This is a genomic window from Streptomyces sp. NPDC052036, assembly GCF_040680495.1.
GTDB lineage: Bacteria > Actinomycetota > Actinomycetes > Streptomycetales > Streptomycetaceae > Streptomyces.
This window is the reverse complement of the sequence record NZ_JBFAWW010000018.1, coordinates 1-111,690: the sequence shown is the minus strand read 5'-3', so window position 1 is coordinate 111,690 and position 111,690 is coordinate 1. Positions and strand designations below refer to the sequence as shown.

At 71.1% G+C, this 111,690-nt stretch carries 107 protein-coding genes, 2 tRNA genes and 1 riboswitch; of the genes, 79 read left to right on the top strand and 30 right to left on the bottom strand.

The genetic code is table 11. The features are described from left to right. Positions 1–138: 138 nt before the first annotated feature. On the bottom strand, positions 139–1,413 hold the full coding sequence (locus AB0L95_RS24455) for an MFS transporter (protein WP_365164442.1): 1,275 nt from the start codon (positions 1,411–1,413) through the stop codon (positions 139–141). An 83-nt stretch (positions 1,414–1,496) separates the two neighbouring features. Between AB0L95_RS24455 and AB0L95_RS24450 the strand changes: the two genes are divergently transcribed. The 9 genes from AB0L95_RS24450 (at position 1,497) to AB0L95_RS24410 (ending at position 13,220) form a co-directional block, all read left to right on the top strand. Continuing rightward, complete coding sequence (locus AB0L95_RS24450; protein ID WP_365164440.1) at positions 1,497–2,534, top strand: LysR family transcriptional regulator; 1,038 nt, start codon at positions 1,497–1,499, stop codon at positions 2,532–2,534. A 148-nt stretch (positions 2,535–2,682) separates the two neighbouring features. After that, positions 2,683–4,065 carry a nitrate/nitrite transporter gene (locus tag AB0L95_RS24445; RefSeq protein WP_365164438.1) on the top strand — a complete coding sequence of 461 codons (1,383 nt, stop codon included), beginning with the start codon at positions 2,683–2,685 and terminating at the stop codon, positions 4,063–4,065. Positions 4,066–4,182: 117 nt separating this feature from the next. Beyond that, the gene (locus AB0L95_RS24440; protein WP_365164436.1) at positions 4,183–5,334 is read left to right on the top strand and encodes a uroporphyrinogen-III synthase; all 1,152 of its coding nucleotides are present in this window, start codon (positions 4,183–4,185) and stop codon (positions 5,332–5,334) included. Positions 5,335–5,767: 433 nt separating this feature from the next. Then, a complete protein-coding gene (locus AB0L95_RS24435; RefSeq protein ID WP_365164434.1) occupies positions 5,768–6,355 on the top strand; it encodes an ABATE domain-containing protein in 588 nt (195 codons plus the stop codon). A gap of 454 nt (positions 6,356–6,809) precedes the next feature. Beyond that, complete coding sequence (locus AB0L95_RS24430; protein ID WP_234517176.1) at positions 6,810–7,346, top strand: sigma-70 family RNA polymerase sigma factor; 537 nt, start codon at positions 6,810–6,812, stop codon at positions 7,344–7,346. Continuing rightward, a complete protein-coding gene (locus AB0L95_RS24425; RefSeq protein WP_365164431.1) occupies positions 7,343–8,164 on the top strand; it encodes a zf-HC2 domain-containing protein in 822 nt (273 codons plus the stop codon). The genes AB0L95_RS24430 and AB0L95_RS24425 overlap by 4 nt, the downstream gene beginning before the upstream one ends. Positions 8,165–8,315: 151 nt before the next feature. Next, positions 8,316–10,625 carry a UvrD-helicase domain-containing protein gene (locus tag AB0L95_RS24420; RefSeq protein WP_365164429.1) on the top strand — a complete coding sequence of 770 codons (2,310 nt, stop codon included), beginning with the start codon at positions 8,316–8,318 and terminating at the stop codon, positions 10,623–10,625. 429 nt (positions 10,626–11,054) lie between these two features. After that, positions 11,055–12,479 carry an NAD-dependent malic enzyme gene (locus AB0L95_RS24415; RefSeq protein ID WP_365164427.1) on the top strand — a complete coding sequence of 475 codons (1,425 nt, stop codon included), beginning with the start codon at positions 11,055–11,057 and terminating at the stop codon, positions 12,477–12,479. Positions 12,480–12,938: 459 nt separating this feature from the next. Further along, complete coding sequence (locus AB0L95_RS24410; protein WP_007498188.1) at positions 12,939–13,220, top strand: HU family DNA-binding protein; 282 nt, start codon at positions 12,939–12,941, stop codon at positions 13,218–13,220. 220 nt (positions 13,221–13,440) lie between these two features. Here AB0L95_RS24410 and murA read toward each other — a convergent pair whose 3' ends face one another. Further along, positions 13,441–14,781 carry a UDP-N-acetylglucosamine 1-carboxyvinyltransferase gene (gene murA / locus AB0L95_RS24405; RefSeq protein WP_365164424.1) on the bottom strand — a complete coding sequence of 447 codons (1,341 nt, stop codon included), beginning with the start codon at positions 14,779–14,781 and terminating at the stop codon, positions 13,441–13,443. A gap of 249 nt (positions 14,782–15,030) precedes the next feature. Here murA and AB0L95_RS24400 point away from each other — a divergent pair, with 249 nt between their 5' ends. The 7 genes from AB0L95_RS24400 (at position 15,031) to AB0L95_RS24370 (ending at position 24,005) form a co-directional block, all read left to right on the top strand. After that, positions 15,031–15,603 carry a YqgE/AlgH family protein gene (locus tag AB0L95_RS24400; RefSeq protein WP_311692304.1) on the top strand — a complete coding sequence of 191 codons (573 nt, stop codon included), beginning with the start codon at positions 15,031–15,033 and terminating at the stop codon, positions 15,601–15,603. A gap of 28 nt (positions 15,604–15,631) precedes the next feature. Further along, complete coding sequence (locus AB0L95_RS24395) at positions 15,632–15,919, top strand: DUF3039 domain-containing protein (RefSeq protein ID WP_365164421.1); 288 nt, start codon at positions 15,632–15,634, stop codon at positions 15,917–15,919. Positions 15,920–16,279: 360 nt separating this feature from the next. Then, complete coding sequence (locus tag AB0L95_RS24390; protein WP_365164419.1) at positions 16,280–17,905, top strand: beta-N-acetylhexosaminidase; 1,626 nt, start codon at positions 16,280–16,282, stop codon at positions 17,903–17,905. Between the two features lie 280 nt (positions 17,906–18,185). After that, positions 18,186–19,079 carry an FAD binding domain-containing protein gene (locus AB0L95_RS24385; protein WP_365164417.1) on the top strand — a complete coding sequence of 298 codons (894 nt, stop codon included), beginning with the start codon at positions 18,186–18,188 and terminating at the stop codon, positions 19,077–19,079. Beyond that, entirely contained in the window at positions 19,076–20,539 is a 1,464-nt protein-coding gene (locus AB0L95_RS24380; protein ID WP_365164415.1) for a 2Fe-2S iron-sulfur cluster-binding protein, read from the top strand. Before AB0L95_RS24385 ends, AB0L95_RS24380 begins: the two co-directional genes overlap by 4 nt. Then, positions 20,536–22,854: a molybdopterin cofactor-binding domain-containing protein gene (locus AB0L95_RS24375; RefSeq protein WP_365164413.1), complete on the top strand. Its 2,319-nt coding sequence runs from the start codon at positions 20,536–20,538 to the stop codon at positions 22,852–22,854. The genes AB0L95_RS24380 and AB0L95_RS24375 overlap by 4 nt, the downstream gene beginning before the upstream one ends. Before the next feature lie 182 nt (positions 22,855–23,036). Further along, the gene (locus tag AB0L95_RS24370) at positions 23,037–24,005 is read left to right on the top strand and encodes an SUKH-4 family immunity protein (RefSeq protein WP_365164412.1); all 969 of its coding nucleotides are present in this window, start codon (positions 23,037–23,039) and stop codon (positions 24,003–24,005) included. A 14-nt stretch (positions 24,006–24,019) separates the two neighbouring features. On the opposite strand, the gene AB0L95_RS24365 is transcribed toward AB0L95_RS24370, so the two are convergent. Next, a tRNA-Cys gene (locus AB0L95_RS24365) sits at positions 24,020–24,091 on the bottom strand. 254 nt (positions 24,092–24,345) lie between these two features. Between AB0L95_RS24365 and AB0L95_RS24360 the strand changes: the two genes are divergently transcribed. From AB0L95_RS24360 to AB0L95_RS24350, 3 genes are all read left to right on the top strand, one after another. Further along, entirely contained in the window at positions 24,346–25,785 is a 1,440-nt protein-coding gene (locus tag AB0L95_RS24360; protein WP_365164411.1) for an MFS transporter, read from the top strand. Positions 25,786–25,967: 182 nt separating this feature from the next. After that, a complete protein-coding gene (locus tag AB0L95_RS24355) occupies positions 25,968–27,785 on the top strand; it encodes a DEAD/DEAH box helicase (protein WP_365164561.1) in 1,818 nt (605 codons plus the stop codon). A gap of 421 nt (positions 27,786–28,206) precedes the next feature. Next, positions 28,207–28,848 (top strand): helix-turn-helix domain-containing protein, encoded by a 642-nt coding sequence (locus tag AB0L95_RS24350; protein WP_365164408.1) that lies wholly within the window; start codon positions 28,207–28,209, stop codon positions 28,846–28,848. 13 nt (positions 28,849–28,861) lie between these two features. Here the strand turns inward: AB0L95_RS24350 and AB0L95_RS24345 are convergent, their stop codons facing one another. Then, complete coding sequence (locus AB0L95_RS24345; RefSeq protein WP_365164406.1) at positions 28,862–30,394, bottom strand: helix-turn-helix domain-containing protein; 1,533 nt, start codon at positions 30,392–30,394, stop codon at positions 28,862–28,864. Positions 30,395–30,497: 103 nt separating this feature from the next. Between AB0L95_RS24345 and AB0L95_RS24340 the strand changes: the two genes are divergently transcribed. The 3 genes from AB0L95_RS24340 (at position 30,498) to AB0L95_RS24330 (ending at position 33,395) form a co-directional block, all read left to right on the top strand. Continuing rightward, complete coding sequence (locus tag AB0L95_RS24340) at positions 30,498–31,355, top strand: chorismate synthase (protein WP_365164404.1); 858 nt, start codon at positions 30,498–30,500, stop codon at positions 31,353–31,355. Then, a complete protein-coding gene (menC, locus tag AB0L95_RS24335; RefSeq protein WP_365164401.1) occupies positions 31,352–32,461 on the top strand; it encodes an o-succinylbenzoate synthase in 1,110 nt (369 codons plus the stop codon). The genes AB0L95_RS24340 and menC overlap by 4 nt, the downstream gene beginning before the upstream one ends. Positions 32,462–32,606: 145 nt before the next feature. After that, positions 32,607–33,395 (top strand): S16 family serine protease, encoded by a 789-nt coding sequence (locus tag AB0L95_RS24330; RefSeq protein ID WP_365164399.1) that lies wholly within the window; start codon positions 32,607–32,609, stop codon positions 33,393–33,395. Positions 33,396–33,441: 46 nt separating this feature from the next. On the opposite strand, the gene AB0L95_RS24325 is transcribed toward AB0L95_RS24330, so the two are convergent. After that, positions 33,442–33,633: a hypothetical protein gene (locus AB0L95_RS24325; RefSeq protein ID WP_365164397.1), complete on the bottom strand. Its 192-nt coding sequence runs from the start codon at positions 33,631–33,633 to the stop codon at positions 33,442–33,444. A gap of 12 nt (positions 33,634–33,645) precedes the next feature. Then, positions 33,646–34,233, bottom strand: coding sequence for a helix-turn-helix domain-containing protein (locus AB0L95_RS24320; RefSeq protein WP_365164394.1), 588 nt, complete (start codon positions 34,231–34,233; stop codon positions 33,646–33,648). Between the two features lie 264 nt (positions 34,234–34,497). Between AB0L95_RS24320 and AB0L95_RS24315 the strand changes: the two genes are divergently transcribed. Beyond that, entirely contained in the window at positions 34,498–35,778 is a 1,281-nt protein-coding gene (locus AB0L95_RS24315) for an MFS transporter (RefSeq protein WP_365164392.1), read from the top strand. 51 nt (positions 35,779–35,829) lie between these two features. Here the strand turns inward: AB0L95_RS24315 and AB0L95_RS24310 are convergent, their stop codons facing one another. After that, positions 35,830–36,309 (bottom strand): Lrp/AsnC family transcriptional regulator, encoded by a 480-nt coding sequence (locus AB0L95_RS24310; protein ID WP_365164390.1) that lies wholly within the window; start codon positions 36,307–36,309, stop codon positions 35,830–35,832. A 122-nt stretch (positions 36,310–36,431) separates the two neighbouring features. Between AB0L95_RS24310 and hppD the strand changes: the two genes are divergently transcribed. From hppD to AB0L95_RS24290, 4 genes are all read left to right on the top strand, one after another. Then, complete coding sequence (gene hppD / locus AB0L95_RS24305; protein ID WP_365164388.1) at positions 36,432–37,577, top strand: 4-hydroxyphenylpyruvate dioxygenase; 1,146 nt, start codon at positions 36,432–36,434, stop codon at positions 37,575–37,577. A 148-nt stretch (positions 37,578–37,725) separates the two neighbouring features. After that, positions 37,726–39,132, top strand: a complete 1,407-nt coding sequence (locus AB0L95_RS24300) for an FAD-linked oxidase C-terminal domain-containing protein (RefSeq protein ID WP_365164558.1) — start codon at positions 37,726–37,728, stop codon at positions 39,130–39,132. A gap of 230 nt (positions 39,133–39,362) precedes the next feature. Next, entirely contained in the window at positions 39,363–40,844 is a 1,482-nt protein-coding gene (locus AB0L95_RS24295) for an RDD family protein (RefSeq protein WP_365164386.1), read from the top strand. Between the two features lie 54 nt (positions 40,845–40,898). After that, positions 40,899–41,699 (top strand): RDD family protein, encoded by an 801-nt coding sequence (locus AB0L95_RS24290; RefSeq protein WP_365164383.1) that lies wholly within the window; start codon positions 40,899–40,901, stop codon positions 41,697–41,699. Between the two features lie 148 nt (positions 41,700–41,847). Here AB0L95_RS24290 and AB0L95_RS24285 read toward each other — a convergent pair whose 3' ends face one another. Further along, positions 41,848–42,135: a hypothetical protein gene (locus AB0L95_RS24285; protein WP_365164381.1), complete on the bottom strand. Its 288-nt coding sequence runs from the start codon at positions 42,133–42,135 to the stop codon at positions 41,848–41,850. A gap of 540 nt (positions 42,136–42,675) precedes the next feature. Here AB0L95_RS24285 and AB0L95_RS24280 point away from each other — a divergent pair. Both AB0L95_RS24280 and AB0L95_RS24275 read left to right on the top strand, forming a co-directional pair. After that, positions 42,676–45,000, top strand: a complete 2,325-nt coding sequence (locus tag AB0L95_RS24280; RefSeq protein WP_365164378.1) for an immune inhibitor A domain-containing protein — start codon at positions 42,676–42,678, stop codon at positions 44,998–45,000. A gap of 169 nt (positions 45,001–45,169) precedes the next feature. Next, positions 45,170–45,502, top strand: coding sequence for a hypothetical protein (locus tag AB0L95_RS24275; protein WP_365164376.1), 333 nt, complete (start codon positions 45,170–45,172; stop codon positions 45,500–45,502). A 37-nt stretch (positions 45,503–45,539) separates the two neighbouring features. Here the strand turns inward: AB0L95_RS24275 and AB0L95_RS24270 are convergent, their stop codons facing one another. Both AB0L95_RS24270 and AB0L95_RS24265 read right to left on the bottom strand, forming a co-directional pair. After that, complete coding sequence (locus tag AB0L95_RS24270) at positions 45,540–46,124, bottom strand: nicotinamidase (RefSeq protein WP_365164374.1); 585 nt, start codon at positions 46,122–46,124, stop codon at positions 45,540–45,542. Between the two features lie 228 nt (positions 46,125–46,352). Further along, positions 46,353–47,681: a nicotinate phosphoribosyltransferase gene (locus tag AB0L95_RS24265; protein WP_365164371.1), complete on the bottom strand. Its 1,329-nt coding sequence runs from the start codon at positions 47,679–47,681 to the stop codon at positions 46,353–46,355. Positions 47,682–47,851: 170 nt separating this feature from the next. Between AB0L95_RS24265 and clpS the strand changes: the two genes are divergently transcribed. The 9 genes from clpS (at position 47,852) to AB0L95_RS24220 (ending at position 55,952) form a co-directional block, all read left to right on the top strand. Beyond that, positions 47,852–48,169 carry an ATP-dependent Clp protease adapter ClpS gene (gene clpS, locus AB0L95_RS24260; protein WP_365164368.1) on the top strand — a complete coding sequence of 106 codons (318 nt, stop codon included), beginning with the start codon at positions 47,852–47,854 and terminating at the stop codon, positions 48,167–48,169. Between the two features lie 34 nt (positions 48,170–48,203). Continuing rightward, positions 48,204–48,809: a DUF2017 domain-containing protein gene (locus tag AB0L95_RS24255; protein WP_365164365.1), complete on the top strand. Its 606-nt coding sequence runs from the start codon at positions 48,204–48,206 to the stop codon at positions 48,807–48,809. A gap of 342 nt (positions 48,810–49,151) precedes the next feature. Continuing rightward, positions 49,152–50,612 carry an amino acid permease gene (locus AB0L95_RS24250; RefSeq protein WP_365164362.1) on the top strand — a complete coding sequence of 487 codons (1,461 nt, stop codon included), beginning with the start codon at positions 49,152–49,154 and terminating at the stop codon, positions 50,610–50,612. Positions 50,613–50,678: 66 nt separating this feature from the next. Beyond that, a complete protein-coding gene (locus AB0L95_RS24245; RefSeq protein ID WP_365164360.1) occupies positions 50,679–51,101 on the top strand; it encodes a M67 family metallopeptidase in 423 nt (140 codons plus the stop codon). A 79-nt stretch (positions 51,102–51,180) separates the two neighbouring features. Next, on the top strand, positions 51,181–51,276 hold the full coding sequence (locus tag AB0L95_RS24240; RefSeq protein WP_311692371.1) for a putative leader peptide: 96 nt from the start codon (positions 51,181–51,183) through the stop codon (positions 51,274–51,276). A gap of 148 nt (positions 51,277–51,424) precedes the next feature. Continuing rightward, a complete protein-coding gene (locus AB0L95_RS24235) occupies positions 51,425–51,766 on the top strand; it encodes a MoaD/ThiS family protein (RefSeq protein WP_365164358.1) in 342 nt (113 codons plus the stop codon). 16 nt (positions 51,767–51,782) lie between these two features. Further along, positions 51,783–52,733, top strand: a complete 951-nt coding sequence (locus AB0L95_RS24230) for a cysteine synthase (protein WP_365164356.1) — start codon at positions 51,783–51,785, stop codon at positions 52,731–52,733. Between the two features lie 388 nt (positions 52,734–53,121). Then, positions 53,122–55,197 (top strand): putative Ig domain-containing protein, encoded by a 2,076-nt coding sequence (locus AB0L95_RS24225; RefSeq protein ID WP_365164354.1) that lies wholly within the window; start codon positions 53,122–53,124, stop codon positions 55,195–55,197. Positions 55,198–55,412: 215 nt separating this feature from the next. After that, complete coding sequence (locus AB0L95_RS24220) at positions 55,413–55,952, top strand: hypothetical protein (RefSeq protein WP_365164352.1); 540 nt, start codon at positions 55,413–55,415, stop codon at positions 55,950–55,952. A gap of 24 nt (positions 55,953–55,976) precedes the next feature. On the opposite strand, the gene AB0L95_RS24215 is transcribed toward AB0L95_RS24220, so the two are convergent. After that, complete coding sequence (locus AB0L95_RS24215; RefSeq protein WP_365164350.1) at positions 55,977–56,414, bottom strand: type II toxin-antitoxin system PemK/MazF family toxin; 438 nt, start codon at positions 56,412–56,414, stop codon at positions 55,977–55,979. A gap of 245 nt (positions 56,415–56,659) precedes the next feature. Here AB0L95_RS24215 and AB0L95_RS24210 point away from each other — a divergent pair, with 245 nt between their 5' ends. Continuing rightward, the gene (locus AB0L95_RS24210) at positions 56,660–57,412 is read left to right on the top strand and encodes an MBL fold metallo-hydrolase (RefSeq protein ID WP_365164348.1); all 753 of its coding nucleotides are present in this window, start codon (positions 56,660–56,662) and stop codon (positions 57,410–57,412) included. A gap of 151 nt (positions 57,413–57,563) precedes the next feature. On the opposite strand, the gene AB0L95_RS24205 is transcribed toward AB0L95_RS24210, so the two are convergent. Next, positions 57,564–58,814, bottom strand: a complete 1,251-nt coding sequence (locus tag AB0L95_RS24205) for a PTS transporter subunit EIIC (protein WP_365164346.1) — start codon at positions 58,812–58,814, stop codon at positions 57,564–57,566. Positions 58,815–59,180: 366 nt separating this feature from the next. Here AB0L95_RS24205 and AB0L95_RS24200 point away from each other — a divergent pair, with 366 nt between their 5' ends. The 4 genes from AB0L95_RS24200 to rdgB all read left to right on the top strand — a co-directional run bounded on the left by AB0L95_RS24200 (position 59,181) and on the right by rdgB (position 61,464). Continuing rightward, positions 59,181–59,414, top strand: a complete 234-nt coding sequence (locus AB0L95_RS24200; protein WP_234518547.1) for a glucose PTS transporter subunit EIIB — start codon at positions 59,181–59,183, stop codon at positions 59,412–59,414. A gap of 95 nt (positions 59,415–59,509) precedes the next feature. After that, complete coding sequence (rph, locus tag AB0L95_RS24195; RefSeq protein ID WP_365164344.1) at positions 59,510–60,241, top strand: ribonuclease PH; 732 nt, start codon at positions 59,510–59,512, stop codon at positions 60,239–60,241. A 167-nt stretch (positions 60,242–60,408) separates the two neighbouring features. Then, complete coding sequence (locus AB0L95_RS24190; RefSeq protein ID WP_365164342.1) at positions 60,409–60,810, top strand: hypothetical protein; 402 nt, start codon at positions 60,409–60,411, stop codon at positions 60,808–60,810. Between the two features lie 51 nt (positions 60,811–60,861). Further along, positions 60,862–61,464: an RdgB/HAM1 family non-canonical purine NTP pyrophosphatase gene (rdgB, locus tag AB0L95_RS24185; protein WP_365164340.1), complete on the top strand. Its 603-nt coding sequence runs from the start codon at positions 60,862–60,864 to the stop codon at positions 61,462–61,464. 61 nt (positions 61,465–61,525) lie between these two features. Here rdgB and AB0L95_RS24180 read toward each other — a convergent pair. The 3 genes from AB0L95_RS24180 to bcp all read right to left on the bottom strand — a co-directional run bounded on the left by AB0L95_RS24180 (position 61,526) and on the right by bcp (position 63,320). Further along, positions 61,526–61,610, bottom strand: a tRNA-Leu gene (locus AB0L95_RS24180). Between the two features lie 42 nt (positions 61,611–61,652). After that, positions 61,653–62,672 carry an HNH endonuclease gene (locus tag AB0L95_RS24175; protein ID WP_365164338.1) on the bottom strand — a complete coding sequence of 340 codons (1,020 nt, stop codon included), beginning with the start codon at positions 62,670–62,672 and terminating at the stop codon, positions 61,653–61,655. Between the two features lie 180 nt (positions 62,673–62,852). After that, positions 62,853–63,320 carry a thioredoxin-dependent thiol peroxidase gene (gene bcp / locus AB0L95_RS24170; protein ID WP_365164335.1) on the bottom strand — a complete coding sequence of 156 codons (468 nt, stop codon included), beginning with the start codon at positions 63,318–63,320 and terminating at the stop codon, positions 62,853–62,855. Positions 63,321–63,485: 165 nt separating this feature from the next. Between bcp and AB0L95_RS24165 the strand changes: the two genes are divergently transcribed. From AB0L95_RS24165 to AB0L95_RS24155, 3 genes are all read left to right on the top strand, one after another. After that, the gene (locus AB0L95_RS24165; protein WP_365164333.1) at positions 63,486–63,824 is read left to right on the top strand and encodes a DUF3618 domain-containing protein; all 339 of its coding nucleotides are present in this window, start codon (positions 63,486–63,488) and stop codon (positions 63,822–63,824) included. Positions 63,825–63,867: 43 nt separating this feature from the next. Further along, a complete protein-coding gene (locus AB0L95_RS24160) occupies positions 63,868–64,209 on the top strand; it encodes a co-chaperone GroES (protein ID WP_322725960.1) in 342 nt (113 codons plus the stop codon). Between the two features lie 91 nt (positions 64,210–64,300). Further along, positions 64,301–64,359: riboswitch (guanidine-III (ykkC-III) riboswitch) on the top strand. 33 nt (positions 64,360–64,392) lie between these two features. Then, the gene (locus AB0L95_RS24155; RefSeq protein ID WP_365164331.1) at positions 64,393–64,713 is read left to right on the top strand and encodes a multidrug efflux SMR transporter; all 321 of its coding nucleotides are present in this window, start codon (positions 64,393–64,395) and stop codon (positions 64,711–64,713) included. A gap of 43 nt (positions 64,714–64,756) precedes the next feature. Here AB0L95_RS24155 and AB0L95_RS24150 read toward each other — a convergent pair whose 3' ends face one another. After that, a complete protein-coding gene (locus tag AB0L95_RS24150; RefSeq protein ID WP_365164328.1) occupies positions 64,757–67,261 on the bottom strand; it encodes a transglycosylase domain-containing protein in 2,505 nt (834 codons plus the stop codon). Between the two features lie 203 nt (positions 67,262–67,464). Between AB0L95_RS24150 and AB0L95_RS24145 the strand changes: the two genes are divergently transcribed. From AB0L95_RS24145 to AB0L95_RS24130, 4 genes are read left to right on the top strand one after another with little or no spacing between them, the layout of a single operon-like run. Next, positions 67,465–68,265, top strand: coding sequence for an ABC-2 family transporter protein (locus tag AB0L95_RS24145; RefSeq protein WP_365164326.1), 801 nt, complete (start codon positions 67,465–67,467; stop codon positions 68,263–68,265). After that, on the top strand, positions 68,258–69,259 hold the full coding sequence (locus AB0L95_RS24140) for an ABC transporter permease (RefSeq protein WP_365164323.1): 1,002 nt from the start codon (positions 68,258–68,260) through the stop codon (positions 69,257–69,259). The genes AB0L95_RS24145 and AB0L95_RS24140 overlap by 8 nt, the downstream gene beginning before the upstream one ends. 7 nt (positions 69,260–69,266) lie before the next feature. Continuing rightward, positions 69,267–70,268, top strand: a complete 1,002-nt coding sequence (locus AB0L95_RS24135; protein ID WP_365164320.1) for an ABC transporter ATP-binding protein — start codon at positions 69,267–69,269, stop codon at positions 70,266–70,268. A gap of 33 nt (positions 70,269–70,301) precedes the next feature. Next, positions 70,302–71,270, top strand: a complete 969-nt coding sequence (locus AB0L95_RS24130) for a DUF1707 domain-containing protein (protein ID WP_365164318.1) — start codon at positions 70,302–70,304, stop codon at positions 71,268–71,270. Between the two features lie 58 nt (positions 71,271–71,328). On the opposite strand, the gene AB0L95_RS24125 is transcribed toward AB0L95_RS24130, so the two are convergent. Then, entirely contained in the window at positions 71,329–72,660 is a 1,332-nt protein-coding gene (locus AB0L95_RS24125) for an SGNH/GDSL hydrolase family protein (protein WP_365164315.1), read from the bottom strand. 271 nt (positions 72,661–72,931) lie between these two features. On the opposite strand from AB0L95_RS24125, the gene AB0L95_RS24120 reads away from it, so the two are divergent. The 3 genes from AB0L95_RS24120 (at position 72,932) to AB0L95_RS24110 (ending at position 76,480) form a co-directional block, all read left to right on the top strand. Then, entirely contained in the window at positions 72,932–74,320 is a 1,389-nt protein-coding gene (locus AB0L95_RS24120) for a DUF445 domain-containing protein (RefSeq protein ID WP_365164312.1), read from the top strand. Between the two features lie 76 nt (positions 74,321–74,396). After that, on the top strand, positions 74,397–75,875 hold the full coding sequence (locus AB0L95_RS24115) for an MFS transporter (protein WP_365164309.1): 1,479 nt from the start codon (positions 74,397–74,399) through the stop codon (positions 75,873–75,875). A 149-nt stretch (positions 75,876–76,024) separates the two neighbouring features. Further along, complete coding sequence (locus AB0L95_RS24110; protein ID WP_365164307.1) at positions 76,025–76,480, top strand: hypothetical protein; 456 nt, start codon at positions 76,025–76,027, stop codon at positions 76,478–76,480. 3 nt (positions 76,481–76,483) lie between these two features. Here AB0L95_RS24110 and AB0L95_RS24105 read toward each other — a convergent pair whose 3' ends face one another. Further along, positions 76,484–76,939, bottom strand: a complete 456-nt coding sequence (locus AB0L95_RS24105; RefSeq protein WP_365164305.1) for a hypothetical protein — start codon at positions 76,937–76,939, stop codon at positions 76,484–76,486. Positions 76,940–77,112: 173 nt separating this feature from the next. On the opposite strand from AB0L95_RS24105, the gene AB0L95_RS24100 reads away from it, so the two are divergent. After that, positions 77,113–78,126, top strand: coding sequence for a helix-turn-helix domain-containing protein (locus AB0L95_RS24100; RefSeq protein WP_365164303.1), 1,014 nt, complete (start codon positions 77,113–77,115; stop codon positions 78,124–78,126). Positions 78,127–78,157: 31 nt separating this feature from the next. Here the strand turns inward: AB0L95_RS24100 and AB0L95_RS24095 are convergent, their stop codons facing one another. Beyond that, on the bottom strand, positions 78,158–78,460 hold the full coding sequence (locus AB0L95_RS24095; RefSeq protein ID WP_365164301.1) for a hypothetical protein: 303 nt from the start codon (positions 78,458–78,460) through the stop codon (positions 78,158–78,160). Positions 78,461–78,759: 299 nt separating this feature from the next. Between AB0L95_RS24095 and AB0L95_RS24090 the strand changes: the two genes are divergently transcribed. Continuing rightward, positions 78,760–79,233 carry a carboxymuconolactone decarboxylase family protein gene (locus tag AB0L95_RS24090; protein ID WP_365164299.1) on the top strand — a complete coding sequence of 158 codons (474 nt, stop codon included), beginning with the start codon at positions 78,760–78,762 and terminating at the stop codon, positions 79,231–79,233. Positions 79,234–79,469: 236 nt separating this feature from the next. Here the strand turns inward: AB0L95_RS24090 and AB0L95_RS24085 are convergent, their stop codons facing one another. After that, positions 79,470–79,655 (bottom strand): DUF397 domain-containing protein, encoded by a 186-nt coding sequence (locus AB0L95_RS24085; protein ID WP_365164556.1) that lies wholly within the window; start codon positions 79,653–79,655, stop codon positions 79,470–79,472. 33 nt (positions 79,656–79,688) lie between these two features. Continuing rightward, positions 79,689–80,534: a helix-turn-helix transcriptional regulator gene (locus AB0L95_RS24080; RefSeq protein ID WP_365164297.1), complete on the bottom strand. Its 846-nt coding sequence runs from the start codon at positions 80,532–80,534 to the stop codon at positions 79,689–79,691. A 221-nt stretch (positions 80,535–80,755) separates the two neighbouring features. Here AB0L95_RS24080 and AB0L95_RS24075 point away from each other — a divergent pair, with 221 nt between their 5' ends. Next, positions 80,756–81,388, top strand: a complete 633-nt coding sequence (locus AB0L95_RS24075) for an ATP-binding protein (RefSeq protein ID WP_365164295.1) — start codon at positions 80,756–80,758, stop codon at positions 81,386–81,388. Between the two features lie 21 nt (positions 81,389–81,409). Here AB0L95_RS24075 and AB0L95_RS24070 read toward each other — a convergent pair whose 3' ends face one another. Next, positions 81,410–82,336 carry a hypothetical protein gene (locus AB0L95_RS24070; protein WP_365164293.1) on the bottom strand — a complete coding sequence of 309 codons (927 nt, stop codon included), beginning with the start codon at positions 82,334–82,336 and terminating at the stop codon, positions 81,410–81,412. A gap of 248 nt (positions 82,337–82,584) precedes the next feature. Between AB0L95_RS24070 and AB0L95_RS24065 the strand changes: the two genes are divergently transcribed. The 4 genes from AB0L95_RS24065 (at position 82,585) to dcm (ending at position 87,993) form a co-directional block, all read left to right on the top strand. Then, positions 82,585–83,274 (top strand): hypothetical protein, encoded by a 690-nt coding sequence (locus AB0L95_RS24065; RefSeq protein WP_365164291.1) that lies wholly within the window; start codon positions 82,585–82,587, stop codon positions 83,272–83,274. An 18-nt stretch (positions 83,275–83,292) separates the two neighbouring features. Further along, positions 83,293–84,729, top strand: coding sequence for a hypothetical protein (locus AB0L95_RS24060; RefSeq protein ID WP_365164289.1), 1,437 nt, complete (start codon positions 83,293–83,295; stop codon positions 84,727–84,729). After that, positions 84,726–86,546: a DEAD/DEAH box helicase gene (locus AB0L95_RS24055; RefSeq protein WP_365164287.1), complete on the top strand. Its 1,821-nt coding sequence runs from the start codon at positions 84,726–84,728 to the stop codon at positions 86,544–86,546. Before AB0L95_RS24060 ends, AB0L95_RS24055 begins: the two co-directional genes overlap by 4 nt. A gap of 97 nt (positions 86,547–86,643) precedes the next feature. After that, a complete protein-coding gene (gene dcm / locus AB0L95_RS24050) occupies positions 86,644–87,993 on the top strand; it encodes a DNA (cytosine-5-)-methyltransferase (protein WP_365164285.1) in 1,350 nt (449 codons plus the stop codon). Here dcm and AB0L95_RS24045 read toward each other — a convergent pair. The 3 genes from AB0L95_RS24045 to AB0L95_RS24035 all read right to left on the bottom strand — a co-directional run bounded on the left by AB0L95_RS24045 (position 87,925) and on the right by AB0L95_RS24035 (position 90,012). Continuing rightward, a complete protein-coding gene (locus AB0L95_RS24045; RefSeq protein ID WP_365164283.1) occupies positions 87,925–88,386 on the bottom strand; it encodes a very short patch repair endonuclease in 462 nt (153 codons plus the stop codon). The genes dcm and AB0L95_RS24045 overlap by 69 nt on opposite strands. Before the next feature lie 96 nt (positions 88,387–88,482). After that, positions 88,483–89,493 (bottom strand): hypothetical protein, encoded by a 1,011-nt coding sequence (locus AB0L95_RS24040; protein ID WP_365164280.1) that lies wholly within the window; start codon positions 89,491–89,493, stop codon positions 88,483–88,485. Positions 89,494–89,670: 177 nt separating this feature from the next. Further along, on the bottom strand, positions 89,671–90,012 hold the full coding sequence (locus tag AB0L95_RS24035) for an SH3 domain-containing protein (protein WP_365164278.1): 342 nt from the start codon (positions 90,010–90,012) through the stop codon (positions 89,671–89,673). 378 nt (positions 90,013–90,390) lie between these two features. Here AB0L95_RS24035 and AB0L95_RS24030 point away from each other — a divergent pair, with 378 nt between their 5' ends. Together AB0L95_RS24030 and AB0L95_RS24025 are read left to right on the top strand one after the other, a co-directional pair. Next, entirely contained in the window at positions 90,391–90,942 is a 552-nt protein-coding gene (locus AB0L95_RS24030) for a hypothetical protein (RefSeq protein WP_365164275.1), read from the top strand. Beyond that, on the top strand, positions 90,932–91,516 hold the full coding sequence (locus AB0L95_RS24025) for a hypothetical protein (RefSeq protein WP_365164272.1): 585 nt from the start codon (positions 90,932–90,934) through the stop codon (positions 91,514–91,516). The genes AB0L95_RS24030 and AB0L95_RS24025 overlap by 11 nt, the downstream gene beginning before the upstream one ends. A 190-nt stretch (positions 91,517–91,706) precedes the next feature. Here AB0L95_RS24025 and AB0L95_RS24020 read toward each other — a convergent pair whose 3' ends face one another. Together AB0L95_RS24020 and AB0L95_RS24015 are read right to left on the bottom strand one after the other, a co-directional pair. After that, on the bottom strand, positions 91,707–92,345 hold the full coding sequence (locus AB0L95_RS24020) for an acyltransferase family protein (protein ID WP_365164554.1): 639 nt from the start codon (positions 92,343–92,345) through the stop codon (positions 91,707–91,709). 132 nt (positions 92,346–92,477) lie between these two features. Beyond that, on the bottom strand, positions 92,478–93,875 hold the full coding sequence (locus AB0L95_RS24015) for an MFS transporter (protein WP_365164269.1): 1,398 nt from the start codon (positions 93,873–93,875) through the stop codon (positions 92,478–92,480). Positions 93,876–94,033: 158 nt separating this feature from the next. Between AB0L95_RS24015 and AB0L95_RS24010 the strand changes: the two genes are divergently transcribed. The 4 genes from AB0L95_RS24010 (at position 94,034) to AB0L95_RS23995 (ending at position 96,837) form a co-directional block, all read left to right on the top strand. Next, positions 94,034–94,567: a helix-turn-helix domain-containing protein gene (locus AB0L95_RS24010; RefSeq protein ID WP_365164267.1), complete on the top strand. Its 534-nt coding sequence runs from the start codon at positions 94,034–94,036 to the stop codon at positions 94,565–94,567. A gap of 31 nt (positions 94,568–94,598) precedes the next feature. Then, positions 94,599–94,916 (top strand): DUF6412 domain-containing protein, encoded by a 318-nt coding sequence (locus AB0L95_RS24005; protein ID WP_365164264.1) that lies wholly within the window; start codon positions 94,599–94,601, stop codon positions 94,914–94,916. Between the two features lie 171 nt (positions 94,917–95,087). Then, positions 95,088–95,798, top strand: coding sequence for a membrane protein insertase YidC (gene yidC / locus AB0L95_RS24000; RefSeq protein ID WP_365164552.1), 711 nt, complete (start codon positions 95,088–95,090; stop codon positions 95,796–95,798). 181 nt (positions 95,799–95,979) lie between these two features. Further along, positions 95,980–96,837 (top strand): fumarylacetoacetate hydrolase family protein, encoded by an 858-nt coding sequence (locus AB0L95_RS23995; RefSeq protein ID WP_365164262.1) that lies wholly within the window; start codon positions 95,980–95,982, stop codon positions 96,835–96,837. Positions 96,838–96,956: 119 nt separating this feature from the next. Here the strand turns inward: AB0L95_RS23995 and AB0L95_RS23990 are convergent, their stop codons facing one another. Together AB0L95_RS23990 and AB0L95_RS23985 are read right to left on the bottom strand one after the other, a co-directional pair. Beyond that, a complete protein-coding gene (locus AB0L95_RS23990; protein ID WP_365164259.1) occupies positions 96,957–97,430 on the bottom strand; it encodes a heme-degrading domain-containing protein in 474 nt (157 codons plus the stop codon). Continuing rightward, entirely contained in the window at positions 97,427–98,512 is a 1,086-nt protein-coding gene (locus AB0L95_RS23985) for a Gfo/Idh/MocA family oxidoreductase (RefSeq protein WP_365164257.1), read from the bottom strand. Before AB0L95_RS23985 ends, AB0L95_RS23990 begins: the two co-directional genes overlap by 4 nt. Before the next feature lie 110 nt (positions 98,513–98,622). Between AB0L95_RS23985 and AB0L95_RS23980 the strand changes: the two genes are divergently transcribed. The 13 genes from AB0L95_RS23980 (at position 98,623) to AB0L95_RS23920 (ending at position 110,976) form a co-directional block, all read left to right on the top strand. Next, positions 98,623–99,747, top strand: a complete 1,125-nt coding sequence (locus tag AB0L95_RS23980) for an ROK family transcriptional regulator (protein WP_365164254.1) — start codon at positions 98,623–98,625, stop codon at positions 99,745–99,747. Positions 99,748–99,916: 169 nt separating this feature from the next. Continuing rightward, positions 99,917–100,936 carry a hypothetical protein gene (locus AB0L95_RS23975; protein ID WP_365164251.1) on the top strand — a complete coding sequence of 340 codons (1,020 nt, stop codon included), beginning with the start codon at positions 99,917–99,919 and terminating at the stop codon, positions 100,934–100,936. Between the two features lie 58 nt (positions 100,937–100,994). After that, a complete protein-coding gene (locus tag AB0L95_RS23970) occupies positions 100,995–101,750 on the top strand; it encodes a GntR family transcriptional regulator (RefSeq protein WP_365164249.1) in 756 nt (251 codons plus the stop codon). 163 nt (positions 101,751–101,913) lie between these two features. After that, positions 101,914–103,035 (top strand): TIGR03364 family FAD-dependent oxidoreductase, encoded by a 1,122-nt coding sequence (locus AB0L95_RS23965; RefSeq protein ID WP_365164247.1) that lies wholly within the window; start codon positions 101,914–101,916, stop codon positions 103,033–103,035. Positions 103,036–103,043: 8 nt separating this feature from the next. Next, positions 103,044–103,760, top strand: a complete 717-nt coding sequence (locus AB0L95_RS23960; RefSeq protein ID WP_365164245.1) for a phosphonatase-like hydrolase — start codon at positions 103,044–103,046, stop codon at positions 103,758–103,760. Further along, complete coding sequence (locus AB0L95_RS23955; RefSeq protein ID WP_365164243.1) at positions 103,757–104,806, top strand: ABC transporter ATP-binding protein; 1,050 nt, start codon at positions 103,757–103,759, stop codon at positions 104,804–104,806. Before AB0L95_RS23960 ends, AB0L95_RS23955 begins: the two co-directional genes overlap by 4 nt. Then, a complete protein-coding gene (locus tag AB0L95_RS23950; protein ID WP_365164241.1) occupies positions 104,799–105,617 on the top strand; it encodes a 2-aminoethylphosphonate ABC transporter permease subunit in 819 nt (272 codons plus the stop codon). Before AB0L95_RS23955 ends, AB0L95_RS23950 begins: the two co-directional genes overlap by 8 nt. Next, complete coding sequence (locus tag AB0L95_RS23945; protein ID WP_365164239.1) at positions 105,604–106,401, top strand: ABC transporter permease subunit; 798 nt, start codon at positions 105,604–105,606, stop codon at positions 106,399–106,401. Before AB0L95_RS23950 ends, AB0L95_RS23945 begins: the two co-directional genes overlap by 14 nt. A gap of 73 nt (positions 106,402–106,474) precedes the next feature. Continuing rightward, positions 106,475–107,563, top strand: a complete 1,089-nt coding sequence (locus tag AB0L95_RS23940) for a 2-aminoethylphosphonate ABC transporter substrate-binding protein (protein ID WP_365164550.1) — start codon at positions 106,475–106,477, stop codon at positions 107,561–107,563. A 49-nt stretch (positions 107,564–107,612) separates the two neighbouring features. Beyond that, a complete protein-coding gene (locus AB0L95_RS23935) occupies positions 107,613–108,392 on the top strand; it encodes an HAD-IIA family hydrolase (RefSeq protein WP_365164237.1) in 780 nt (259 codons plus the stop codon). A 142-nt stretch (positions 108,393–108,534) separates the two neighbouring features. Next, entirely contained in the window at positions 108,535–109,167 is a 633-nt protein-coding gene (locus tag AB0L95_RS23930; RefSeq protein ID WP_365164235.1) for a hypothetical protein, read from the top strand. A gap of 45 nt (positions 109,168–109,212) precedes the next feature. After that, positions 109,213–109,836, top strand: a complete 624-nt coding sequence (locus tag AB0L95_RS23925) for a class F sortase (RefSeq protein WP_365164547.1) — start codon at positions 109,213–109,215, stop codon at positions 109,834–109,836. A gap of 117 nt (positions 109,837–109,953) precedes the next feature. Next, on the top strand, positions 109,954–110,976 hold the full coding sequence (locus tag AB0L95_RS23920; protein WP_365164233.1) for a glycoside hydrolase family 6 protein: 1,023 nt from the start codon (positions 109,954–109,956) through the stop codon (positions 110,974–110,976). A 19-nt stretch (positions 110,977–110,995) separates the two neighbouring features. Here AB0L95_RS23920 and AB0L95_RS23915 read toward each other — a convergent pair whose 3' ends face one another. After that, positions 110,996–111,526 (bottom strand): MarR family transcriptional regulator, encoded by a 531-nt coding sequence (locus tag AB0L95_RS23915; RefSeq protein WP_365164230.1) that lies wholly within the window; start codon positions 111,524–111,526, stop codon positions 110,996–110,998. Positions 111,527–111,690 lie beyond the last annotated feature (164 nt).

Below are 111,690 nucleotides of genomic sequence, written 5' to 3'. Positions count from 1 at the left end.
CCCGTGCCTCTCCGGGGTGCTGCAGCAGCAGCGGACCACCGTGCTGACGGCCGCCTGTCCCGGGAAGTTCGCGGCCGGCGGGGTCGTCCTTGCTGTTCGTCTCCACGCGAGGCTCCCTCGGCGGGTGCTCCCGGTGGCCTACGGCACCGGGCCGTCCTGCATCGACCGGCCTGTGCCCGCACCGCTGTCCTCGGTGGATATGCGCACCGCACCCCTGTGCCCCGCCGCGATCAGCAGGGCCAGGGCCGCCGCCGCGCTGGGCACCGTGAAGCCCGTCGTCGGCGAGAGGTGTTCCACTGCCCAGCCACCCGTCGCGGAGCCGCCGGCCACGCCGCCCAGCAGGGCCGTCACCGCCAGGGTCATGCCCTCGTTCAGGCGGCCCGGCGGTGTGCGGCGCTGGACCAGCGTCATCGCCGTGACCATCGTGGGCGCCGTGGCCATGCCCGCGAGGAGCAGGGCGGGGGCCAGGGCGGCGAGGGAGCCGGTGGTGCGGGCCGCGAGCAGGGGGAGGGACATCAGGGCGGCCATCAGCGCCAGGCACCACAGGTAGCGGCGTTCGGGAGGGCCCTCGGGGCGCAGGGTGCCGTAGAGCAGGCCGGCCGCGCACGATCCGGCGGCCTGGAGCGCCAGGACCGGGCCGGCGACGGCCTTGTGGCCGTGTGCGTCCGCGAACGCGATGGTCACCACCTCCATCGAACCGAACACCACGCCGGTGGCGAGCAGGCCGAGGAGGAGCGGGGGCATGCCGGGCGCGCGGAACGGGGCCGTCGCGGGAACGTCCCGGCTCGGCGGCGGTTCCGTGGCGCGCTGTGCCGTGAACACCAGCATGCCCGTGAGCAGCAGGATCCCGCCGATCAGGGTCCCGGCCGCCGGGAAGAGCCGGGTGCACAGGAAGACGGCGAGCACCGGGCCGAGCATGAAACACAGCTCGTCCGCCGCCTGTTCGAAGGAGTTCGCGGTGTGCAGGGCGTCCGGGTCGTCACGGAGGAGGTGGGCCCAGCGGGCGCGGGACAGCCCGCCGATATTGGGGGTCGTGGCGGTGGCGGCGTAGGCGGCGCACAGGGTCCAGCCGGGGGCGTCGTAGTGCACGCAGAGCAGCAGGCCCAGACCGCCGAGCAGGGCGAACGCGGTCGCGGGCACCGCGATCCGCGCCTGGCCGTGGCGGTCGATCAGCCGTGCGACCCAGGGGCCGGCCACGGCCGTCGCCGCGAGGCCGGTGGCGGTGACGGCGCCGGCGAGGGCGTACGAGCCCCGGGCGCCCGCGATCATGATGACCGCGCTCACGCTGAACATGCCGATGGGAAGGCGGGCGATGAGGTTCCCGATCGTGAAGGCACGGGCGCCGGGCACGGTGAACAGACGGTGGTAGGGGTTGCGGGACCGGGGGGTGAGGGCGGGCGACGGTTGTGGCATGCAACAACCGTCGCCCGCGCCCTGACCTGCGGTCCAACACTTACTCCGTGGCCATTGACGCACCTGGGTTGTAAGTTCTGCGGATGCCCGCCGCCACCGTCGAGCCCCGTCTGCTGCGCGCCTTCCTCGCCGTCGCCGAGGAACTGCACTTCACCCGCGCCGCGACCCGTCTGTACGTCGCCCAGCAGGCGCTCAGCCGCGACATCCGCCGACTGGAACGGGAGTTGGGCGCCGAGCTGTTCGTCCGCACCACCCGGCAGGTGTCCCTGACCCCAGACGGCGCGCGCCTGCTGCCGTACGCGCGCCGGGTGTTGGAGGCGCACAGCGCGCTGCTCGCCGCGTTCGGGCGGGACGGTGAGTCCGACCGGCCCCTGCTGGTGGACGTCAACAGCCCGGGGCTGATCGGCTGCCGGATCCTCGACCGCGCCCGTGAGCTGGTCCCGGACATCGAGCTGATGACGCGCTACGAGAGCGGTCTGACGGGCGCCGCCGGTGAGATCCTCGCCGGGCGGCTCGATGCGTCGTTCGGGCGGTTCGCCGGGCTGGACCCGGCGGTCCGGGCGCGGCTCGAACAGCAGCCCGTGCGCTACGAGCAGATGGCGATCATCCTGCCCGAGGGCCACCGTCTGGCGCCCCTGGTCGAGGTCCCGCTGTCGGCACTGGCCGGGGAGACCGTCTACGCGGGTGCCGGGAACTCCCGGACACCGGAGTGGACCGACCTCGCGCGCCGTCTGTTCGAGGACCGGGGCATCGGCATCGCACCGCCCGCGCCACTCGCCGTCGGAAAGGACGAGTTCCAGCGGATCATGGCGAAGCGGGGGCACCCGATCCTGGCGGTGACGGACTTCCCGCCCATGCCGCGCACGGTCCTGCGACCGCTGGTGGACCCGGTGCCGCTGTCCCCGGTGTCGCTGGTGTGGCGCAAGGACACGGCGCACCCCGGGATCGACGCGCTGCGACGGGCGGCGGCCGAGACCGGGGCCGCCGAGGGGTGGTTGCGGCGGCTCCCCGGGGCCTGGATCCCCGCCGCCGACGCGGAGGTCATGGAGAACCGTCCGGGGCGGGCCGCGCGGGAGTCCGCCCCGGGCTGGCCGCCGGCCACCCGGGGCGGCCGGTGGTGAGGGCGCGCGGCGGGCCCCCTCACCGCGCCGTTGTCCGTTCCGTGAGAGCAACGTTCCCTCGCGGTCACCCGCGGGCACAGCGCGGAAACGCGTCCTTCCTACCTTCGGGACCCACGACACCTGGGCACCGGAGAACCGTGGAGGCGTCATGACAGCCCCGAGCACAGCCCCCGCCCCGAGCAGGGGAGGCCGCTGGATCGAGCACTGGGATCCGGAGGACGAGACCTTCTGGCAGACGACCGGCCGACGGGTGGCCCGGCGCAACCTCGCCTTCTCCGTCCTCTCCGAGCACATCGGGTTCTCGGTCTGGACCCTGTGGTCCGTGCTCGTCCTGTTCATGGGTCCCGAGTACGGGCTCACCCCCGCCGACAAGTTCCTGCTCACCTCGATGGTCACTCTGGTCGGGGCGGTCGTCCGGGTGCCCTACACCTTCGCCGTCGCCGTCTTCGGCGGGCGGAACTGGACAATCGTCTCGGCCTGTTCGCTGCTCGTCCCGACGATTGCCGCCTTCGTCGTCATGAAGCCCGGCACGTCGTTCTCCACCTTCCTGTGGGTCGGACTGCTCGCCGGGATCGGCGGCGGCAACTTCGCGTCCTCCATGACCAACATCAACGCCTTCTTCCCGCTGCGGAAGAAGGGATGGGCCCTCGGGCTCAACGCCGGCGGCGGCAACATCGGCGTGCCCGTCATCCAGCTCGTGGCTCTCGCCGTCATCGGGGCGAACGGCGGACCGCGGGTGCTGCTCGCCGTCTATGTCCCGCTCATCGTCGCCGCCGCCGTCCTCGCCGCCCTCTTCATGGACAACATCGCGTCCGTCAGGAACGACACCGGTGCCGCGAAGGACGCCGCCAAGGAGGCCCACACCTGGATCATGGCCTTCCTCTACGTCGGCAGCTTCGGCTCCTTCATCGGCTACAGCTTCGCCTTCGGGCAGGTGCTGCAGAGCCAGTTCGGGCGGACCCCGCTCCAGGCGGCGTACCTGACCTTCGTCGGTCCGCTCCTCGGCTCCCTCATCCGTCCCGTCGGCGGGTGGCTGGCCGACCGCTACGGCGGCGCGAGGATCACCCTGTGGAACTTCGTCGCCATGGCCGGCGCGACCGCGGTTCTGGTCGTCGCCGGGACGCAGAAGTCGCTGCCGCTGTTCGTGACCGCGTTCGTGGTGCTGTTCGTGCTCAGCGGGCTCGGCAACGGGTCGACGTACAAGATGATCCCGGGGATCTTCCAGGCCAAGGCCGTCGCGAGGGGGCTGAGGGGCGAGGAGGCCGCGGTGTACGGGCGGCGGCTGTCCGGGGCCGCCATGGGGCTCATCGGCGCGGTGGGCGCCCTCGGCGGCGTCGGCATCAACCTCGCCTTCCGGCAGTCCTTCCTCTCCTACAGCTCCGGCACGGGCGCCTTCGTGGCCTTCCTCGCCTTCTACGGCGCGGCCTTCGTGCTCACCTGGGCCGTATACCTTCGCCGCCCGGTCGGCGAGGCCCGGGCCACAGCCGCCGCGTCGGAGGCGAAGCCCCAGCTCGGCTATGCGGAAGTGTGACGTAACACCGGTGACATGAAGCCGAACCGAGCCTGTCATGCGCCGTTGACAGGCTCGATCGGCACAGAGGTACGACGCGTACGACCGGTATGCCGACTCCAGTGCGGGACGAGAGCGATGTACGACGAACAGCAGCGACCAGAACACGGCCCGCTCGCCGGTTTCACCGTGGGCGTGACGGCCGCGCGGCGGGCCGACGAACTGGGCGCCCTGCTTCAGCGACGCGGCGCGAACGTGCTGTACGGGCCCGCCCTGCGGATCGTGCCGCTCTCCGACGACGGTGAACTGCTCACGGCCACCGAGGAGTTGATCGACCGGCCGCCGGACGTCGTGGTGGCCACCACCGCGATCGGCTTCCGCGGCTGGATCGAGGCCGCCGAGGGCTGGGGACTCGGCGAGGCGCTGGTGACCGGGCTGCGCAGGGTGCGGCTGCTGGCGCGCGGGCCCAAGGTGAAGGGCGCGATCAGGGCGGCCGGACTGACCGAGGAGTGGTCGCCCACCTCCGAGTCCCTGGCCGAGGTGCTCGACCGGCTCCTGGAGGAGGGGGTCGAGGGCCGCCGGGTCGGCGTCCAGCTGCACGGCGAGCCGCTGCCCGGCTTCGTGGAGGCCCTGCGCGCCGGAGGTGCCGAGGTCGTCGGGGTGCCTGTGTACCGGTGGATGCCGCCGGAGGACATCGCACCCCTGGACCGGCTGCTGGACGCGACGGCGGCCCGCGGCCTGGACGCGCTCACCTTCACCAGCGCGCCCGCCGCCGCGTCCCTGCTCTCCCGCGCCGGAGAGCGGGGACTGCTGCCCGGGCTGCTGGCCGCGCTCGGCCACGATGTGCTGCCCGCCTGCGTCGGCCCCGTCACCGGGCTGCCGCTCCAGGCCCACGGCGTCGACACGGTCCAGCCCGAACGCTTCCGGCTCGGCCCGCTGGTGCAGCTGCTGTGCCGGGAACTGCCCGCCCGGGCCCGTACGTTGCCCGTCGCCGGCCACCGGGTGGAGATCCGCGGCCACGCCGTGCTGGTGGACGGAACGCTGCGGCCCGTGCCTCCCGCCGGGATGTCCCTGCTGCGCGCGCTGTCCCGGCGCCCCGGCTGGGTGGTCTCCCGGGCCGAACTGCTCCGGGCCCTGCCGGGCTCCGGAAGCGACGAGCACGCGGTGGAGACGGCGATGGCCCGCCTGCGTACGGCCCTGGGCTCCCCGAAACTGATCCAGACGGTGGTCAAACGCGGCTACCGCCTGGCACTGGACCCGGCGGCGGACTCCAAGTACGCCGAGCTGTGAGGGAGTCCGAGGGAGGAGGGCATGCCCGGACCTCACCGCACGGCACCACGCGCGGTTTAAGGATCCCGCCATGCTCCCCGCCATGCCCATGACGGCCGCCCCCCGGCCGGGCCCCCTGGATCCTCGCCCGCTGCGCGTTCCGCCGGCAGCGGCTGAACCACACCAGGAAGAGCACAGCCGCCGCCGTCATCACCTACACCAGCACCATCGAGGCGAGTCCCGACGTCCCGCTTCCTGGCCGCTTCACCGGCCGAACCGCTCACCCCGGCCTGAGCCGCAACGACGCCAGGAGCCTTCCCGGGGCAGGTGCGGGCGGGCACTGTAGGGGGTACGAACGAGGGTGCGAACCCTGGGCGCGCCCGCGCGGACGTGCCCCCTGGCGGACCCCACCGGCCGTCGCTCGCGGCGGCGGCTCCAAGGCGGTGACAGGCACATGGCATCGGGCACGGCCACGGCCCCCTACGAGCTGCGGTTCGACTCCGGGCGGATCTGTCTGGATCTGCTCACGACGACGCATCCCGAGGAACGGCTCGACTCGGTGGAGCGGTTGCGGGCCTGGATCGCCGGTGCCGGGCTGGTGCCCGCGGGCACCCCGCTCGCGGGGGTGGACGCGGGATGGCTCGGGGCCTTCCGTGAACTGCGGCTCCACCTCGGCACGTTGGTGCGCGGGGAACTGGACGGGCAGCCCGCGGAAGGGGCGTTGGCACGGGTGAACGCCGTGGCGCGGCAGGCGCCGCCCGTGCCGTGCGCGGTCCGCGCGGAGGGCGGCCTACTGGTGCGGCGGCTGCGCGCGCTGCCGGGCCCCGAGGAACTGCTGGCCGTGGTGGCCCGGGAGGCGATCGAGCTGCTGACGGACCCCGGGGCCCGGGCGAGCCTGCGGCAGTGCGAGGGGGACCACTGCCCCATCGTCTACCTGGACACCTCCCGCGGCCGGCGCCGCCGTTGGTGCTCCAGCGAGGTCTGCGGCAACCGGGAGCGGGTGGCCCGCCACCGTCGCCGGGCCGCTCTCGCGCGGGCGTAGCGGGCATAGCGGCACGGTCGAGGAGCGCGGGCCGAAAACGGGTTCTCGGAGGTAAATGGGGGGATTCGCAGAACTCGTGGAAAACGGGCGACTCACCGCAAACAGTGGCTGAAAGTGACCGTTGAAACGGCCGACCTCGACAATTCCTCCATCAAAGTCAAGTCAAATTTTCACAGGGCGGACGGACATCGTCCGAGAGTGAAGCTTCCGTGTGCTGTGACCTGGGTCTCCTGGGTGCGGCGACCGTATGTCCACTTGGGGGAGAAATGGGTGCCCGCAAAGAGGGCTCCTCACACCTCGTCCAAGAAATTTCCCCTGTCACTTTGAACACGGAGGCCTCCGTCTGCGTACCCGGATACGAGCGACCGACTGGGGGAACCCCCGGACACCGGAGGTAGGCGTGCGCAAGGATTCCGCCGTGGCTGATGAACGAAGGCCAAGGGCCCGACATCGCATGACCTCGTCCTCGGCGTCTTCTTCGACCGAGCCGGACGAGGAGTTGATGCGCGCCCTGTACAGGGAACACGCAGGACCCTTGCTCGCCTATGTGCTGCGCCTGGTCGCCGGCGACCGGCAGCGAGCCGAGGATGTCGTGCAGGAGACACTCATCCGTGCCTGGAAGAATGCCGGCCAGCTCAATCGAGCGACCGGTTCGGTACGCCCCTGGCTGGTGACGGTCGCCCGGCGCATCGTCATCGACGGCCACCGCAGCCGGCAGGCCCGGCCGCAGGAGGTCGACCCGTCGCCGCTGGAGGTCATCCCCGCGGAGGACGAGATCGACAAGGCGTTGTGGCTGATGACACTGTCGGACGCGCTGGACGACCTGACCCCGGCACACAGGGAGGTCCTGGTCGAAACGTACTTCAAAGGGCGTACGGTCAATGAGGCGGCCGAAACGCTCGGCATCCCCAGCGGAACGGTGCGCTCCAGGGTGTTCTACGCCCTGCGGTCGATGAAGCTGGCACTGGAGGAGCGGGGGGTGACGGCATGAGCAACCTGTACGGGGGGTTCGGCACTGGCGGCCCCGGGGCTGTAAGAGGTCCCCAGGGTCCGCAGGGAGAGGGCGACATCCACGAGACCGTAGGCGCCTACGCCCTCGGGATACTGGACGACGCCGAGGCGACGGCCTTCGAGGCCCATCTCGCCACCTGCGACTGGTGCGCCCAGCAGCTGGACGAGCTCGCGGGCATGGAACCGATGCTGGCCGCACTCGCGGACCTGCCCGGCAGTCAGGGCAGCCCCGCGATCGGGGAGTCGTTGTCCGCGAAGCCCAGTCCACGGCTGGTGGAGCGGCTGGTCGACGAGGTGTCCGAGCGACGCGCCCAGAAGCGCCGCCGCGGTTTCTACCTGGTGGCGGCCGCGGCCGCGCTGATCATCGGCGGCCCGCTCACCGTGATGGCGGTGAACGGTGGCGGCAGCAGCACCGCCCAGGACCCGATGGCCATGGGCCCCGCCCAGCAGGCCTTCCAGGTCATGAAGGACAAGCACGCGGCGACCGACCCGAGCACCAAGGTCAACGCCGTGGTCGCGGTGGAGCCCAGGGACTGGGGCACCCACGCCGTGCTTCAGCTGAAGAACGTCAAGGGGCCGCTCAAGTGCTCCCTGATCGCGGTCGGCAAGAACGGCGAGCGCGAGACGGTCACGTCCTGGTCCGTCCCCGAGCGGGGCTACGGCATCATGAACGCCAAGTCCCAGGAGGCGATGAAACCGCTGTACGTGCACGGTGGTGCCGCCTTCACGCCGAACCAGATCGACCACTTCGAGGTCATGACGTTCGACGGAAAGCGGCTGGTGGAGGTGAACGCGTAGGCGTTCGCACATCTGCCTGAGCATCTCCCGCGGCGTACGGTCGAGCACGCCGCGGGCTGACGTGCGCAAGGGGTCCGTAGTAGGTCCGTAGCCTCTTCGGGCCCCTTTCGCGTACGGTGGACGGCTGCCCAGCACGTCAGAAGGGGGCCCGGTGGCCGCTCAGGTTCAACAGGAAACGGCGCTCGGTCCGGCCGGCAAGTCCGCGCACGACTCGCTCCGCGACCGGGAGATCAACGCCGAACAGGAACACCTGGACCGGGTGTACCGGCGTCTTGAGGAGAAGATCCACGAGGCGGAGTTCCTGATGAACGACGCCGCCCAGCGCGGCCATGTCGGCACGCCCGGCGCGCTGGCCGAGCGGGACGCGCAGGTGTTCCGGGCGGGCATCCACCTCAACCGGCTCAACAACGAGTTCGAGGACTTCCTCTTCGGCCGGATCGACCTGCTGCTCGGCAGGGACGGCAAGAAGGGACCGGACGGCGCGTACACGGCCGTCGAGCCCGCCGAGGGCGCGGTGCGCCCCGACAACACCGCCGATATCGCCGAGACCCTGCACATCGGCCGGATCGGCGTCCTCGACGAGGAGTACGCGCCCCTGGTCATCGACTGGCGGGCACCGGCCGCCGCCCCCTTCTACCGGTCCACCCCGGTCGACCCCGGGCGGGTCGTGCGCCGCCGGGTCATCCGCTCCAAGGGCCGCCGGGTGCTCGGCGTCGAGGACGACCTGATGCGCCCCGAGCTGAAGGCGACCCTCGACGGCCATGAGCTGCCGGTGATCGGCGACGGCGCCCTGATGGCGGCCCTCGGCCAGGCCCGCACCCACACCATGCGGGACATCGTGGCGTCCATCCAGGCCGAGCAGGACCTGGTCATCCGTGCTCCCGCCGCCTCCGTGACCTACGTCGAGGGCGGCCCCGGCACCGGCAAGACGGCCGTCGCCCTGCACCGGGCCGCGTACCTGCTCTACCAGGACCGGCGCAGGTACGCGGGCGGCATCCTGATCGTCTCGCCCACCCCGCTGCTGGTCGCGTACACCGAGGGCGTGCTGCCCTCGCTCGGCGAGGAGGGCCAGGTCGCCATCCGGGCCATCGGCTCCCTGGTAGACGGCGTGGCGGCCACGCTGTACGACTCCCCGTCCGTGGCCCGTGCCAAGGGCTCGCACCGCATGCTCAGGGTGCTCAGGAAGGCCGCTCGCGGGGCCCTGGAACGCAACGGCGTGCCGACCCGGCTCCGTGTCGTCGCCTTCGGCCGCCGTCTTGAGCTGGAGGCCGAGGAGCTGGAGCGGATCCGGCACAACGCCCTCAGCGGCACCGCCCCGGTGAACCTGCTCCGGCCGCGCGCCCGCAAGCTGCTGCTGGACGCCCTGTACGCACAGTCGGGCTCCGGGACCCGGCACGCCGACCCCGAACTGGCCGCCGAGCTGCGCGCCTCCTTCGACGAGGACGTCTCCCTCGAAGACTCCTTCCTGGAGTTCCTGGACGCCTGGTGGCCCGAGCTGACCCCCCGGGCCGTGCTGGACGCGATGGCCGACGAGAGGCGGCTGGGGCGCTGGGCCCGCCGCATCCTCAACCCCGGCGAGGTGCGCAGGGTCGCGCGCTCCCTCAAGCGGGACGGGCTGTCCGTGCACGACGTGGCGATGCTGGACGAGCTGCAGGCGATCCTGGGTCTGCCGGCCCGCCCCAAGAAGAAGCGCGAGCTGGACCCGCTCGACCAGCTGACCGGGCTGGAGGAGCTGATGCCGGTCCGCGAGGAGTCCCAGCGTGAGCGGGCCGAGCGGCTCGCCCGGGAGCGGACCGAGTACGCGCACGTGATCGTCGACGAGGCGCAGGACCTGACGCCGATGCAGTGGCGGATGGTCGGGCGGCGCGGCCGGCACGCCACCTGGACCGTGGTCGGCGACCCGGCCCAGTCGTCCTGGTCCGACCCGGACGAGGCGGCCGAGGCCCGGGACGAGGCCCTGGGCACCCGGCCCCGCCGCCGCTTCACGCTCACGGTCAACTACCGCAACCCGGCGGAGATCGCCGATCTGGCGTCCAAGGTGCTCGCGCTGGCGATGCCGGGCTCACAGGCGCCGTCGGCGGTGCGCTCCACGGGCGTCGAACCGCGCTTCGCCGTCGTCCGCGACTCCCTGGCGGAGACCGTCCGCGCGGAGGCGGCGCGCCTGCTGGGCCTCGTCGACGGCACGGTCGGCGTGGTCGTCGCCATGAACCGGCGCGAGGAGGCGGCCCGCTGGCTGGACGGTCTCGGCGACCGGGTGGTGGCGCTCGGCAGCCTGGAGGCCAAGGGTCTGGAGTACGACGCGACGGTCGTCGTCTCGCCCGCGGAGATCGCCGACGAGAGTCCCGCGGGCCTGCGGGTGCTGTACGTGGCGCTGACCCGGGCGACCCAGCAGCTGACGGTTGTCTCGGGCGAGCGGGACGAGCCGGACACGGCCGGGGTGCCGGACCTGCTCCGCGACTGAGCCGTCCGGGGGCGGCGACTGAGCCGTCCGGGGGCCGCGCGTGAGCCGTCCGGCAGCGCGGCCCACTCGTACGGAAGATGAACTCTCCGTACGGGAATGGCCTTGCGGGATCTGTTTGTTAGCCTTGGCAGTGGCACCGGCCCGATCCAAGCCCCCGGGCCCAACCTTAGTCGCTTCGAGCGACCACTTGCCGCGAGGCGAGCATGGCGGGTCGGTGTCACTGAACGTAGAGGAGGCCCACGTCACGATGTGGCGTGGGCCTCTTTCTTTGCCCGCATACTTCTCGTATCGCGGAAAGATCTTTCCGGATTCAGTCCCTCAGTGGGAACAAAACGTACGCAATCCAGGGCGACTACCACGTACTCAGGGGTAGGTGCGACGATCGGACGGCACAACTCAGCGACACGGTGAAAGCAGAGGAAGTCGGCCATGGCAACGGCGCCCAGCGTCTCCTACTCGATGACGATCCGGCTGGAGGTGCCCGCGAGCGGAACCGCAGTTTCGCAGCTCACCACCGCCGTGGAGTCCTCCGGAGGCTCGGTCACCGGCCTCGACGTCACCGCGTCCGGCCACGAGAAGCTCCGTATCGACGTGACGATCGCCGCCACCTCGACCTCCCACGCCGAGGAGATCGTCGGGAAGCTGCGCGGCATCGAGGGCGTGACCCTCGGCAAGGTCTCCGACCGTACGTTCCTCATGCACCTCGGCGGCAAGATCGAGATGGCGTCGAAGCACCCCATCCGCAACCGTGACGACCTCTCCATGATCTACACGCCGGGCGTGGCCCGCGTGTGCATGGCGATCGCGGAGAACCCCGAGGACGCCCGCCGTCTCACCATCAAGCGCAACTCCGTTGCGGTCGTGACGGACGGGTCGGCCGTGCTGGGCCTCGGCAACATCGGCCCCAAGGCCGCGCTGCCCGTCATGGAGGGCAAGGCGGCCCTCTTCAAGCGGTTCGCGGGCATCGACGCCTGGCCGATCTGCCTCGACACCCAGGACACCGACGCGATCGTGGAGATCGTCAAGGCGATCGCCCCCGGCTTCGCCGGCATCAACCTGGAGGACATCTCCGCGCCCCGCTGCTTCGAGATCGAGGCCCGGCTGCGCGAGGCCCTCGACATCCCCGTCTTCCACGACGACCAGCACGGCACCGCGATCGTCGTGCTCGCCGCGCTGACCAACGCACTTCGCGTGGTGGGCAAGGCGATCGAGCACGTGCGCGTCGTGATGTCGGGCGCCGGCGCGGCCGGTACGGCCATCCTCAAGCTGCTGCTCGCGGCGGGTCTGAAGAGCGCCGTCGTCGCCGACATCCACGGTGTGGTGCACGCCGGCCGCGAGGACCTGGTCGACGCCGCCCCGGACTCGCCGCTGCGCTGGATCGCCGACAACACCAACCACGAGGGACTCACCGGCACCCTCAAGGAAGCCGTCCGCGGCGCCGACGTCTTCATCGGCGTCTCCGCGCCGAACGTCCTCGACGGCGAGGACGTGGCGGCCATGGCCGAGGGCGCCATCGTGTTCGCGCTCGCGAACCCCGACCCCGAGGTCGACCCCGCAATCGCCCGTCAGACAGCGGCAGTTGTGGCCACGGGCCGCTCCGACTTCCCCAACCAGATCAACAACGTCCTGGTCTTCCCCGGCGTCTTCCGCGGCCTGCTGGACGCACAGTCCCGCACGGTCAACACGGACATGATGCTGGCCGCCGCGACCGCCCTCGCGGACGTGGTCACCGAGGACGAGCTGAACCCGAACTACATCATTCCGAGCGTGTTCAACGACAAGGTCGCGGGCGCCGTCGCCGGAGCGGTGCGGGACGCCGTCAAGGCGGCGGGAGAGTCGGCGACGGGCGCGTAGGCGCGCCCCGCTGACGGGTCGGCGGGCGGCCGGAGGGCCCGACCGCCGGCCGTCGGACCGGGCGCGGGCGGTGCGGTGGCTGTGACCATCGCCACGGTGCCCGCGTACGGCGCGTCGTTGAAGGCACGGGCCCTGGCCGCCCCCTAAGGTGGCGGCCAGGCTCAGGCCCCCCAAAGCCCTGCGAAGCGTTGCCCGGAGTGAACCGAACGTCACCACGCCGGGACGGTGGCGCTTTTCGTGTGACTCCCAAGGGTGTTCTCGCGACTCCTACGGGTGCCGGATTGGCTTTCCCGCCGCAGGTGGGGGCAGGATGCGTCTTCGGGCGCGAGGGTCTGACGAAGGAAGGACCCGGGTCCGGGGACTCACCGAGGACCCTGGCAGCATCGACTTCGCTGTGCCCATCATGCGGCTCCGCCGCGTGGCACGCCTCAACGGCAAGAAGAACACGGGAGTAACAACATGAACCGCAGTGAGCTGGTGGCCGCGCTGGCCGACCGCGCCGAGGTGACCCGCAAGGACGCCGACGCCGTGCTGGCCGCGTTCGCCGAGACCGTCGGCGAGGTCGTTGCCAAGGGCGACGAGAAGGTCACCATCCCTGGCTTCCTGACCTTCGAGCGCACCCACCGTGCCGCTCGCACCGCGCGCAACCCGCAGACCGGCGACCCCATCCAGATCCCGGCCGGCTACAGCGTGAAGGTCTCGGCGGGCTCCAAGCTCAAGGAAGCCGCGAAGGGCAAGTGATCTTGCCGCCGTACGCCACGGGACGGCGTACGAGGCCGTACCCGGAAGGGACGGCGCTCTCGGCCCGGTGACGCCTTCTGAGACGGCGTACGGGCCCAGCAAGGCCCAAGGGGCGGTCACCCGATGCGGGTGATCGCCCCTCGCGCCTGTGCGGATGCGTCTGTGTGACGCGCAGGTGCCTGCGGGCCCCCGGTCTCCCGCAGGAGCGCGGGCAAGGCCGTCAGGCCAGGGCCTTGCCCGGCAGCTCGACCTTCGCGCCCAGCTCGGTGAGCTTCTCCATGAAGTTCTCGTAGCCGCGGTTGATCAGGTCGATGCCGTGGACCCGGGACGTGCCCTGGGCCGCCAGGGCCGCGATCAGGTACGAGAAGCCGCCGCGCAGGTCGGGGATGACCAGGTCGGCGCCCTGGAGCCGCGTCGGGCCCGAAACCACCGCGGAGTGCAGGAAGTTGCGCTGTCCGAAGCGGCAGACGGAGCCGCCGAGGCACTCGCGGTAGAGCTGGATGTGCGCGCCCATCTGGTTGAGCGCGGAGGTGAAGCCGAGGCGGGACTCGTAGACCGTCTCGTGGATGATCGACAGGCCCGTGGCCTGCGTCAGCGCGACCACCAGCGGCTGCTGCCAGTCCGTCTGGAAGCCCGGGTGCACGTCCGTCTCCAGCGCGATGGACTTCAGCTGGCCGCCGGGGTGCCAGAAGCGGATGCCCTCGTCGTCGATCTCGAAGGCGCCGCCCACCTTCCGGTAGGTGTTCAGGAACGTCATCATCGACCGCTGCTGCGCGCCGTGGACGTAGATGTTGCCCTCGGTCGCCAGTGCCGCCGACGCCCAGGACGCGGCCTCCAGACGGTCCGGGAGGGCGCGGTGGGCGTAGCCGCCCAGCTTGTCCACACCGGTGATACGGATCGTGCGGTCGGTGTCCATCGCGATGATCGCGCCCATCTTCTGCAGCACGCAGATGAGGTCCTCGATCTCCGGTTCGACGGCCGCGTTGGACAGCTCGGTGACGCCCTCGGCGAGCACCGCCGTCAGCAGCACCTGCTCGGTGGCGCCGACGGACGGGTACGGCAGCCGGATCTTGGTGCCGCGCAGCCCCTTGGGTGCCTCCAGGTACTGGCCGTCCGCGCGCTTCTCGATGGTGGCGCCGAACTGCCGCAGCACGTCGAAGTGGAAGTCGATAGGACGGCCGCCGATGTCACAGCCGCCGAGGCCGGGGATGAAGGCGTGGCCCAGCCGGTGCAGCAGCGGGCCGCAGAAGAGGATCGGGATGCGCGACGAGCCCGCGTGGGCATCGATGTCAGCGACGTTCGCGCTCTCGACGTGGGTCGGGTCGAGCACCAGCTCACCCGGTTCCTCGCCCGGACGCACCGTCACGCCGTGCAGTTGCAGCAGCCCGCGCACCACGCGCACATCGCGGATGTCGGGGACATTGCGTAGCCTGCTCGGCGCACTGCCCAGGAGAGCGGCGACCATGGCCTTCGGTACGAGGTTCTTCGCACCGCGGACACGGATTTCGCCCTCCAGCGGGGTGCCGCCGTGGACAAGGAGGACATCGTCGTTGACGGTCATGGATCTCGCGTTCCGTGGGGTGGGGCAGGGGCCGAAGTCGTAAGAGTAATGGCCGTACACCCCCCTTCAGTAAGCCCGAGTACCTCCCAGCCGCGTCATAGGTTCGCCACAACACGAGCCGTGTGTGAGCGGACGCACGGGGTGACCGCCGGGCGTGCGCCGGGGCCGCATCCGTGAGCTGGTGCCGCATTCACCCGCGTACCCGGATTGCCTCCCCATCCCCGGGCAAGATGCGGGATCATGTCTGGCATGACCGAGGTGTCCTCGCTCACAGGGCGGCTGCTCGTGGCCACGCCCGCCCTGGCGGACCCGAACTTCGACCGCGCTGTGGTGCTCCTCCTCGACCACGACGAGGAGGGCTCGCTCGGTGTGGTCCTCAACCGGCCCACGCCCGTGGACGTGGGCGACATCCTGGAGGGCTGGGCGGATCTGGCGGGGGAGCCCGGGGTCGTCTTCCAGGGCGGACCCGTGTCGCTGGACTCGGCGCTCGGCGTCGCGGTCATCCCGGGCGGCGCCTCCGGGGAGCGGGCCCCACTCGGCTGGCGGCGGGTGCACGGCGCGATCGGCCTGGTCGACCTGGAGGCCCCGCCCGAACTGCTGGCCAAGGCGCTCGGCTCGCTGCGGATCTTCGCGGGGTACGCGGGCTGGGGGCCGGGCCAGCTGGAGGACGAGCTGGTCGAAGGGGCCTGGTACGTCGTGGAGTCGGAGCCCGGCGATGTGTCCTCCCCGGCGCCGGAGCGACTGTGGCGAGAGGTGCTGCGACGGCAGCGCAGCGAGCTGGCAATGGTGGCCACCTATCCGGACGACCCTACGCTCAACTGATGCGTGCGGGCTTCAGTACCCTTGCCGTATGAGCACTCTCGAGCCCGAGCGCGGTACCGGTACGGGGACCCTCGTAGAGCCGACGCCGCAGGTGTCGCACGGCGACGGTGACCACGAGCGCTTCGCCCACTATGTCCAGAAGGACAAGATCATGGCGAGCGCCCTCGACGGCACGCCCGTCGTGGCGCTGTGCGGCAAGGTGTGGGTACCGGGCCGCGACCCCAAGAAGTACCCGGTCTGCCCCATGTGCAAGGAGATCTACGAGTCCATGGGCAGCGGCGGCGACGAGGGCAAGGGCGGCGGCGACAAGAAGTAGCCGGCCGGCTGCTCGTCCGACGACGACCGCAGGGCCCCCGGGGCGTGTGACGGCGCGCCCCGGGGATCTTCATGTCCGTGCCCGCGTCCGTGCCCCGGACGGGGATCCTCCTGTCCGCACGCGGGACCGTGTCCGCACGCAGGACCGCGCCCCGGCGCAGGCGTGGGCGGGCGCCGGTCCGCATCGGCTTCGGCGCAACGGATGGCCGTCGCCCCGCTGGCCGTCGTCCCGCTTCCGTCGTCGCGCTGTCCGTCGTCCCGCTTCCGATCACGCCGCCTCGTCGATCAGGCTTCTCTCACCCGGACGGTGTGGATGCCCGGGGTTCCGTGAAGGCCGCAGGAACGGGAGGGGCTGGACGCGATGGGCTTCGAGGATCTGATCCCGGCACCGCGCAAGGGCTGGTGGGTGCCCCCACGGGGGCTGTTCGTGCTCGACGAGGAGACGGTGCTGTGCGCGGAGCCCGGCACCGAGCGCGTCGCACACTGGATGCGCGACGTCCTGGGCGCGGCCACCGGGCTGCCCTTCCGGGAGGGAAGCGCGGACAACGGCATCGTGCTGCGCATCGACCCGGGGATGGAGCCCGAGGCGTACCGCATCGTCATCGACGGCTACGCCATCCGTCTCGACGGCGGCAGCGCGGCCGGCGTCTTCTGGGGAGCGCAGACCTTCCGCCAGTTGCTGGGGCCGGAGGCCTTCCGGCGGGCGCGGCTCGACCCGTCACGCCGTGAGTGGGACGTGCCCGGGGTGGTCGTCGAGGACGCGCCCCGGTTCGCCTGGCGCGGCCTCCTGCTCGACGTGGCCCGGCATTTCACGCCCAAGGACGGCGTGCTGCGCTGTCTGGATCTGATGGCCGCCCACAAGCTGAACGTCCTGCATCTGCATCTCACCGACGACCAGGGCTGGCGGTTGGAGATCAAGCGCCACCCGAGGCTCACCGAGGTGGGCTCCTGGCGGTCGCGTACACGGTTCGGCCACCGGGCTTCGCCGCTGTGGGAGGAGAAGCCGCACGGCGGCTTCTACACGCAGGACGACATCCGCGAGATCGTCGCGTACGCGGCCGCGCGGCACATCACCGTCGTCCCCGAGATCGACATACCCGGGCACAGCCAGGCGGCCGTCGCCGCGTATCCCGAACTGGGCAACACGGACGTCATCGACACGGCCTCCCTCTCGGTCTGGGACGACTGGGGTGTCTCGGCCAACGTACTCGCCCCCACCGACACCACTCTGCGGTTCTACGAAGGAGTGTTCGAGGAAGTTCTGGAACTGTTTCCCTCGACGTTCGTTCACATCGGCGGCGACGAGTGCCCCAAGGACCAGTGGCGGCGCTCCCCGGCCGCCCAGGCGCGCATCAAGGAACTCGGGCTCGACGGCGAGGACGGACTGCAGGCGTGGTTCATCCGGCACTTCGACACCTGGCTGACCGCCCGTGGCCGCCGGCTCATCGGCTGGGACGAGATCCTTCAGGGCGGCCTCGCGGAGGGTGCCGCCGTGTCCTCCTGGCGCGGCTACGCGGGCGGCATGACGGCCGCACGGGCCGGCCATGACGTCGTGATGTGCCCGGAGCAGCAGGTGTACCTGGACCACCGTCAGGACGGCGGCCCGGACGAGCCGGTGCCCATCGGGTATGTGCGCACCCTGGAGGACGTCTACCGATTCGAGCCGGTTCCGCCGCAGCTCACCGAGGACCAGGCGCGCCATGTGCTCGGCACCCAGGCCAACGTCTGGACCGAGGTGATGGAGGATCAGGCGCGAGTGGACTACCAGATGTTCCCGAGGCTCGCGGCCTTCGCCGAGGTCGCCTGGAGCGATCTGCCCGCGCCCGCGGAGCGCGACTTCGGGGACTTCGAGCGGCGGATGGCCGTCCACTACGGCCGGCTTGACGCCCTGGGGGTCGCGTATCGGCCGCCCGCGGGGCCCCGGCCGTGGCAGCGGCGACCCGGGGTGCTCGGACGCCCGATCGAGGGTGCGCCCCCGAACGTGTGAGGCCGTCGCGGAGGGGCGGCACGGGCGCCGGATGTCCTGGAAACGTGACCCCGCGTGGGAGAAGTCGCACCAGGGCCGCCGGAGAACGGCGATCCACACTCATCGGGGATGTCATGGCAAAACGGGTCATCTCCCTGGTGGAAGGGGCGAATGCCTCCTAGCGGACCCCCGCGTCGGGGGCCGGGAAAGATGTGCCAGAGTTGCCACGTCCGGCCTGTCAGCACGTACCGTACGGCAACACAGGTGGGACCAGGTGGGGCAGCGGGAAGGGGCAGCCGGTTTGACCACGCACGCACCGCAGGCGGCGCAGGCCGTGACGCTGCCCGCCTCGCTGGACGAGGCCGTGGCGGCCCTTGCCGCCATGCCGGCCGCCGTCCCCGTGGCGGGTGGCACCGATCTGATGGCCGCGGTGAACTCCGGCCAGCTGCGGCCCGCCGCGCTGGTCGGTCTCGGCCGGATCAGCGAGATCCGCGGCTGGCAGTACCAGGACGGCCACGCGCTGCTCGGCGCCGGCCTCACCCACGCGCGCATGGGCCGCCCCGACTTCGCGGCCCTCATCCCCGCCCTCGCTGCGGCCTCGCGCGCCGCCGGGCCACCGCACATCCGCAACGCGGGCACCCTGGGCGGCAACATCGCCTCGGCCGCCCCCACGGGAGACGCGCTCCCGGTACTGGCCGCCCTGGAGGCCACGCTGATCATCGCGGGCCCCGGGGGAGCCCGCCGCGAGATCCCGGTCTCGCATCTGCTCGCCGGAGTGGAGCCGCTGCGCGCGGGCGAACTCATCGGCTACGTGCGCGTACCGCTGCTGCACGCCCCCCAGGTCTTCCTGAAGGCGACCGGGCGCACCGGTCCCGGGCGGGCCGTCGCCTCGGTGGCGCTCGTCCTCGACCCGGCCCGGCGCGGTGTGCGCTGCGCCGTGGGCGCCATAGCGCCCGTGCCGCTGCGCCCCCTGGACGCCGAGCACTGGGTCGCCCAGCTCATCGACTGGGACAACAACCGCGCGATCGTCCCGGAGGCGCTCGCCGCCTTCGGGGAGTACGTCGCCGCGGCCTGCATCCCCGATCCGGCCCCGGCGGAGGACGGCACCGCGCAGCAGCTTCCGCCCGCCGTACTGCACCTGCGGCGCACCGTGGCCGCGCTGGCCCGACGAGCACTGGGGAGGGCACTGTCGTGACCGACGACCGGCACCCGGAGGAGACCCCGCAGGGGGGCACCCACGGTTCCTGGGAGCGACTGCCACAAGGGGACTACGACGACGGGGCCACCGCCTTCGTCCAGCTCCCCGAGGGAGGTATCGACGCCCTCCTCGCCGCTCACAGTCCGCTGGCCGCGCCGGGCCACGGCTATGTGCCGCCGACGTTCGACCCGGCCGCCGCCGAGGGCACCGACCAGGCGGCCCCGGGGACCTGGGCCGCGCCCGCGGAGGGCGCCCACTGGCCCGACCCGAACCAGAACGCCCCGCACGGCACGGGAGACGGGTTCCCGCACCATCCGGGAGGCACCGGGCAGTGGACCTTCGAGGAGACCGCGGCCGCCCGGGAGCACCCCGCGCCCGGGCACGACGTCACCGGTGAGTGGTCGATCCCGGTGGCGGGCGGCGATCTGCCGGACGAGTCGGGCGAGTTCAGCACGTCGGCTCTGGTCGAGCAGTGGGGCGGCACCCCGCCCGCGACGCTCCCGGGCGGTGCGGCCGCCCCCTGGGCGACAGGCACGGCCGGGCACCCCTGGTCCGACAGGACGCACACAGGACCCGACGAGCCGGCCGGACCGGCCGCGCAGACGCCCGGCGAGGGCCCTGGAGAGCCCTCCGGCGGGCCGTACGAGGACGCGAGGACCGGTGGCGCCCCCCGGGCCTTTGAGGCCGCCCAGGAGCCGCAGGCGCCCGCCGACGAGGACGCGGCCCCCGCCGCGGACGCCGTACCGGCCGAGGACCCCGCCGCCGGACCCGGAGCGGCCCCGGCGGCCGAGGCCGGGGAACAGGACCCCGAGCCGCCGTCGGCCCCGCACGACGAACACCCCCTCGTCTCGTACGTCCTGCGGGTGAACGGCTCCGACCGGCCCGTCACCGACGCATGGATCGGGGAGTCGCTGCTGTACGTGCTGCGCGAGCGGCTCGGTCTCGCCGGCGCCAAGGACGGCTGCTCGCAGGGCGAGTGCGGCGCCTGCAACGTCCAGGTCGACGGACGGCTCGTCGCCTCCTGCCTGGTGCCCGCCGTCACCGCCGCGGGCAGCGAGGTCCGCACGGTCGAGGGCCTCGCCGCCGACGGACAGCCCTCGGACGTGCAGCGGGCGCTCGCCCGGTGCGGGGCCGTGCAGTGCGGCTTCTGCATCCCGGGCATGGCGATGACCGTGCACGACCTGCTGGAGGGCAACCCCGCGCCGACCGAACTGGAGGCCCGCCAGGCCCTGTGCGGCAATCTGTGCCGCTGCTCCGGCTACCGGGGCGTCCTGGAGGCCGTCGGGGAGGTCGTCGCCGAGCGCCGGGCGCACGCCGAGGCCGACTCGGCACCGGACGCCGACGAGCCCCGCATTCCGCACCAGGCCGGCCCCGGGGCGGGCGGCGTCCATCCCTCCGCGTTCGACGGCGCGGGCCTGCACGACCACCCGTACGGCCAGGACGGAGGCCAGGCGTGAGCAACGAAGCCGCCACCGCGACCACCGCGGCGGCCGCACCCGCACCCGCACCCGCCCCCGAGCCGCTGCCGCACGGCCTGGGCGCCTCGCTGCCGTCGGCCGACGCCCGTGCCAAGACCGAGGGCACCTTCCCGTACGCGGCCGACCTGTGGGCCGAGGGCCTGCTGTGGGCGGCCGTACTGCGCTCGCCGCACCCGCACGCGCGCATCCTGTCCATCGACGTCAGCCACGCGCGCGAGATGCCCGGCGTGCGGGCCGTCGTCACGCACGAGGACGTGCCCGGCAGCGCCTTCCACGGCCGGGGCGCGGCCGACCGCCCGGTGTTCGCCTCCGAGGTCGTACGCCACCACGGGGAACCCATCGCGGCCGTCGCCGCCGACCACCCCGATACCGCGCGCATGGCCGCCGCCGCGGTCATCGTCGAGTACGAGGTGCTCGACCCGGTCACCGACCCGGAGCAGGCCTTCGAGGCGGAGCCGCTGCACCCCGACGGCAACCTCATCCGGCACATCCCGCTGCGCCACGGAGACCCGGACGCGATGGGCGAGGTCGTCGTGGAGGGCCTGTACCGCATCGGCCGCCAGGACCCCGCCCCGATCGGCGCGGAGGCCGGTCTCGCGGTCCCCCGGCCCGACGGCGGGGTCGAGCTGTACATCGCCTCCACCGACCCGCACGCCGACCGCGACCGGGCCGCGGCGGTCTACGGTCTGGAGCCGGAGCGGGTGAAGGTCGTGGTCACCGGGGTGCCCGGCGCCACCGCCGACCGCGAGGACCAGAGCTTCCAGCTCCCGCTCGGCCTGCTCGCCCTGAGAACCGGCTGCCCGGTGAAGCTGGCCGCGACCCGCGAGGAGTCGTTCCTCGGCCACTCCCACCGCCATCCCACCCTCCTGCGCTACCGTCACCACGCGGACGCCGAGGGCAGGCTCGTGAAGGTCGAGGCGCAGATCCTTCTGGACGCGGGCGCCTACGCGGACACCTCCTCGGAGGTGCTGGCCGCCGCCGTGTCCTTCGCCTGCGGCCCCTACGTCGTCCCGAACGCCTTCATCGAGGGCTGGGCCGTACGCACCAACAACCCGCCGTCGGGCCATGTGCGCGGCGAGGGCGCGATGCAGGTGTGCGCGGCCTACGAGGCGCAGATGGACAAGCTCGCCAAGAAGCTCGGCGCCGACCCGGCGGAGCTGCGGCTGCGCAACGTCATGGCGACGGGCGACGCCCTGCCGACGGGCCAGACCGTGACCTGCCCGGCACCGGTGGCCGAACTGCTGGAGGCGGTACGGGACCACCCGCTGCCGACGCTCCCCAAGGACACCCCCGAGGAGGACTGGCTGCTGCCGGGCGGCCCCGAGGGCGCGGGCGAACCCGGCGCGGTGCGCCGCGGTGTCGGCTACGGCCTCGGCATGGTGCACATGCTCGGCGTGGAGGGCGCCGACGAGGTGGCCACGGCGACGGTGAAGGTCCACGACGGCGTCGCGACCGTGCTGTGCTCGGCCGTCGAGACCGGTCAGGGCTTCACCACACTGGCCCGGCAGATCGTCCAGGAGACCCTGGGGATCGACGAGGTCCACGTGGCCCCGGTCGACACGGACCAGCCGCCCGCCGGAGCCGGCTGCCGCGGCCGCCACACCTGGGTGTCGGGCGGAGCGGTGGAACGTGCCGCCAAGATGGTCCGCACCCAGTTGCTGCAACCCCTGGCGCACAAGTTCGGCATGTCCACCGAACTGCTCCAGATCGCCGACGGCAAGATCACCTCGTACGACGGCGTGCTGTCGACCACGGTCACCGAGGCGATGGACGGCAAGGAGCTGTGGGCCACGGCGCAGTGCCGCCCGCACCCGACGGAGCCGCTGGACGAGACGGGCCAGGGCGACGCCTTCGTGGGGCTCGCGTTCTGCGCGATCCGCGCCGTGGTGGACGTGGACATCGAGATCGGTTCGGTACGGGTGGTGGAACTGGCCCTCGCCCAGGACGTGGGCCGGGTGCTGAACCCGGCGCAGCTCGCCGCGCGCGTGGAGGCCGGGGTCACCCAGGGCGTGGGTATCGCGCTCACCGAGAACCTGCGCACGGCCCGCGGCCTGATCCGCCACCCCGACCTGACGGGCTACTCCCTTCCCACGGCCCTGGACGCCCCCGACATCCGGATCGTCAAGCTGGTCGAGGAACGCGACGTGGTCGCGCCGTTCGGCGCCAAGTCGGTCAGCGCGGTGCCCGTGGTGACGTCCCCGGCGGCGATCGCCGCCGCGGTGCGCGCGGCGACGGGCCGCCCGGTCAACCGGCTGCCGATCCGGCCGCAGGCGGCGGTGGTGACGGCTCAGTGAACGACGGAGGCCGCCCCGGTCGGCGTCCTCCTGACCTGACGTCCTCCTGACCTGGCGATTTCCCGCGTCCCGGGCGTTGTCAGTGGGGCGGCGTAGGGTTCTTCGCGTTGGGGGAGAGCCGCCTGGCGGGAGCATGTGTCCTGTCCGCGGACGCTCTGGGCACGACACACGCGGGGGAAGCAATGAGCACGACCGAAGCCGGTGGCGTGATCACGCTGACCGAGGCGGACCTGGATCCGTGTGTGACGCACACGGGGACGCGGCACCCGCTGACCGGAGCCCTGCGCGGACAGCCCGCGCTGTGCCGGGTCGCCGAGCTGGTCGACGACGCGGAGAGGCTGGCCGCGGAGCTGCGCGACCAGCTGGTCATGGGGTCGCTGCGCACCCTCGACCGCGACCTGGAGCGCCTGCTGCTCGACGGCGCCACGGGCCGGGTCGCCACGACGCGTGCCTTCCCGGGTCGCCCCGGCCCGATGGATCTCTCCCCGCTCGCCCCCTCCCTGGAGGCGCTGCTGCGATTCGCGGCGGCGACGGACGAACTCACCGGGCCCCGCGGCCGGTACGCCCCGCGCGGACACGGTCCGCAGGCGCTGACTCCGGTGTGGGCCGAGACCGCCGGGGAGGATCCCGCTTCCTACTGGCGGACGGCCGCGCTGATCCGCCCGCTGGCCCGGATCGCCCGGCCCGGCGCGGGGCTCCGGCTGGGCCTTCCGCCGCGTCTCCTGGAGGAGGAGTTCGGCTCGGCCGCGATCGTGCGCTTCGAGGACGTCGACTTCCCCGGCACGCTCACGCACGAGCCGACCCGCCGCTTCCTGAGCGAGACGGGCCTGCCGGAGCACGGCTACTGGTACGAGCTGGACACGGACGTGCCCCTGCCGACCCTGGCCGAGTACTGCGCACAGGAGGACGGCACCCCCGCGGACCGGCTCCCCGAGGATGCGGACCGCCTGATACGCCTCGGTCGTCTGCCAAAGGACACGAGCCTGGTCGTCGACGGCGCCACCGGGGAGGTGCTGTGCTGGAGCGAGCCCGACGCGACCCTGCACCCCCTGAACGCGGACGTCTCCACGCTGGCGTTCACGGTCTGGCTGGTCCACCGGGAGAAGACGCTCGACACGAAGCACGACGCCGTGACCGAGTACACCTCGTGACCGAGTACGACTAGAGACCGTGGCGGGAATCGAACCCGCGTAACTCGCTTTGCAGGCGAGTCCCTGAACCACTCGGGCACACGGTCGGGATCCGGTACGGAGCGGCTTGCGCGTGTTCCGGACCGACACAGGGACCGTAGGGTTCGGGAGCCGGCGGGCTCAAGGGGAGCGCGGGCGCTGCAACGGGACTGCCATACGCCGCAACGGGACAGCCATATGCCGCAATGGGGCTGCCACACGCCGTTCATGAACCGAGCCGGGCGGCCCTAGGACCAAGGTCCCAGGCGATCAGCGACTCGGGACAGGAGCCAATGTGCTCCGAGCCCCTTACGCTGACCGCATGACAGCCCTGGAACCCCGCGACACCGCCGTCGCCCCTTCCGTCCCGCCGGTCGACTCCGTCGGCGTGCTGAGCGGGCCGTACCGGGCGCTCAGTGTCGGCATCGTCTCGGTCGTCGTGCTCATCGCCTTCGAGGCGACGGCCGTCGGCACCGCGATGCCGGTCGCGGCACGGGAGCTGGACGGGCTGTCGCTGTACGCCTTCGCGTTCTCCGGGTATTTCACCACCAGCCTCCTGGGCATGGTGCTCGCGGGCCAGTGGTCGGACCGCAACGGCCCCCTCACCTCGCTGACCTGGGGTATCGCCGCGTTCGCCGCCGGTTTGCTGCTGTCCGGCACGGCCGGGGCGATGTGGCTGTTCATCGTGGGGCGGGCGGTTCAGGGGCTCGGCGGCGGCCTGGTCATCGTCGCCCTGTACGTCGTGGTCGGCCGCGCCTACCCGGAGCGCCTGCGACCGGCGATCATGGCCGCGTTCGCGGCGGGCTGGGTGGTGCCGACGGTGGTCGGCCCGCTGGCCGCGGGCGCGGTGACCGAACAGCTCGGCTGGCGCTGGGTGTTCATCGGCATCCCGGTGCTGGTGGTGTTCCCCCTGGCCCTCGCCCTGCCGCAGATACGGCGCCGGGCGGGCGGCCCAGCGAAGGAGGCCGTCGCCGCCCCCTTCGACGCCCGCCGTATCCGTCTCGCGTTCGGTGTCTCGTTCGGCGCCGGGCTTCTGCAGTACGCCGCCCAGGACCTGAGCTGGGTCTCGTTCGTCCCCGGCGTCGCGGGCGCCGCGCTGCTCGTACCGGCGGCCCTCCGACTGCTTCCCCGCGGCACCTACCGGGCGGCGCGCGGACTGCCGTCCGTGGTGCTGCTGCGGGGAGTGGCGGCGGGCGCCTTCGTCTCGGCGGAGAGCTTCATCCCGCTCATGCTCGTCACCCAGCGCGGGCTGTCGCCGACGCTGGCCGGGTTCTCCCTCGCGGCGAGCGGCGGAAGCTGGGCACTCGGGTCGTATCTCCAGTCGAGGCCGCGCCTGGAGGCGTACCGGGACCGGCTGATGACCCTCGGCATGATCGTGGTCGCGCTCGCGATCGTGACGGCGCCGAGTGTGCTGGTGCACGCCGTGCCGGTGTGGATCGTCGCCGTCGCCTGGGGCTTCGGCTGCTTCGGCATGGGCCTGGTGATCTCCTCGACCAGCGTGCTGCTGCTGAAGCTGTCGCGCCCCGAGGAGGCGGGCGCCAACTCGGCCGCCCTGCAGATCTCCGACGGTCTCTCCAACGTCGTCCTGCTCGCCGCGGGCGGCGCCGCGTTCGCCGCGCTCGGCGGCGGCACGGTCGCCCCCACGGCCGCCGGGACGGCCTCCGGCGGCTCCCACCCGGCCGCCTTCGCCGCGGTGTTCCTGCCGATGGCGGTGGTCGCCCTGGTGGGGGCCTGGGTGACGACCCGGCTGCACGAACGGTGATCCTCCGGGGCCGTACTCCGTGATCTGTGACCCCTGTCGCACCATGGCCGGATGCGGCGCCGTCGGCCCCGGGAGCGGGTGAGCACACCGGTAGGGTGGCCCGGTTGTCATACGTAGCCGAGCCGCCCCAGACCCCCATCGAACCGGAGACCGTGACTACCTCCCGCCCGACAGCCGCCACCCTGGACGGTGAGCCGTCCAGGCCCGCCACCGCTTCAGCCACCGGCTCCTCGCACCACCTCTCGCCCGCCTTCCCGGGCCGCGCACCCTGGGGTACCGCCAGCAAGCTGCGTGCCTGGCAGCAGGGTGCGATGGAGAAGTACGTCCAGGAGCAGCCGCGTGACTTCCTCGCCGTCGCCACGCCCGGCGCCGGCAAGACGACCTTCGCGCTGACGCTCGCGTCCTGGCTGCTGCACCACCACGTCGTGCAGCAGGTGACCGTGGTCGCGCCGACCGAGCATCTGAAGAAGCAGTGGGCGGAGGCGGCCGCGCGGATCGGGATCAAGCTCGACCCCGAGTACAGCGCGGGACCGCTCAGCCGGGAGTACCACGGGGTCGCCGTCACCTATGCGGGCGTCGGCGTCCGGCCCATGCTGCACCGCAACCGCGTCGAGCAGCGCAAGACGCTCGTCATCCTCGACGAGATCCACCACGCCGGCGACTCCAAGTCGTGGGGCGAGGCGTGTCTGGAGGCGTTCGAACCCGCGACCCGTCGGCTCGCCCTGACCGGTACGCCGTTCCGGTCCGACACCAACCCCATCCCGTTCGTGGCGTACGAGGAGGGGAACGACGGGATCCGGCGGTCCGCCGCCGACTACACGTACGGATACGGGTCCGCGCTCGCCGACGGGGTCGTGCGGCCGGTCATCTTCCTCTCCTACAGCGGCAACATGCGCTGGCGCACCAAGGCGGGCGACGAGATCGCGGCCCGGCTCGGCGAGCCCATGACCAAGGACGCCGTCAGCCAGGCCTGGCGCACCGCCCTCGATCCGCGCGGCGACTGGATGCCGAGCGTGCTGCGCGCCGCCGACCAGCGGCTCACCGAGGTCCGCAAGGCCATCCCGGACGCGGGGGCCCTCGTCATCGCCTCCGACCAGGACTCGGCCCGCGCCTACGCGAAGCTCATCCGGGACATCACCGGGCACAAGGCGACCCTCGTGCTCTCCGACGACGCGGGAGCCTCCGACCGCATCGACGAGTTCAGCGGCAACGACGACCGCTGGATGGTCGCGGTCCGTATGGTGTCCGAGGGCGTCGACGTGCCGCGGCTCGCGGTCGGGGTGTATGCGACCACCATCTCCACCCCGCTCTTCTTCGCCCAGGCCGTGGGCCGTTTCGTACGGTCCCGGCGCCGCGGCGAGACCGCCTCCGTCTTCCTTCCCACGGTCCCCGACCTGCTCACCTTCGCCAACGAGATGGAGCGGGAACGCGACCACGTCCTCGACAAGCCGAAGAAGGACGGCGAGGAGGACCCGTACGCCGAGTCCGAGAAGGAGATGGAGGAGGCCAACCGGGAGCAGGACGAGGACACAGGCGAGCAGGACATGCTGCCGTTCGAGGCGCTGGAGTCCGACGCCGTCTTCGACCGGGTCATGTACAACGGCGCCGAGTTCGGCATGCAGGCCCACCCGGGCAGCGAGGAGGAGCAGGACTACCTCGGGATCCCGGGCCTCCTGGAGCCGGAGCAGGTCCAGTTGCTGTTGCAGAAGCGGCAGGCCCGGCAGATCGCGCACAGCCGCAAGAAGCCGGACACGGACGCGGATCTGCTCGAACTGCCCGCCGAACGGCGCCCGGTGGTCACCCACAAGGAGCTGCTGGAACTGCGCAAGCAGCTCAACACGTTGGTTGGCGCGTACGTCCACCAGAGCGGCAAGCCGCACGGCGTGATCCACACCGAACTGCGCCGGGTGTGCGGCGGCCCGCCGAGCGCCGAATGCACCGCGGGCCAGCTGCGCCAGCGGATCGCCAAGGTCCAGGAGTGGGCCACGCGGATGCGGTGAGCTGACGCGGTGCCGGGTTCCGGTGCCGGGGCGCCCGGCACCGGAACCCTTCGCCTTCGCGTACGTCCCGCCGTAGGCCGCACGCCGTGCGCATCTCGCGGAAGACCGAGCGCATCTCGCTGAAGACCGCGCGCATCAGGTCGCGAGTCGCTCATATACCACCGTAAAAGGAACCGATGCGTACCGGCCGTCGATCGGATTCTGGACAGAGCCTTCCGCTCAGCGAACCGTGTCGCTACTGTCCCGCTACGCACACGCCCCGTGGCAGCGCCGCCGCGGAGCGCAGCCGTGAAGCGACCGAGCCCGGGGGCCGCCCGGGCCGCCGGCCGATCGGCGGCCTCTGAAGCGCGTCGCCGAACGGGACTCGGTGACGCATCCGCCGCGAGGGGGCCGCCGTCCTCACCACTAAGGAGTGGGCGTCGTGACCGCGGAGACCTCCCAGACGCTGGACCGGGGCCTCAGAGTCCTCAAGCTGTTGGCCGACACGGACCACGGGCTGACGGTCACCGAGCTGTCCACCCGGCTGGGCGTCAACCGGACCGTGGTGTACCGGCTGTTGGCCACGCTGGAGCAGCACTCCCTGGTCCGCCGCGACCTGGGGGGCCGCGCCCGGGTCGGGCTCGGTGTGCTGCGCCTCGGCCGCCAGGTGCACCCCCTCGTACGGGAGGCCGCGATGCCCGCACTGCGAGCCCTCGCCGAGGACATCGGCGCGACCGCGCACCTCACCCTGGTCGACGGCGCGGAGGCGCTGGCCGTCGCCGTGGTCGAGCCGTCCTGGACCGACTACCACGTGGCGTACCGGGCCGGTTTCCGGCATCCGCTCGACCGGGGAGCCGCAGGCAGGGCCATACTCGCCGCCCGCCGGCAGCAACTCCCCGAGACCGGCTACACGCTGACCCACGGGGAGTTGGAGACGGGCGCGAGCGGGGCGGCGGCACCGCTGCTCGGGGTGAACGGGGTCGAGGGCAGCGTGGGGGTCGTCATGCTGTCGGACACGGTGCCGGAGCGGGTGGGTCCGCGGGTGGTGGACGCGGCGCGGGAGGTGGCGGAGGCGCTGCGCTGACGGGGGGGGCGGATCAGCCGCCCAGAACCCTCAACTGGAGCCACAGCACCAGCCGTTCGTCCGGATCGCGCACATCGACGCCGAGCTGCCGGTGGATCTGCCGGAGGCGGTAGCGGCAGGTGTTGGGGTGCACCCCCAGCCGCTCGGCCGCGCCCGCCATGTCGCAGCCGGCCTCGAACCACGCCAGCAGGGTGTGCGCATGGGCGGTGCCGTGCGCGGCGTCGTGGTCCAGGACCGCCCGCCACGCCCCGGCGCTCAACTCCCGGCTGTCCCGCATCACTTCGGCCAGCCGCAGCAGGGTGATCCGCGGCCGTACCTCGGTCACGCACGCCACCGGCAGCTCCGGTCCGAGCACGCGCAGAACCAGGTCCGCGTCCGCCCGGGACTCCGGCGCGCCCGCGAGCGAGGGCACCACCTCACCGAGCCCGGCTCGTACCGGCACCCGCAGTGCCTGTCCGGCCCGCCGCACGATGTCGTCGGCCAGCCGCCGGTGCCGCTGCGCGCGGTCGCCGGACGCGGGCAGCAGCGCGTACACGACCCCGTCGACGAGTACGCACGCGTGCCGCCCGTAACGGGCCTCGCACTGCAGGCGTACGAGATCCAGCAGCCGCAGCGCGGTCTGTTCGCCGTCCGGCGCGGACGCCGGGGAGGCCGGTACGAACGCGGCGACCCGTACCGTGTCGAGGCCGAGCCGGTGCCCGGCCGCGGCCGGGTCGGCGGTGCCGTCGAGGAGCCGGCGCAGCAGATCGCCGTCCTGGTGCCGGGCCAGATCCCGCGCGGCGCGCGCCCGCAGCAGGAGCAGCGCTGCCGTGGACGCGCCCCGCGCCAGCGCCTCCTCGGCGTCGGGCGCGAGCCGGCCGTCGTCCACGACCCAGAGCGAGCCGAGGGTCTCGCCCCCGGCGCGGACGGCGGCCGCGAGCCGGGGCAGCGCGCCCGCGAGCGCCGGGAGCCGCACCGGGCCCCGTGCCGCGAAGACCGTCCGGTACTGTTCGGTGTTCGCCGGGCTGCCCGGCACCCGCAGCCCCAGGATTCCCTGGCGGCGATCCTCGTCCGTGGCCTGTCCCGGCACCGTGGAGTAGGCGAGGATCCGCTGCCCCGGATCCTCGATCGTCGTGGCCCCGCCGACCGCCGCGGCCACCGCGTCGGCCAGCGCGAACAGCTCCCCGCGGGCGTCCCCGCCGCCGGTCGCCGGGCGGGCGCCGAGCGCCGACGCGAGCAGCAGGTGCACCTGGTGCCAGGCCGCGTCCTCGTCGACCGAGAGCAGGGCGATCCCGGCCGCCTCGGCCTCGGCGACCGGCCCGTCCGTGCCGCGTACGACGACACCGGTCATCCCCGCCGCCGCGGCGGCCCGGGTCAGCGGCCCGGCGTCCGCGCCCGGCACGCCCACCGCGAGCAGCAGGGCGCCGGGCGCCCGGGGGAGCGGGGCATGGGCGTCGTACAGCAGCGCCTCGGTGACCGGCGCCGACAGCCCGGTGGGGGCGGCGCGCAGCCGTACGGAGGGCTCGCCGACCACGTCCAGCAGATCGCCGAGAGTGCCGACGTCCAAGGGGTCACTTCCTTCGTATGTTGGCTGATCCCCTCACGAACGTACGCACTCTTTGGCCGCCCGTACAACGCGAGGGGGAGTCGCGGGCCCCGAGACTCGATCCATGACTGCAGAGACGGACTCGACGGATCCGACGGACCTGTCCGTGGCCCAGGAGCGGGCGGCCCGGCTCGCGGAGGAGTCCGCTCGTGCCGCGGGCGTCCGCCTCCGTACCGTCGAGGGCGTGGCCCCTCTCGCCGCCGTGGCCGACTACTTCAGCGACGTCTGGCGCACGCCCCGCAGCTCCCCGCCGCTGCCGGCCGAGGTGCTGCACAGCGTGGTGCACGCGGGCGGGGCCGTGCACGCCGCGTACACCGCCGACGGGGGCCGGCTCGCCGGGGCCTGCGCCGCGGTCTTCGGGCCGCCGGCCGAGGCGGACGCGTACTCCCTGCTGGCGGCGGCCGACCCGGGCCTCGGCCCCGTGGTGAAGCAGGCGCAGCGCGCCTGGCTGCTGGGGCGCGGCGCCCGCACCCTGCGCTGGACCTTCGACCCGCTGGTCGCCCGCAACGCCCGCTTCAACCTGGTGAAGCTGGGCGCGACCGGCACGGAGTACCTGGTCGACTTCTACGGTCCGATGGCCGACGGTGTGAACGACGGCGACGAGAGCGACCGGCTCACGGTGACCTGGAACCTGGTGGCACCTCGCCGGCCGCCCGCACCCGCCACCGTTCGAACGGCGGAGACCTCCACGGCCCCCGACGGCGGACCACTCGCCCGCCGTTCCCTGGACGACCGGACCCTGTGGTGCCGCGTCCCCCATGACGTGGTCGCCCTGCGCGCCACCGACCCGGCGCTCGCGCTGCGCTGGCGGCACGCCGTCCGCGAGGTGTTCACCAAGGCCTTCGCCGAGGGGTTCACGGCCACCGCCATGTCCCGGGACGGCTGGTACACGCTCACCCGCGAGGAGGTGGCCCCGGCATGAGACTGGAACGCGTCGAGATCGTCCATGTGGCGATCCCGCTCGTCACCCCGTTCCGCACCTCCTTCGGGACCATGACCACGAAGGACACCTTCCTGCTCCATGTCGTCACCGACGCAGCCGAGGGCTGGTCGGAGTTCGCGGGCGATCCCGAACCGCGGTACTGCTCCGAGTTCGTGGCCGGCGCGGAGATCGTCCTGCGTGAGTTCCTGCTGCCGCGCGCCGCCGCGCTGCCGCACCTCACCACGGCCGCGCTGGCCCCGGCCACGGCGGGGATCAAAGGACACGAGCTGGCGAAGGCGGCCCTGGAGACGGCGGTCCTGGACGCGGAGCTGCGCGCGTACGGCATGTCGCTCGCGACCTGTCTGGGCGCGGTACGGGACCGGGTGCCGGCCGGGGTGTCGGTCGGCATCAAGGACTCGGTACCCCGACTGCTGGACGACGTCGAACGCTACCTGGCCGAGGGGTATGTGCGGATCAAGCTGAAGATCGAACCGGGCTGGGACGTGGAGCCCGTACGGGCCGTCCGTGAGCGTTTCGGGGAGGCGCTGCCCCTCCAGGTCGACGCGAACACGGCGTACACGCTCGCCGACACCGAACACCTGCGCAGGCTGGACGAGTTCGGGCTGCTGCTGATCGAGGAGCCGCTGGAGGAGAACAACCTGCACGCCCACGCCCTGCTCCAGCGGCGGATCACCACACCCGTCTGTCTGGACGAGTCCCTGCACTCCGCCCGCGACACCGCTTCCGCGATCGCGCTGGACGCCTGCCGGGTCGTGAACGTGAAGCCCGCGCGGGTCGGCGGCTATCTGGAGGCCCGCCGTGTGCACGACGTGGCGCGAGCGCACGGGGTGCCGGTGTGGTGCGGCGGCATGCTGGAGACGGGCATCGGCCGCGCACCCAATCTGGCCCTGGCCGCCCTGCCGGGCTTCACTCTCCCCGGCGACACCTCGGCGTCCGCCCGCTACTTCGCCGAGGACATCACCGAGCCGTTCGTGCTCCAGGACGGCCATCTGCCGGTGCCCTCGGCACCCGGGATCGGCATCGCACCCCTCCCGGAGGCACTACGGCGCTTCACCACGGACCGAAGGGACCTCTACCCCGGCTGACCCGCGGCTGACGCACGACCGACCGCTGGCCGGACCCGCCTGCGGCCGCCCTGGCCGCCACCCGGGCCAACCCGCCCACAGGCATGATCGCCGCCCGGTCCGACCGGCACGTGGCCGGGACACGTCCTCGCGTTAGATTGATCCCGTGCTCTCTCGCCTCTCCCGCCCCAAGGCCGTCGCCGTCTGCGCCCTTCCCGTCGTGGCCTTGCTCGCCACGGCGGTGTTCGCGCCGCTGCCGTTCGCCGTGGCGCAGCCCGGCATGACGGCGAACGTCCTCGGCGAGAACAAGGGCGCCCCCGTGATCACGGTCAGCGGGGCACCCATGCGCACGACGACGGGCCAGCTGCGGATGACGACGATCGAGGCGACCGGCCCCGACGCGTCCGTCTCGCTCGGCGATGTGATCGACGGCTGGTTCCGCACGGACCGCTCGGTCCTGCCGCGCGACGCGGTGTACCCGAGCGGCAACAACGTCGAGGAGATCGAGCGGCACAACGCCGAGCAGATGCAGCAGTCCCAGGACGCGGCCAGCCGAGCGGCACTGAAGTACCTGCACGTCAGCGACAAGGACGTCAAGGTCACGCTGAAGCTCGCGGACGTCGGCGGCCCCAGCGCGGGTCTGCTGTTCAGCCTCGGGGTCATCGACAAGCTGGAGGGCGACGGCGCCGGCGGCGACCTCACGGGCGGCCGCACCATCGCCGGTACGGGCACGATCGACGCGACCGGCAATGTGGGCGCGGTCGGCGGGGTCGCCCTCAAGGTGCAGGCCGCCCGCCGTGACGGCGCGACGGTCTTCCTGGTCCCGAAGGAGGAGTGCACCGACGCGCGGGCGGAACTCCCCAAGGGCCTGCGCCTGGTCCCGGTGACCACCCTGAACGGGGCGGTCGCGTCGCTGATGGCCCTGGAGAAGGGCAAGTCGGTACCGAGCTGCTAGCGCTGCGACCGGAAAGGTTCACCGGCAAACCTTCCCGGCCACAGCACTAGACCTGCGGGACGGCGACGCTCCGGGGTGGGGAGGCGAGTCGCAGCCCGACCTCGACGAGGGTCCAGCCGAGGCGTACCCGCAGGTCCCGGGGCGGCCTGGCGTCAAGGGCGCGCCCCTGGGCGTGTGCCCGGGCGTGGAGTTCGGTGGCGTGGGCGCGGTGCAGTGCGAGGTGGATCTCGGGGTGCATCGGCGGTGCCTCTCAGTCCGTGGCGAGGGGGAAGGCGTGCGTGTGGATGCGGACCGTCTCCGCGTCAGGGGCGTCCTCGGCGGCGGGCAGGTCGCGGTAGCTGTCCACGAGTGCGTGCAGTTTCCCGACGAGTTCCCGGGTGAGTTCCGGGGTCAGTCGTAGGGTCATGCTGCTCATGTCCGTGCTGCGGCCCCACTGCTCGGACCACTCGTGCCGGGAGCCGAGCCAGGTCGACACCTCCCGTGCATGGCTCGTGGCGAGCTCGTGGAGATAGAAGTCGGCCGCGCCCCGGACGGCCGGGTTGGCGTCCTCGAGCAGATCGTCGTCGAAGCGCAGGCCCTGAACGGCCGCCCTCCACCACCGCTCGCGCCCCTTGCCCTGCTCCGGGGCGTCTTCGACGAAGCCGTGCGCCGCGAGCTGACGCAGGTGGTAGCTGGTGGCGCCGCTCGACTCGCCCAGCCTCGCCGCGAGTTGGGACGCGGTGGCGGGGCCGCCGAAGCGCAGGGCGTCCAGCAGGCGCATGCGCAGCGGATGGGCGAGCCCGCGCAGTGAACGGGCGTCGAGCTGATGGATACGACGGTCGTCGGGCTGCTCGGACATGAGTACAAAGATAGTGTTGCAAAGAAAACCTTGCAACGGTTTCTTTGCAAGGATCACTTTGCATGCCGGGCGGCGCTCCCCGTCTGTCAGGGGTGCTCCCCGGGACTCTTCAGGAGGCTCCTGTTCCGCTATGTTGTTACCGCTCCGTAGTTCACACCTCAACCAGGCATCGCGGCCCCATTCGTGGCATGTGCATGCCCGAAATGGCCCGGGACGCCGCGCCGCGCCCCTTTCGCGCCCCCGCTACCGAAAGCCCCCCACTCCGTGACCGTCTCTCTTTACGAGGTCCGACCGGCCGGTCGGCATGCGGCAGTGCCCACAGGCAGTCTGTTCCGGCGGGTCTACGCACCGCGCGCCTGCGACGCGCTCGCCTACTCCATGGCGACCTACGCCATGCCGCTCGTGGTGCTGGCGACCACCGGTTCCGCGTCCCTGACGGGTCTGGCGTTCGCGCTGGAGTGGATACCCCGGGTCGCCGCGTTCAGCTTCGCCGGCGCGCTGGTGGACCGGAGCGGCGCGGCCATCGTGTGCTTCCTCGCCTCGCTCCTGCGGGCCCTGCTGGTGGCGGGCGCCGGTGTCGTCCTGACCATGCTGCCCCCGGGGACGGCCGAGACCGTGACCGTCATGGCGCTGGCCGCCGTGACCGGTGCCCTCACCCAGTTCAGCTTCATCGCCAACGAGGCGGTCGGCGCCATCGTCAGCCGCCGGGCCGAAGGGCAGTCCCACAAGGTGCAGTCGGTGCTGATCGGCATCGACCAGACGGCCACCCTCATCGGCCCGGCCCTCGGCGGCGTCCTGCTGCTGACCGGACCGACCCGCATGCTCGCCTGTCTGAGCGTGCTGTCCTTCCTGTCGGCCGGGCTCGCCCTCCAGACCCCGCCCACTCCCCTGCGCGCCGGGCGCGGCGGCGGACAGGGGACGGGCGGAGGCATGCGGGAAGGATGGAGCACCCTGCGGTCGCTCCCGTCCCTGCGGCGGCTCGTGATCGGGCTGGCCTTCTCCAATCTCGCGCTCGGTCTGCTGCAGTCGGCGAGCCCCGTCCTCGTGGAGGGCCGCTTCGGCCGTTCCCCGGCCGCCGTCGGCACGCTCTGGTCGGTGGCCGCCGCCGCCACCCTGGTCGTGGTCACCTGCTGCCGGTTCGCGCTGAACCGGGCGGGCCTGTGGGGGGTCGGCGTCATCAGCGGGACGGTCGCGGCCGCCGCCTGCCTCGCCGTGCCCTGGGCCCCCTCGTACGCCGGCTACGCGGCCCTCGTGGCCCTCTTCATGGCCGCGGACGGAGGACTCACCGTCGTCCTGCGCACCCTGCGGTCGCTGATCATCCCGCCCGCGGCCTTCGGTACGACGCTCTCCCTGACCATCCTGATCCTGCTGCTGCCCTTCCCGGTGGCGGGCGTCGTGCTCGCCCTCACCCCGCCGCCGTATCTGACCGACGTCATGGGCGCATGCGCCGTGGTGCAGGCCCTGACCCTGCTGGTCACCTTCGTACGACTGCGCCATGACCCGGTGCTGCGCGCCACCGCGAACCCGGTCCCTCGCGAGGCCTGACGAGGAGGCCTGCCCGCGCCGTCCGGCAGCAGCAGCCGTCGGCCCGCCCGGTCAGGCCCGCTCCTGGTCCTGCGCCGCCTGTTCCACCAGGGGGATGACCCGCAGCGGAACCGGGTTCTCCATGACGATCGCCGTCGAGGCGCGCACGATTCCCTCGAAGCCCACCACCCGGTCGATCACCCGCTGGAGATCGGCGTTCGAGCGGGCCACCAGCCGGCACAGCATGTCACCGCTGCCGGTGGTGGTGTGCAGTTCCAGGACCTCGGGCACGGTCGTCAGATGGGCCCGTACGTCCGGGCCCTGGCCCTGGCGGATCTGCAGCGTCGCGAACGCCGTGACGGGATAGCCGAGCGCGGCCGGGTCCACCTCCGGCCCGAAGCCGCGGATCACCCCCTGTGACTGGAGACGGTCCAGCCGCGCCTGGACCGTGCCGCGGGCGACGCCGAGCCGCCGGGACATCTCCAGCACCCCGACGCGCGGCTCGCGCGCCAGCAACACGATGAGCCGGGCGTCCAGATGATCGATCGCCACACCGCACTCCCTGATGGTCATCCTGTACAGAACGCCCGGCGATCCGGGCCTTTCACTGGGCAGAATGCCCAGGCAATACGCAAACTATTGCGCACCTTGCGGAGAGGGGTGAGGCTGCGGACATGACGCAGACCACACACCACACCCCGGACACCGCGCGTGAGGCAGACCCCTTCCCGGTGAAGGGAATGGACGCGGTCGTCTTCGCCGTGGGCAACGCCAAGCAGGCCGCGCACTACTACTCCACCGCCTTCGGAATGCGGCTCGTGGCCTACTCCGGACCGGAGACCGGCAGCCGCGAGACCGCCTCGTACGTCCTGGAGAACGGCTCCGCCCGTTTCGTCTTCACCTCGGTCGTCAAGCCCGCCACCGACTGGGGCCGCTTCCTCGCCCGGCACGTGGCCGAGCACGGCGACGGCGTGGTCGACCTCGCCATCGAGGTCCCGGACGCGCGCGCGGCGTACGCGTACGCGATCGAGCACGGCGCCGCCTCGGTCGCCGAGCCGTACGAGACGAAGGACGAGCACGGCACCGTCGTCCTGGCCGCGATCGCCACCTACGGCGAGACCCGCCACACCCTGGTCGAGCGCACCGGCTACGACGGCCCCTACCTCCCCGGCTACGCCGCCGCCGACCCGATCGTCGAGCCGCCGGCCCACCGCACCTTCCAGGCGATCGACCACTGCGTCGGCAACGTCGAACTCGGCCACATGAACGAGTGGGTCGAGTTCTACAACAAGGTCATGGGCTTCACGAACATGAAGGAGTTCGTGGGCGACGACATCGCGACCGAGTACAGCGCGCTGATGTCGAAGGTCGTGGCCGACGGGACGCTCAAGGTCAAGTTCCCGATCAACGAGCCCGCGATCGCCAAGAAGAAGTCCCAGATCGACGAGTACCTGGAGTTCTACGGCGGCCCCGGCGTCCAGCACATCGCGCTCAACACGAACGACATCGTGCGCACGGTCCGCACGATGCGCGAGGCGGGCGTGCAGTTCCTCGACACCCCGGACTCGTACTACGACACCCTCGGCGAGTGGGTCGGCGACACCCGCGTCCCCGTCGAGACCCTGCGCGAGCTGAAGATCCTCGCCGACCGTGACGAGGACGGCTATCTGCTGCAGATCTTCACCAAGCCGGTCCAGGACCGTCCGACCGTGTTCTTCGAGATCATCGAGCGGCACGGCTCGATGGGCTTCGGCAAGGGCAACTTCAAGGCCCTGTTCGAGGCGATCGAGCGCGAGCAGGAGAAGCGCGGAAACCTGTGACCCGCCCACCCGTGCCTCCGGGGCCCTGACCCCCGGGCCTCCGGGACCCTGACGGCAGGGTCCCGGAGGGGCTGCGGCGGGGGCCCTCGTGTGGGTTCTCGCGAGGGTTCCCGTGGGGGTTCCCACCGCCGACCCCGGGTGCGACGCTGTGATCATGAGCCGTATCGAAGCCCCGCGCGACGAAGTCACCGGCAACCTCCTCGACCTCCTCCGGGCGGGCCTGCCCGCCGAGGCCGTCCTGGCCGACCCCGATGTCACGGCCTCGTACGGACACGACATGGCGAGCTTCTGCGCGGCCGGCACCCCGGCCGTGGTCGTGCTGCCCCACACCGTCGAGCAGGTCCAGCACGTCATGCGGACCGCCACCGACCTGCGGATCCCGGTCGTCCCGCAGGGCGCCCGCACCGGGCTGTCGGGCGCGGCGAACGCCTCCGACGGCTGCATCGTGCTCTCGCTCACCAAGATGGACCGGATCCTGGAGATCAATCCGGTCGACCGTATCGCCGTGGTCGAGCCCGGCGTCATCAACGCCACCCTCTCCCGCGCGGTGGACGAACACGGCCTCTTCTACCCGCCGGACCCCTCCAGCTGGGAGATGTGCACGATCGGCGGCAACATCGGCACGGCCTCCGGCGGCCTGTGCTGCGTCAAGTACGGGGTCACGGCCGAGTACGTCCTCGGTCTCGACGTCGTTCTCGCCGACGGGCGCCTGCTGTCCACCGGCCGCCGCACCGCCAAGGGCGTCGCCGGATACGACCTCACCCGCCTCTTCGTCGGCTCCGAGGGTTCGCTCGGCATCGTGGTCCGCGCGGTCCTCGCCCTGAAGCCGAAGCCGCCGCAGCAACTGGTGCTGGCCGCCGAGTTCGCGTCCGCGGCCGACGCCTGCGACGCCGTCTGCCGGATCATGACGGCCAGGCATGTGCCGTCCCTGCTCGAACTGATGGACCGTACGACCCTCAAGGCCGTCAACGACCTCGCGCACATGGGCCTGCCGGAGACCACCGAGGCGCTGCTGCTCGTCGCCTTCGACACCCCGGACCCGACCGCCGACCTCGCCGCGGTCGGCGCGCTGTGCGAGGCCGCGGGCGCCACTCAGGTCGTCCCGGCCGACGACGCGGCCGAGTCCGAACTCCTGCTGAAGGCCCGCCGTCTGTCGCTCACCGCGCTGGAGGCGGTCAAGGGCACGACGATGATCGACGATGTGTGCGTGCCCCGCTCCCGGCTCGGCGACATGCTCGAAGGGGTCGAACGGATCGCCGGGAAGTACGGGCTCACCATCGGGGTCTGCGCGCACGCGGGCGACGGCAACACGCATCCGACCGTCTGCTTCGACGCACAGGACCCCGACGAGTCGCGGCGCGCCCGTGAGTCCTTCGACGAGATCATGCAACTCGGCCTGGAACTGGGCGGAACCATCACCGGTGAGCACGGGGTGGGACTCCTGAAGAAGGAGTGGCTGGCGCGCGAGATCGGCCCGGTGGGCGTGGAGACGCACCGGGCGATCAAACAGGTCTTCGACCCCCTGGGCATCCTGAACCCGGGCAAGGTCTTCTGAGCCGGGCCCGCACGAGAGCCCACAGAAGAGTCCGCCGGTACGAACGCGCGTTTACGAGAACTTTCTTTCGGCGTGCGTTCCGGGTATGTGAAGGGCGTGCGCGCTATCGCCCGGAAAGGGGTGGGTACAGCCGGAGGGGCCGTACTGCCTGCCCGCTTCTGATAGATGTGGATGCCCACACAAGCTGTGGATGCCCAGACAACCCCCCGAGCAGATACGGGACGACGGACATGAGCGCCCCCACCCCGGCACCCGGTGACGACAGGCCCCGCGAAGGCTACTACCCGGATCCGTCCATTCCCGGATACGTCCGGTACTGGAACGGGGTCGCCTGGGTGCCCGGAACCAGTCGGCCGGCACCCGCCGACGGCACAGCCCCGGCCCCGCCCGGCGCGGGTCCCGCCGAGCCCTCCGTGGAGGAGACAGGCCCGCACTTCTTCGACGAGGACCCGGTCGACCAGGCCGGTTCGGCGACCCCGGCCGGAGGTCCGGCACAGGCCCCGCACGACAACCGTCCGGTGCCCCCCTCGACCTGGGGCGCCGACCGCTCCCGGCAGTCCGGGTTCGGCGGCGAGCAGGACCGCCGGGTGTCCTGGGGCGCGGCCGAGGCCGCCGACCCGCGGCTGCCGGCCCCGGGTGCGCCCGACGGCAGGGCCACCCGGACGGACGGCACCGCCACCATCCCGCCCGCCGCGACCGGATCCGCCCCGGGCGCCGAGGAACCCGCCCCCTCCGAGAGCACCATGACGATCCGTGCGCTCTCCCCGCGCACGGGGGAGCAGGGCGGAAGCGCGGGGGCGGCCGGTTCCGCCGCGGGGCAGTCCGCCGCGCGCACACCGAGCGCCCAGGCCGCCGCCCGCCAGGCACTCGGCCTGGACCCGCAGGCGCCGAAGGTCGCCCCGCCGCGGACCGCCCCGGCACCCCAGGCCCAGTCCGCCCCGGCACCCCAGACCCAGCAGGCCCCGGCGCCCCAGGCGCCCGCGGCGGGGGCGTCCGTCCCGCAGCAGGCCGGCTCGCTCTCCCAGCAACCGGCGGCGAGCCTGCCGCAGCAGGCCGGCCCCGCGACGGGACCCGGGGCGCCCATGACCTCGGGCCCGGGCGGCGGCCAGCCCTCATGGGCGCAGCAAGTGCACCAGTTGGCGAGCGCGGACGCCGGCGGGGACCGGCCGCCCGCTCCGTGGAAGCCGCCGGTGGAGGACCCGTTCCTGGCGGCCGCCCGGGCGCAGGCGGCGGCGCGGCCCGCCGGCCTCGGCAAGCGGCTGGCGGCCCGGCTGCTGGACACCCTGGTCCTGGCGGCGGTCACGGGTGCGGCGGCGGTACCGCTGGCCGGCAAGGCGATCGACCACGTCAACGGCAAGATCGACGCGGCCCGGCTGTCCGGTCGGACCGTCACGGTCTGGCTGCTCGACGGCACGACCTCGGTCTATCTCGGCATCGTGCTCGCCGTGCTGCTCGGCTTCGGTGTGCTCTACGAGGTGCTGCCGACCGCCCGGTGGGGCCGCACGCTCGGCAAGAAGCTGTGCGGACTCGATGTGCGGGACATCGAGGGCCATGAGCCGCCGGCCTTCGGCCGGGCCCTGCGCCGCTGGCTGGTCTACAGCGTTCCGGGCGTGCTGGGCATCGGTGTCATCGGTGTCCTGTGGTGTGTGTTCGACCGTCCCTGGCGCCAGTGCTGGCACGACAAGGCCGCACACACGTTCGTGGCGGGCTGACCCGGACGGACCTCTACGGATGCGGAGCGGCGGGGTTCGCGGTCGACTCGGGCCATGAGCACCGAACCGCCGCCCTCCGGCTCCGGGGACTCCCCGGAGGACGACCCGTTCAGAAAGCAGCAGCCCCCGTCGTCCGAGGGCCCCGGCCCCGGCCCGCACGGAGGTCCGGAGCACGGCGGCGGTCCCTCGTACGGCAGTGAACCCCCGCCCGCCGGCCCGCCCCCCGGCGGCGAGCCCCCGTACGGGGCGCCCCCGCCCCCCGGAGGGGGCCCCTACGGCACACCCCCGCCCTCCGGAGGCGGTCCCTACGGCGGAGGAGGCCCGTACGGTGGCGAGGGTCCCTACGGCGCCGGAGGGCCCTACGGTCCCGGCGGCCCGTACGGCGGCGGCACGGACCCCCTCGCCGGGATGCCCCCGCTGGCCGACAGCGGCAAACGCGTGCTCGCCCGGATCATCGACATGATCATCGTGGGGGTGGTCGTCTGGCTGCTGTCCTGGGTGTTCCGCACCACCGAGTACACCGTGGAGGCGGGCCGGGCCGAGTACGGCAAGTCCCTCGGCCAGTCCGTGATCGCCGCCGTGCTCTACATCGCGTACGACACCGTCCTGATCTCCCGGTCGGGTCAGACGATCGGCAAGCGGCTGCTGAACATGCGGGTGGCCAACCTGGCGGACGGCTCCACCCCGTCCGTGCAGGCCTCGCTGATCCGCGCGGCCGTGCTGTGGCTGCCGTTCGCCTTCTGCTGTCTCTGCGTGTGGACCGCGATCTGCGGCGGCTGGAGCTTCTTCGACCGGCCCTACAAACAGGGGCTGCACGACAAGGCGGCCAGGACCGTGGAGGTCAGCACGGTATGAGCGGTCCGGGGGGATGAGCGTGACGGCGGCGGCGTACGTATGAGCCGGCGGGCCCATGTCTGCGGGGCCCGCCGGTTCATGTCCGCTCGACGAGGTGGTGCGTCATGGTGCGTGGAGTCTGTGCGGTGCAGGGGGCACGGCGCCCGGTTCAGGGGTTCGCCGGCTCGCGCGCGGACTCGGCGGGCGCGGCGGATCCGACGGACGCCGTCGGGCGCCCGGCCGCGGCGGACGGGCGTTCGGCGGACCGCCCGGCGGCCGCTGCGGACCTCGGCAAGGGGACCGTCACGGCGACGAGGAGTCCGAGGGCGAGAGCCGCGAGGGCGATCACGGTGATCCCCAGGCCCGAACTCGTCTGGGACAGCAACAGCATGGCGAGGGTCGAGAAGATCACGGTGCAGGAACCGTAGGCGAGCTGTGCGGTGTTCGGACGAGGCATGGCCATTCCTCGGGGGTGGAGGCCTCCCCCCGTGCCTCTCGCGATGGGGGAGGATGCGGATAACTGCTGACGACTTCTGGCAACTGCTGGCGTCGGTGGGGCACTTGGGGTGTGGCTAAGAATCGTGGGGTGACAACGGTGTCGACAGGGCAATCCGTCGTCGTTCCGACGTTCCGCCTGTCGACTCTATTCGCCTGCATGCCCGAGGGGAACGGCCGGTAAGCGTGACCTAACCCACGGTGCCGATGCATGGGGGGCGCATGGAGTCATGCGGTCCGCCAAGTGGACAGTTCCGCGCGCCGGTTGACGGGCGACTATGCCGTCTGCAAGCCGTCCGCTGTCGCCGTGCACCGTTCGTATGCTGTTCGAATGGCGAACACCTCGTTCTCTTAATGCAATTGACCTGTGCAAGTCAAGATCTGTCTTTTCTCTTAAACCTCCGGTCAAATGTCGTCACTTGACACACGCGTACCTCGCGCGGACCTTCCCTGCAACCAGGACCCCCTTCCGCGTGACCGGGCGCGTCGGGGAGGACTTCAAGTGACCAGTAGACCCTGGACGTTCAGAGCGTCCGCGATCGTCGTCGCCCTCGCGGCGGCCACCGCCACCCTCTCGGCGACCGCCGTGGCCCAGGGGGGCGCGAAAGCCCCCGCGGCCCATGTCGACCGGCATGAACCGCAGCCGGTGGAGGGCAGGGAGCACAACCTCGACGGACCGCTGAGCAGGACCCAGGAGGCCCAGCGCGAAGAGGCGCTCAACCGAGTCATATCCGGCAAGGCGTCGGTCACGGACCGCGGCGCCTCGAAGGTGGTGAAGCTCAGCAGCGGCAAGTACGTCGAACTCGCCCGCGAGCGCACCGACAAGATCTTCACGATCCTCGCGGAGTTCGGCACCAAGACGTCGCAGTACGGCGGCACGGCCGGCCCCCAGCACAACCTGATAGCCGCGCCGGACCGCACCAAGGACAACAGCACCGCCTGGCAGGCGGACTACAACCGGCAGCACTTCCAGGACCTCTACTTCTCCACGGACCCGAAGAAGAACTCGCTCAAGCAGTTCTACGAGAAGGCGTCCTCCGGCCGTTACTCGGTCGACGGCCAGGTCCAGGACTGGGTCAAGGTCGACTACAACGAAGCCCGGTACGGCAGCAACCAGTGCGACACCTGTGTGTGGAACCTGGTCAGCGACGCCCTCGCCCAGTGGGTCGCCCAGCGCAAGGCCGCCGGCGACACCGACGCGCAGATCAAGGCCAAGGTCGCCCAGTACGACCAGTGGGACCGCTACGACTACGACGGCGACGGCAACTTCAACGAGCCCGACGGCTACATCGACCACTTCCAGATCGTGCACGCCGGCGAGGACGAGTCCGCGGGCGGCGGCGCGCAGGGCGAGGACGCGATCTGGGCCCACCGCTGGTACGCGTACGGCACCGACTCCGGCAAGACCGGTCCCGACACCAACAAGCTCGGCGGAACGCAGATCGGTGACACCGGCGTGTGGGTCGGCGACTACACCGTCCAGCCGGAGAACGGCGGACTCGGTGTCTTCGCCCACGAGTACGGCCACGACCTGGGCCTGCCCGACAACTACGACACCACCGGCAACGCCGACAACTCCACCGGCTTCTGGGACCTCATGTCCTCCGGCTCCTGGCTCGGCACCGGCAAGAACAGCATCGGCGACACCCCCGGTGACTTCACCGCCTGGGACAAGCTCCAGCTGGGCTGGCTGAACTACCGGACCGTCACCTCCCGCGCCACGTCGCTGACGAAGGTCGGGTACTCGGAGTACAACACCAAGGACCCGCAGGCGGTGCTCGTCACGCTGCCGAAGAAGACCGTCACCACGGAGCTGATCCCCCCGGCGAGCGGCTCGTACCAGTGGTGGAGCGGCAGCGGCAACGGCCTCAACAACACGCTGACCCGTGATGTCGACCTGACCGGCAAGTCGTCGGCCGCGCTGTCCCTCAAGGGCTACTACGACATCGAGCAGAACTACGACTTCCTGTACACGGAGGTCTCGACCGACGGCGGCGCCACCTGGAAGCCGGTGGACGGCACGGTGAACGGCGCCGCGATCCCGCGCGACGCGAGCGACCAGCCCGCCCTCACCGGCACCCTCGACGGCTACGCCGACCTGGTCTACCCGCTGGACGCCTACGCCGGCCAGAAGATCAAGCTGCGCTTCCGCTACACCACCGACACCGGTGTGGCCAAGAAGGGCTTCACGGCCGACGACATCGCCGTCACCGCCGACGGTTCCGCCGTCTTCTCCGACGGAGCCGAGAACGGCACCGGCGACTGGGCGGTGACCGGCTTCTCGGTCAAGGGAGCGTCCTACAGCGGCGACTACCCGCAGTACTACATCGCCGAGAACCGCCAGTACGTGTCGTACGACTCGACCCTGAAGACCGGCCCGTACAACTTCGGCTTCCTGAACACCAAGCCGAACTGGGTGGAGCACTACCCGTACCAGAACGGCCTGCTGGTCTGGTACTGGGACACCTCGCAGGCGGACAACAACGTCAGCGAACACCCGGGCCAGGGCCTCATCCTGCCCGTCGACGCCCACGCCAAGCCGCTGAAGTGGACGGACGGCACCTATCTGCGCACGCGGATGCAGGGCTACGACTCCACCTTCACCCTGGAGCCGACGGACGCGATCACGCTGCACAGCAACGGCGTGGCCACCAAGATCAAGAGCCAGGCGGGCGTCCCGGTCTTCGACGACCACAAGGGCACGTACTACTACTCCGCGACCCCGTACGCGAGTGTGAAGGTGCCGGACACCCACACCAAGATCAGGCTCCTGCGGCAGACCAAGAACGGCAGCGTACTGACGGTGGCGGTGCAGCCGTCCCGGTGACGACCCCCGGATGATCTTCTCCGGAGTGGGACCGCTCACAAGCTGAACAGCGTTTTCGCAGCTCAACGCATGATCGGCCGCGACCCTCTGGCGGGTCGCGGCCGATCGTGTTTAGGTGCGTCCTGTGGCTCTCTTATTGACATCAGTTCTCACGGGGGTGTGACAAGACATGGCCGCAGGAGGTTTCTGCAAGCTGCCGAGCGGCAGCGTGGTGGTGGCGCTGAACCTGCCCAGCCCGGGCTCGGCGGGCGGCTTCGTCCGCGTGCTCGTGCTCGCCCAGAACCGCGCCCGGGCGCTGACGCGCCTGCGCAACCTGGGACTGCGTGCCGTGTATCTGCGCGGCAACGCGGCCCCGCCGACCCCCGACGAGATCACGGCGGTCCTGCACCACCCCGACGGCCTGGTATGGCGCACGGCCCCGGACAGCACGGGCCAGGAGCTGCCGCAGGAGCTGTGGCACCCGATCCGGGCCCTGCTGCGGCAGAGCACGGCACGGGCGTGAGCCGGGGCCGGACCACGGGCCCGCCGGAAGGCCGGGGCTACACCACGGGCTTGCCGGACAGCTCCACCCCGGCCTCCCTGAGCTCCTCGAGCGCCCGCTCGGTGGTCTCCTCGGACACCCCGGCCGTCAGGTCCAGCAGTACCTGGGTGCGGAAGCCGTGCCGCGCGGCGTCCAGGGCGGTGGCACGCACGCAGTGGTCCGTGGCGATGCCCACCACGTCCACCTCGTCGATCTCCCGGGCCCGCAGCCAGTCGGCCAGCGACTGCCCGTTCTCGTCGACCCCCTCGAACCCGCTGTACGCCGCCGAGTACGCGCCCTTGTCGAAGACGGCGTCGATCGCGCCGGAGGCGACCGTCGGGGCGAAATTGGGGTGGAAGCCGACGCCCTCGGTGCCGGCCACACAGTGCGCGGGCCACGAGCGCACATAGTCGGGGTTGTCGGCGAAGTGCCCGCCCGGGGCGATGTGGTGGTCCCGGGTGGCGACGACATGGCGGTACCCGGCGGGGGCCTGGCCGATCAGCTCGGTGATCGCGGCGGCCACGTCGGCCCCTCCGGCCACCGCGAGGCTGCCGCCTTCACAGAAGTCGTTCTGCACGTCTACGACGATCAAGGCGCGGCGCATGGTCGGTGTCCTTAGGGTCGGCAGCGGTTCGACAGCGGAGGGGTGCGGGGGCCCGGCCGTCTGTACGAACTACCGAGCCTAGAGACTTCGAGGGGCGGACGGGAGGGGGCACGAGAGGGTCGGCCGGGTGCGTGGGTGCGCTGCCCGTTGCATTCCCCCCGGCCGCCCGCTCGTACACCCGGGGGACGGCGTGACCCGAGCCGCACAGCTCTCACATGGACCCGGTTCTCACACGTACTCGGTCGGAAGCACCGGTTCCCCGCGCGACAGCTGCGTCGCCGACAGCGGCAGACCGGCGCGCGCGGCGATGTGCCGGTCGCGTACGACGTCCAGCGGCTCGCGGGCGACGACCTGGCCGCCCTTGACCAGCTCGACCAGCAGCTGCCGGTCCACGAGCGCGTCCGGCACCGGGCCGGTGCCGATGACCTCGGCCTCCGCCGCCCCGTGCTCGTCGAGCCGGCGCGCGGCCCACTTACGCCCGCCTATGGACGTCTTGCCGCCGGTCGACTTCTTCGCGACCGGCACCAGCGGCGCCTTCGGGTCGGCCGACTCGGCCCGGGCGACCAGCTTGTAGACCATCGAGCAGGTGGGGTGCCCGGAACCCGTCACCACCTGGGTGCCGACGCCGTACGCGTCCACGGGGGCCGCCTGGAGTGAGGCGATCGCGTACTCGTCCAGGTCGGAGGTCACGATGATCTTCGTCTTGGTCGCGCCCAGCTCGTCGAGCTGCTGCCGCACCCGGTGCGCGACCAGCAGCAGATCACCGGAGTCGATACGGACGGCGCCCAGCTCGGGCCCGGCGACCTCCACGGCCACCCGCACGGCCTCGGTGACGTCGTAGGTGTCCACCAGCAGGGTGGTGCCCCGGCCCATCGACTCCACCTGGGCCTGGAAGGCGTCCCGCTCCCGGTCGTGCAGGAGCGTGAAGGCGTGCGCGGACGTCCCGACCGTCGGGATCCCGTACCGGAACCCGGCCGCCAGGTCGGAGGTGGTGGTGAAGCCGCCGACGTAGGCGGCCCGCGCGGCGGCCACGGCGGCCAGCTCATGGGTGCGGCGGGCGCCCATCTCGATCAGCGGCCGGCCGTCGGCGGCGGAGGACATACGGGAGGCGGCGGCCGCCACGGCGGAGTCGTGGTTGAGGATCGACAGGATCACGGTCTCCAGGAGCACGCACTCGGCGAAGGAGCCCTCGACCCGCATGATCGGCGAGCCCGGGAAGTACACCTCGCCCTCCGGGTAGCCCCAGATGTCCCCGCTGAAGCGGTACCCGGCGAGCCACTGGAGCGTCTCCTCGTCGACGATCCCGCGCTCCCGCAGGAAGCCGAGGACGCCGGCGTCGAAGCGGAAGTTCTCCACCGCGTCCAGGACGCGCCCGGTGCCGGCCACGACGCCGTAGCGACGGCCCTCGGGCAGCCGCCGGGTGAAGACCTCGAAGACGGAGCGCCGCTCGGCGGTACCCGCCGCGAGGGCGGCCTTCAGCATCGTCAGTTCGTAGTGGTCGGTGAAGAGCGCCGTCGACGGTACGTCCACCGGCAACCCGAGATCCGCTACGCCCACCAAGCTCTCCTCGTACATGTGTCGGTGCCCCCAGTGTCTGCCGGGGGTTCGGGGGTTGTCCCCCGGGTTGAACAACACGACGGCCGATCGTACTCCCATCTCGTCAGTGTGACGATTTAAGGCGGCGGTGCGGGTGTCCGTTTGTGCGGGCCCCCCCTTGGGATGGCAGCATGGGCCGTGTGACGGCTCCCGCACCTCTTGAGATCGAAAAGACCGAGTCGGCGGAGGAGCACTTCGCCGTCCCGGAACCGGACGTCCCCTGGGTGACGATCGTTCACAACGACCCGGTCAACCTCATGAGCTATGTGACCTACGTCTTCCAGTCGTACTTCGGCTACTCCAAGGACAAGGCCACCAAGCTCATGCTCGACGTCCACCACAAGGGTCGGGCGGTGGTCTCCAGCGGGACGCGCGAGGAGATGGAGCGCGACGTCCAGGCCATGCACGGCTACGGTCTGTGGGCCACCCTTCAGCAGGACCGCAAGTAGCGAGCCGCAGACCCGTCAAGCAGCGAAAAGACCGATGCCAGGACACTTCGAACCGCTTCCCGGCGGCGGCGCGGCCGTCGCGCTCGACGACGTCGAGATCTCCATCATCCGATCGCTGGCCGTCCAGCTGCTCGAACTCATCGGGCCGGGCCCGGCGGAGGACGCCCCCGACGACCCGCTCGCCGAGCTGTTCGCGGAGGGCCCGAGCGAACCGCCCTCCGACCCGGTGCTGCGCCGTCTGTTCCCGGACGCCTACGGCGGCCCCGGCGACGGGCCGGCCTCGCCCGAGGAGGCCGAGGAGCGGCGCGCCCACTCCGCCGAGTTCCGCCGCTTCACCGAGAACGACCTGCGCGCGCGCAAGCGCGAGAGTGCCCTCGCGGTGATCCGTTCGCTGGACGGCCTGACCTCGGTGAGCGGGGAGGGCGGGGTGTTGAAGCTGACGCGCGGCGACTCCGAGCAGTGGCTCGGCGCCCTGAACGACCTGCGCCTTGCGATCGGTTCCCGGCTGGAGATCGTCGACGAGGACGACACCGACCACCTCTACGGGCTGCCGGACGACGACCCGCGCAAGCCGATGGTGATGGCCTATCTGTGGCTCGGCGGTCTCCAGGAAACTCTCGTCACGACCCTTATGTCCTGAAGCGCGGAATCCGTTCCGCGCTTCGGCCGTCGTCCGGCGTTCGCTCAGGGGACGCTCAGATCCGGATAACGATCCCGTCACCGTTGCGGCCGTGTTTGTCCGGCTCGGCGGCTCTTTGTCCACTTCTTCCCGTGCGGTGCGTCACATGGCACACCGTCGATCAATGTTGCGGCCGTGATAAATCTTCACGACCGCCCGACGGACACCACCCATGTCCGCTCGGGTGCGCCACCGAGCCGGCGGATCGCCGGCCAGGCACAGCTCCATCACATCCGGGGGGATCGGAACCCGATCCGACGCCATGGCACTGGCTCGGATCGGCGTGGAGAAAGGCGCACCAACATGACCTCATCGCAGGTCGGGAAGCAGTACGACGGCAGTGAGGCCGTGGGCGGCGATGCCCCCGAGGAGGGGTACGAGCGCGGGCTCGGCAGCCGTCAGGTCCAGATGATCGCGATCGGCGGCGCCATCGGTGTCGGCCTGTTCCTGGGCGCCGGGGCGAACATCGCCAAGGCCGGACCCAGCCTCATCCTGATGTACGCCCTCGCAGGCGTCATCATCTTCTTCATCATGCGGGCGCTCGGCGAGCTGCTCCTGTACCGCCCGGTCTCGGGCTCCTTCGCGGAGTACTCCCGCGAGTTCCTCGGCCCGTTCTTCGGCTACTTCACCGGCTGGACGTACTGGCTGATGTGGGTCGTCACCGGCATGGCCGAGCTGACGGCCGCCGCGATCTACGTCGACTACTGGTTCCCGTCGATCCCGCGATGGGTGACCGCCCTGGTCTTCCTGGTGGTCCTGTTCGTCGCCAACCTGATCTCGGTGAAGGTGTTCGGCGAGATCGAGTTCTGGTTCTCGATGGTCAAGGTCACCGCCCTGATCGGCATGATCGTGATCGGCCTCGGCGTGCTGACCTTCGGCTTCAGCGCGGCGGGCGACACCGCGTCGGTCTCCAACCTCTGGCAGTTCGACGGCTTCTTCCCCAAGGGTGTCGGCTCCTCCCTGATGACCCTGCAGGGCGTGATGTTCGCCTACCTCGCCGTCGAGCTGGTCGGTGTGACGGCCGGTGAGTCCGAGAACCCGGAGAAGACCCTCCCGAAGGCGATCAACACCCTGCCCTGGCGCATCGCGCTCTTCTACGTCGGTGCCCTCACCGTGATCCTGTGCGTGGTGAAGTGGACCGAGTTCGCGGCGGGCGTCAGCCCCTTCGTGAAGGCCTTCGCGGTCATCGGCATCCCGGCCGGCGCCGGCATCGTCAACTTCGTGGTGCTCACCGCGGCCCTGTCGTCCTGCAACTCCGGCATGTACTCGACGGGCCGTATGCTGCGCACCCTCGCGGACAACGGCGAGGCCCCCAAGGCCTTCAGCAAGCTGTCCGGGTCCAAGACCCCGGCGCTCGGCATCACGGTCTCCGTCGCCTTCATGGGCATCGGCGTGATCCTGAACTACATCGTCCCGGAGAAGGCCTTCGGCTACGTCACCTCGGTGGCGACCGCGGCCGGCATCTGGACCTGGCTGATGATCCTGATCAGCCATGTGCTGTACCGCCGCGCGGTCGCCGCGGGCCGGCTGCCCGCCTCCGCCTTCCCGGCGCCGGGCGGCGCGGTGTGCAGCTGGATCGCCATCGCGTTCCTGCTGTTCGTCACCGGTCTGATCGCCTACGACCACGACTCCCGCACCTGCCTGTACGTGATGGCGGTCTGGGCGGTCGCCCTCGGCATCGGCTGGGCCGTGCTGAAGGCGCGCAACCCTGAGGTCACCCAGCGCCGCGAGCCGCAGCCGGAGAGGGTCGGCTCAGCCTCGTAGCTCACGATGTGGGCCGTTCCGTACCACCGCTCGGTACGGAACGGCCCTTCTCCTATCCTGGCCGTCATGCTGACCATCACCCAGGACCTGTACGACCGGATCGTCGCCCACGCCCGCGAGGACCACCCCGACGAGGCGTGCGGCGTGGTCGCGGGCCCGGCGGGCTCCGGCCGCCCCGAGCGCTTCGTCCCGATGCTGAACGCGGCTCGCTCGCCCACGTTCTACGAGTTCGACTCCGGCGATCTGCTCAAGCTGTACCGGGAGATGGACGACCGCGACGAGGAGCCCGTGGTCATCTACCACTCCCACACCGCGACCGAGGCCTACCCGTCCCGCACGGACATCAGCTACGCCAACGAGCCGGGCGCCCACTACGTCCTGGTCTCCACCGCCGACGCGGACGGCGCGGGCCCCTTCCAGTTCCGCTCCTTCCGGATCGTGGAGGGCGAGGTCACGGAGGAAGAGGTCACCGTGGTGGAGAGCTACTGATCCCGTGATGCGGGCAGAACCCATCCACCATGCGAGATCACACTCCGGGCACCGGCGCGGGAATCGATACGATGACCCCATGGTTTTCCACGACGTGAGCAAGAAGACGCCGGGCGCACTGCTCGTGGCGCGGCTGCACGTCGACCTGTGCAGGCTGAACAGCGCCATCTGTTGACGCGGCCTGCCGCCGTACGGCCGTGAGCCGATGGGGGCACCCCCGCGCCGGCCCGGCCGGGACCGTGGGGAGCCGCACCCGGCACAGCCCTCGATCTTCGCGCCGCCGCGCCCACCGACCTCACTTCTCCCGACAGGAGTCCCAAGCCATGGCCATCGAGGTCCGCATCCCCACCATCCTCCGCCAGTACACCGACGGCCAGAAGGCCGTCGGGGGCAACGGGGAGACCCTCGCCGAGCTGTTCGCCGACCTCGAGACCCGTCACACGGGCATCCAGGCCCGCATCGTGGACGAGGCCGCCGGCGGAGAGCTGCGCCGCTTCGTGAACGTCTACCTGAACGACGAGGACGTCCGCTTTCTCGACGGCATCAACACCAAGGTCGCCGACGGCGACAACGTGACGATCCTGCCGGCTGTGGCCGGAGGTTCTGCCGCGGCGAAGCCGCGTCCGGCCGCGGTGGCGGTCGGGCGACGGGCGGGCATGGTCTGACGGTCGCTGATCACCTATGCGCTACGACTCCCCGCTGGCCGCGGTGGGCAACACCCCTCTGGTGCGCCTGCCGCGGCTGTCGCCGTCCCCCGACGTCCGTATCTGGGCCAAGCTGGAGGACCGCAACCCGACCGGCTCGGTCAAGGACCGGCCCGCGCTGCACATGATCGAGCAGGCGGAGAAGGACGGCCGGCTCACCCCCGGCTGCACCATCCTGGAGCCCACCTCGGGCAACACGGGCATCTCCCTGGCCATGGCGGCCAAACTCAAGGGCTACCGCATGGTGTGCGTGATGCCGGAGAACACCTCCCAGGAGCGCCGGGACCTGCTGGGCATGTGGGGCGCCGAGATCATCTCCAGCCCGGCCGCGGGCGGTTCCAACACCGCGGTGCGCGTCGCCAAGGAGCTGGCGGCCGAGCACCCGGACTGGGTGATGCTCTACCAGTACGGCAACCCGGACAACGCGGGCGCCCACTACGCGACGACCGGCCCCGAGATCCTCGCCGACCTGCCCTCCGTCACGCACTTCGTGGCCGGCCTCGGCACCACGGGGACGCTGATGGGCGTGGGCCGCTATCTGCGCGAGCACAAGCCGGACGTGAAGATCGTCGCGGCGGAGCCCCGCTACGACGACCTGGTGTACGGGCTGCGCAACCTCGACGAGGGCTTCGTGCCGGAGCTGTACGACGCGTCCGTGCTGACCACCCGCTTCTCGGTCGGCTCGGCGGACGCGGTGACCCGCACCCGTGAACTCCTCCAGCAGGAGGGCATCTTCGCGGGCGTCTCCACGGGCGCCGCGCTGCACGCCGCCATCGGCGTCGGGAAGAAGGCCGTCACGGCGGGCGAGAGCGCCGACATCGTCTTCATCGTGGCCGACGGCGGCTGGAAGTACCTGTCGACGGGCGTCTATACGGCCGCCACCACCGAAGAGGCGATCGAGACGCTGCACGGCCAGCTCTGGGCCTGAGGCCGGGGCCCCTCGCGTCCGGGGCCCGGCCTCTCCGGCACGACACGCGCTCCCTCCCGCGAGGGGCCCGGCCCGCCATCAACGCGCCAACCCCCTCCTATGAGGGGGCTAAGCGCTGCTCATTTAGCGGCAAAGAACTCTCTTCGGGTACTGCCCGCCTTCTCCGCGCCGGGCTACGTTCTGCCCGCACCCTGACATGTCACGCTCACTCGGCACACCGGGGTGTTCAAGGTGTTCGAAGTGTCATGTCCATGATCGCGCGCCCGCCGCCGCTACGCGCGTCACGGTCTGTCACCCAGCTCGTGAATCCCCACTTCCGGCTGTGGCTCCGCGTCGGCCCCACCCAAGCCTGCGCGGCGCCGGCCTCAAACCGAGAGAGGCAGCACCCATGCGTGAGTCACGCCCGAGCAAGCGGCGACGGAGCCTGCGAAGACTCCTCACCGCCGCCGTCCCTGCTCTAGCTCTCACCGTCGCCGGCCTCATGGCGGCACCGGCGGCCGGGGCCCACAGCGCCCCCGCCGCCGCGCAAGCCTCGCACCTCAGCCGCGCCGCCCAGAACGCCAAGGCGCTGACCGCCCCCGAGGCGCAGTCCGTCCGGGCCACCGGCAAGGCGGGCCAGAAGGTGCCCACCGAGCACCTCTGCGGCACCGCGGCCCCCGGCCACGCGTCCTGCTTCGCCCAGCGGCGCACCGACATCAAGCAGCAGCTCGCCGCGGCCGTCGCCGCCGCGCCCTCCGGCCTGAGCCCGGCCAACCTGCACAGCGCCTACAACCTGCCCTCGACGGGCGGCTCCGGCCTCACGGTCGCGGTGGTCGACGCGTACAACGACCCCAACGCCGCATCCGACCTGGCCACCTACCGCTCGCAGTTCGGCCTGTCCGCGTGCACCACGGCCAACGGCTGCTTCAAGCAGGTCAGCCAGACCGGCTCCACCACCTCGCTGCCGACGAACGACAGCGGCTGGGCCGGCGAGGAGGCGCTCGACATCGACATGGTCAGCGCCGTCTGCCCCAACTGCAACATCATCCTCGTCGAGGCCAACTCCGCGACCGACTCCGACCTCGGCACCGCGGAGAACGAGGCGGTCGCCCTCGGCGCCAAGTTCGTCTCCAACAGCTGGGGCGGCTCCGAGTCCTCCTCCCAGACCAGCGAGGACACCCAGTACTTCAAGCACCCGGGCGTCGCGATCACCGTCTCCGCGGGTGACTCCGCCTACGGCGCCGAGTACCCGGCGACCTCCCAGTACGTGACCGCCGTCGGCGGCACCGCACTCTCCACCGCTTCCAACTCCCGCGGCTGGAGCGAGTCCGTCTGGAAGACCAGCTCCACCGAGGGCACCGGCTCCGGCTGCTCCGCCTACGACCCGAAGCCGAGCTGGCAGACCGACAGCGGCTGCTCGAAGCGCATGGAGGCCGACGTCTCCGCGGTCGCCGACCCGGCCACCGGTGTGGCGGTCTACGACACCTACGGCGGCTCCGGCTGGGCGGTCTACGGCGGCACCAGCGCCTCGTCCCCGATCGTCGCCGGCGTCTACGCCCTCGCGGGCACCCCGGGCTCCGGCGACTACCCGTCGAAGTACCCCTACCAGCACACGGGCAACCTGTACGACGTCACCAGCGGCAACAACGGCAGCTGCTCCCCGTCGTACTTCTGCACCGCGGGCACCGGCTACGACGGCCCGACCGGCTGGGGCACCCCGAACGGCACCGCCGCCTTCACCGCCGGCTCCAGCAGCGGCAACACGGTGACCGTCACCAACCCCGGCAGCCAGTCCACCACCACCGGCGGCTCGGTCAGCCTGCAGATCCAGGCCACCGACAGCGCGGGCGCATCCCTCACCTACAGCGCGAGCGGCCTGCCGACCGGCCTGTCCATCAACAGCTCCAGCGGCCTGATCACCGGTACGGCGTCCACCGCGGGCACCTACCAGGTCACCGTCACCGCGCAGGACTCGACCGGCGCCTCCGGCTCGACCTCCTTCACCTGGACCGTCGGCTCCGGCGGGGGCGGCGGCTGCACCTCCGCCCAGCTGCTCGGCAACCCCGGCTTCGAGTCCGGCAGCACCAGCTGGACCGCCACCAGCGGCGTCATCACCAACGACAGCGGTGAGGCGGCCCACAGCGGCTCCTACAAGGCCTGGCTCGACGGCTACGGCTCCACCCACACCGACACCCTGTCCCAGTCGGTGACCATCCCGTCCGGCTGCAAGGCCACGCTCACCTTCTACCTGCACATCGACACCGCGGAGAGCGGCAGCACCGCGTACGACAAGCTCACGGTGACCGCGGGCTCCAAGACCCTGGCGACGTACTCGAACGCCAACGCCGCCTCGGGCTACGCCCAGAAGTCCTTCGACCTGTCCTCGCTGGCCGGCTCCACGGTCACGCTGAAGTTCAGCGGGGCCGAGGACTCCTCCCTGCAGACCAGCTTCGTCGTCGACGACACCGCGCTGACGACCAGCTGAACCGCGTGACGCACCTCGGTGCGACGGGCCCCGGCCGCGTGTGCGGCCGGGGCCCGTCGGCCGTCGGGGCCCGGTGGCGGCCCGGCCGGGATGCTGGTGCGCTGGAGACAGGCACCCCGATGCGGTGGAACAGGGATCCTGATGCGCTGGAGAAACGTCACAGCAGCGCAAGGGCCAGAACACAGGGCACGGGCTTGAGGAAAGGCGGCCGCCCCATGCGCCGTACGACCCCCCACGGGACCATCACCACCACTCTCGTCGCCGCCGCGACGCTGCTCCTCGCGAGCTGCGGCGGCCAGCACTCAGGAGCCGCCGGCACGGGGGGATCCCCCTCACGGCCCACGGCCGCACCCTCGGCATCACCGTCCGCGTCACCCTCCGCACCGCCCTCGGGATCCGCGCCCGTCTCGCCGTCCCCCACCGCGACCGGCCGGGGCTGCACACCCGAGGTCCAGCTCACCACCGCCGACCGGGGCCACGCCGTCTGCCTGACCACGCACGGGAAGATCCGCCTCACCCTGGACGGCAGCAAGGACCGGCCCTGGAGCCCCGTCACCGCCCAGGGCGGCGCACTGAAGGCCGTCAACGCCGGTATCGGCAGCGCACCCGGCAACACCATCGCCGCCTTCGAGGCCGTCGCACCCGGCACGGCACAGCTCACCGCGACCCGCCCGCTGTGCACCAAGTCCCCCGGCCAGGCATCGTGCCTGGGCATCGAGCGCTGGTCGGTCACGGTCACGGTGGCGACACCATGACACCGCCCGCCCCGCACCGCCGGCTCACCCCGCCAGGTAACGCACCTGGTCCCACAGCGCGGGGTCCACCACCCCGACCCGCCGCCGGAAGTCCCACAGCGGCACGTCCCGCAGCTCGTCCGTCTCCAGGAAGCTCGGCCGGCCCTGGGCATCGGCCACCGTGCCCGGCGGCAACGGGATCACCCCCGCGCGCTCGTCATGGAACCTGCTGGTGATCCCCGCGACCGTCGCGCTGTCCCCGTGCACCGTCAGCACCAGACACGGCCGCTCCCGGCCGGCGGCCCGCCCCTGGGAGGGCACGTCCGCCCACCAGATCTCGGCCGGGCGCGGATGCAGCCGCGCGCGCCCCGCCGGACGGGCGGCCACACGGCGGCGCCCGCCGCGCCCCCACCCGTCCACGAGCGTCGCGACCAGCGCGAGCAGCACCACTGCCGCCAGCGCGAGCCACCACGACGTGTCCATAGGACGACGGTACCGGCGCGTCTGGCGGGATGCCCGCCCTCTCCAACTCCCGTGCGCTCTCTCATAAGCCTCATGCGCCCCCGTTCCAGCCGAACCGGTGACACCACAGGTGAGTTCCCCCACAACGGCCCCTGGCGGAGGAGCGACCCGACCTTTTGCGCCTTACGCTCGACGGACCGCACGACCCCCGTCACCGCACCCGTCCCTGCCTTCTGCACTTATCGCCACGCGGAGGTTCCAGCTCTATGAAGCTCACCGTCGTCGGCTGCTCGGGGTCGTTCCCGTCCGCGGAATCGGCCTGCTCGAGCTACCTCGTCGAGGCCGACGGCTTCCGGCTGCTCCTCGACATGGGCAATGGCGCCCTTGGCGAGCTGCAGCGCCACTGCGGTCTCTACGACCTCGACGCGATCTTCCTCAGCCATCTGCACCCCGACCACTGCATCGACATGCTCGGCTACTTCGTCGCGCGCTACTACCGTCACGACGGCGGCCGCGCGGACCCGATCCCCGTCTACGGCCCCGAAGGCACCGAGCAGCGCCTGACCACCGCCTACGCCGACACCCCCTCGGCCTCCTCGATGAGCGAGGTCTTCGACTTCCACACGGTCAAGCCGGGCACGTTCGAGATCGGCCCCTTCACCGTCCACACGGAACGTGTGCGCCACCCCGTGGAGGCGTACGCGATCCGTGTCGAGCACGGCGGCAAGTCGCTCACGTACTCGGGCGACACGGGCGTGAGCGAGGCCCTGGACGCACTTGCCCGCGACACGGACCTCTTCCTTTGCGAGGCCGCGTTCACCTACGGCAAGGAGGACATCCCGGACCTCCATCTCAACGGCCGCGAGGCCGGCGAGTCGGCAGCCCGGGCCGGCGCCCGCCGCCTGGTCCTCACCCACATCCCGCCGTGGACCGACCCACAGATCAACCTGGCCGACGCCCGCGCGGTCTACTCGGGCCCGGTGGAACTGGCGGCGCCACGGGCGTCGTACGAGATCTAGCGACGTACGGGATCCAGCGACGTACGGGATCCAGCGACGTACGAGATCCGGCGACCGCCGTGATCGCACGCCGTGGCGGATACCGACCCGGAACGCCCGAAGGCCCCGGAACCCTGACGAGGTTCCGGGGCCTTCGTGTCGCTCGGGGCGCTCACGCCTTGGTGAGGTCCTCGACCTCCTCCTCGGGCTCGCGGCCCGGGGTGGGGAGGTTGAACTTGGTGATCGCGAAGCGGAAGACGAAGTAGTAGATCGCCGCGAACACCAGGCCGATCGGGATGATCAGCCAGGGCTTGGTGGCCAGGTTCCAGTTGAGCAGGTAGTCGATGGCGCCCGCGGAGAAGGTGAAGCCCGCATGGACTCCGAGCGCCCAGGTGACGGCCATGGACAGGGCGGTGAGGACCGCGTGGATCGCGTACAGCACCGGGGCGATGAACATGAACGAGAACTCGATCGGCTCGGTCACACCGGTCACGAAGGAGGTCAGCGCCAGGGAGATCATCATGCCCAGCACGGCCTTGCGGCGCTCGGGACGGGCGGTGTGCGCGATGGCGAGCGCGGCGGCCGGCAGACCGAACATCATGATCGGGAAGAAGCCCGACATGAACTGTCCGGCGGTCGGGTCACCGGCGAAGAACCGGTTGAGGTCACCGTGGATGACCTGGCCGGCCGAGTTCTTGAAGTCACCGATCTGGAACCAGGAGACGGTGTTCACGAACTGGTGCATGCCCACAGGAAGCAGCGCACGGTTGATCAGCCCGAACAGACCCGCGCCAAGAGCGCCGAGACCGGTGATCCACTCGCCGAAGCTGGAGATGCCCTTGCCGATCGGCTCCCAGACGAGGCCGAAGAAGACGCCGGCGAGCGTGCCGACGAACGCCATGATGATCGGGACCAGGCGCCGACCGTTGAAGAAGCCGAGCCAGTCGACCAGCTTGGTGCGGTGGTAGCGCTGCCACAGCACCGCCGCCAGCAGACCCATCAAGATGCCGCCGAGAACGCCGGGGTTGTTGTAGGTGGCGGCTATGTCCGCGCCGGGCTGGACCTTGGCCTCGGTGACCGGGAAGGCCTTCAGCACATTGCTGTAGACCAGGAAGCCGACCAGGGCGGCCAGAGCCGTGGAGCCGTCGGACTTCTTGGCGAAGCCGATCGCCACACCGATGCAGAACAGCATCGGCAGGTTGTCGAAGAGCGCCCCACCAGCTGTGGCGAACACCGCCGTGACCTTGTCGGGCAGGTGCAGCTTGTCGTGGATGTCCTGCTGGCCGAGTCGCAGGAGAATGCCCGCCGCCGGCAGCACGGCGATCGGGAGCTGAAGACTGCGGCCGATCTTCTGCAGGCCCTGGAACAGACCGGATCCCCGCTTCTTTGCGGGGGCCGCCGTCGTTGCGGTGGCGGTGCTCATAGATCCTCCATGTGGTCGGATGCTGCCGGGGGACGGAAAGGGGGATGAAGCAGCACCCGCGTGGTCTACACCACTGGTGTAGACCTGTTGTAGCACGGTCAAGGCGGGATAAGGAACCCATGAATTCTCTGGCCGCACGCATAACGGTGGCAATGCCCATAGAGGGAGAAATGCGACACATCAGGAGATGGCTTCCCTTCGGGTGGAAACCGCGCTTGGCGGCCGCCGCCCCAGTGGTGTAGACCAGCTTTTCGGACGGTCGCACTGTCGTGAACGCACCCTTGGTTGCCGACGGCAGGACCGCTCGCAAAGTTGGGTCAACTGTGGGTTACTGCGACAAAGCGGTTCGGATCAGGGAGAGAAGACATGGCCAGCAAGGCTGAGAAGATCGTTGCCGGGCTCGGCGGCATCGACAACATCGAAGAGGTCGAGGGCTGCATCACCCGTCTCCGCACCGAGGTCAACGACCCCTCGCTGGTCGACGAAGCCGCCCTCAAGGCCGCCGGCGCCCACGGCGTCGTCAAGATGGGCAGCGCCATCCAGGTCGTCATCGGCACCGACGCCGACCCGATCGCCGCGGAGATCGAAGACATGATGTGAGCCGCCCGGGGCCGAAACGGCCCGGCGCTCACCCGGAAGGGGCCCTTTCCACCGCGGGAGGGGCCCCTTCCCCGCGTACGGATAGGCTCGGACCCATGTCTCGAATCGACGGCCGAACCCCCGACCAGCTCCGCCCCATCACCATCGAGCGCGGCTGGAGCAAGCATGCCGAGGGCTCCGTCCTCGTCTCCTTCGGCGACACGAAGGTCCTCTGCACCGCCTCCCTCACCGAGGGCGTGCCGCGCTGGCGCAAGGGCAGCGGCGAGGGCTGGGTCACCGCCGAGTACGCCATGCTGCCCCGCTCCACCAACACCCGCGGCGACCGCGAGTCGGTCAAGGGCAAGATCGGCGGCCGGACGCACGAGATCAGCCGCCTCATCGGCCGCTCCCTGCGCGCCGTCGTCGACTACAAGGCGCTCGGCGAGAACACCATCGTCCTCGACTGCGACGTCCTCCAGGCGGACGGCGGCACCCGCACCGCCGCGATCACCGGCGCCTATGTGGCACTGGCCGACGCCGTGGCCTTCGCCCAGCGCAAGAAGCTGGTCAAGGCCGGCCGACAGCCGCTGACCGGCACCGTCTCCGCCGTCTCCGTCGGCATCGTGGGCTCCGCCCCCCTCCTCGACCTCTGCTACGAGGAGGACGTCAGGGCCGAGACCGACATGAACGTCGTCTGCACCGGCGACGGCCGCTTCGTCGAGGTCCAGGGCACGGCCGAGGCGACGCCCTTCGACCGCGACGAACTCAACGCTCTTCTCGACCTCGCCGCCGCGGGCTGCGGCCGGCTCACGGCGATCCAGCGTGCGGCCCTCGAGGCAACCGAGTAGCGCCGTCCGGCGTTTTCACAGGTAGCCGCACCGCCGACGCGGCGGGGCGCCGGGGAGAGCCCGCGCCCCGCTCTCGGCCCCGTACGCCCGGCCCGGCGTAGGACGCGCCGGACCGGCCGGTGCCTCCATGGGAGAGCGCGGCACTGTCAACGGGGAGGGACCCTTCCATGGCCGCGCGCCACCACCGCCGCCGCACCGCCGCCGCGTTCGCCGCTGTCGCCGTACTCGCCGCCATGGGCGCGAGCGCGGGCTGCGACGCCGTCGGCAAGGCGATCGACTGCGTGCAGACCGCCGACGCGATAGCCGACAGCGTCACCGACCTCCAGCAGGCGGTCGAGAGCGCGGCGAACGACCCGAGCCAGGCGGACGCCTCCCTGAACTCCATCGAGAGCAACCTGGACAAGATCGGCGACAAGACGGACGACGTCGACCTCAACAAGGCGGTCGACGACGTCCGCAAGGCCGTGGGCACCGTCCGCGACACCCTCAAGGACGGCGACACGACCCCCGACGTCGGCCCGGTCACGGACGCGGCCGGCGAACTGACGAAGGTCTGCACCTCGTCCTAGGGAGCCGGGGGCGTGCGAAGAGGCGCCGCCGCCCCACGGATACTGGACGGCATGACCCGCCTGATCCTCGCCACCCGTAACGCCGGAAAGATCACCGAACTCAGGGCGATCCTCGCCGACGCGGGCCTTCCGCACGACCTCGTCGGCGCGGACGCCTACCCCGACATCCCCGACGTCAAGGAAACGGGCGTCACCTTCGCCGAGAACGCCCTGCTCAAGGCCCACGCCCTGGCCCAGGCGACGGGCCTGCCGGCCGTGGCCGACGACTCCGGCCTCTGTGTGGACGTCCTGGGCGGCGCGCCCGGCATCTTCTCGGCCCGCTGGGCGGGCCGGCACGGCGACGACAAGGCGAACCTGGAGCTGCTCCTCGCCCAGCTCGGCGACATCGACGCCCCCCACCGGGCCGCCCACTTCGCCTGCGCCGCCGCCCTGGCCCTGCCGGACGGCACCGAGCGTGTGGTCGAGGGGCAGCTGCGGGGCACCCTGCGGGACGCCCCGTCCGGCACGAACGGCTTCGGCTACGACCCGATCCTCCAGCCCGAGGGCGAGACGCGCACCTGCGCGGAGCTGACCCCTGCGGAGAAGAACGCGATCAGCCACCGCGGCAAGGCGTTCCGCGCCCTGGTGCCGGTGGTACGGGAACTGCTGGGCTGAGCCCGACGACGCAGAGAAGACCCGGTCGGATCATCCGGACCGGGCCTTCCTGATATCTCTGTGCGGTCGGTGGGACTCGAACCCACACGGGATTTCTCCCACGGGCACCTAAAACCCGCGCGTATCGCCTATTTCGCCACGACCGCCCCAAAGCGGACATTTAATCTTCCTGTGCCGCTTCGTGTCGTTCAGTGTACGGGGGAGTCCGGGCGCCCCGCGGTGCGCCCGCCCTTGCGGCGGCACCATGTTGCCGTCAGCGCATGGCAGTTCGGGCACAGGTACCGCAGGTTCTCGATGCGGTTGTCCAGCCAGTCACCGTTGATGTGGTCGATCTGGAGTGTGATGGGCTGCCCCAGCCACTGCCCTTGGTTCCCGCACGACGTGCACCGGTAGGGAAGGCCCGCCTCCTGGAGGGCCGCGTGCAGCCGTGTGCGGTTGGGGCGCGTGGAGTCGGCGGGGAGGACCACCAGCACCCGCTCCGGCGCGGGCGCGCGTCGGACCGTGCGGGCGGCAGCCCAGGGGTGCCGGATGAAGTGGCTCGTGTCCAGCCCGAGTTGGGCGGCGCTGCGACGGATCCGCCGGTGGTTCGTGTCGTTCACCTCGAGCTCCAGTGCGCGCATGACATCTGCGTAGCTCGTGGCCTCTGCCACGGCTGTGCGCAGCGCGTCCTCGGGGATCGCCGGGCGGGAACGGCGGAAGTGGGATGTGTCGATGCCCCGTTCCCGGAACATCCGCCCCAAGGCGGCACGCGATCGGCCGTCGTCGGGAACTCCGAGGATCTCGGCCGCCCCGCGCACACTCAGGGCGGACGCGGCCGCGACCCGTAGTTCGTCCTCGGTGAAGGGGAGGCCCAGGTGCGGGCGGTCGATGCCGGGGAAGTGGCTGATGTCGATGCCCGCTGCCGCGATGCGGCGTCGGATGTGCGCGAGGGTGCCTGTCGCGGGTGTGGCACCGAGTTCCAGCGCGACCTCGCGCAAGGTCGTGGACGTCGCGGCCGCCGCGGCGATCGCCGAGTCGGGGTATCTGCGCCAGGGGCTGCGCCTGCTTGAAATGGGCGGTGTCGTTCCGCGGGCGGCGATCCGTTGCTGCAGAACGCGTCGCTGTCCACCGCTCGGCTTGAGGCCGAGGTGGCGCATGAGGTCGTTCCAGCTGTGGGAGCGGGCCACGGCCGCCGCCGGCGTGTCTCGGTCGTACGGGCCGGTGGCCATGACGTCCCCTCCGCTTCCGGCCGCGCCCGTTCGCGGCCTCGTACGGAATAACGAACCGCTTATCGGACAGTCACGCCCGGTATGCGAAACGGCCCGTACCGGGAGGTCGGTACGGGCCGCTCAGGGGGCCTGGATTCCGACGGGCCGCTCAGGGGCCCTGGATTTCTGATCCCTCGGTGCCTAGATGTCCAGGTCCTTGATGATCTTCGCTACGTGGCCCGTCGCCTTCACGTTGTACAGGGCGCGCTCGACCTTGCCCGCCTCGTCCACGATCACCGTGGAGCGGATGACGCCGACGACCGTCTTGCCGTACAGCTTCTTCTCGCCGAACGCGCCGTAGGCCTCCAGCACCTTCTTGTCCGGGTCGGCGAGCAGGGTGACCTTCAGGTCCTCCTTCTCGCGGAACTTCGCGAGCTTCTCCGGCTTGTCGGGCGAGATGCCGATGACGTCGTATCCGGCGCCCGCCAGCAGCTCCAGGTTGTCCGTGAAGTCGCACGCCTGCTTGGTGCAGCCTGGGGTGAGCGCGGCGGGGTAGAAGTACACGATGACCTTGCGGCCCTTGTGGCCGGCCAGGGAGACCTCGGTGCCGTCGGCGTCCGGCAGGGTGAAGGCGGGGGCGGTGTCGCCGGGCTGCAGTCGCTCGCTCATCGTCGTTACCTCACAGACAGGGGGCGGTTACCCGACGAGCCTAATCCGCGTCCGGAGGCTCCAGAGGGGTGCCGATGGGTGCGTTCGGCGAGGAACTGACAGACTGTCGACCACAGACGCAGGAATTGCACGGAACACGTCGCAAACGACCACGGAGGAAACGCGGTGGCGGACACGTCGAGCACACCGGACACCAGAACTCCGGCGGAGATCGAGGCGGACATCAAGCGCCGCCGCGAAACGCTGGCCGAGACGCTCGACGAGATCGGCGTCCGGGTGCACCCGAAGACGATCGTCGGGGACGCCAAGGCCAAGGTCGTCTCCCATGTCGACAACACGCTCGGCCGTGCGTACGTCCGTGCGAACCGGGTCGTCGGCGAGGTGAAGGGCCAGCTGGTCACGGAGGAGGGGGCGCCGCGCCTGGAGCGCATCGTGCCCGTGGCGCTGGTCGTGGTCGGGGTCGTGGGCCTGCTGGCCCTCGGTTCCCGGCGGCGCAAGCGCTGACCCGGCCGCGCACGAGGTCGTCGGAGACAGGTAGGTTCGGGGCGTGAGCGAGAAGACCCACCACGACAAGTTGCCCATCCGGATGCTGCACGACCGCGTGCTGGTGCGGCAGGACACCGCCGAGGGCGAGCGCCGCTCGGGCGGCGGCATCCTGATCCCCGCGACGGCGGCCGTCGGCCGGCGCCTCGCCTGGGCCGAGGTCGTCGCGGTCGGGCAGAACGTGCGGACCGTGGAGCCGGGCGACCGGGTCCTGTACGACCCGGAGGACCGGGCCGAGGTCGAGGTGCGCGGCACCGCGTACGTGCTGATGCGGGAACGCGATCTGCACGCCGTGGCGGCGGACCGCTTCGAGGGGTCGGAGGACTCCACGGGGCTCTACCTGTAGGCCCGCAGGCTCCCAAGCTCGAGCGATCGGGGTGGAAAGGGGCTGGTGACCGTCGTCACCAGCCCCTTTTGCCTGTCCTTTGCTACGTTGGACGGACCCGCGAGGGACCCGACGAGACGCGCCGTACCGGGATCGCAAAGACGACGCACCCCCTGTTGATCATCGGAACACGGAGGTGCCCCCATGGCGTGGGTCCTGCTCGTCCTCGCCGGCCTGCTGGAGGTCGGCTGGTCGGTCGGCATGAAGTACACCGACGGGTTCACCCGCCTCTGGCCGAGCCTGGGCACCGGTGCGGGCATCGTCGCCAGCATGCTGCTGCTGTCGTACGCCGCGAGGTCCCTGCCCATCGGTACGGCGTACGGCGTCTGGGTGGGCATCGACGCGGCCGGGGCGGCGGTGCTGGGCATGACCGTGCTCGGCGAGCCCGCGACCGCCGCGCGGATCTTCTTCGTGGCGCTGCTGCTGGTGGCCGTGGTGGGGCTGAAGGCGACCTCGGGTCACTGACCCCACGCGACCGGCCGCGTCCGTGCCCGCCCGGCCGCCCCGCTCAGAACCCCACGCCGCCCGCCGGTCCGCCCGGCCCGGTCGGTCCGCCGTCGCCGGTCGTCCCGCCGGTGCCGGTCGTGCCCCCGTCGCCGGTCGTGCCGCCCGCGCCCGTGGTGCCGCCCGTGCCCGTCGTTCCGCCGGCCCCGGTGGTGCCGCCGGTGTCCGTGGTGCCGCCCGTGCCGGTGGCGCCGCCGGTGTCCGTGGCTCCGCCGGCCCCGGTGGTGCCGCCGGGGTCGGTCGGGCCGCCGGTGCCGGTGGTGCCGCCGTCGTCCTGGCCCTGGGTCTGGCCCTGGTCCTGCCCCCGGGTGCTCTGGTCGCCGGTCGTGCCGCCGTTGTCCTGGGCGCCGGTGGTGCCGGTCGGCTGGTCCGAGGGGCTCGTGGAGGGCTCCAGGGTCTGGTCGGCGCCGGGCTGGAGCTGGAGGTCGAAGTCCTTGACGGGCTTGCCCCGCAGCGCTTCCTTGGTGAACTGCGCCCAGATCTGCGCGGGCGCGCCGCCGCCGTTGATGCGGGCCAGGCCCATCGCGCCGTACAGCGGCTTGTGGGCGGCGGTCACCGGGTCCTGGCCCATCACGGAGATCACCGTGGCGAGGTCGGGGGTGTAGCCCGCGAACCAGGCCGCGGTGTCCTCCTCCGCGGTGCCGGTCTTGCCGGCGGCCGGGCGGCCCGCGGCCAGGGCGCTGGTCGCCGTGCCGTTCTGGACGACGCTCTGCAGGACCGAGGTGGTGGTGTCGGCGGCCTCGCGGCTGACGGCCTGGCCGGTCTTCCGCTCGGGCAGTCCGCCCACGTCCTCGCCGTCCTTGGTGATCTTGTCGACCAGGGTGTACGTGCCGTGCTCGCCGTGGTTGGCGAGCGTCGCGTACGCCTCCGCCATGTCCAGGACGCTGGCGGTGGCCGTGCCGAGCGCGATGGACGGGTAGGGGTTCAGGTCCTTGGTGCCGGACGGGATGCCGAGGTCGACCGCGGTCTGCTTGACCTTGGCCGGGCCGACGTCCACGGCCATCTGCGCGTACACCGAGTTGACCGACTTGTCGGTGGCGTCGCGCACGGTGATGTCGCCGTAGGAGTGGCTGTCCTCGTTCTCGGGGGCGTACCCGCCGCCGGACCAGCCCTGCACGGGGCGCTTGTTGGTGCCGTCGTAGATCGTGTTGGGCGAGATGGGGCGGCCGTCCTCGGTCCGGGAGTTGTTCTCCACGGCGGAGGTGAACACGAACGGCTTGAAGGTGGAGCCCACCTGGAAGTCGCCGCGTGTGGCGTTGTTCGTGTACTGCTTCACGTAGTCGATGCCGCCGTACATGGCGAGGATCTTGCCGGTGCGCGGGTCGACGGCGGCGCCGCCCGCGCGGACGTAGGTGTCGACCTTGCGGTTCTTCTTGTCCAGCTTGGACATCAGCTGGTCGTTCACCGCGTTGACGAAGGCGTCCTGCTTGCTCTTCTGCAGGGTGGTGGTGATGCGGTAGCCGCCGGCGGCGAGCTGGTCCGCGTCGACGAGCTTGTTCTCCTGGAGATAGTCCTTGATCGCGTCGAGGAGGTAGCCGCGCTGGCCGGACAGGCCGGTGGAGGCGGTGGCCTCCTTCGGCATGGGGAACTTCATGCCGGCGCGCTGGGAGTCGCTGAGCCAGCCCTTCTTGACCATGCCGTCGAGGACGTAGTTCCAGCGGGCCTCGGCCGCGCCCTTGTTCTCCGGGTGCGCGACGACGTCGTACTCGCTGGGCGCGTTGAGCAGCGCGGCGAGGTAGGCGCCCTTGGCCGGGTCGAGGGCCATGGCGTCGACGCCGTAGTAGGCGCGGGCGGCGGCCTGGATGCCGTAGGCGTTGCGGCCGAAGAAGCTGGTGTTGAGGTAGCCCTCGAGGATGTCGTTCTTGCTCTTCTCGCGGTCCAGCTTGATCGAGATGAAGAACTCCTTCACCTTGCGGGTGACGGTCTGTTCCTGGCCCAGGTAGTAGTTCTTGACGTACTGCTGGGTGATCGTGGAGCCGGACTGCTTGCCCTTGCCGGTGGCGGTGTTCCAGCCGGCGCGGACCATCGCCTTGGGGTCGACGGCGGACTCGGTGTAGAAGTCGCGGTCCTCGGCGGCGAGCACGGCGTGCTGGGCGTCCTTGGAGATCTGGGCGAGGCCGACGTTCTCGCGGTTGACCTTGCCGTCGCGGGCGATCTCGGTTCCGTCCGCGTACAGGTAGACGTTGCTCTGCTTGGTCGCCAGCGCGTTGGCCGGCGGGATCTTGACCATGGAGTAGCCCAGCGCGAACAGGCCGACGAGCAGCAGGATCCCGACCACGAAGGTGCCGAACACCATCCGCCAGGTGGGGATCAGCCGGCGCCATCCCGTGCGCCCCGGCCGCTTCGCCTGCCCGCCGGACCCGGCCTGCCCGCCGGACCCGGCCTGCGGGTCCGGGACCGCGGACCGCTGGTCCGGGACTGCGGACCGCGGTTCCAGGGCCGCGGGCCGTGGCGGCTTCGTGGGCGCCACGCCCTTGCTGCTCTGCTGCGGCTGCGGCTCGTCGCTCATCGTGGTGCCGGACTCCCGTTTCGCGTCGTACGTTCCCGTACGCCCTCATACGCCATGTGCGCCCCCTGATGAAGACTGTCGCACCAACCGTTCCGTTCCCGGTACGACGGACCTGCCGCAGCGGAAAAACGTGTGGTACGCCACTTCGTCCGCGCGCTAGGCTCCTGCGCTTCGCTCCGGAACGTGTCGAAGGAGGTTCTCCCTTGGGGACAGGGCGGTTGTACGCCGCTGTCGCCGCCGGTGGTTTCCGGCGGTACGCGACCTACCGGACCGCGACCGCGGCGGGGGTGTTCACCAACACAGTCTTCGGATTGATCTTGGCATACACCTACCTCGCCCTGTGGCACGAACGGCCTCACCTCGGGGGGTACGACGAGGCTCAGGCGTTGACGTACGTATGGACCGGGCAGGCGCTGCTGATGACCGTCTCGGTGATGGGCGGCGGCTTCGAGGACGAACTGATCGAGCGCATCCGCACCGGCGACATCGCGATCGACCTGTACCGGCCCGCCGACCTCCAGCTGTGGTGGCTGGCGGGAGACCTGGGCCGGGCCCTGTTCCACCTGCTGGCGCGGGGGGCGCTCCCCATGGCGGCCGGCGCGCTCCTCTTCCCGCTCGCCCTGCCCACCGGCCCGCTGGTCTGGGTGGCCTTCCTGACCGCCGTCCTGCTGGGCGCGGTGGTCAGTTTCGCGATCCGCTACCTGGTCGCGCTCAGCGCGTTCTGGCTGATGGACGGGGCGGGTGTGGCGCAGATCTCCTGGATCATCGCCATGTTCTGCTCGGGGATGCTGCTGCCGCTGAACGTCTTCCCGGGGGTGCTCGGCGAGATCGTGCGCGCCCTGCCCTGGGCGTCGCTGATCCAGGCGCCGACGGACGTCCTGCTGGGCACGGCGGACCCGGCGGCGGTCTACGTCCGCCAGCTCGCCTGGGCCGTGGTGCTGCTGACGGCCGGGCGGATGCTCCAGTCGGCGGCGACGCGCCGGGTGGTGGTGCAGGGTGGCTGAGGAGACGTACGAGGGGATGCGCGGGGGGACGTACGGGCAGCCGTACGGGGACCTGCGCGGGCAGCCGTACGAGGACGTGGACGCCGGCGCGGGGGCGGGAGCGGACGTCGACGCGGGCGCCTGTGCCGACGGGGCCCGCCCGGACCAGGACCGTTGGCCGCCCCGGCGGGGCGGGAGGACGTACGGCCGGGTGCGGGAGGGCCTGCGCGCCTACCGGCTGATCACCGCGATGTGGATCCGCTCCACGATGGCCTACCGGGCCTCGTTCGTGATGACCACGCTCGGCAACCTCGTGGCGACCGCGCTGGACTTCGTCGCGATCCTGTTGATGTTCTCGCGGGTCGACGTCCTCGGCGGGTACCGGCTGCCCGAGGTCGCCTTCCTGTACGGACTGTCGTCGACCGCGTTCGGGCTCGCGGACCTCGCGATCGGCTCCATGGACCGGCTGGGGCGGCGGGTGCGCGACGGCACGCTGGACACCCTGCTGGTGCGCCCCGCGCCCGTGCTGGCGCAGGTCGCCGCGGACCGCTTCGGACTGCGCCGGCTCGGCCGCGTCACCCAGGGGGCGTGTGTCCTCGGGTACGCGCTCGCCGCGCTCGATGTCGCCTGGACCCCGCTCAAGGTGGCGGTGATCCCGCTCGCGCTGCTCAGCGGCGGCCTGATCTTCTGCGCGCTGTTCGTGGCGGGCGCGGCCTTCCAGTTCGTCGCGCAGGACGCCTCCGAGGTGCAGAACTCCTTCACCTACGGCGGTCAGACGCTGCTGCAGTACCCGCCCACCGTCTTCGCGAAGGAACTGGTGCGCGGGGTGACCTTCGTACTGCCGCTCGCCTTCGTCAACTGGCTGCCCGCGCTGTATGTGCTGGGGCGGCCCTATCCGCTCGACCTGCCGGCCTGGGTCGCGTTCGCCCCACCGCTGGTGGCGGCGGGCTGCTGCGCGGCGGCGGGGCTGGCCTGGCGCGCGGGACTGCGTTCGTACCGGAGCACGGGGAGCTGAGGAAGTCATGGACGGTGGCCTGATGGGGGACGGCGGCTCGGTGCGGGACGGCCGCTTCATCGAACTGGACCGCGTGGAGAAGGTCTTCCGGGTGCGCAAGCGGACCGGTTTCCTCAGGAGCGAGCGGCGGCAGGTACGGGCCGTCGACGGGCTGTCCTTCACCGTGGCGCGCGGCGAGATGGTCGGCTACATCGGGCCGAACGGCGCCGGGAAGTCCACCACCATCAAGATGCTGACCGGGATCCTCACCCCGAGCGGCGGCCGGCTGCGGGTCGCCGGGATCGACCCCGCCCGCGAACGGCTGCGGCTCGCCCAGCGCATCGGGGTGGTGTTCGGGCAGCGGACGACCCTGTGGTGGGACCTGCCGCTGATCGACTCCTACCGGCTGATGCACCGGATGTACCGCATCCCGGACGGGCACTACCGCGAGCGGCTGGACCGCCTCGTCGAACTCCTGGAGCTGGGCAGCCTGTTGGACGTACCGGTGCGGCAGCTGTCGCTGGGGCAGCGGATGCGCGGGGACATCGCGGCGGCGCTGCTGCACGACCCGGAGGTGCTCTACCTCGACGAGCCGACGATCGGCCTCGACGTGGTCTCCAAAGCCAAGGTCCGCGCGTTCCTGCGGGAGTTGAACACCGAGCGCGGCACGACGGTGCTGCTGACCACGCACGACCTCCAGGACATCGAGCAGCTGTGCTCACGGGTGATGGTCATCGACCACGGGCGCCTGGTGTACGACGGCGCGCCGGCCGCGCTGCACGAGGTGGGCGACAGCGAGCGCACCCTCGTGGTCGACCTGGAGCGGGAGCTGCCGCCGATCGAGGCGCCGCCCGCGCGCGTGGTGCGGGTGGAGGGGCCGCGGCAGTGGCTCGCCTTCCCCGCGTCCCGGTCGGCGGCCCCGCTGGTGGCGCGGATCGCGGCGGAGTATCCGCTGGTGGACCTGTCGGTGCGGGAGCCCGACATCGAGGAGGTCATCGCGCGGATGTACGCCGGGAGGACTTCGGCGTAGTCCGGCGCGCGGGGAACTCGTAGGCTGAAGCCCATGACCGACGCTGTGTCTTCCGGGGGACGTGACGATCAGCGGCTGACGCCGCGGGAATCCGGGTCCCCCGCACCGGATCTCCGTGCTTCCGACGCCGATCGTGAACGGGTCGCCGAGGTCCTGCGGGACGCCCTCGCGGAGGGCCGTCTCGACATGGAGGAGTTCGAGGAGCGACTGGAGGCGACCTACCGGGCGCGGACGTACCGCGAACTGGCGCCTGTCACCCGGGACCTGCCGGCCGCGGGCGTCGAGGCCCCGCCGGTGTCCCTGGTCAAGGAGCCCCCGGTGAGCGGGAGTTGGCGGGAGCGGATCGTCGTCGGCGAAGGGTCGTCCTCGTGGGCGGTCGCCGTCATGTCCGGGTTCCAGCGCAAGGGGCGCTGGACGGCGCCCCGGCGGTTCAACTGCTTCGCCTTCTGGGGCGGCGGCGAGATCGATCTGCGCGAGGCGTACTTCGCGGACCGCGAGATCGAGATCAACTGCGTGGCGATCATGGGCGGGATGAATGTGATCGTGCCGCCGGGCGTCGAGGTGGTCGTGCGCGGCATCGGGATCATGGGGGGCTTCGACCACCGCGAGGAGGGCACGCCCGGCGAACCCGGCGCGCCGCGCGTGATCGTCACCGGGTTCGCCTTCTGGGGCGGGGTCGGCGTGGAGCGCAGGCTGACCCGCGCGGAGCGGCAGCGGCTGAAGGAGGAGCGGCGCCAGGAGAGGCTGGACCGCAAGGCCGCGCGCAAGGAGCTGAAGGCCACTCGTGGCGGGGAACACGGGGCCTTGGCGGGCCTGGAAGGGCTGCTCGACGCCCATGAGGCCCTGCAGCAGCACCGCGAGGCGTTGGAGGAGCACCGCGAACTGCTCCGTGAACGCCGCGAGGAACGCCGCGAACGCCACGAGGAGCGCCGGGAGGAGCGCCGCGAGCGCTACGAGGAGCGCCGCGGGCAACGCGACCGCCGCCGTCACAGGGACTACTGAGGGGACCGCCGTCTGCCGGACCGGCCCGCGGCTTCGGCCGCCGCCGGGCCGGTCGTCGTCACAGCTGCGCCGGCACCGCGCCCTTCAGCGAGGTCAGGTCGAAGACCTCCGCCATCCCGGCGAAGCCCCTGTCACTGGGGTGGAGGTGGTCGCCCGAGTCGTAGTCGGAGCGCAGCCGGCGCGGGTCGTACGGGTCGCGCAGCGCCTGGTCGAAGTCGACGACCGCGTCGTACACCGTGCCCGACCGGATCTGCGCGTTGACGGCCTGCCGCACCCGCTCGCGGTCGGGCCGGTAGCCCCGGTGGCCCTCGAACGGCATCAGCGTGGCCCCGACGACCTTCAGCCCGTGTGCGTGCGCCCGGCGGACCAGGGTGCGCAGGCCCGCCGTGATCCGGTCGGGGTCGGCGTGTCCGCGGTTGCGCAGGATGTCGTTGACGCCGAGGTCGACGACGACGGCCTTGACGTTCGTACGGTCCAGCACATCCCGGTCGAAGCGGCTGAGGGCGCTCGGGTTCTCGGCGGGCCGGCCGAGGCCGCCGTCGGCGAGGACCTGGTTGCCGCTGATCCCCTGGTTGACCACGCTGTAGCGGGGTACGTCCCCGGATCCGGCGGCCCGGCGCAGCCGCTCGGCGAGGACGTCCGTCCAGCGGTGGTCGGCGTTCGTGGTGGAGGTGACGCCATCGGTGATCGAGTCGCCGAGCGCGACCACGGTCCCGACCGCCTGGTCGCTGAGCACGTCGAGCGCGGTCAGATAGCGCCAGGAGGTGCTCTGCCCGGTGTACGGGGCGCCGCCCGTGTCCTCCGTGCGGTCGCCCTGTGCGACGTAGGAGATCTGGCGGGCGTGCTGGTGGTAGGTGACGGGGCCCGACGGGGCGGGGGAGTACGTGGTCACGAGTACGTCCGCGTCGTGCGGGACGGCGATGCGCACGGCGTCGCTGACCACCTGCCGGCCGGCGGGCACGACGACCGGGACGGCGCCGCCGAAGGTGAGCCGGCGCATGGTGCCGGGCGCCGCGGCCGGGCCGCCCGCCGCGGCGAGGGCGATCGAGGCGTGCGTGACGGTCAGCGGCTGCCGTCCGTAGAGATTGGACAGCGTGATACGGGCACTCGTACCGCCGACGTCGGTGTGGACGACGTTGCGTACGGACCGTCCCGCCATCCCGTTCGTCCCGGTGCCGGGTTCGGCGCCGGAGGGCGAGGCCGACCAGGTGCTCACCCAGGCGCCGACGGAGGCGGGGGCGGCGGCACCCGGCGGGGCCTGTCGGGCGGCGGCGAGGGCGCCGCGGCTGTCGCCGTCATCGGCCGGGGCGCCGATGTATATGGCGGCGGACAGGGCCACGATCACGGTGACGATCGCGGACAGCAGGGCATAACCGTGACGCCTGGTCATGCGGCGCGTGTCTCCTCGGACGAGGGGAGCTCGAGGCTCCGGTGCTGATCATCCTCATGATGCGTCATGAGGCGGGAGAGATCGGTGGGGCCCCTACCGGTCCCTGGGAGGAGCGACCCCCGAGAGGAACGATCCCCGAGAGGAACCCTGACGAGACCCTGAAAAGCCCCCGAGACTTCTCCGAGCGGACAGACGTCGGGAACTCTCGTTCCGTTCCAGGAGTCGGTCAGGAAGGGACAATGTGTATCGGAGGACACGATCGGTGGAGCGGATGGAACGCACGAAACCGGACGACTCGGCGGGCCCGGGGCGACCCGCGGGTGCCGGACGGTCTTCTGCCGCCGGACCGTCCGGTGGCACGGCCGCCGCGGCCCTGACCGGAGGCCCGAGCCGGGCGATGACCTCCTTCAGCGCCGCCGACGAGGAGAAGCGCCGGGGCGTGCGCCGGATGAAGAGCACGGCGACCGGACTGCTGCTGCTCGTGGCGCTCGTGTACACCCTCGCCACCTGGGCGCGGCACTCCGGCGCGGGCCCCTGGGCCGCCTATGTGGCGGCGGCGGCCGAGGCCGGCATGGTCGGCGCGCTCGCCGACTGGTTCGCGGTCACCGCGCTCTTCCGGCACCCGCTCGGCCTGCCCATCCCGCACACCGCGATCATCCCGAACAAGAAGGACCAGCTCGGTGTCTCGCTGGGCGAGTTCGTCGGCGAGAACTTCCTCTCCGAGGAGGTCGTACGGCAGCGGCTGCGCGCCGTCGGCATCAGCAGCCGCCTGGGCGTCTGGCTCGCCCGCCCGGAGAACGCGGACCGGGTCACGGCCGAGCTGGCGACGGCCCTGCGCGGGGCCCTGACCGTCCTGCGGGACTCCGACGTGCAGGCGGTGGTCGGCGAGGCCATCACCCGCCGGGCCGACGCCCAGGAGATCGCGCCCGGCCTCGGCAAGATGCTGGAGCGGGTCGTCGCGGACGGCGGTCACAGACGGGTCGTGGACCTGGTCTGCGTCCGCGCCCACGACTGGCTGGTGCTGCACGACGACCAGGTCATGGCCGCGGTCCAGGGCGGCGCCCCCGGCTGGACCCCCCGGTTCGTCGACAAGAAGGTCGGCGAGCGGGTCTACAAGGAGCTGCTGCGTTTCGTCACCGAGATGCGTGACTCGCCCTCGCACCCGGCGCGCGGCGCCCTCGACCGGTTCCTCGCCGACTTCGCCTCCGATCTGCAGTCCGACACCGACACCCGGGCGCGGGTGGAGCGGCTCAAGGGCGAGGTGCTGGGCCGTGGCGAGGTCCAGGATCTGATCGCCTCCGCCTGGACCGCCGTCCGCTCCATGATCGTCTCTGCCGCGCAGGACGAGCGGAGCGAGCTGCGGGTGAGGGTGCGGGCGTCGCTGCTGGCGCTGGGCGGCCGTATGGCGGACGACCCGAAGACCCAGTCCAAGGTGGACCGGTGGGTGGAGGGCGCGGCGGTGCATGTCGTGACGACGTACCGCAAGGAGATCACCTCCTTGATCACGGACACGGTCGCGAGCTGGGACGCCGGGCACACCACGCGGAAGATCGAGGCGCACATCGGCCGGGACCTGCAGTTCATCCGGATCAACGGCACGGTGGTGGGCTCGCTCGCGGGACTGCTGATCTACACGGTGTCGCGGGTGCTCGGGGGGTGAGCCGCCGGGCGTAAGGCACTGGTGAGCGGGCACTCGGGCCTCGTGCGGCGTCACCCGGCGTCACAAGGAGGTCACCATGTCCGTCACCGCGCCACAGCCCGGCACGGTCACCACCGCGATTCCCGCTCGACTCGATCGCCTGCCCTGGTCGCGCTGGCACTGGACGATCGTGATCGGACTCGGCACGGTATGGATCCTCGACGGCCTGGAGGTCACGGTCGTCGGCAACATCGCCAGCCGGCTGTCGGAGTCCGGCAGCGGACTGGCGATCAGCTCCGGCCAGGTCACCGGCACGGCGGCGGCGCTGTATGTGGCGGGCGCCTGTTCCGGCGCCCTGTTCTGGGGCCGTCTCACCGACCGCTACGGCCGCAAGAAGCTGTTCATGATCACCCTCGCGGTCTACCTCGCGGCCACCGCCCTGACGGCGATCTCCTTCCAGACCTGGTGGTTCTTCCTCTTCCGCTTCCTCACCGGTTTCGGCATCGGCGGTGAGTACGCGGCCATCAACTCCGCGATCGACGAACTGATCCCGGCGTACTACCGGGGCCGCGTCGACCTGATCATCAACGGCAGCTTCTGGGTGGGCGCGGTCGGCGGCTCGCTGCTGTCGATCCTCGCGCTGAACACGAGCATCCTGGCGAAGGACGTGGGCTGGCGGCTGACGTTCGCGCTGGGTGTCGTGCTCGGCCTGGTCATCCTCCTGGTGCGGCGGCACGTGCCCGAGAGTCCGCGCTGGCTGCTGATCCACGGCAGGGAGAAGGAGGCGGAACAGGTGGTGTCCGCCATCGAACGGCAGGTCGAGGCGGAGAAGGGCGAGCCGCTGCCCCGGCCCGAGCGCGAGATCACCATCCACCAGCGCAAGACCATCGGCTTCCTCGACATCGCCCGCACGGTCTTCTCCCAGTACCGCAAGCGCGCCGCCCTGGGCTTCTCCCTCTTCATCGGCCAGGCGTTCCTCTACAACGCCATCACCTTCGGCTTCGGCGCGATCCTCACCAAGTTCTTCCATGTCCCGGCCGATCACACCGGCTACTACTTCGCCGTCATCGCGATCGGCAACTTCTTCGGCCCGCTGCTGCTCGGCAAGCTCTTCGACACGGTCGGCCGCCGGGTGATGATCTCCTCGACGTATCTGCTGTCCGGGCTGCTCCTGTTCGGCACGGCCTGGCTCTTCGGCCGGGGTTCGCTGACCGCGGGCACCCTGACGGCCTGCTGGTGCGTGGTGCTGTTCTTCGCCTCGGCGGGCGCCTCCAGCGCCTATCTGACGGTCTCCGAGGTGTTCCCGATGGAGACCCGGGCCATGTCCATCGCCTTCTTCTACGCCACCGGCACCGCGGCCGGCGGCATCAGCGGCCCCCTGCTGTTCGCGGACCTCACCAGCACCGGCAAGGTCGGCGACACGGTCCTCGCCTTCCAGATCGGAGCGGGCCTGATGTGCGCGGCGGGCCTGGTCGCGGCCCTGCTCGCGGTACGCGCGGAACGCCGCTCGCTGGAGGACATCGCCCTGCCGCTGACGGCGGTGCCCCAAGCGGCGAGCGCGAAGGCGACCCCGTAGCCCAAGCGGCGAGCGCGAAGGCGACCCCATAGCCGCCACCCCGACGACCGCATGGCCCCCGGAGCCCCAAGACGCCGAGTCGGATGAGTACGGGTACCCGAGTACCCGTACTCTGTCGGCCCCGTCGCGGCGCCGGAATCCTCGTACGCATGACCGAGAAGCTGCTCCGCCCCCTGCGAACGTGCCCTCTGCCCGCGCGCTGGCTGATCCGCCTGCTCGGTGCGGCCCTCGCCGCCGTGGCGTATCTGCTGTGCCTGCCCTGGGACCTGCGCAACCGGCCCACGACCCCCGGCGCCACCGAGGAGACGACCCCTGTGACAGCGGTCGGCGTCGCTCTCCTCGGGCTGGCTCTGCTGCTCCTCGCGGCCTACTTCGGCCACTGGGACCGGCTCGGCTGGGCGGTGCTGCTGGTGGCGGCACCCCCGGCCGCGCTGATGCGTGTCTCGTTCCGCACCCACCCGGGGCCCGACGCCTCGGTCTGGCCGCTGGCCTGGGGATTCTTCACCCTGCTGATCTCCGCCGGGGTACTGACGGCGGCCTCGGTGGCGCGCGCCCTGAGGGGGGAGTGGGCCAGGGAGGACCTGACCCTCGCAAACCCCCTGTGAGACCTAGGCTCCCGTGGTCGACCCGGGACGCACGATCATCAGCACGGTGACGGCTGCCCACAGCAGATTGAAGATCCCGGTCACCATGGCGAGCCGCACGGTGGCCCGCTCGCCGACGGTCCCCCCGTCGACACCTTCGAGGATCGCCTCCTGCCGGGGCAGCACCAGCGCGGCGAGGACGATCGCGGCGAGCACGGTCAGCACGATCGACACGATCAGCCAGGCGCTGCCCAGCACGCCCATGTTCCTCGCGGTGGCGAACCCGAACACCGGGACGACGACGCCGACGACGGCGTAGATCCGGCATATGCGGTGGAGCAGCCCGAGGTGGTGCCGGGCCTCCCCGGGCTCGGCGAGCGCTTTGCGGGCGGTGGGCGGGAACAGACTCGCGGCGACGGCGACGGGCCCGATGGCGACGATCGCGGCGAGGACATGGACGGCGAGAAGGAACTTGGTCACGGGCCGAGGCTAGGGGCCGGACCGATCTTCAGACAGTGGCGAAACTGCCACCCCTCAACAGATTCCGGCCACGACACGGATGACCTTACGGATGCCCGCCGACCTGCGCACATCCCCCCGCCTGCTCTCGTACCCGCCTTGGCACGAACCCGTCGTACCCCTACTCTCTCGCCATGCACACCGTGGCGGTCCTGGCCCTCGACCAGGTGATCCCCTTCGACCTCTCGGCCCCGATCGAGGTCTTCTCGCGCACCCGGCTGCCCGACGGCCGCTCCGCGTACCGGGTGCGGATCTGCGCACCGCAGGAGGAGGTCGACGCGGGGACGTTCCGGATCCGGGCCCCGTACGGGCTGGAGGCACTGGCGGAGGCTGACACGATCATCCTGCCGGGCACGGCGACCCCGGCCCTGCCGCTGCCGGCGGGCGTCAAGGAGGCCCTGTGCGCGGCCGCGGCCAACGGCACCCGTATCGCCTCCGTGTGCGCGGGCGCGTTCGTGCTCGCGGCGACGGGTCTGCTGGACGGGCGGCGGGCGACCACCCACTGGGTCGCGGCGCCCCTGCTCGCCGAGCGCCACCCGGAGGTGACGGTCGACCCGGAGGTGCTCTACGTCGACGAGGGCCAGTTCCTCACCTCGGCGGGCGCGGCGGCGGCGCTCGACCTGTGCCTGCACATGATCCGCAAGGACCATGGCTCGGCGGTCGCGGCGGACGCGGCCCGGCTGTCGGTGATGCCGCTCGAACGGGAGGGCGGCCAGGCCCAGTTCATCGTCCACGCCCGGCCGCCGGCCCCCGTCGGGAACACCCTGGAGCCGCTGCTGCGCTGGCTGGAGGAGAACGCCGACCGGGACCTCACCCTGGACGACATCGCGGCCCGTGCGGGCATGAGTGCCCGCACCCTGAACCGCCGCTTCCGCGAACAGGCCGGCACAACGCCCCTGCAGTGGCTGCACCGGGCCCGCATCCGGCGCGCCCAGTACCTCCTGGAGACCACGTCGTACCCGGTCGAACGCATCGCGGCCCAGGCGGGCTTCGGCTCCCCGACAGCCTTCCGGGACCGCTTCAAACGGGTGGTGGGCACCAGCCCGTACGCGTACCGCAAGACGTTCCAGGGCGTACGGGGACCGGGCGACGCCCGGCCGACCGGGCGCACCGGGAACGAGGCGGCCCGAGCGCGGCCGGTGGCGTGAGCGCCGGCGGGCGTCCGGAGAGAACCGGAGGCTAACCGCGTCGGTCCGCCACGGCCCACGACGCCAGGGCCACGGCACCCGCCACCCCGAACACGGCAGGCCAGGCGCCCACCTTCTTGGCCAGCGGATGCGACCCGGCGAACGCGGCGACATACGCGGCGGTCAGCGCCCCGGCCGCCGGTCCCCCGGCCTGCCGCCGCCACCGCTGCGCGGCCGTGGCCCCCGCGACGGCCAGCACGGCCCCGCCGAGCTGGCGCTTCTTGCTCCAGCGGGCGACTCCGTACCCGCCGACGAGCCCACTCGCGGCCACCAGGGCCGTAGGAACCTTCGCCATCGTTGCTGCCGCCTTCCGCTGTACGACTCCGAGCCGGCCGCGCGGCCCTGTCCCCGACCGCGCACCCCGGCCCGACGAGGCTAACTCCGCACGTGGATCACCCACGTCGCCGGGGTGCCCGGGCGAGCCGCGCCACCCCGTACGCAGACGTCCGGCCCCTCACCCGCCCCTCGTGACGCGCCCACTGGAGGCGTGGCGCGGGTCACACCCCACATCCCCGCCCTGGCTGTCACATCGCGTCGTTCCGCTCCGTCAGTGCTGTGTAACGGTCACCACGGCCAGGAAAAAAGGAGATCACCATGGATGCTCGTCTCAACTTCTTCGGCAACAGCGTCGGCGCCAAGTACCTCCGGCACATCAACTCGGCGGGGAAGGTCATCTCCGACTCGACGCTGCCGGCGGCGACCCAGGAGCTGGTCAAGATCCGCGCCAGCCAGATCAACGGCTGCGGCTTCTGCACCGACATGCACACCAAGGACGCCGTGGCCGCGGGGGAGACCCACCAGCGCCTTCACCTGGTCGCGGCCTGGAGGGAGGCCACGGTCTTCACGGACGCCGAGCGCGCCGCCCTGGAACTGGCCGAGCAGGGCACCCGCGTCGCCGACGCGGCGGGCGGCGTCCCCGACGAGGTCTGGGCGAACGCCGCCAAGTACTACGACGAGGACCAGCTCGCCGCGCTGGTCGGCATCATCGCTCTGATCAACGCGTACAACCGCATCAACGTGCTCGTCCAGCAGCCCGCGGGCGACTACCAGCCGGGCCAGTTCGGCTGACGACCTCTCAGGGCCCGGAGGCCGCACACGACGCCGGGGCGCCACCCACGAGCGACACCACCTCCGGGCCCTGACAGGCAGGCGCGGCCTTCAGCCCCCCGACGAGGGCCTCGGCGGCGGCGCTGCCCGGGGTTGTCCGACTCGTAGAACCGGGCCACAAGAGTCTCAAGGCTGAGCGGCACCCACGCTCCGCCCAAGACGACGGGCGCCGGCCGCGCAGGCGGCTCGTGGAGCCGTCAGGTGCTGGGCGCTGGGGTGTCCTGACACACCACACTCAAAAAGCATCGCCACGCCTCGCGTCCGACTGCGATGACAGGCCCACTTGCGACCTTCGAGTCCCGTATAAGCGTGCTGTTGGTGACGTACGCACACTCCACGCACTCGGTGGTATTGCCGCCGCTGTACGACGACTTGAACCACATCGGCTCGGAGGGGTACGGAGAATCAGCGGTCATTCACAGCTCCTGGCGGGCGCGGTGGATCATGGCGGAGGAAGCCTCCATGTCCAACGCTTGTGCCCTGAGATACTCGAACGCAAGTCTGTATCGCTCTAGCTCCTCGTCCTTCTCGAGGAAGAGTGACCCCGTGTGGAAGTCGACGTACACCACGTCGAGGGCTGCTTCGGCGCCACCAATGATCACGAAACTCCCAAGCGCTGCAGCGTGGGCTCCCTTGGAGAAGGGGAGCACCTGGAGTGTGATGTGGGGAGACTCGTTCGCTTCGAGCAGCCGGTCGAGCTGCTCCTTCATGATCTCTGACGAGCCGACAACCCGTCGAATCACGGACTCGTCCAGGATCGCCCACAGCCGCGGAGGCTTCTGGCGGGTGAGGACCTCCTGCCGCTTCATGCGGATATCCACGAGCCGCTCGACCTCTTCTGGCTCCAGCGGCACTTCATTGGCCTTCTGAAGCGCGGTGCTGTAACCGCGGGTCTGCAGAAGACCAGGGACGTAGACGCAGCAGAAGTGGTCTTCGCGGACAGCCTCGTCCTCAAGTGTCAGCAGAAGGTTCATGCTCTCCGGGATGGAGTCGGCAAAGGAGCGCCACCAGCCTTGCTGCTTGGCGTCCTTCGCCAACGCGACTACGGCGCGCCGCTCAGCCTCGGTTGCTCCGTATTCCCGGCACAGTGCATCCACCACGATCCACTTGACTGGACCTGCCTGAGTCTCATACCTGCTGACCGTCGCCTTGGATACGCCGACAAGCCCTCCGGCTTCCTCAAGTGTCAGTCCCTTGCGAGCACGCAACTTGCGCATCATTGCGCCCAGTTGCCGACGGCGGGTGGTGGCTCGTACGGACATGCGGCTCCTCTGCGCGAGCGTCGGGCGACACGCCCGGCGACGCGCATCAGGCTAGGCAGCCCGAGAGGAGCCCGACCACCAGATTCACTCGATGGATTCTCGTGAGAAGTTACACAGCGAGATTTCTCTGTGCCATCCTCGGGCTCACGACCGCTACGCAGTGCATCCATGCCGACACGACGGGTTTAGTGCGTGTTGTGGCCTGGGAGGGAGGAGCAACCATGACTTGCTGCGAGGCTGCCGAGCCCCGACTCCGCTGTGTTCTGCCTTTCGAGGCGGTACCGACGGAGGTGTCTCTGCTCCGGAGAGCCGCTGTTGCGCAGCTCAGGCAGTGGGGGACGCCCACCGCTGCCGATGAGGTGGAGCTTCTCGTTTCGGAGCTGGCAACGAATGTCATCAAGCACGTCGGCGAGGGCGTGTCAGCGACCTTGGTCCTGGAGTGCCAGAAAGAGCGTTTACGCGTCGAAGTGCATGACAAGAGCGGCAAGCTGCCGTCGCTGAGCAGCCCAGGCTGCGACGAGGAGCGCGGTCGCGGCCTGCACCTCATCGCGGCACTCGCCCTGAGTTGGGGGGTGGGCCTGACGGCTGCTGGCAAGGCGGTCTGGTGCGAGATTGCGTTCAGCCCAGAGCCCGCGTACCGACGCATCGAACGCGCCGTGAAGGCACTCAAGAGCTATCGGGGCTCCGCCGGCGAGGCTGTGCTCCAGGGTGGCAAACGGAACGCTGTCCTTGAGCAGGCGGCAATTGAGCTGATCGCTGACCTCCTTCACTGGACTGCCGCGCAGGGCCATGACCCGGACGACATCCTCGATCGGGCGCAGACGCACTACGAAGCCGAGACGGGGGCGGCTTAGCCGCAAAGCGCGTGCCGACAGTCATTCCAGTGCGGCTCGGAGAAGCGCGCCGGCGTCATCGGTAGCGCCTTGCTTATGTAGTTCCAGAGCCACGTGCAGGATGTCCTGGGAGTTTTGATCCCGACCGTAGATGTGGATCAAGTTGTCAGCGAGGCTGTCCTGCTGTTCCCGTCTCAGCAGGCCAAGCAGTGTCGCCGTCTCAGGGTGGCTGAGTACCTCCGAGGTGTGGCGCAGCAGAGAGAGTGCCGCGTCCCGCCGGCCGCCGCTGTGCAGCTCTCCCGCTTGCTTGGCCACCAGGCGAGTGGCGGCAACATCGTTCTTCCTCCGCTGCCGGTCCCCCCTCCGGCGGGGGACCGGCAGCGGAGCCGACGACGCGTGAACCGCGAGACGGGCTTGCAAGCCGGCCCTGGTTGCCTTCAGTTCTGTGATCGCTGCCGTCAGCATCCTCACGTCGTCGCGTAGGGCTTCAAGCTCCTTGGCGTTGTGCTCACTGGTTTGCCGCAGGGAACTGCCTTCGGCCTTCGCCTCGCGGAGGCGCTGGGTGACTTCGGCGAGTTCTGCAACCAGCTCGGCGCAGTTGCGGCAGCGCCTCTCGGCCTGTGCCCGGTCGCGGAGGTTCCTGAGTTCCTCAAGCGTGATGCCGACGCGGCCTTCCCCGCCAGTGTCTGAGCAGGCCGTTCTGTACAGCTCCTCGATGATTCTCAGGCTGGGGACGGAGTCCCCGCTCAGGAATCTGGACAGAGAGCTTTCGTTGCTGAAAATGCGATTTGCTGCTCTGGCCTGAGTTGGTCGCTTTCCGGTGGGTATGCCCGATTGGTCGACATCGGCGAAGTGACGGCAGAGCCCTTGTAGTGCCCGTGCGAGGGCGCGCTTGCCAGCAGGAACGTCACTGCCGAACTCCTTCTCGATCCAGTCAAGTTGAGCCGTGCCGGTGCTGCGCTTTGTCATGCCGCTCTGTCTCCGGGTTTCAAACGGGGCTGTGATCCCGATCCCGCAATTGTGCCCGAACGGCGGGGAGTTGGTCCTTGCTATTTCTGGAGCAAGTGTTCTGGCGCTGGACTTCCTTTCGGGGTGTGGTGTCAGACTGGCTAAGGAGCCGCTCGAGAAGCGGGGGGTGCAAGCCTGCATTGTGCAGTTTTGCTGTGCATTGCACTGGCTTGATGCGGTATGCCGCGCGACATGACCGGAGGCATTGGATGACGCTGCCGTCCTGGCAGGACACGAAGTTGGGGAGCATGGCGCGTGCGGCGCTGTGGCTTCTTCTTGTAGTGGGCGAGGACAAGATCTTTACGAAGGCACAGTTGCGCGCGGCCTTCCCGGATGTCGCTCAGATCGACCGGCGCATTCGGGATCTGCGGGATCGCGGCTGGCGCATCGACACCAGCCGCGATGACCCTTCGCTGAAGCAGCAGGAGCAGCGCTTCGTGGCCAGGGGCGAGGACGTCTGGATCCCGGGCAAGTCCAAGGCGCCGAAGCACAAGAACAGCCTCACGGCGGCCCAGCGCCTGAAGGTGTTCCAGGCTGACAATTACCTGTGCCGTTCGTGCGGCATCGCGGGCGGCGAGGCGTACGAGGACGGCATCACCTTGTCGGTGTTGAACGTTGCTCGCCGCAAGGTGCTGATGCCGGACGGAACGGTCGACTATCAGCTCGTCACGGAATGCAAGCGGTGTGGGGCGGGCGGAGCCGATCGAGAAGTCGACTTGGGAGTGATCCTCGACTTGGCGGAAGCTCTGTCTCCTATGGAACGACAGGTCTTCTCGGCGTGGATTGTTGCCGACCAGCGGTCCCTCAGCCCCATGGAGAAGATCTGGGGCCTCTACAGGACTCTGCCTGAGGACTCTCGTAAGGCCGTTGCCGACACGCTCGATGACATGGACGACTAGGACAGAACGGGGAAAGCGATGCTACGGGAGTTTCCGCCGCCGCCTCGGGCGGCCGAGTTCAGTGAACTGATCAAAAAGAAGGTGGAGGAGGTCAAGGCCGCCGGCGGCACCAGGGAGACCGTCACGGTGGACTGGAATGAGCAGCAGGCCCACGCTGAGGTGATTGATCTCCCGCTCAACGGGCTGTACTTCAACCCGGGTACGCACCGGATCCGTGCCCAGCGCAGCCATGACTCGGCTCGTGACGAGGCCCTGGAGAAGGACCCCTGGAGTGCCGAAAGCCAGGACTATCTGAAGTTCCTGCTCCAGGCGTCGCCGGCCGATCCGAACTTGCGGGACCCGGAGTTCGACACACTGAAGGACAGCCTGAAGCAGTTCGGCCAGAACGACCCTGGCCTCGTGACACATCACGGCATCTTGGTGAATGGCAACACGCGCGCTGCCGCGCTGCGGGAGCTTGGTGTTCAGTCGATGCGGGTTGGGGTCCTGCCTGAGTCGTTCACATGGGCGGACATTAACGCCGTCGAACTGTCCCTGCAGCTGCGCAAGGACCATCGTCGTGACTACACGTTCATCAACAAGCTTCTGGCGATGGAGGAGCAGGCAGCGCTCGGCCGGACGCCGGAGCAGATCGCCAAGGAATTCAGGATCCAGGTCAAGACGTATCACCAGGAGCGCTGGATCCTGAGCACGATCAAGGAGTTGATCGACCGGAGCAAGAGCGGCGGAGGTGTCGCGCTGCGATTGGTGGACTGGGAGGGGGCGCAGGAGCGTCTCAAGGAACTCCACCGCCTGTACGTCAAACTTGAGACCGTCGACCGTGACCAGGCGGAGGTCCTCAAGGAATGGCGGCTGGCCGCTATCCTCCTGGACTTCTCGAAGACCGACGTCCGGCATATCGACGAGGAGTTCTTGAAGGAGGGGCACCTGGGCCGTACATTGCCGGCCACGCTGGCCATGGGCGACTCCGACGCACCACAGCCGGATGCAGTGTCCATTCCGGGACTTGGTCTGACGGTACCCTCGACCTCCTCTGCCGTTTCCGAGGCTCGGGCGCTGAACGATCAGATTCTCCGCGCCAGCGCTGCGGCTCGGAGTGCTGGTCCGGAGCTGTTCGATAGTGACAAAGCACAGGGCCAGGCCGTACTCGACGAAGCGAGGAGGGCGTTTGACGAGGCGATTGACGCTGCTGGCCGCAACGCACGGTTGCGGAAGCGCAAGCAGCTTGCGCCTGCTCGCCTTGCAGAGGCCTGTGCGAGCATCGATCAGTGCGTGATGGACCTTGTCCAGGCCCGTACCTCCCGGAGCCTGGATGAGGAGGTCTTCGACGAGGCGGTGCTGAAGCTCCGTGGCAGCCTTCGGAAGCTGGCACAGCAGGCCGGCCGTGGCCTGCCTAATCCTGGGGACGGAGTTGCCTGGCTGCTGGAGGCCGCGGCTGCGGAGGGCTCTCGGTGACGGACAACTCGGAAACGTCCCTGCACCTCGGCCTTGACGAGACGCGCACACGAGTCGTCCTCAGGACAACTGATCAGTACCAGCAAGACCTCGTCGAACTGGCCGCCCGATTCCGCACGGGCGGCCAGCTCGGCCCGCTCAGCGCATCAGTCGCCCTCGACGAACTGCTCGCCGACCTTGCGGTTCTTGGCGGCTGGCCTCATCACGAGGGAGTGGAGTGGGCTCCTGAGCTGCGCAACCTCGTGACGAGCGTCGTCAGGGATGCGAACACAGTCGAGGCACGGCTTGCTGGTTCTCGGCCGCAGGGTGAGGTTGCCCCTAGCTCAGTTCGGAGCTTGCTCGGAGACACGTGGGAAGCTGAACTCAGCACATTCCAGCTTCGTGACATCGCAAAGCTGCTGTCGCTCCAGCATGGGGCCAACTTCAGCGTCCCCGGTGCGGGCAAGACACGCGTAGCTCTTGCGGTCTACGCCGCGCAGAAGGCTCAAGGAAGCGTGAGCCGGGTGCTGGTGGTGTGCCCTAAGTCGGCCTACGAGTCCTGGCGCTACGAGACCGCCGTATGTTTCAGGTATCCACTGCGGACCCACGTTCTCGATGGATCAATGGATCAATGGGCAGAGGTTCTTATCGTCAACTACGAACGGCTGGACCGCTCGTTGGCCACGTTGGCTAGTTGGTTGAAAGCGGCGCCTTCGATGATCATCCTTGATGAGGCGCACAGGATGAAGCTCGGCGCACGAGGCACGTACGGCGCCGCGTGCATGGCACTCGGTCCCCTTGCTGAGCGGCGAATGATCCTTACTGGGACGCCAGCGCCAAACGGATCGAAGGACCTGGAGAATCTGCTGGGCTTCGTCTGGCCGGGCCACGGCCAGCGCACCGTAGTCCGAGCTGTGGCGGGCGGAGACCTTGCCTACGCCAGCACCGTTCTCCGGCCACTGTTCACCCGGACGACGAAGCAGGAGCTGGGCCTTCCTCCTGTCCACCTTGCGATCCGGCACCTGGACATGCCTCCGTTGCATGACGAAATCTACAGTTCTCTGGTCGGTGGTATGAACAGCGGAGCGGCGAGGGAGGACCTCAGCTCGCTCGGCAAGACGGCTCTACGGCTGCTCATGGCAGCTACGAGTCCAGCCCTGCTCCTTGAGGGCGGTAGCAGGTATGAGCCGTTGGCGTATCAGCTGCCGCCAATGGACATCCCCCAGGGAAGTTCCTTGTACTCCCTCATGCAGAACCTGCCCGACTACGAGTTGTCTCCCAAGTACAAGGAGGCGGCAGCGATAGTCGCAGAGAATGCGGAGCGGGGCCGAAAGACACTGCTGTGGACCACGTTTGTGCGGAGTCTTACGACTCTGGAGCAGTTGCTTGCGAAGTACAGTCCAGCCGTTGTCTACGGGGGTACGCCCGACAGGGATGAACAGTTGCGACGCTTCCGGGAAGACCCGAACTGCATGGTGTTGATCTCTAACCCCGCGACCCTCGGAGAGGGGATCAGCCTGCACCACGTCTGTCACGACGCTGTGTATGTGGACCGTGACTTCATGGCGGGACGGTTCCTGCAGAGCCTTGACCGGATCCATCGCCTCGGCCTCGAGCCGGGGACGGATACCCGGGTGACGGTCCTGGCTGTGAGGAACACCATTGATGAGGTGGTTGCGGCGCGGTTGGAGCAGAAACTGGAGTTCATGGGGAAGATCCTGGACGACCCGACCGTCCAGCAGCTCTCTGACCTGCAAGAAGAGCCGTCTGTTGCGGCTGGCCTTGCACCGAGCGACATCGAGGCCTTGCTGAGCCACATGAGCAGTCGGTGGCTTTGACGGATTGAGTTTGGGAGACTCCTGGTGTCGTCGGGACAATGATCACTGTCCCGACGAAGTCCAACGCGTGTTTTTCGCCACACCAGGAGGAGCGCCCATGCGCGCCAGCGGCCGGAAGCGTCCGCAGTTCGCCTCGCCACTGACCTCGATCGAGATCTGTGCGGGGGCCGGCGGGCAAGCCGTTGGGCTGCACGACGCCGGCTTTGATCACCTTGCGCTCGTTGAGTGGGATCGCCATGCGGTGCAGACGCTTCGGGCGAACGTAGGTGGCTGGCCTGGGTGGACCCGGAAGAAGGCGCAGAGCCTCGAACCGATGGATGTCCGGGAATTCCTTGGCTCGGAAGTGCATGCGAGCCTTGGGCTTAACGAGGGCGATCTTGACTTGCTCGCCGGTGGTGTCCCATGCCCACCATTCTCTCTGGCCGGAAAGCAGCTCGGACCGGATGACGAGCGCGACCTATTTCCGGATGCGCTGAGGATCGTCAGGGCCTTGAAGCCCAAGGCGGTCATGATTGAAAATGTGCGAGGGATTCTTGAGCCTCCTGAGGTTTTCATCGAATACCGCAATTATATTCTCGGAAAGCTGCGAGATGCCGGGTATTCTGTCCCGGAGGTTGACGAAAGCTCGCTTCCGGCGAACCAGGACCTAGCGATGAGAGGGGTTTGGCGGCGGCTTGACGCCAGCGACTTTGGTGTGCCGCAGTTGCGTCCCCGTGCGATTCTTGTTGCCTTCCGTGAAGATATCCTCGCTGGCAGTGATTTTGATTTCGCCTGGCCGAAGCTCCTTAAAGGGGGAGGTGCCACGGTTGCGGAGAAGCTCGAAAGGACCATGAGGGAGCGCTGTAAAGAGTTCTGGGATAAGAACCAGTGGGGGCATCCCGCCCGGCCCGGTGATCGCACAGGGGGGGACGTATATGAAGACTGGCTTGAGGCTGCGGAGAAAGCTGCGGCGGCCGGCAAGGGCGTAGCTCCGACCCTTGTGGGCGGGTCGAGGAAGCACGGCGGTGCCGACCTCGGTCCTACCAGGGCCAAGCGGGCTTGGGCAGCCATGGGCGTGGACGCTATGGGTGTTGCTAACGATCCCGAAGAGTGTGATCCGGAACGGGACCTCTTCCGGGAAGCTGGCCCGATGCTGACCGTTGAGCAGGCTGCGATTATCCAGGGTTTCCCACGTAATTGGAAATTCCAGGGAAAGAAAACGGCTCGCTACCGGCAGGTGGGGAATGCATTTCCGCCCCCGGTTGCTGAGGCTGTGGGGCGTGCCATCGCTGCTGTCTTGCGCCCGGAACATCGAGGTGAACTGCTCAAGGAATACGAAATGGAATCCGCTGAAGCAGCATCTGGGGAAGCTGTTCCTGAGCAGATGGAGTTTCCTGTTTCAGTGGCCCCGCGAATCCCCGCGACGCCCAAGGACAACATTGGCGATCTTGTGAGCGCAGGCGTCTGAAGGCTCGTGCTCCCAGAAGCGGAGCACGAGCCATCCGGCCTCCGTGAGTCTCTCATCCGTGTCGCGGTCGCGCTGAACGTTACGTAGCACTTTTTCTGACCAATATCCCGGGTTCGTTCTCGGGGGGACATAGTGCTCAGGGCAGCCATGCCAATAGCAGCCATCGATGAACACGGCAACCTTCGCCGGGCGGAATACCATATCTGCCGTCCGGCGAAGGCCGGGAAGGGGGCGGGCGGCGACGCGATAGCGCAACCCTTTCGCGTGAACCAGCCGCCGGATCAGTCTTTCGGGTTGGGTGTCGCGGCTGCGGATCGCCTGCATGTTGCGACGGCGAGCGGCGGAGGAAGCCCATGAACCCTCCGGCGCCTTCCACTCGGGGACTTCGGACACACCGCAGAGCGTAGTCCTCTGCAGCGCCCATGGTCACGCCGGTTCTCTGCGGCTCCTAGGGCGACGGCGATGAGTTGCAACGATGGGCGGAATCGGTCAGCCTCCGTGACACCCCTCGTAAACCCGCGCCGACCCGCACCAACACGCCCCGCCCCGCTCCGGTGGCCAAACAACCGCTCGGCCCCGGGCCGCCAGTGTTGTGGCGTACTGGGGGAGGAGGGCCGTGTCTCCCGGGGTGGTGCCCTCCGAGGCTGCGAAGGCCTCGTAGGACGGGACCGTGCCGGTGACGATGCCCAGGTTCGGGGTGCCGGAGGCGGACAGTTCCCTCAGGGAGCGTTCTATCGTCGCCTGGTGTTCCGTGTGGGAGGCGTACTCGGTGGCGAGGGACGGGTACGCCGACACCAGTTCCTGGAGTTCGGGGGCCGGCCAGTGCAGGACCGCGACCGGGAACGGGCGGGACAGGGCCTCCCGGTATGCGCCCAGCTCTGCCCGCAGGCGGCTGATCTCGGCCTGGAGCTCCGCCGGGTTGTCCGAACCCAGGGACCAGATCCGCTTCGGGTCGTGGAGCTCGTCCAGGGACACCGGGGAGGAGTGGAGGGTGTCGGCCAGCGTGTCCCAGTCGTCATGGGCCGCGCCCAGCATGCGGCGGACCCGATGGCGGCCGTAGAGGAGCGGGTGCGTGGACTGCGGGGGCTCCGTGGTGTCGTCGAGCAGGAGCCGCAGCCCCTGGGTGAATGTCGCCTCCGCCGACTCCAGCTCGTCGTGCGACTCCAGCGACTCCGCGACGATCAGCCAGGGCGCCGGCTGGCGGGTGGCGGACGCGCGGATTCCGTCGATGATCGCCCGGGCCTCCGCCTCATGGTCGTACTCCCACAGGTTCGACGCCTTCAGGGCGCGGACGAGGTGGGGGTTCTCCAAGGGTTCGGAGGACGACAGCAGGCGGTCGTACAGCGCGGTCGCGCCGGGGCGGTCACCTGCCAGTTCCCGGTGGGCCGCGGCCTGCAGCAGCAGGTGTTCGGCGTCCTCGGGGTACAGGCCGGCAGTCCGCTCCAGGCGTGCTGCTTCGGCGTTGTGGTCGACGTTCTCGGCAGGCGTGTCGGGGCGCATGGGGGACACCGTACTGCCGACGACCGACAAACGAGAGAGATTCCCAGGCCAGGGGTCCGTCAAGGGTTTCCCGTGCGGTGTCGGGAGAGACCCTCGTGTCAGGTGGAGACCCGCGCGAGGACGAAGGGGCCGGCGGGACGGGCGGCTCGGGCCGCGGTGCCCGCCGGCCTCGTGCGGTCAGTAGGTCACGTAGTCGGCGTAGACCCAGCCCGTCTGGCCCTTGTGCGGGCCGGAGGTCACCTTGCCGTACCACCACACCTCGGGGTACGTCTTGGTGCAGTAGTACGTGAACTTGGTGCCCTTGCTCAGCAGCCCGAGCGACGTGTAGCCGGTGCCGGGGCCCTTGCGGAGGTTCACCCCGTCCGTGTCGATCTTGTAGTAGTCCCTGTCCGGTTCGTCGAGGTTGCACTTCGCGGTGGTGACAGCGCTCGCGCTCGGCGCGGCGATCGCCGCGCCGCCGAGCAGCGCGACCGTTGCGACCGCCGTAGCGATCCCCTTGCGGATCAGGCCTTGACGCACCCTGCTTCTCCTGGTCGACCCTGTCGATGACAGGCGCACCCCCGTGTGGACGCGCCGCTCCGCCCCGTGGATCAACGGGCGGAGCGCCGAGCCTGGTTGATCAGGGGTGGTGCGGGCGCGTACATGACATGTTGGTGATCCCCGCTGATCGCGCCTCGCGTCTTGACGAGCATCGCGCGTTGTTCCGCGTCCGCCGTCCACTTCCAGGTGGCGGCCGTGGGGTCCTCGTTCGTCCGGGGCCTCGAACGACAGGGGTGGGGAGGAGTGGGGGCGAGGAGGAGCGGAGATGGGGGAACCTCATGTCTTGCTCAGAACCTCCGGCGGGCTCGTCGCCCGGCAGTACGGTTCCCGGGACTCAGGACGCAGGGGGAACCGGTCATGATCTCTACGAGTACGGCCACTGCGCGCCTGCGGGCCCGGCTGGCGGCAGGTGCCGTGATGGCGGCGGCGCTCGGGCTCGTCTCGTGCGCGGCATCCGACGGCCATGAGGCCGCCGCGTCCGGCGCGGCCTCGCCGAGTGCCTCCCGGGCGGCTGCCGGGGCCGCCGAACAGAGGCTTGGCGCGCAGCAGTTCGACGAGAAGCAGCTCGGTGAGCAGGCCGAGGCCATGCTCGGCGGCTTCGGCGGCTTCGGCGGCGGCGGGGCGATGGTCGAGGCCGGGACGGAACGTGTCGCCGAGGGCATCCACACCGAGCCCTCGCTCGGCCGGGGCCGGGCCTACCGGCTCGACCTGGTCTGCATCGGCCGGGGCAGTGCGCGGGCGGTGTTCACGCCGGCCGGCACCGGTACGGAGACAGGAGTGCCGTGCGACCGGTCGGTGGTGCGGCGGCGGATCACCCCGCACGGGCCCGTCCGGATCGACGTCGACGGCGTCAAGGGCTCGACCGGGGTGGTCGCCTGGGTCGTCAGGGAGGTCGGACGTGCTTCGTAGAACCGGTGTGCCGCGTCGTGCTCCACTGGGGCCGGCCCTGGCGTATGCGGCGATGGTGCTCTCGCTCGTCGCCTGTACGCACGGCCACTCCGCCGCGGGACGGGGACCGGCGCCGGGCGGGAACGGGAAGGGCCCCACGCCGACAGGGGTGTTCACGCCTCCGCCCGAGCACGATGAGGCGACGGGGGCCGCCGGCACCGGACGGCCCCTGCTCGCGGTGCCGCAGCTGGGCGGCGGGGACACCGTCGTGGGTCGTCGGGCGCCAGGCGGCGGCAGCGCGAGCATCGAGTTCGGCAGGGGCGGGAAGGGTGACGCACTTGTCGTCGCCGTGGCGTGCGAGGGGCGGGGGAGTGTCCGCGTCGCGGTGCGATCCGTGGGCGCCTCGTTCCCCTTGGAGTGCCAGGCGGGTCGGGTCAGCTCCGTCTGCAACCAGATGGCGCTGACGGGAGCGGACCGTGGCGGCACGGTGTCCGTCGAGGCGTCCTCGGCCGTGCGCTGGGCGCTGACGGTCGGCCGGGGCCGGAGCGCACGTGCGCCGGAGGACGGGAACGGGACCGGCGGCGGGGGCGGGTGAGCGCCGGGCGGGTGTCCCTCGGTGTGGGGCCGTGACTACGGCTTGCGTGGTGGAGCCGTGGTGGCGTCGTGGTCCGGGTCGGCCGGTGCGAGGGGCGCGTCGCCGTGGCGGGGAGCGGGCAGTGGCCGGCGGTGGTCGCGGGCCAGACGGCGCGTCAGCCACCTCCGCGCCGGGGTCTCCACCCGGTCCGTCAGTACCAGGCCCGCTGCCACGAGCCCGGCCAGGAACACCAGACCGCCCCAGGGGCGAAGGCTTCCAGCCCCCGTCCGGTGAACTGCAGAGCCGCCGCGTACACCAGGGCCCCCAGCGGCCGGTGCAGCACGTACACGCAGTAGGACGCCTTGCCCAGCACATCGCAGCAGCGCCCGACGGCGGTCGAGGGCTCGGTCTTCGCGCCGAGCAGGACGATGAGCGGGAACACCAGCAGAACACACAGGAGCTGGGCGACCAGGCCGGGGCTGAACAAGGCCAGGGCGGGCAGTGCGCCCATCAGCAGCAGTGGCGGGACGCCCGGGGTGCGCGGTCTGTCCCGCAACCGGTGGACCAGCAGTCCGGCGCCGAAGGAAAAGCACACCCGCGCCAGCCCGCCGGGAAAGGTCGCCCAGGTCAGACCGACGGCCGCGGTTCCCCAGTGGAAGAGGGCGAGGGAATAAAGGACACCGCAGGCTAGTACGGTTCCGAAGAGAGTTTTAACGGACCGCAGGGGGCGCCAGAACGTCACCCACAAAAGGTTTGCGAGCAGTTCGAAGAAAATGGACCACATCGGGCCGTTGAAGGGAAACAGCCCGCCTTTTGTCGGTGCCGGGAGCATGAACAAGGAAGCCGGCAGCGTAATGAGAAGCTTTCGCCAGCCCCATGGCTCCGTGGGCGAACGGTAGAGGATGCACAGTACGGCGTGGACGACTGCGGTCCGCTCCCGCAGGGCCAGGTCTTAGACGGCCCGCTCCCGCAGGGCCAGGTCTCAGACGGTCCGCTCCCGCAGGGCCAGGACGCCGGCCGCTCCCACCAGGGCCAGGATCGCCGAGACGATCAAGGCGATGTTCGCGCCGTGCGCCGGGGCGCCGCCCGAGGTGACCAGGGCGACGGTGAGGGCCACGCCCGCGCAGGAGCCGATGTAGCGGAACGTCTGCTGGGCGCCCGAGCCCATCGCCGCCCGTGCGGCGGGCACCGACTCCACGGCGACCAGCGGAAGCGCGGCGTTGAGCAGGCCGCTGCCCACGCCGCCGATCACCAGGCCGGGGAGCATGCGCAGCCAGGAGTGGGCGCCTATCGCGCCGAGCATGGTCACGATGGCGACGGCGTGCAGGGCGAAGCCGATGGCCAGTTGGTGGCGGGAGGAGACGCGGCCCGCCAGTCGTTTCGCCTGGAGGGCGACCAGGAAGGACAGTCCGGACCAGATCACGAACAGCCAGGCCGTCTGCATCGGCGAGAAGCCGAGCGTCCGCTGGATCAGGGCCGGCAGAAAGCTGAACAGGCCGATCACCGCGATGCCCGTGAAGAGTCCGGCCGCCGCGGAGCCGAGGAAGCGCGGGCGGCGCAGCAGGGCGAGGTCGATCATCGGGGTGCGGGTGCGGTGCTCGATCAGGGCGAAGGCCAGGACCAGGACCGCGGCCGCCGCGAACAGCAGGAGCACCGGGGTCCTCAGCCAGCCGTCCCGGCCCAGGGTCAGCGCGGCCACCAGGGAGACGAGGGCGAGGCTGAAAACGCCCGCCCCCACCAGGTCCGGGCGGCCGTCCCGGGGTGCGCGGGACTCCGACAGGCCGCGTGACGACAGGGCCGCGACCACGAGCATGGCGACGCCGAGGACGACGTAGGCGGTCCGCCAGCTGGGCATCGCCCCGGCTACCAGGGGGCCGACGGCGATGCCGCCGCTGACGAACGCGCCCCACACACCGGTCGCGTGCAGCCGGCCGCGTGCGCTCGGATAGGCCTGTACCAACAGGCCGAGGCTGCTGGCGAGGATGGCGGCGCTGGACGCGCCCTGGGCGATGCGGGCCAGGGTGAACAGCCAGGTCGAGGTGGTGAGGGCGCCGAGCACGGTGGTGAGGCCGAGAGCGACGGTGCCGGCCACGAAGATCCGGCGGCGGCCGTAGTCGTCGGCGAGGCTGCCGGCCACCAGGAGCAGCGCGGCCAGGCCCAGCGGGGTGCCGTTGAGCAGCCAGGCCTGGGCGGAGACGGGGGTGTGCAGGGCGGCGACGGTGTCCGGGAGGGTGACCGACGGCGCCGTGTAGATCATCAGCGCCATGGCGGTGGCCGCGCTGGTCAGGGCGAGGGTGCGGGGGGCCCGCGGGGTTTCCTGGGCCACAGGGGGCGAGGCGGGAGCGGTGACGGTGGCTGCGGTGCTTTCCAGCTGGGGCATGGCCTGCGCTTCCAGGTGAGGGCCGGTCGGATGCAGTCAGTTCGTTCATTGAACTTCTCGGGGTCGACCGTAGCAGTGCAGGTTCGGTCATTGAATCAAGGCGAGGCAAAGTCGGTTCGGTCATTGAACTGACGGGTGGGGGTGGCTACAGTGGGGCCATGGCTCTCGGCAAGGACTACGCGACACAGGCGTGCTCGATCGCCCGGGCGCTGGAGATCGTGGGCGAGCGCTGGACGCTGCTCATCGTGCGCGACGCGTTCTACGGCGTACGCCGCTACAACGACTTCCTCGTCCACCTCGGCATCCCGCGCGCCGTCCTCGCGGCGCGGCTCCAGACCCTCACCGCCGAAGGGATCCTCGAGAAGCGTCGCTACCAGGAATCGCCGCCGAGGGACGAGTACGTCCTCACCGACCGCGGTCTCGCCCTGTGGCCCACCCTCCGCGCGCTCGGCCTGTGGGGGCGCGACCACTACACCGAGGCCAGGCTGCTCCTCTTCCGGCACGCGACGTGCGGGACGGAACGCGAACTGGGTCCGTACGGCGAATGTCCCGACTGCGGAACCGTCGTACCCGTCCCGGACGTCGAAGTGTTGCCGGGACCCGGAGCTGATCCGCACCCGGCCGATCCGATCAGCCGGGCGATGCTCAAGCCGAAGAGGTTGCTGGAGCCGATCGAGATGGAGTCCGTGTAGAGCGAGCCTGTGCGGAGGGGGAGGGGCGTCGGTGATCCGTAGCCGGGTGAATCTGTGCCCCGCTGCCGTGCTGCTCGTGCTGTTCCTCGAAGTCGCGGTTCTCGACACCGGGGGCCTGCACACCGCGGTCGCCCTCGCCTTCGCCGCGACCGCGGCGGCCGGCTCCGCACTCGCCGTCTGCGCGCTGATCGCCGCCCGTAGCGTGCCCGCCGTGGCGCCGACGCGGGTGCGTACAGCCCTGCGCGACCGGGAGCGTCGCACCGCCTTCCTGCCGCAACGGGACCCCGACGCCCCGGGCCGCAGTCGTCCCCGGGCACCGGGGTGCGCCCTTCCGGCGACCGCCGCGTAGGGCCCACACTTCTTCGTTGCTTCTCGCTTCCATGAGCTGCATGAGTTGCACATGCCGCATGCGCTGCATGTGCTCATCCGTAGACGTGTGACCCGCGCGGGTCGTCATGCCGACACCTTCCTTTCTCCCGGCGCGACGAGACCCCCGGAGGGCTCACCCATGTCCACGTTCATGTCCGTGTTCGCCGGCCTGGTCGAACGGCTCGCAGATCTGCTCCAGCCGCTCTTCCACGCCTCCGCGGCCGCCGCCGCGATCGTCCTGTTCACCGCGTTCGTACGACTCCTCGTCCACCCCCTGTCCCGGGCCGCGGCGCGCGGTCAGCAAGCCCGCGCCAAGCTGCAACCGGAGCTCGCCGAGCTGCGCAGGAAGCATGCGAAGAACCCCGAGAGGCTCCAGCGGGCGGTGCTGGAACTGCATGAGCGCGAACGTGTGAACCCGTTCTCGGGCCTGCTGCCGAGCCTCCTCCAACTGCCCGCCTTCGTCCTGCTCTACCATCTGTTCTCCAGCACCACGATCGGCGGCGAGGCGGGCGGCCTGCTCACCCACACGCTGTTCGCCGCGCCGCTCGGCGATCGCTGGACGGACGCGCTCGGCCACGGCGGACTCCTCGGGCCGGCCGGACTCGTCTACCTCGGTCTGTTCGCTTTCGTCGCGGCCGTCGCCGCCTTCAACGTCCGGCGTACGCAGCGGACGACGGCCCTGAGCGCGGTACCGGCCGGTGCGGGCGAGCAGGTGCCGGGGCTCGGCACGGTCACCAGGGTCATGCCGTTCCTGTCCTTCTTCACCCTGGTCACCGTGGCGGTGGTGCCGCTGGCCGCCGCGTTGTACGTGGTCACCAGCACGACGTGGAGCGCGGTCGAGCGGGTGGTGCTGTACCGCTGAGCGCGGGCGGTGGCCGGGCGGGGCGGTCCGGTCCGGCCCGGCCCGGTCCGATCCGTGAACGGGGTATTGCGGATCGGACGCCCTACCTTGGAGGATCGACCAGTCCTCCGATGGCTGTGCCCCGGTCCCACTCCGGCCGCACCCATCGGCCGGGCTGCCGCGACCGAGGGAAAGGGCGACCATGAAGCTGTTGCGTGTCGGTACGGCGGGGGCGGAGCGGCCCGCGCTGCTCGACGCCGGGGGGACCCTGCGGGATCTGTCGGGTCTCGTCCCCGACATCGACGGGCCGCTGCTCGCCGACGACGCGGCGCTCGGCCGTGTCCGTGCCGCTGCCGAGTCGGGCGAACTGCCGGAGCTGGACGCGGACGGACTGCGCATCGGGCCGCCGCTCGCCCGGATCGGCAAGGTCGTCTGCATCGGCCTGAACTACCACGACCACGCCCGCGAGACCGGCGCCGAACCGCCCCCCGAGCCGGTGATCTTCTTCAAGGCGGCGGACACGGTGGTCGGACCCCATGACACCGTGCTCGTGCCGCGCGGGTCCGCCAAGACCGACTGGGAGGTCGAACTCGCGGTCGTCATCGGGCGTACGGCCCGCTATGCGGAGTCGCGGGAGGAAGCGCTCGCACACGTCGCCGGGTACGCGGTGGCGCACGACGTCTCCGAGCGCGAGTTCCAGATCGAGCGCGGCGGGACGTGGGACAAGGGCAAGAACTGCGAGACGTTCAACCCGCTGGGGCCGTGGCTGGTGACCGCGGACGAGGTCCCCGATCCCCAGAACCTCGGCCTGAGGCTCTGGGTCAACGGGGAGCTGAAGCAGGACGGGTCCACCGCGGAGCAGATCTTCCCCGTCGCCGAAGTGGTCCGGTACGTCAGCCAGTTCATGACGCTGTACCCGGGTGACGTCATCAACACCGGGACGCCGGCAGGCGTGGCCCTGGGACGGCCCGAGCCCAAGCCGTATCTGCGGGCCGGGGACGTGGTGGAGCTGGAGATCGACGGACTGGGGCGGCAGCGACAGGAGTTGAAGGACGCATAGGCCCCCCGCGGGGACGACCGGGGCGACGGGGGCGCCGCGGGAGCCGGCGGCCACGGGTCAGCCGCGTGGGCGATTCGCGTCCACGCGGCTGACCCGTACGTCACCGCATCCCCGGCGTCCTACAGCGATCCCTTGAACCTCTCCAGGGCTTCGACCACCAACGCGTGGTCCTCCAGCTGCGGCAGGCCCGACACCACCACCGTGCCGATCACGCCCGCGCCCTCCACCGCGATCGGGAACGCGCCGCCGTGCGCCGCGTACACGTCCGCGTCGAGGCGGGAGGAGTCCTCGAACGTCGTGCCCTTGGCGCGGAAGCGGGTTCCGACCAGCAGGGAGGAGCAGCCGTAGCGCTCGACCACGCGGCGCTTGCGGTCGATCCAGGCGTCGTTGTCCGGTGTGGAGCCCGGCAGCGCCGCGTGGAAGAGCTGCTGGCCGCTACGGCGGATGTCGATCGCGACGGGCGCGCTGCGGGCCCGCGCCAGCTCCACCAGCAGGGTGCCGAGCGACCAGGCGTCGTCGTAGGTGAAGTGAGGGAGCGTCAGGCGGCGCTCCTGTGCCTCGAGTTCGGGGATCTCGGGAGCGGTCGTCGTCATAGTGCCACCGCCACACCCTCGCGGGCCGAACGCCGGGCCGCCTCCAGGACATCGAGGGCCGCGGCCGCCTCGTGCGCGGTGACCGGGTTGGGGCCGCCCTCGCGCAGCGCCTCGGCGACGGCCGCGTAGTACGCCGGATAGTCGCCGGGCAGGGTCGGTACGGGGCTGCCGCCGCCGGTCAGCGGGGACTCCCCGGCGCCGACGCGGCCCCACAGGGACTCGGGCTCCCGGCCCCAGTCCGGGCCGGGACGCAGGCCCTCGCGCAGGGCCGCCTCCTGCGGGTCCAGGCCGTGCTTCACATAGCCCGCCGCGGAACCGAGGACGCGGAAGCGGGGGCCGAGCTGGGCCGTCGTCGCGGAGACGTACAGGTGGGAGCGGACGCCGCTGGTGTGCGTCAGCGCGATGAACGTGTCGTCGTCCGTCTGTGCGCCCGTGCGGCGGATGTCCGTCTCGGCGTACACGGAGGCGGCGGGGCCGAAGAGGACGAGCGCCTGGTCGACGACGTGGCTGCCCAGGTCGTACAGCAGACCTCCGATCTCTGTGGGGTCGCCGGACTCGCGCCAGCCGCCCTTGGGCTGCGGGCGCCAGCGTTCGAAGCGGGACTCGAAGCGCCACACGTCGCCCAGTTCGCCCTCGGCCAGCAGCTTGCGGAGGGTCAGGAAGTCGTTGTCCCAGCGGCGGTTCTGGAAGACGGAGAGCAGCAGGCCGCGTTCCTCGGCGAGGGCGGCCAGCGCGCGCGCCTCGGCCGCCGTCCCCGCGATCGGCTTGTCCACCACGACCGGCAGGCCCGCCTCCAGGGCGGCCGTCGCGATCGGGATGTGCGTCTTGTTCGGGGACGCGATGGCGATCAGGTCCAGCTCCCCGGCCCGGGGCCACAGCTCGTCGGCGGAGTCGGCGACGCGCACGTCCGGGCACGCGGCGCGGGCCTCCTTCTGCCGCTCGGGGTTCGAGGTGACCACGGTGTCGAGGGTCATGCCCTCGGTCGTGGCGATCAGCGGGGCGTGGAAGACGGAGCCCGCGAGGCCGAAGCCGACGAGGCCCACGCGGAGGGGGGTGTCAGTACCAGGGGCTGAGGCAGTCATGGCTCCTACTTTCGCAACGCTGTTGCCAAAGTGCAAGCGCCGGAGAGAATGGTGCTGTGGACAGGACGTATGCGGGACCGGGCGGAGGCAGGCATGGGGTCGGGGGAACCGTGGCGGGCGGAGTGAACCTGCTGGGGCTGCGGAGCCACAACGCGGCGCTCGTGCTGGATCTGCTGCGCACGGCGGGAGAGGCCGGGATCAGTCGGCTGGAACTGGCGGAGCGGACCGGACTGACCCCGCAGGCCGTCAGCAAGATCACCGCCCGGCTGCGCGCGGACGGCCTCGCGGTGGAGGCGGGCCGCCGCGCCTCCACCGGCGGCAAACCGCGGACGGTGCTGCGACTGGTGCCGGACGCCGGACATGCGGTGGGGCTGCACCTGGACCGGGACGAACTGCGGGCCGTGCTCTGTGACCTGACGGGCACGGTGATCGCGGAACGGCGGTCTCCGCTGGACCTGGGCGCCGGCCGGGAGGCCGTGGTGGAAGGCGCAGCCCGGGAGGTGGAGGCCCTGGCGACCGGGGCGGTGCGGGCCCCCGGCGCCGTCTGCGCCCCCGCGCCCCTTCCCGTGCTGGGCGTCGGCGTCGCGCTCCCCGGCCCCCTGGACCATCGGCACGGTGTGCTGCACCGGGTCACCGGGTTCCCCGAATGGGACGGGTTCCCGCTGCGGGACGCGCTGGCGCGGCGGCTCGGGATGCCCGTCGTCGTCGACAAGGACACCAACGCCGCCGCGCTCGGGCTCGCGCTGGGCGGGGCGGCCGAGGAAGCGTCCGCGTCGTTCGCCTATCTGCACCTCGGGACCGGACTCGGTGCCGGGCTGGTCATCGGCGGGGCCGTGCACCGGGGCGCGCGGACCGGGGCCGGCGAGTTCGGGCACCAGGTCGTGCAACTGGACGGGCCGCCCTGCGACTGCGGTGACCGGGGCTGCATCGAGGCACTGTGCCTGGCCGCCGTCGCGCGGGGCGACATGGCCGAGGCGGCGCGGGTCCTCGGCGCGGGCGCGGCGAACCTGGCCGGACTGCTCGACATCGACCTGGTGCTGCTCGGCGGCCGTACCGTCGCCGCGCACCCCGAGCCCTTCGTGGGCGGAGTGGGCGCCGTCCTCGACGCACGCGCCCGGCGCGAGGGCTCGACCGGGGGCGTCCCGGTGCGCGTCGCCCCCGGCGGAGCACGCGGGGTGGCGGAGGGCGCGGCCCAACTGCTGCTCGCGCCGCTGTTCGGGCGGGCGGAGGACTGACATCCCGGAGCGGAGCGGGAGGGCCCGGAGCGCGGGCGGGCAAGGGGCGGCCGACACCCGCCGAAAAGGTGGGCCCACTGCGCTGATCGAGGGGACTTGCCCTCGCCGAGAGCCGCTCTCCAGGCGTGGCGCACCCCGCAGGGCGCCCCGCATGGAAGCTCATATGTTCATGCGACTGTCTCCGTCTTCTCGACTGTCTCTGTTCCTGCCCTGCGCGCTGGCCGCCGTCCTCCTCCTCCGGCAGGCGCCCGCCGCCGCGTTCGTCGCCGAGGAGCAGCTCAACTGCTCCGGCACGGCCGGCCACGCCTTCCCGATCACCACCCGCATCCATGGCGGCCCCGGCAGCTACAAGCCCGGGGGCGCCGACCAGACCTGGTACATCGACCTCACGAACACGACCGCGGAGTCCTGCAAGAACATCCGTCCGGTGCTCGTCCTGGTCGACACCCAGCACATGCTGAAGGACGCCGAGCCCCGTCTGATGTTCTACGGGGGCGACCGCTGGCACCCGGTGACCTTCACCCGCACCGACCGGCAGGAGCTGGTCGGCGCCTTCGAGGACGGGTTCCGCGGTTTCACGGTGGCCCCGCGCCGGACGCTCCCGGTGAAGGTGCGATTCGCGCTCAGCGACAAGGCCCGGCCGAGCGATGTCGTGGCCAAGGCCGCGGTCGGGCCGAAGAAGAGCAGCGACGAGGGCTGGGTCGGCGCGTCGGACGACTACTGGTTCCAGATCGAGGCGGGGGAGAGCGCCGCCGCCGAACTCACCGGCGAGTCGGCCGACCCGACCGGGAAGGCGACCGACGCGACCGGGAAGGCGACCGACCCGGCGGGCAAGTCGAGCGACCCGACCGGGAAGGCGACCCGGCCCTCCGGTACGGCGACCGCCCCCACGGGCCAGGCGACCGGCGCCACCGGCGAGGCGGCCCACCCGAGCGGCAAGGCGTCCCATCGGCCGGACAGCGCGGCCGAGGAGTCGGACAAGGGCCACTCGCCCCGGCTCGGCCAGAAGGGGCCGGCGGCCGAGTCCCCCGCCCCCGGGCTGACCCCCTCCGCCGACGCGATGACCCCCACCGCCGCAGCGCCGTCACCGCAGCGGGACCTCGTCAAGTTCGTGGGCGGACTGGCGATGGCCGCGGTCGGCCTGCTCGTCGCGGGCGGCTCTCTGGTGGTGGCCCGCAGACGCCGCTGACACCGCTCGCTCGCCGCCCGCCCCCGGGGCCGTAGGACCGGTCTGCGACGATCACCTCGTGGACTACCCGAACGACCAGGACCCCGGCGCCCCCGTCCGCTCCGGCATTCCCGAGCACGGCCGCATTCCCAAGTACTACGCGGTGAAGGCGCAGATCGCCGCGCTCGTGGCGGAGTTGGGCGAGGGCGGGCTGCTGCCCACCGAACGCGACCTCTCCGAGCGCTACGACGTGGCGCGCGAGACCGTACGGCAGGCACTGCGCGATCTGCTCCTGGAGGGCAGGCTGCGGCGGCAGGGGCGGGGCACGGTGGTCGCCGGGCCCAAACTGGAGCAGCCGCTGTCCCTGGCCAGCTACACCGAGGGCGTCCGCCGGCAGGGCCGCACCCCGGGCCGGAGCCTCATCACCCTCGACCGCTTCCCCTGCAACGACGTCCTGGCCGCCGAGAGCGGGCTCACCCGCGGCGAAGCGGTCTGGCACATGGAGCGGTTGCTCCTCGCCGACGACGAGCGGGTGGGCCTGGAGAGCACCTATGTGGCGGTGGCGCGGGTTCCCCGGCTCGACACCGACTTCGACCCCGACTCCTCCTTCTACGGCTTCCTCCAAGCGCAGGGCATCACCTTCGGTGACGCCGACGAGCGCATCGAGACCGTGCTCGCCACCCCGCGCGAGGCCCTGCTGATCGGTACGCCGCCGGCCCTGCCCATGCTGCTGATCCACCGTGTCTCGCGGGACACGGAGGGACGGCCGCTGGAGCGGGTGCGGACGCTGTACCGGGGGGACCGGTTCTCGTTCTCGGCGCATCTGGGCGGCTGAGGCGGGCGACGTGAGCGGGTGAGGCAGGCGACCTGGGCGGGCTCCGGTCCGCCCTCTTTCATAACGAAAGGATAACGGGTCTAGCCCAAACTTGAGAGGCGGTTCACCATTCGGATGCCGACCGGACCCTTCCGGTTTTCCGATTCCGAGGAGCGTGGCCGTTGTGAGAGTGACAGTCGTAGGAGCCGGCGTGGTGGGCACCATGCACGCCTGGCAAGCAGTGCAACGCGGCCATGAGGTCGTACAGATCGAGCGCGAGGCCGAGGCCCGGGGGGCCTCCTTGCGCAACTTCGGGCTCATCTGGGTGAGCGGTCGCGCGGGCGGCGAGGAACTGGAGACGGCCCTGCGGGCCAGGGAGCTGTGGGAGGAGATCGGGGGCCGCGTGCCCGCGCTCGGCTTCCGCGCGAGCGGCTCGCTGACCCTCCTGCGCACCGATCTCGAACGCGCCGTCGCCGAGGCCGCCCTGGCCCGCCCGGACGCGGCGGCACGCGGCTACAAGCTGCTCACCGCGACCGAGGCGCGCGCCGTGAACCCTGCCCTGCGCGGCAGCTTCGAGGCGGCCCTGTACTGCGAGCGCGACGCCGCCGTCGAACCCCGCACCGCGCAGCTCGCCCTGCGCGAGGAACTGCTGAAGTCCCCGAACTACACCTTCCTGCCGGGCCGCGAGGTCCGCGAGGTCACCGGACCCGGCACGGTCCGCGACGACCACGGCGAGGTGCATCGCGCGGACGCCGTGGTGCTCTGCACCGGCGCCTGGCTCGGCGGGCTGGTGAAGGAGCTGGCACCCGACCTGCCCGTGCGCCGTGTACGGCTGCAGATGATGCAGACCGACCCGCTGGGCGAGGACCTCCCCGCCCCGGTCGCCGACGCCGACAGCTTCCGCTACTACCCCGCCTACCGGGGCGAGGCCCTCGACCGTCTCGGCGACGGGCAGCCCCAGGCGCCCACCGCCGCCGCCCACCGGATGCAGCTGCTGATGGTGCAGCGCGCGGACGGCGGGCTGACCATCGGCGACACCCATGAGTACGAGCACCCGTTCGCCTTCGACACGGTCGAGGACCCCTACGACCATCTGGCGGAGGTCGTCGAGGGCTTCCTCGGCCGGCCGCTGCCGAGGATCCGCCGCCGCTGGGCAGGGGTGTACGCGCAGTGCGCCGACCCCGGGCGGGTCGTGCACCGGCAGCAGGTGCGCGAAGGGGTGTGGCTGGTCACCGGGCCCGGCGGGCGCGGCATGACCTGCTCTCCCGCGATCGCCGAGACCACCGCGAACGAACTGGGCTGGTGAACCACCTCATGACCGACCTCGTGACCGACCTCAGGACCGACATACGTCTGGTCGTCCTCGACATGGCCGGGACCACCGTCGCCGACGGCGGACTCGTCGAGCGGGCCTTCGCCGCGGCCGCCGCCGAGCTGGGCGTGGAGCCCGGCTCCGCCGACCACGCCGAGAAGCTCGACTATGTCCGCGCCACCATGGGCGAGTCCAAGATCTCCGTCTTCCGGCACCTGTTCGGCGCGGAGGACCTCGCCCAGCGCGCCAACGCCGCCTTCGAGAAGGCGTACGGCGAACTGGTCGACGACGGACACGTCGGCGAGATCCCCGGAGCCCGCGCGGCCATCGAGGAACTCCAGGCCGACGGCCGGACCGTCGTGCTCACCACCGGTTTCGCCCGGGTCACCCAGGACGCGATCCTCGACGCCCTCGGCTGGCAGGACCTGGTCCCGCTCACCCTCTGCCCGGCGGACGCGCAGGGCCGGGGCCGCCCCTACCCGGACATGGTGCTGACGGCCTTCCTGCACACCGGCGCCGCCGACGGCGTACGACAGATCGCGGTCGTCGGTGACACCTCGTACGACATGCTCAGCGGGGTGCGCGCCGGGGCCGGGCTGGTGGCCGGAGTGCTCACCGGCGCCCACGACGGCCCGGCGCTGCACCGGGCGGGAGCCACCCGGGTGCTCCGCTCGGTGACCGAACTCCCCGCCCTGATCGAGGGAGACGGCCAGCGATGACCGGCATCCGCTTCGAGGGGATCTCGGTCGCCTACGACGGGACCACCGTCCTCGACGGGCTCGACCTCACCGTCGAACCCGGCGAGGTCATGGCACTGCTCGGCCCCTCCGGCTCCGGGAAGACGACCGCGCTGCGGGCCGTCGCCGGATTCGTACGGCCGTCCTCGGGGCGGGTGTTCCTCGGCGGCCAGGACGTCACCGCGCAGCCCCCGTACCGGCGGGGGATCGGCATGGTCGTCCAGAGCTACGCGCTCTTCCCGCACATGCGGGTCGAGGACAACGTGGCGTTCGGCCTCAAGGCGCGCAAGGTGCCCCGGCGGGAGATCCCCGCCCGGGTCGCCGGGGCGCTGGAGATGACCGGCATGGGGGAGTACGCGCGCCGGTATCCGCGCGAGCTGTCCGGCGGCCAGCAGCAGCGGGTCGCCATCGCGCGGGCCCTCGCCGTACGCCCCGGCGTCCTCCTCCTCGACGAGCCGCTGTCCGCCCTCGACGCCCGGCTGCGCTCCGGCATGCTGGCCGAACTCGCCCGGCTGCACCGCGAGTTGCCCGACATGACCATGCTGTACGTCACACACGACCAGGTCGAGGCGCTGACGCTGGCGGACCGGATCGCGGTCATGGACCGGGCGAGGCTCCAGGACGTCGGCACACCGCAGGAGCTGTACCGGTCGCCGCGCACCGAGTTCACGGCGTCCTTCGTGGGCAACGCGAACCTGCTGCCGGTGACCGTGGGGGCACGCGGGGTCGCCTTCGGCGGGGCCGCACTGGAGGTCGACACACGGGACGCCGCGCCGGGGGCGGCGGCGACCCTGTGCGTGCGGCCGCACCTCGTCGGACTCGGACCCGGCCCGAACCGGCTGACCGGAGTCCTCGGCGAGATCCAGTGGCGGGGGGCCACCCACCGGCTGTACGTGGACGTGGCGGGCCACCGGGTCATGGCCGACGTACGGGAGCTGCGGCGCCCGCCGGCGCCGGGGGAGAAGGTGGAGGTGCACTTCGCCCCCGGGGACGCGGTGCTGCTGGCCGCCGGGGTGTCCCGTGACTAGACGCCTGGCCTGGGCCCTTCCCCCGGTGGTCCTGCTGGCCGCCGCCTTCCTCTACCCCCTCGTCCTCGTCCTCCGGCAGTCCTTCCAGCCGGACACCGGCGGCACCTCCCTCAAGCCGTACACCGACGTCTTCGCCTCCGGCGCGTTCCGTGAGGCCCTGTGGACCACGGTGTGGCTGGCGCTCGCCGCCACCGCCTGCTGTCTTGTCCTCGGGTTCTTCCTCGCGCTCGTCATCGCCTTCGTGCCCTTCCCGGGGGCGAAGGCGGTCGCCCGGTTCGTCGACGTCTTCCTGTCCTTCCCCTCCTTCCTCATCACGCTGGCCCTGCTCTTCCTCTACGGCAACGTCGGGGTGGCCAACGGGATGTGGAGCGAGGTGACCGGCGCGGCCTCGGGACCCTTCGACTTCCTCACCACGCCCTGGGGTGTCCTGCTCGCCGAGGTCACCTACTTCACCCCCTTCGTGATGCGTCCCCTGCTCGCCGCGTTCTCGGGGCTCGACCCCGCGCAGACGGAGGTCGCCGCGTCCCTCGGCGCCCGGCCCGCGCGGATCGTGCGGCAGGTGATCCTGCCCGAGGCGCTGCCCGCGCTCGCGGCCGGCGGCGGACTCGTCCTCGTCCTCGCCCTCAACGAGTTCGGCATCGTGCTGTTCACCGGCGCCAAGGGCGTCACCACCCTGCCGACCCTCATCTACGGCAAGGCGATCCTGGAGTCCGACTACCCGGGCGCCTGCGTCGTCGCCGTCGTCAACGTCCTCGTCTCCGTGGGCCTGTACGCCCTCTACCGGATGGTGAGCCGCCGTGCTGGTGCCTAGCCGCACGGGGAGGTGGGTCCTGTGGGGCCTCTTCCTCGTCCTCTTCCTGCCCCTCTTCGCCCTGCCGCTGCTCGTGATCCTTGCCGCCTCGTTCGCCGGCCACTGGTCCGGGGTGCTCCCCTCCGGCTTCACGACCGCGCACTACACCGCCGCAACCCAGGGGGAATCCCTCCAGGCGCTCACCACCAGCCTGGTCACCGCAGTCGCCGCGAGCCTGCTCGCCCTGGCCGTGGGCACCTGGGGCGCGCTCGGCGCCCACGCCCTGCCGAAGCCGGTGCGGCGCGTGCTCGACGCGCTGTTCGTGCTGCCGGTCGCCGTGCCCTCCGTGGTGGTCGGGCTCGCGGTCCTCGTCGCCTTCTCGCAGCCGCCCGTGCTGCTCAACGGCACCCGGTGGATCGTGATCCTCGCCCACACCGTCCTGGTCACGGCCTTCGCCTACCAGTCGGTCTCCGCGGCGCTGCTCCTTCTCGACCCCGCGTACGAGCAGGCCGCGGCCTCGCTCGGCGCCCGGCCCGGATACGTGCTGTGGCGGGTCCGGCTGCCGCTGCTGCTGCCGTCCCTCACGGCCGCCGCGGGCCTCTGCTTCGCCCTGTCCATGGGTGAGTTGAGCGCCACGATGATGCTCTACCCGCCCGACTGGACCCCGCTGCCCGTCCGGATCTACGCGGCCACCGACCGGGGCTCGCTGTTCACCGGCTCCGCCCTCGCGGTCGTCCTCATGACGGCCACCCTGCTCGTCCTGTTCGCCGTCGCCCGGATCCGCACCCGGGCCGCGCACCGCTGACCACCCGACCCGCCTCTCCTCCACCACCCGTTCCCCGCAAGGAGTTCATCCCGTCATGCCTGAAACCTCCGCCATGCCGAGAATCCCCGCCCGCTCCCTCCCGTCCGGCATCCCCGTCAAGCCGCTCGCCGCCGTCCTCGGCAGCCTCGTCCTCGCCGGCTCGCTCACCGCCTGCGGCTCCGGCTCCTCGGGCGTGGACGCCAAGACCGTCACCGTCTACAGCGCCGACGGCCTCAAGGGCGAGAACGGGGACGGCTGGTACGACCGCGTCTTCAAGGACTTCGAGAAGCAGACCGGCATCAAGGTCCAGTACGTCGAGGGCGGTTCCGGCGAGATGGTCCAGCGCGCCCTGCGCGAGCGCAGCAACCCGCAGGCCGATGTGCTGGTCACCCTGCCCCCGTTCATCCAGCAGGCGGACAGCAAGGGCCTGCTCGCGAAGTACGCGCCCCAGGGCTCCACCGAGGTCGCCGCCGCCGACAAGGCCACCGACGGCACCTGGACCTCCGTCGTCAACAACTACTTCGGGTTCGTCTACAACAAGAAGGAGGTGAAGAAGGCGCCCACCACCTGGGAGGACCTGCTGGACGCGCAGTACAAGGACAAGCTCCAGTACTCCACCCCGGGTGTCGCCGGCGACGGAACCGCCGTGCTGGTCAAGGCGATGAACGACTTCGGCGGCAAGAACGCGGCGCTCGCGTACCTGAAGAAGCTCCAGGCCAACAACGTCGGCCCGTCCGCCTCCACCGGCAAGCTCGCCCCCAAGGTGGACAAGGGCGAGCTGCTCGTCGCCAACGGTGACGTCCAGATGAACTTCGCCCAGTCCAAGACCATGCCGAACCTGGGCATCTGGTTCCCGGCCCGGCAGGGCGGCAAGCCGACCACCTTCGCGCTGCCGTACGCCGCCGGTCTCGTCACCAAGGCCCCGCACTCCGAGAACGGCAAGAAGCTGCTGGACTACCTGCTCAGCCGCACCGCACAGAAGGAAGTCAGCGAGATCGGCGGCGGATTCGCGGCCCGCAAGGACATCGGGGCCACGGACGCCAACGCCACCGCGCTGACCACGCTCATGGACGGCGTCCAGGTCTTCGAGCCGGACTGGAACGACATCGACAAGAACCTTCAGACGTACGTCGAAGACTGGAAATCCGCCACGGACAGCTGATCGCTAGGCTGGGGACTCACGCAGCACCACGTACGGCAGGAGATCGCACATGGCAGAGCGCAGGCCCATCGAGTCATGGCTCACCGACATGGACGGTGTGCTCATCCACGAGGGCGTCCCGATCCCCGGTGCCGATGCCTTCCTGAAGAAGCTGCGTGAGTCCGGCAGGCCCTTCCTCGTACTCACCAACAACTCCATCTACACCGCGCGCGATCTGCACGCCCGGCTGACCCGCATGGGCCTCGACGTGCCGGTGGAGAACATCTGGACCTCGGCGCTCGCGACCGCCCAGTTCCTGGACGACCAGCGGCCCGGCGGCTCGGCGTATGTCATCGGCGAGGCCGGGCTGACCACCGCCCTGCATGACATCGGCTACATCCTGACCGACCAGGAGCCCGACTACGTCGTCCTCGGCGAGACCCGCACCTACTCCTTCGAGGCCATGACCAAGGCGGTCCGGCTGATCAAGGCCGGGGCCCGGTTCATCTGCACCAACCCCGACGAGACCGGCCCGTCCCCGGAGGGGCCGCTGCCCGCCACGGGCGCGGTCGCCGCGCTGATCACCAAGGCGACCGGCAAGAAGCCGTACTTCGCGGGCAAGCCGAACCCGCTGATGATGCGGACCGGGCTCAACACGATCGGGGCGCACTCGGAGACCAGCGCGATGATCGGCGACCGGATGGACACCGACGTCCTGGCCGGCATGGAGGCCGGTATGCAGACGTTCCTGGTGCTCACCGGACTGACCACGCCGGAGCACATCGACCGGTACCCGTTCCGCCCCTCGCACATCGTGAACTCCATCGCGGACCTCGTCGACCTCGTCTGACGCCGTCGGCCGCGGCCTCCGCGGCGGGCGGGTCCGGGCCCGCGCGGCCCCGGGGCCGCCCCCCGTACGGAGTAATCGCGGGTCCCGTCCGGATGCGCCGGGGTGCCCGGGATGTGAGTCTCCTGATATCGGGAGGTTCACGATGGGTTCTCTACGGATCACTCTGGGTGCGGGGGCCGCCGTCGCGGCCGCCCTCATGCCCACGGCATCCGCGGCGGACGCGCAGGGTGTCTTCCTGACCCCCGCGTCCCCCACGCCCGGTACCGGCGTCCGGCTGTCCGTCCGGGGCTGTGCCGGGGCGACCGGCAGCGCGGTGTCGGACGCGTTCGCCGGCGACGCACGGCTCATGGGCAGGAACGGCATGCTGACCGGCGGCACCCGGGTCAGCGCCACCGCCCATCCGGGCCGGTACTCCGTCACGGTCGGCTGCGACGGCCGGGAGGTCGAGGGCGTGCTCACCGTCGGCGGACCGAAGACGTCCGCGCCGTCCGCGGCGTCCGCCACCCCGCAGGCCCGGACGTCCCCGGCCGCCTCTGCCTCCTCGGCGTCCCCCGCCGCCCGAGCCTCCTCCAGCGCGTCCGCCGTGCCCACCGCGCCTTCCTCGCCCGTCGCCCCCGTGCACGCGGGCGGTGGCGCCACCGCGCCTCTGTCGTCCTCCGACGCCCGCAGTGCCGGACCGGGCGTCCTGCAGGCGGTCATCGGCCTCGTCCTCGCGGGCGTCGCCGCCGTCGTGGTGATCGCGCGGACCATCCGTCGGGGCCGTGGCCGGGAGTGAAACGTGCCCAGACCTGAACATTCCGCCGGTACCGGCCGTCTGCTGATGGGCGTGGCCTGGGTGGTCCTGCTGCTGGGACTGTGGATGTGGGGGCGCGGGGTGAGCGAGGCGCCCCTCGGGATCTCCGCGCCGACGACCGGCGACATGGCCGCCGCCGGCCGACCCCCGGACACCCAACTCCCGCCCGGGATCAAACCGTTGGGCAAGTCCGCGCCGTTGCGCGTCGACATCCCCTCCCTGGGGGTGCGGGCCCCGGTAGTGACCAGCGGCCTGGACGCGCAGGGCGCGATCGAGCCGCCGCCCTTCGGCCGGCCGGGCGTGGTCGGGTGGTACGGCAACGGTGTGACGCCCGGGGCCTCCGGGACGGCGCTGGTCGTGGGGCACGTCGACACCGACACCGGGCCCGCCGTCTTCTACAAGCTGAGCAGCCTGCGACAGGGCACGAAGATACGGGTGGTGCGCGGTGACGGCCGGATCGCCGAGTTCACCGTCGAGAGCATCCGGGTGCTCGACCGTGACCGGTTCGACGCCCAGGAGGCCTACGGGACCCGGCAGCCGGGCCGGGCGGAGCTACGGCTGATCACCTGCGGCGGCACCTTCGACCGAGCGAGCGGTGCCTACACGGCGAACGTGGTGGTGTCGGCGTATCTGACGGGCGTGGCGCGGTGAGGGCCCCCGGGCGCTGACGGCTGCCCGGCAAGGGTCCGGGGATCCGGCATCTCGTGGGGGACGGGACGGGCATGTCACGATCGGGACGTTGCTTCGGTACACCCAAGGGGGAGTTGGATGTACGGGACGAGGGGCGCGGGGGCACGGGCCGCCGCGACGGCGGTGGGCGCCGCACTGTTACTGGCCGGGTGTTCCTCCTCCGGGAGCGCGGGCGGGAACGGGAAGAGCCGCGCGGGCACGGACATCGCCCAGCGGCCGAAGGGCACGGACCCCTACTGGGTCGATCCGGACGGCAACGCGGCACGTCAGGTCGCCGCGTACCGCAAGGCCGGGAAGACGGCCGAGGCGGACCGGATCAGCAGGATCGCCGAGCGGCCGACGGGGGAGTGGCTCGGCCCGGAGAACCCCGAGGCCGAGGCCCGGGGCCTCACCCGGGCGGCACGGCAGGCGGACCGCACGGCACTGCTGGTCCTCTACGACATCCCGCACCGCGACTGCGGCCAGTTCTCGCAGGGCGGCGCGGCGGACGGCGACGCCTACCGGGCCTGGATCGAGGGGGCCGCCCGGGGGATCGGGGACCGGCGCGCGACGGTGATCCTGGAGCCGGACGCCGTGCTGCACATGGTGGACGGCTGCACCCCGGACGCGTTCCACGAAGAGCGGTACGACCTGCTCAGAGGGGCGGTCGCCCGGCTCGGGGCGCTGCCGAACACGAAGGTGTACCTGGACGCGGGCAACGCGGGCTGGCAGCAACCCGACCAGATCTTCCGGCCGCTGCAACGGGCGGGCGTCGCACAGGCGGACGGCTTCGCGGTGAACGTCTCCAACTTCTCCTCGACCCAGGACTCGATCGCGTACGGCAAGCAGCTGTCGGCGAAGGTCGGCGGCAAACACTTCGTGGTCGACACCAGCCGCAACGGCAACGGTCCGTACACGGACGGGGACCCACGGGAGCGTTGGTGCAACCCGCCGGGCCGGGCACTCGGCGAGGCGCCGACGACGAGGACGGCGGACCCGCTGGCGGACGCCTATCTGTGGGTGAAGCGGCCGGGGGAGTCCGACGGCACCTGCAAGGGCGGCCCGAAGGCGGGGGACTGGTGGCCGGCGTACGCGCTGAAGCTCGCCGGGGCCGGCGACTGATGTCCTCCGCCTGCCGCCGTCACTCAGCGGATCCCCGGTTGGTGTCGCGCAGTGCGCGCATCGCCTCGGTGAGAGAGCGGAACCCGTCGTCTCCGAGGGCGGTCAGCACTCGGGCACGGAGGATCTGCGTCGCCGCCAGAGAGATCGCCTGGGCGGTGTCCTGTCCCTCGGTGGTCAGTTCGAGGTAGATGACGCGCCGGTCTTCGTCGCACGACACACGCCGGGCCAGGCCGGCGCCGCACAGCCGGTCGGCGAGCTTGGTGAAGCCGCCGCTGGACATGCCGGTCTCGTGCGCGAGGCGGGTCATCGGCATGCGCTGCTCGGGGGCGATGAGAAGGCGCATCAGTACGTTGGCAGAGCCCCTGCCGAGGTCGAAGCGCTCGCCCAGCTCGCTCGCGACGGACTCATGGGTGACAAGGAAGCCCTCCTCGACCAGCTTCCACCCCTGGAGCAGTTCGTGATCGATGCCGAGGTCGTCGTGCCGGTCGTCGCCACCGTCGGCCGGGGCCGTCGGCGCCGCGTCCCGCGGGCCCGTCGCTTCGTTCTCCATGGCTGTCTCAACGCCTGAGCGGTGCGGATGTTCCCCGGGGTGTCGTGCGCGCTCCGGGGCTGTGCACGTGGGCTGGTGCCGGCCCGGACGAGTCGGTCTCGGGCCGGCGACCAGGTCGGTGGGTCAGCCCGCGGCGTGGGCGCCGATGACGGACTGGGCGTAGA

What these genes read in the sequence shown, in the direction of transcription:
- AB0L95_RS24455 (WP_365164442.1), bottom strand. Translation starts at nt 1,413, where the DNA reads ATGCCACAACCGTCGCCCGCCCTCACCCCCCGGTCCCGCAACCCCTAC.
- AB0L95_RS24450 (WP_365164440.1), top strand. Translation starts at nt 1,497, where the DNA reads ATGCCCGCCGCCACCGTCGAGCCCCGTCTGCTGCGCGCCTTCCTCGCC.
- AB0L95_RS24445 (WP_365164438.1), top strand. Translation starts at nt 2,683, where the DNA reads ATGACAGCCCCGAGCACAGCCCCCGCCCCGAGCAGGGGAGGCCGCTGG.
- AB0L95_RS24440 (WP_365164436.1), top strand. Translation starts at nt 4,183, where the DNA reads ATGTACGACGAACAGCAGCGACCAGAACACGGCCCGCTCGCCGGTTTC.
- AB0L95_RS24435 (WP_365164434.1), top strand. Translation starts at nt 5,768, where the DNA reads ATGGCATCGGGCACGGCCACGGCCCCCTACGAGCTGCGGTTCGACTCC.
- AB0L95_RS24430 (WP_234517176.1), top strand. Translation starts at nt 6,810, where the DNA reads ATGACCTCGTCCTCGGCGTCTTCTTCGACCGAGCCGGACGAGGAGTTG.
- AB0L95_RS24425 (WP_365164431.1), top strand. Translation starts at nt 7,343, where the DNA reads ATGAGCAACCTGTACGGGGGGTTCGGCACTGGCGGCCCCGGGGCTGTA.
- AB0L95_RS24415 (WP_365164427.1), top strand. Translation starts at nt 11,055, where the DNA reads ATGGCAACGGCGCCCAGCGTCTCCTACTCGATGACGATCCGGCTGGAG.
- AB0L95_RS24410 (WP_007498188.1), top strand. Translation starts at nt 12,939, where the DNA reads ATGAACCGCAGTGAGCTGGTGGCCGCGCTGGCCGACCGCGCCGAGGTG.
- murA (WP_365164424.1), bottom strand. Translation starts at nt 14,781, where the DNA reads ATGACCGTCAACGACGATGTCCTCCTTGTCCACGGCGGCACCCCGCTG.
- AB0L95_RS24400 (WP_311692304.1), top strand. Translation starts at nt 15,031, where the DNA reads ATGACCGAGGTGTCCTCGCTCACAGGGCGGCTGCTCGTGGCCACGCCC.
- AB0L95_RS24395 (WP_365164421.1), top strand. Translation starts at nt 15,632, where the DNA reads ATGAGCACTCTCGAGCCCGAGCGCGGTACCGGTACGGGGACCCTCGTA.
- AB0L95_RS24390 (WP_365164419.1), top strand. Translation starts at nt 16,280, where the DNA reads ATGGGCTTCGAGGATCTGATCCCGGCACCGCGCAAGGGCTGGTGGGTG.
- AB0L95_RS24370 (WP_365164412.1), top strand. Translation starts at nt 23,037, where the DNA reads ATGAGCACGACCGAAGCCGGTGGCGTGATCACGCTGACCGAGGCGGAC.
- AB0L95_RS24360 (WP_365164411.1), top strand. Translation starts at nt 24,346, where the DNA reads ATGACAGCCCTGGAACCCCGCGACACCGCCGTCGCCCCTTCCGTCCCG.
- AB0L95_RS24340 (WP_365164404.1), top strand. Translation starts at nt 30,498, where the DNA reads ATGACTGCAGAGACGGACTCGACGGATCCGACGGACCTGTCCGTGGCC.
- menC (WP_365164401.1), top strand. Translation starts at nt 31,352, where the DNA reads ATGAGACTGGAACGCGTCGAGATCGTCCATGTGGCGATCCCGCTCGTC.
- AB0L95_RS24325 (WP_365164397.1), bottom strand. Translation starts at nt 33,633, where the DNA reads ATGCACCCCGAGATCCACCTCGCACTGCACCGCGCCCACGCCACCGAA.
- AB0L95_RS24320 (WP_365164394.1), bottom strand. Translation starts at nt 34,233, where the DNA reads ATGTCCGAGCAGCCCGACGACCGTCGTATCCATCAGCTCGACGCCCGT.
- hppD (WP_365164388.1), top strand. Translation starts at nt 36,432, where the DNA reads ATGACGCAGACCACACACCACACCCCGGACACCGCGCGTGAGGCAGAC.
- AB0L95_RS24295 (WP_365164386.1), top strand. Translation starts at nt 39,363, where the DNA reads ATGAGCGCCCCCACCCCGGCACCCGGTGACGACAGGCCCCGCGAAGGC.
- AB0L95_RS24290 (WP_365164383.1), top strand. Translation starts at nt 40,899, where the DNA reads ATGAGCACCGAACCGCCGCCCTCCGGCTCCGGGGACTCCCCGGAGGAC.
- AB0L95_RS24285 (WP_365164381.1), bottom strand. Translation starts at nt 42,135, where the DNA reads ATGCCTCGTCCGAACACCGCACAGCTCGCCTACGGTTCCTGCACCGTG.
- AB0L95_RS24275 (WP_365164376.1), top strand. Translation starts at nt 45,170, where the DNA reads ATGGCCGCAGGAGGTTTCTGCAAGCTGCCGAGCGGCAGCGTGGTGGTG.
- AB0L95_RS24270 (WP_365164374.1), bottom strand. Translation starts at nt 46,124, where the DNA reads ATGCGCCGCGCCTTGATCGTCGTAGACGTGCAGAACGACTTCTGTGAA.
- clpS (WP_365164368.1), top strand. Translation starts at nt 47,852, where the DNA reads ATGGGCCGTGTGACGGCTCCCGCACCTCTTGAGATCGAAAAGACCGAG.
- AB0L95_RS24255 (WP_365164365.1), top strand. Translation starts at nt 48,204, where the DNA reads ATGCCAGGACACTTCGAACCGCTTCCCGGCGGCGGCGCGGCCGTCGCG.
- AB0L95_RS24250 (WP_365164362.1), top strand. Translation starts at nt 49,152, where the DNA reads ATGACCTCATCGCAGGTCGGGAAGCAGTACGACGGCAGTGAGGCCGTG.
- AB0L95_RS24245 (WP_365164360.1), top strand. Translation starts at nt 50,679, where the DNA reads ATGCTGACCATCACCCAGGACCTGTACGACCGGATCGTCGCCCACGCC.
- AB0L95_RS24240 (WP_311692371.1), top strand. Translation starts at nt 51,181, where the DNA reads ATGGTTTTCCACGACGTGAGCAAGAAGACGCCGGGCGCACTGCTCGTG.
- AB0L95_RS24235 (WP_365164358.1), top strand. Translation starts at nt 51,425, where the DNA reads ATGGCCATCGAGGTCCGCATCCCCACCATCCTCCGCCAGTACACCGAC.
- AB0L95_RS24230 (WP_365164356.1), top strand. Translation starts at nt 51,783, where the DNA reads ATGCGCTACGACTCCCCGCTGGCCGCGGTGGGCAACACCCCTCTGGTG.
- AB0L95_RS24225 (WP_365164354.1), top strand. Translation starts at nt 53,122, where the DNA reads ATGCGTGAGTCACGCCCGAGCAAGCGGCGACGGAGCCTGCGAAGACTC.
- AB0L95_RS24220 (WP_365164352.1), top strand. Translation starts at nt 55,413, where the DNA reads ATGCGCCGTACGACCCCCCACGGGACCATCACCACCACTCTCGTCGCC.
- AB0L95_RS24215 (WP_365164350.1), bottom strand. Translation starts at nt 56,414, where the DNA reads ATGGACACGTCGTGGTGGCTCGCGCTGGCGGCAGTGGTGCTGCTCGCG.
- AB0L95_RS24210 (WP_365164348.1), top strand. Translation starts at nt 56,660, where the DNA reads ATGAAGCTCACCGTCGTCGGCTGCTCGGGGTCGTTCCCGTCCGCGGAA.
- AB0L95_RS24205 (WP_365164346.1), bottom strand. Translation starts at nt 58,814, where the DNA reads ATGAGCACCGCCACCGCAACGACGGCGGCCCCCGCAAAGAAGCGGGGA.
- AB0L95_RS24200 (WP_234518547.1), top strand. Translation starts at nt 59,181, where the DNA reads ATGGCCAGCAAGGCTGAGAAGATCGTTGCCGGGCTCGGCGGCATCGAC.
- rph (WP_365164344.1), top strand. Translation starts at nt 59,510, where the DNA reads ATGTCTCGAATCGACGGCCGAACCCCCGACCAGCTCCGCCCCATCACC.
- AB0L95_RS24190 (WP_365164342.1), top strand. Translation starts at nt 60,409, where the DNA reads ATGGCCGCGCGCCACCACCGCCGCCGCACCGCCGCCGCGTTCGCCGCT.
- rdgB (WP_365164340.1), top strand. Translation starts at nt 60,862, where the DNA reads ATGACCCGCCTGATCCTCGCCACCCGTAACGCCGGAAAGATCACCGAA.
- AB0L95_RS24175 (WP_365164338.1), bottom strand. Translation starts at nt 62,672, where the DNA reads ATGGCCACCGGCCCGTACGACCGAGACACGCCGGCGGCGGCCGTGGCC.
- bcp (WP_365164335.1), bottom strand. Translation starts at nt 63,320, where the DNA reads ATGAGCGAGCGACTGCAGCCCGGCGACACCGCCCCCGCCTTCACCCTG.
- AB0L95_RS24155 (WP_365164331.1), top strand. Translation starts at nt 64,393, where the DNA reads ATGGCGTGGGTCCTGCTCGTCCTCGCCGGCCTGCTGGAGGTCGGCTGG.
- AB0L95_RS24150 (WP_365164328.1), bottom strand. Translation starts at nt 67,261, where the DNA reads ATGAGCGACGAGCCGCAGCCGCAGCAGAGCAGCAAGGGCGTGGCGCCC.
- AB0L95_RS24135 (WP_365164320.1), top strand. Translation starts at nt 69,267, where the DNA reads ATGGACGGTGGCCTGATGGGGGACGGCGGCTCGGTGCGGGACGGCCGC.
- AB0L95_RS24130 (WP_365164318.1), top strand. Translation starts at nt 70,302, where the DNA reads ATGACCGACGCTGTGTCTTCCGGGGGACGTGACGATCAGCGGCTGACG.
- AB0L95_RS24125 (WP_365164315.1), bottom strand. Translation starts at nt 72,660, where the DNA reads ATGACCAGGCGTCACGGTTATGCCCTGCTGTCCGCGATCGTCACCGTG.
- AB0L95_RS24120 (WP_365164312.1), top strand. Translation starts at nt 72,932, where the DNA reads ATGGAACGCACGAAACCGGACGACTCGGCGGGCCCGGGGCGACCCGCG.
- AB0L95_RS24115 (WP_365164309.1), top strand. Translation starts at nt 74,397, where the DNA reads ATGTCCGTCACCGCGCCACAGCCCGGCACGGTCACCACCGCGATTCCC.
- AB0L95_RS24110 (WP_365164307.1), top strand. Translation starts at nt 76,025, where the DNA reads ATGACCGAGAAGCTGCTCCGCCCCCTGCGAACGTGCCCTCTGCCCGCG.
- AB0L95_RS24100 (WP_365164303.1), top strand. Translation starts at nt 77,113, where the DNA reads ATGCACACCGTGGCGGTCCTGGCCCTCGACCAGGTGATCCCCTTCGAC.
- AB0L95_RS24095 (WP_365164301.1), bottom strand. Translation starts at nt 78,460, where the DNA reads ATGGCGAAGGTTCCTACGGCCCTGGTGGCCGCGAGTGGGCTCGTCGGC.
- AB0L95_RS24090 (WP_365164299.1), top strand. Translation starts at nt 78,760, where the DNA reads ATGGATGCTCGTCTCAACTTCTTCGGCAACAGCGTCGGCGCCAAGTAC.
- AB0L95_RS24085 (WP_365164556.1), bottom strand. Translation starts at nt 79,655, where the DNA reads ATGTGGTTCAAGTCGTCGTACAGCGGCGGCAATACCACCGAGTGCGTG.
- AB0L95_RS24080 (WP_365164297.1), bottom strand. Translation starts at nt 80,534, where the DNA reads ATGTCCGTACGAGCCACCACCCGCCGTCGGCAACTGGGCGCAATGATG.
- AB0L95_RS24075 (WP_365164295.1), top strand. Translation starts at nt 80,756, where the DNA reads ATGACTTGCTGCGAGGCTGCCGAGCCCCGACTCCGCTGTGTTCTGCCT.
- AB0L95_RS24070 (WP_365164293.1), bottom strand. Translation starts at nt 82,336, where the DNA reads ATGACAAAGCGCAGCACCGGCACGGCTCAACTTGACTGGATCGAGAAG.
- AB0L95_RS24065 (WP_365164291.1), top strand. Translation starts at nt 82,585, where the DNA reads ATGACGCTGCCGTCCTGGCAGGACACGAAGTTGGGGAGCATGGCGCGT.
- AB0L95_RS24060 (WP_365164289.1), top strand. Translation starts at nt 83,293, where the DNA reads ATGCTACGGGAGTTTCCGCCGCCGCCTCGGGCGGCCGAGTTCAGTGAA.
- dcm (WP_365164285.1), top strand. Translation starts at nt 86,644, where the DNA reads ATGCGCGCCAGCGGCCGGAAGCGTCCGCAGTTCGCCTCGCCACTGACC.
- AB0L95_RS24040 (WP_365164280.1), bottom strand. Translation starts at nt 89,493, where the DNA reads ATGCGCCCCGACACGCCTGCCGAGAACGTCGACCACAACGCCGAAGCA.
- AB0L95_RS24030 (WP_365164275.1), top strand. Translation starts at nt 90,391, where the DNA reads ATGATCTCTACGAGTACGGCCACTGCGCGCCTGCGGGCCCGGCTGGCG.
- AB0L95_RS24015 (WP_365164269.1), bottom strand. Translation starts at nt 93,875, where the DNA reads ATGCCCCAGCTGGAAAGCACCGCAGCCACCGTCACCGCTCCCGCCTCG.
- AB0L95_RS24010 (WP_365164267.1), top strand. Translation starts at nt 94,034, where the DNA reads ATGGCTCTCGGCAAGGACTACGCGACACAGGCGTGCTCGATCGCCCGG.
- yidC (WP_365164552.1), top strand. Translation starts at nt 95,088, where the DNA reads ATGTCCGTGTTCGCCGGCCTGGTCGAACGGCTCGCAGATCTGCTCCAG.
- AB0L95_RS23995 (WP_365164262.1), top strand. Translation starts at nt 95,980, where the DNA reads ATGAAGCTGTTGCGTGTCGGTACGGCGGGGGCGGAGCGGCCCGCGCTG.
- AB0L95_RS23990 (WP_365164259.1), bottom strand. Translation starts at nt 97,430, where the DNA reads ATGACGACGACCGCTCCCGAGATCCCCGAACTCGAGGCACAGGAGCGC.
- AB0L95_RS23985 (WP_365164257.1), bottom strand. Translation starts at nt 98,512, where the DNA reads ATGACTGCCTCAGCCCCTGGTACTGACACCCCCCTCCGCGTGGGCCTC.
- AB0L95_RS23975 (WP_365164251.1), top strand. Translation starts at nt 99,917, where the DNA reads ATGCGACTGTCTCCGTCTTCTCGACTGTCTCTGTTCCTGCCCTGCGCG.
- AB0L95_RS23960 (WP_365164245.1), top strand. Translation starts at nt 103,044, where the DNA reads ATGACCGACCTCGTGACCGACCTCAGGACCGACATACGTCTGGTCGTC.
- AB0L95_RS23955 (WP_365164243.1), top strand. Translation starts at nt 103,757, where the DNA reads ATGACCGGCATCCGCTTCGAGGGGATCTCGGTCGCCTACGACGGGACC.
- AB0L95_RS23940 (WP_365164550.1), top strand. Translation starts at nt 106,475, where the DNA reads ATGCCGAGAATCCCCGCCCGCTCCCTCCCGTCCGGCATCCCCGTCAAG.
- AB0L95_RS23935 (WP_365164237.1), top strand. Translation starts at nt 107,613, where the DNA reads ATGGCAGAGCGCAGGCCCATCGAGTCATGGCTCACCGACATGGACGGT.
- AB0L95_RS23930 (WP_365164235.1), top strand. Translation starts at nt 108,535, where the DNA reads ATGGGTTCTCTACGGATCACTCTGGGTGCGGGGGCCGCCGTCGCGGCC.
- AB0L95_RS23925 (WP_365164547.1), top strand. Translation starts at nt 109,213, where the DNA reads ATGGGCGTGGCCTGGGTGGTCCTGCTGCTGGGACTGTGGATGTGGGGG.
- AB0L95_RS23920 (WP_365164233.1), top strand. Translation starts at nt 109,954, where the DNA reads ATGTACGGGACGAGGGGCGCGGGGGCACGGGCCGCCGCGACGGCGGTG.
- AB0L95_RS23915 (WP_365164230.1), bottom strand. Translation starts at nt 111,526, where the DNA reads ATGGAGAACGAAGCGACGGGCCCGCGGGACGCGGCGCCGACGGCCCCG.